We start from the raw sequence: 85,290 nt of genomic DNA, 5'->3' as shown, positions 1-85,290 counted from the left end.
CGGGACGCCGGCGCCGCGGGCCGGGCTGGCCCCAGGGATTGCGCGGGCCGCCGCCACCGCCGCCGCCCGATCCGTCGCCGCCGGCCCCGTCGTCGCCGCCTTCGCCAGACCCACGGCCGCCCCAGGGGCCACGATTTTCACCCATGGCAAGTCCGCGCCAGCCCCAGCTCAACAATCGTCTCATGAAGGTCCTTATAGGTAGCGATCCGCGGAAAAACAGTGGCAAGGGACGGCTTATCGCCTATCCGTCCGCGCGACATGACCGACCCGACCCAAGCCGTTCGCGACGCCCTTGCCCCCCTCGTCGATGCCGAAAGGATCCAGCTCGCGCGGGTGAAGGAGGGGCAAGCGACGATCGTCATCGACGCGACCGGAATCGCCGCCGAGGAGCGCGCGGCGCTCGAGCGGCGCATCCGCGCGGCCCTGGTCGGCGTCCCCGGGGTGACCGACAGCCGAGTCGCGATGAGCGTCGACAAGGTTGAGCGGCTGATCATCGCCGTCGGCAGCGGCAAGGGCGGCGTCGGCAAGTCGACCCTGTCCGCCAATCTCGCCGTATCGCTGGCGCGGCTGGGCAAGAAAGTGGGCCTGGTCGACGCCGACATCTACGGCCCATCCCAGCCGCGCATCATGGGCAACCACAGCCGGCCTGAGCTTCACGACCAGCAGATCGTGCCGGTCGACACCCATGGCGTGAAGATGCTGTCGATCGGCCAGCTGATCGAGCCGGGCAGCGCCGTCGCCTGGCGCGGGCCGATGACCGCGAGCGCGCTCGGCAATCTGATGGACGGCGACTGGGGCGACACCGAGATCATGATCGTCGATCTGCCGCCCGGCACGGGCGACGTTCAGATGACGCTGGTCCAGAAATGGAAGCCGGCGGGGGCGGTGATCGTGTCGACCCCGCAGGACCTCGCGCTGATCGACGCGACCCGCGCCATCGACCTGTTCCGCAAGATGGACGTGCCGATCATCGGCTTGGTCGAGAACATGGCCGGCTACCAGTGCCCGCACTGCGCCCAGGTCAGCGACCCGTTCGGATCGGGCGGCGCCGAGGCTGCGGCGCGGGTGATGGGCATCCCCTTCCTCGGCCGGGTCCCCCTCACCCTGTCGATCCGCGAGGCGAGCGACGCCGGGGAACCGCCGGCCGCCGGCGACGATTACGAGGCCGGGATCTTCCGCGACATTGCGGGGCGGCTGCTGGAGCAGGTCGGCCGCTGACAAGGAGGTGAATGATGCCCCTGGAGCGTGACGAGGACATTGCCGAGCTGCTGAGCGGAACCCGGACCATCGCGATGATCGGCGCGTCCGACCGGCCCGACCGGCCGAGCTATGGCGTGATGCGCTACCTGCAAAGCCAGGGCTATCGCGTGATTCCGGTCAATCCGCAGATCACCGGCGAGCATGTCCACGGCGAATATGTCTGGCGTGAGCTTTCCCAGATCGGCGAGCCGATCGACATGGTCGACATCTTCCGCCGCCCCGCCGCCGCCGGCGAGGCGGTCGACGAGGCTATCGCCGCGGGCGCCAAGTCGGTGTGGCTGCAAATCGGCGTGATCAACGAGGAAGCCGCGGCGCGGGCGGAAGCCGCCGGCCTCAAGGTCGTGATGAACCGCTGCCCGAAGATCGAGATCCCGCGGCTGGGGCTGCCGCCGGTCGCCTAGACCACCGCCATCGCGCGTTCGCGGAGGCGCTCGACGGCCTGCCCGTGGATGCCGGGCGACGAGGCGAGAACGCCGAAGGCGGCGGCGTCGGGACTGTTGAAGGTGAGCGGCTGGCCGAGCGCGCCGGTGACCGACGCGCCCGCCTCGGCGGCGATCAGAATGGCTGCGGCGATGTCCCATTCGCGGCCCCAGCGCAGGGTGGCCACCAGGTCTGCCTCGCCGGCGCCGACCATGGCGATGCGAAGCGCGATGGAGTTGGGCTTGGCGACCATGACGAGGTCGCGGTCGACCTTGGGAAGGCTGTCCGCCGGCACCCGGGCGCCGACCAGCTCACCGCGCTCGCTGCAGCGGATCGGCTGGCCGTTGCGCCAGGCGCCGCGCCCCGCTTCCGCGCTCCACAATTCCTCGCGCTGCGGTGCGGAAAGCACGCCATATTTGACCGCCCGGTTCTCGACCAGCGCCACCGACACCGCCCAGCCGGTCCTTCCGCGCAGATAGTCGCGGGTGCCGTCGATCGGGTCGACGACCCAGACTCGCTTGCGCTCGATCCGGTCGGATTCGTCGGCGGTCTCCTCGGACAGCCAGCCCGCCTCGGGGTCGAGGGCGATCAGCTGCTCGCGGAGGAAATTGTCGACCTCGAGGTCGATGTCGCAGACCGGGTGGCCCGGCTCCTTCTCCCATCTTTTGTAATCGGTGCCGCAGCGCCCGAGCGCGATTCGCCCGGCCTCGGCGGTGATCTCTGCGATGTCCTCAAGCACCGGCGACCGTCATTCCTTCGACACGCAGTGTGGGAACATTGACCGCGCGGCGATGTTCCAAATCGTCCGCCGCGCTGAGCGTGCGGTACATGTCGAGCAAATTCCCGGCGACGGTGATCTCCGCGACAGGCTCGGCGAGCTCTCCATTGCGGATGATGAAGCCGCTCGCGCCGCGACTATAGTCGCCGGTGACCGGGTTGATGCCCTGACCGATCATTTCCGTGACGTAGAGGCCCAAGCCGATATCGGCGATCAGCTCGGAAGGGCTCTGCGTGCCGGCGGTGAGGTGGACGTTGGTCGCGCCGACGCCCGGAGCGCCGCCGACGCCGCGGGTGGCATGGCCGTTGGGCGCGAGGCCGAGTTGGCGGGCCGAGGCGCTGTTGAGAAGCCAGTCGGCGAGCCGCCCGTTGTCGACCAGCGCGCGGCGCGCAGTCGCGACGCCCTCGCCATCGAAGGGGCGCGAGCGAAGGCCGCGGATGCGGTGCGGGTCGTCGATGACCGACAGGCCTTCGGGCAAGATCTGCTCGCCTTCGCGGCCGAGCAGGAAGCTCGTGCGGCGGGCGATGGCCGGGCCCGACATGGCCGAGACGAGATGGCCGACGAGGCCGCCGCCGATGCGCGGATCGAAGACGATCGGCATCACGCCGCTGGCCAGCTTGCCCGGGTTGAGGCGCTTCACGGTGCGCTCGCCGGCGAGTCGGCCGAGCGTCTCGGGGCCGTCGAGATCGGCGAAATGGCGGGCATTGTGGCTGGCATGGTCGCGCTGCATCGCGCCGCCCTCGCCGCCGACGACGCTCACGCCGGCCGAATAGTGGCTGGAATGGTAGCCACGGCAGAAACCGTGGCTGGTCGCCAGCGCGAACACGCTGCGGCCGGCGCTGACTCCTGCCCCCTCGCTGTTGGTGACCCCCGCGACGCCGCGCGCGGCCGCCTCCATGGCGAGCGCGCGCTGCTTCAATTCGGCGGGCGACGGGTCGGCGCCGTCGTCGCTCTCAAGCGGCAGCAGGTCGCCGCGGAACAGCAATTCTTCCGGCGCGAGCCCGGCATGGGGGTCCTCAGGCGCCTCCCTCGCCATCGCGACCGCGCGCTCGACCAGCGCGGCGAGCGCGTCGGCCGACAGGTCGGACGAGGACACGCTGGCGGAGCGGGTGCCGATGAACAGGCGGAGGCCGATCTCCTCGCCTTCCGAGCGGCCGACATCCTCGAGTTCGCCCAGGCGCACCTGGATGCCGAGCGAGGCTTCGCCGACATAGAGGACGTCGGCGGCGTCGGCGCCTGCCTTGCGGGCAGCATCGATGAGGGCGCCGGCGCGCGCCTCGGCTTGATCAACGTTCAGCATGAGGCGGCGGACTTAGGGCCGGTGGCGGCGCCGGGCAAGGGCGCCGCTCAGGCCGTGGTGCCGATCACCAGGCAGGCAAGGAACATCAGCAGGCCGGCGAAGCGGTTGGAACGGAAGGTGGCGAGCGCCTGAGTGCCGTCATCCGGGTTCAGGCGGATCACTTGAAGCGCGAGATGCGCCGCCATCGGCACGAGGGCGACGAGCCCGAGCCATTGCGGCCGCAGGGTCCAGAAGGCGGCGGCCCACAGAGCCAGCGCGAGCAGGTAGCAGATCGCGATGCCGAAGCGGGCGTGGCGACCGAGGGCGCGCGCGGACGATTTGACGCCGACCAGGGCGTCGTCCTCCTTGTCCTGCAGCGCATAGACGGTGTCGTAGCCGATCACCCAGAAGATCGACCCGGCATAAAGGAGCAGCGCCGGCGCATCGATCATGCCGCGCACCGCCGGCCAGCCGACCAGCGCCGCCCAGGAGAAGACGAGGCCGAGCCACGCCTGCGGCCACCAGGTGATCCTCTTCATGAACGGATAAGCGGCGACGAGCGCGAGGCTACCGAGGGCGATCAGCTGGGCGAGGGGGCGGAGCTGGAGCAGGACGACGAGGCCGATCAGGCTCATGCCGATGAGCAGGGCCCAGGCGCCTTTCAGCGACACTCGCTTGCTGGCGAGCGGGCGCAGCCGCGTGCGCTCGACCTGCGCGTCGAGGTCGCGGTCGATGATGTCGTTATAGACGCAGCCGGCGCTGCGCATCGCGAAGGCGCCGAGCGCAAACCAGGCGATCAGGGTCCAGCCCACGGGCTCGAGCGGCCCGCCGCCCATGCCGGCGAGCGCGATGGCCCAGGCTCCGGGCCAGAACAGCAGCCACGCGCCGATCGGCCGGTCGAGCCGGATCAGCGAAGCATAGGGGCGAGCGGCGGCGGGAAGCGCGCCGATCAGCCCGCGCTGCTCGGAATCCGGGACGATGTCGGTTGGGGCGGATGCCATGCGCCTACTAATCGCTCGTCCCGAGCGCAGTCGAGGGGCGTCCGCGCCGACCTTTATGCCAGCGCCCCTCGACTTCGCTCGGGACGAGCGGATAGGTCAGGCAATGCCTGCTACGCCCGCCTGGCCGCCCTCGAGCCTTCCGCGCCTGTTCGTTGAGCAGGCGCTGTCCGACGGCCTCAGCCTCACTCTCGACGGCGCGCCCGCCAATTATCTCGGCAACGTGTTGCGCCTCGGGCCGGGCGCAGAAGTGAAACTGTTCGACGACCGGACCGGTGAATGGCTGGCGCGGATCGAGGAGGCCGGGCGCAAGCGGGTCACGCTGGCGGTCACGCGCCACCTGCGCCCGCGCGAGGAGGTGCCAGACCTGTGGCTCCTGTTCGCGCCGGTGAAGCGGGCGCCGCTCGACTGGATGATCGAGAAGGCAACCGAGCTGGGCGTTGCGCGGCTCGTGCCGGTGGTGACTCAGCGCACCGTGGTCGACAGGGTCAATCTCGATCGCCTGCGCGCGATCAGCATCGAGGCGGCCGAGCAATGCGACCGCGCCGCCCTGCCCGAGCTGGCCGAGCCGGTGAAGCTGGACAAGCTGCTGAAGGAGTGGCCGGCGGAACGGGCTCTGCTGTTCGCCGACGAGGAAGGCGGCGAGCCGCTGCAGGAGGCGGCCAAGCCCGGCCCCGCGGCGATCCTGATCGGGCCGGAAGGCGGCTTCACCGCAGAAGAGCGCGAGGCGATCCGTGCCGTCCCCTCCGCGCGCGCCGTCGCGCTGGGCCCGCGCATCCTGCGCGCCGAGACCGCGGCGCTTGCGGCGCTCAGCCTGTGGATGGCGGCGGCGGGCGACTGGAGCCGCCCGCCGCGTGCGTAGGCTCTTCCTTCCAGCTCTTGCTGGAGGAGCCGGCGTGGTACTTCTTGCTGTATTGCTACGACAATACACCTGTGCTAAACCCGCCCGCACGACAGGGTGGGAGGATATCACATGTACAGCGAGAGCGATCTCGAGGCCGCGGTCGCCGCCGGGGCGCTGAGCCCCGAGGCAGCGCGGCAATTGCGCGATTTCGTGGCCCGAGAGAAGTCACTGCCGGCCGCGGACGAGGAGCATTTCCGGCTGCTCACCGGCTTCAACGATATCTTCGTCGGCCTGGCGGCGGTGATCATGCTGGTCGCGGTCGGCTGGCTGGCCAACACGATTCCGCCGCACATCGATTTCGACGGCCCCTCGCCCTTCGCCGGCCTGTTCGTCGCGGGCGTGGCGTGGAGCCTCGCCGAATTCTTCACCCGCAAGCGCCGGATGGCGCTGCCCAGCATCATCCTTCTCCTCGCCTTTGTCGGCGGCGTGTTCGAGACCGTCTTGGTCGGCGCCGGCATTGCCATCGGGGCGGACCGGTTCGACGACAACCAGACCGCCTTCGCAATGCTGCTCGCCGGCGCCGCCGCCGTCGCCGCCGGCGCGGCCTGGCTGCACTGGCAGCGCTTCCGAGTCCCGATCACCGTCGCCGCCGGGACGGCCGCGCTCGCGGCCTTGATCCTGTCGCTGGTCGTCTCGGCGCTTCCGCAGGACGGCGATCCGGGTGAGAACAGCCTGTTCCTGGTGGCGGTGCTGCTGCTCGGAATCGGCGTGTTCGCGCTGGCGATGCGCTGGGACTCCTCGGACCCGCGGCGCGAGACCCGCCGCTCCGACGTCGCCTTCTGGCTCCACCTGCTGGCGGCGCCGATGATCGTCCACCCCGTCTTCGCCCTGCTCGGCCTCACCGAAGGGGTGGTTCAGCCGGCGGAATCGGCGCTGGTCATCGCGCTCTACATCCTGCTCGGAGTTGCCGCGGTGGCGGTCGACCGGCGCGCCCTGCTCGTGTCGGCGCTCGCCTATGTGCTCTACGCGCTCAACAGCCTGTTCCAGACCTACGGCGCGGTCGAGTTGAGCTTCGCGCTGACCGCCCTCGTGATCGGCTCCGCGCTGCTGATGCTCTCCGCCTTCTGGGCGCAGACCCGCCGCACGGTGATCGGCCCGCTGCCCGAGCATCTGAAGGTGCGGCTGGCCCCTGTCGACCGACAGGCGCTGAGCGCCTGACACCGCTGCCCCTCGGCTTGAGTCTGGGGTCAGCAATATGGGAAGCAACTGAGCCCCGGCCCCGGTCGGGGCTCTTATTTCGTGGCTACTCGTTCACGACCTTGAGCAGCCTTCGCTCGACCGGCGCCAGGATCGGGCCGAGTTCATGGCCGCGGCGCAGCACTCGGCCGTCCTCGCCGACCAACGACCACATGCCCTGGCGGTGGCGCAAGGCGGGGCGCTTCTCGATGCGGTATTCAGGATGCTCGGCGGCGCGACGGAAGGCGCAGAAGCTCGCCGCCTCGCGGCTGAACTGGATCGCGTAATCCTTCCACATGCCGGCGGCGACCATGCGGCCGTAAAGGTCGACGATGCGCGCGAGCTCCCCGCGCTCGAAACCGACTTGCGATGTCGCCACCGGAAAAGGGTGGACGGTCCCCATCAGGCGCGGTCGCCTGCCTTGGCACCGCGGCGCTCCGGATCGCGGCGCCCCTGATCGCGCTCCTCGGCCAGTTCCGCGAGCTTCTTGCGCAGCCGCTCGACCTCGCCCTGGAGCTGCTCGAGCTTCTGCCCCATCGGGTCGCACGCCTCCGAGCAGGGCGTGCCGTAGGGCACGAAGTCCTTCTGATAATGCTCGGCCTCGACCAAAGTCGGCTTCGCCGGGATGCCGGTCATCGTTGCGCCCTCGGGCACGTCCTTGGTCACCACCGCATTGGCGCCGATCCGGGCGCGGGCGCCGACGATGATCGGCCCAAGCACCTGCGCGCCCGAGCCGATGATGGCGCCGTCGCCGATCGTCGGGTGGCGCTTGCCGGCGATTCCGTCGGTCGGGTTGGTCCCGCCCAGGGTGACGTTCTGGTAGATGGTCACGTCGTCACCGATCTCAGCCGTCTCGCCGATCACGGTGAAGCCGTGGTCGATGAAGAAGTTGCGACCGATCTTCGCGCCGGGATGGATGTCGATCGCGGTGAAGAAGCGCGCCATGTGGTTGACTAGGCGCGCGAGGAAATAGAGCTCGCCGCCGAACAGCCAGTGAGCGACGCGATGGAAACCGAGCGCCCACACGCCCGGGTAAAGCAGGATCTCCCACCGGCTCCGAGGCGCGGGATCGCGCGCCTTGACCGAGTCGAGATAGGCGGCGAAGCCCGACAACATTCCGACACTCCTAGCCCCCACCGGTGAAAAGATAGTTTGCGGCGCGGCGTATTTCCAGCCGGAGCGTTCGCCGCCCGATCCAGCCTTTTGGTCGTTTGATCTTCGTGGGGGCACCAAGGCGCGCTAATCATGCTGCGGAACGGCTCCAGAGGGGGAGATTCTCGCATGTCCGAATTCCGCAAGCTGATCGACAGCAAGGCCGGCCGCGGCTGCACGATCGAGGTCTATCAGGTGACCCGCAACGTGGTCACCTATGTCGGCCGCCAGACCCAGATCGGGCGCCAGGTGCGCCTGAAGCTCGACGGTGGCTCGGCGCTGCTCGAGCCCGGCGCCTTTCAATATTCCAACGGGCGCATCACCGCCGAGGTCCAGAAGAACGATCCCAATGCCGGCTTCTTCAAGCGCGCCATTCAGTCGGCCGGAACCGGCGAGAGCGCCTTCTCGACGCGCTTCTCCGGCAATGGCGAGGTGTGGACCGAGCTCACCCACAAGGAGTTCATCATCGCCGAGATGGACGGGCCGGGCGACGCGCTTCTGCTCGACGACAAGGCCTTCTACGCCTGCGAGGGCACGATCCAGCTCAAGACCCACATGCACACGAGCATCTCGGGCGCTCTGTCGGGCGCGGGCCTGATGCAGCCCAAACTCGAGGGCGCCGGCGTGTTCGTGGTCGAATCCCCGGTACCGGTCGACGAGATCGAGGCGATCGAGCTCGACGGCAATGGCGAGCTCACCGTCGATGGCGACCTCATGCTGATGTATTCGGCGAGCCTCCAGGTCGAGCTCCGCCCGCTCGTCTCGGGCCTGCGCAACGCGATGCGGTCCGGCGAGGGCCTGGTCTATGTGCTTCGCGGGCGCGGCACCGTGTGGCTGATGCCGACGCACCAGAAAGACACCGGAGTCGGCTGAGCTTTTGCGCGGCGCAGCAGTCCTTCCTGTTGCGCCGCGTCATTTGCCAGATCGATCAGCAAAGCCGGTTTAAGTCGTTTCTCCGATGAGCCCGACAGGTCTAGCGTCGCCCCATTCTCCGCCGCCCCGCGGTGGAGCGACTCGGCGCAGCACAGCATCGGAGAGACAAGATGGACGCAAAGACTGGTTCGATCGCGGGCGGCTGCCCGGCTGGCGGCGACGGCGGCGTGCGCGCCCTGCTGGGGCGCACCAACAAGGACTGGTGGCCGGAGATGCTGGCCACCGAGATCCTCAATCCCAACGGCCCGACCAACCCGATGGGCGAGGATTTCGACTATGCCGCCGCTTTCAAGAAGCTCGACTACGCCGCGCTCAAGGCCGACCTCAATGCGCTGATGACCGACAGCCAGCCCTGGTGGCCGGCCGATTACGGCCATTACGGGCCCTTCTTCATCCGCATGGCTTGGCACGCGGCGGGGACCTATCGCACCGCCGACGGCCGCGGCGGCGCCAATAGCGGGCAGCAGCGCTTCGCCCCGCTCGACAGCTGGCCCGACAACGGCAACCTCGACAAGGCGCGCCGCCTGCTGTGGCCGATCAAGCAGAAATATGGCGAGAACATCAGCTGGGCCGACCTGTTCATCCTGGCCGGCAACGTCGCGATCGAGAGCATGGGCGGCCCGGTGTTCGGCTTTGGCGGCGGCCGCGCCGACGTGTTCGAGCCCGAGCGCGACATCTACTGGGGCTCGGAGGACAAATGGGTCAACCAGGGCGTGCAGACGCGCATCGCCCCCGAGCACGGCATGCACGAGCTCGAGGGTCCGCTCGCCGCGATCCAGATGGGCCTCATCTACGTCAACCCCGAGGGCCCGGGCGGCAACCCCGATCCGCTGCAGTCGGCGCGCGACATCAAGGAAACCTTCCACCGCATGGCGATGAACCACGAGGAGACCGTCGCGCTCACCGCCGGCGGCCACACCTTCGGCAAGGCGCACGGCAACGGCGATCCCTCGACTCTCGGCCACGCCCCCGCAGGCGGCGACCTCGCCGCGCAGGGCTTCGGCTGGGTCAGCGGCGAGGAGCATGGCGGGATCGGCGAGCACACCGTGACCAGCGGCATCGAAGGCTCGTGGGTCAACACGCCGACGCAGTGGAGCGAGAACTACTTCCGCCTGCTACTCGACTACGAATACGAGCTGGTCCGTTCGCCCGCCGGCGCGCAGCAGTGGCAGCCGATCAACCAGCGCGAAGAAGACATGGCTCCGGCGGCCTGGGACCCCAACAAGAAGGTCCCGACGATGATGACGACCGCCGACATGGCGCTCAAGGTCGATCCCGAGTTCCGCGTCATCAGCGAGAAGTTCAGGAACGACCACGAGGCGTTCAAGGACGCGTTCGCCCGCGCCTGGTTCAAGCTGACCCACCGCGACATGGGGCCCAAGGTCCGCTACCTCGGGCCGGAGGTCCCGGCCGAGGACCTGATCTGGCAGGATCCAGTCCCCGCCGGCGTTAAGCCATCGGATGCCGATGTCGCGGCGGTGAAGACGCAGATCGCGGATAGCGGCCTCACCGTCAGCCAGCTGATCAAGACCGCCTGGGCCTCGGGCTCGACCTATCGCAAGTCGGACCATCGCGGCGGCGCCAACGGCGCGCGCGTTCGCCTCGCGCCGCAGAAGGATTGGGAGGTCAACGAGCCCGAGATGCTCGCAAAGGTGCTCGCCACGCTCGACGGCCTGCGCGGCAATCTCAGCATGGCGGACGCGATCGTGCTCGGCGGCGTGGTCGGCCTCGAGAAAGCGGGCGCGACCAACGTCCCGTTCACCGGCGGCCGCGGTGATGCCACACAGGAGCAGACCGACGCCGAGAGCTTCGCGGTAATGGAGCCTGAGGCCGACGCCTTCCGCAACTATGTCGGCAAGAAGAAGCTGGCGGTGAAGACCGAGGAGATGATGCTCGATCGGGCGTCGCTGCTCGGCCTCTCGGTTCCCGAGATGGTCGTTCTGGTCGGCGGCCTGCGCGTGCTCGGCGCCAATCATGGCGAGCGCGGCCACGGCCACCTCACCAAGCGGTCGGGCCAGCTCACCAACGACTTCTTCGTGAACCTGCTCGACATGACCAATGTCTGGAAGGCGGTCGATGGTTCCGGCGATGAGGAATATGTCGCGACCGACCGTGCCGGGGGCCACGAGACATGGCGGGCTACAAGGGCCGACCTGATCTTCGGGTCGAACGCGGAGCTGCGCGCCGTGTGCGAGGTCTATGCGCAGAAAGGCGGCCAGGAGAAGTTCGTTCGCGACTTCGTGGCGGCCTGGACCAAGGTGATGAACGCCGACCGCTTCGACCTGGCTGCCTGAGGTGGGAAGTTCCTCGCCGGCACGGCCCGGGGAGGATGTCCGCGGGAGAGGATGAGGCGATGGATCGCGCGGGCGCCGAGGCTCTCGATTCGACTCACACCTGGTGGGCGCCTGCGGTGCGCGCCCCGCATCGCGACTGGCCTGGAATGCCCGGCTGCCGCTCGGGCGCACGCTTCCTGATCGACGAGCACAGTCGCCGTCCCGCCCGCGACAATTATCCGGTGTTCGAGACGCGGACCCAGTGCCTAGAATGGATCATGGCGCACCGCGCCGAGCTGGTCCGAACCGCGCCGGGGGCCGCGGTGATGCCCGTCTCGCTCCAGCGCTGGCTGCTGGGGCTGGAATAAAAGAACCACCCCCAACCCCTCCGCGAAGGCGCGGAGGGGAGTCGCTCGCTCGGAGTGACTCCCCTCCAGCCCTTGCTGGAGGGGACGGGGGTGCTCCTTCTTAAATTACAGGGTGGCGTGAACCGTGGCGACGGCTTTCAGAACCGCGCCGATGCGGGCGGCGGTCTGGATATGCTCGGCCTTGACGCCGTGCTGCTGGAGCACCCGCTCGTGGCTGTCGATGCACATGCCGCAGCCGTTCATCGCGCTCACCGCGAGGCTGAACAGCTCGAAGTCGGCCTTATCGATGCCGGGGTTGCCGATCACGTTCATCCGCAGCTTCGCCGGCAGGGTCCCATAGACCGGGTTCGAGGACAGGTGGACGAAGCGGTAATAGACGTTGTTCATCGCCATCACCGCCGCCGCGGCGCGCGCCGCATTGGCGGCTTCCGGGGTCAGCTTGGCTTCCGCCTCGGCCTCGGCCGCGGCGATCAGCGGGCGGTGGCCCGAGCCGTGCGCGCAGGCGAGCAGAAGCCCGTATTTGCGCTGGTCGCCCAGCGCCTGGTCGTTGAGCAGCGAGCCGACATTGAGGCGCAGGTCCTTGGCATAGTCAGGCAGCGTCTCGGCGAATTCCTTGAGGGACATCGAAAACTCCTATGATCCTCCTCGATCCTGTCCGGAGAGGAGTTAAAAAAAGAGGGGCGCGGGAATGCTCCCACGCCCCTCCGGTTGGACGTCGCGGCTCAGGGGGAAGCCGCCCAGGGGGCTTAAGCGGCGGGCCGCAGGACGTCCTGACCCTTTTCCCAGTTGCACGGGCACAGCTCATCGGTCTGCAGCGCGTCGAGGACGCGAAGCGTCTCGGCCGGGTTGCGGCCGACGTTGAGGCCGTTGACCGTGACATGCTGGATCACATTGTCCGGGTCGATGATGAAGGTCGCGCGGAACGCGACATGCTCGTTCTTGTCGAGGATGCCGAGCGCTTCGGCGAGCTTGCCGCCATTGTCGGCAATCCAGGGGAAGTCCGCCGTGGCCAGCTCAGCGTCCGACCGGCGCCACGCGAAGTGGACGTGGGCGGTATCGGTCGACGCGCCGATCAGGACCGCGTCGCGGTCGGCGAAATCCTGGCGGAGGTCGCCATAGCCGACGATCTCGGTCGGGCAGACGAAGGTGAAGTCCTTCGGCCAGTAGAAGAGGATCTTCCACTTGCCGTCGGTCTCGGCGAGGTTGATCGTCTCGCCCGCGGGCAGAGCGTCGGTGCCCTGCTGAACCGGCAGGGTGAGTTCGGGAAGTTTGTCGCCGACGGTCAGCATCGGTGGTGGTGCTCCTGATATTTTTGGTTTGGATTGGAAACTGCGTGGCCCCGATATGGGTGCAGTGCAGCAATGGACAAATTGATAAGTTCGCGCGTATTGATCGACTGAGTCTATGAGCACCTACCTTCCCACTCTCAAGCAGCTCCAATATCTCGTGGCGCTGCGCACGCACGGCCATTTTGGCCGTGCCGCCGACGCCTGCTTCGTCACCCAGTCGACCTTGTCCGCGGGGATCAAGGAGCTGGAATCGCTGATCGGGGTCACCCTGGTCGAACGGACCAAGCGGGTGGTTCGGTTCACGCCGCTGGGTGTGCGCGTCGCGGAAAAGGCACAGCGCATCCTGCGCGAAGCGGAGGAGCTGTCCGACATGGTCCGCGCCGCCGGCAAGCCGCTGTCGGGCGAGCTGCGCATGGGCGTCATCCCAACGATTGCGCCGTTCCTTCTGCCCACCCTGCTGCCGCGGCTTCGCCAGCAATGGCCCGACCTTCGCCTCTATCTGCGCGAGGAGACCAGCCAGGCCGCCTGCGACTCCCTCCATCGCGGAGCGCTCGACTGCGTCCTGCTCGCCCTCCCCTATCGCTGCGGCGAGGTCGACAGCGTGACCCTGTTCGAGGACCGCCTGCTCATCGCCTTTCCGCCCGGCGCTGCCGACGACCTGCCGGATGCGGTGGCTCCGGCGGTGATCGACGAGGACAAATTGCTGCTCCTGGAGGACGGCCACTGCCTCAAGGACCATGCGCTGGCCGCCTGCAACCGGCCGGAGCTTCGCGCCGAAGCGTCGATCATGGGCACGTCGCTCCACACTTTGGTGCAGATGGTCGACAACGGCCTCGGCATGACCCTCGTCCCCGAAATGGCGGTCCGGGCGGGCATCCTCGAGAATACCGGCGTCGAGGCACGCGCCCTCAAGGCCGACCACGCCTTCCGCCGCATCGCCCTGGTGTGGCGCAAGGGCTCGCCGCGCGAAAAGGAATTCCGCCTCCTCGCGGATGCATTGAAGGCCGCGGCATGACCCGTCTCACGGAGCGCTTCGACCGGGCGCTTGCATATGCCAGCGCCATTCATCGCGAGCAGAAGCGAAAGGGGACGGAAATCCCTTATGTCTCGCATCTGCTTGCCGTCGCCTCGCTCGCTTTGGAGCATGGCGCGGACGAGGACCAGGCGATCGCCGCCCTTCTGCACGATGCGGCCGAAGACCAGGGCGGCGCTGATCGGCTCGCCGACATCCAACGCCGCTTCGGTCCGCGGGTAGCAGGGATCGTCGCCGATTGCACCGATGCCTGGGACGACCCCAAGCCGGACTGGCGGCCTCGCAAGGAAGCCTATGTCGCCGCGGTCGCGGGCAAGGACCGCACCTCCCTGCTCGTCTCCCTTGCCGACAAGACCCACAATGCCCGCGCCATCGTCGCCGATCTTCGAGTCCATGGCGACGGTCTATGGGACCGGTTCACCGGCGGCCGCGAAGGCTCGTTATGGTATTATCGGGCGCTGTCGGACGCTTTTGCCGCCGCCTTGCCGGGTCATCTCGCCGACGAATTCCGGCGCACCGTCGAGGCGATGCACGCGCCCTGAAGTCAGGCCATGTGCCTGAGGCCGATGCGCAGATAGGCCCAGCCGGTCACCAAGGTGAGCAGCGCCGCCGCCCACAGGCAGGCGAGGCCGACCCATAGCACCCAGCCGCCTTCGACCGCGCCGGCGAGGATCAGCGCCCCGAGGGCGAGCATCTGGAACGTCGTCTTCCATTTGGCGAGTTGGCTTACCGGCACCGACACCTGCAGTCCGCCGAGGAATTCGCGCAGGCCCGACACCAGGATCTCGCGCAGCAGGATGATCAGCGCCGCGACGATGTGCGGTCCGGCGATGATCGGCTCGACGCCCTCCTGCCGGGTCGACACCAGCATCAGCAGCACCGCCGCCACCATGATCTTGTCCGCGATCGGATCGAGGAAGGCCCCAAGCCGCGACACCGTCTTCATCCGCCGCGCCAGCCAGCCGTCGAAATAGTCGGTGACGCAGACCAAAGCGTAGAGGCCGAAGGCGAGCGCGAATTCCACCCTGCCGGGCGCCCACAACAGGGCGACCAGCAGCGGCACCGCGACGATCCGCGACAGCGTCAGCAGGTTGGGCAGCGTGAGCATCACGGGCCCTCTAACGCGCTCAATCTCCATTTGGGAGCCAAAGCCTTGTCTCGCGGGTTCGGGAACGGCTATGCCGCACCGGCTGCCGGCCCGACAGGAAGGTTTGAAGTGCTCGCATTGATCGCGTCCGGCCGGACGCAAGCCTCTCTCGGCGCAATCCTCTCATGAGCTCCGACCTCGGCCTCCATCTGCTCGGCAAGCGGCGATTCCTGCCCTTGTTCGTCACCCAGTTCCTGAACGCGTTCAACGACAACCTGTTCAAGAACGCGATGGTTCTGTTCGTCGTCTACCAGGTGTTGAGCGACGAGGCCTCCGAGACCTGGTTCAGCGCGCTCGCCACCGCGCTCTTCATCCTGCCCTTCCTGACCCTGTCGGCTTTGTCCGGCCAGCTCGCCGACGCCAACGACAAGGCGAAGATCATCCGAATCGTGAAGGGCTGCGAGATCGCCATCATGGCGGTCGGCGCCGGCGGCCTGATCATGGGCTGGCTCGACATCCTGGTCATGGAGGCGGCGATCCCGCTCATGCTCCTCGCGCTCCTCGCGATGGGCATCCATTCGACCTTCTTCGGCCCCATCAAATATGCGGTCCTGCCGCAGCATCTCGAACGCCGGGAGGTGCTCGCCGGGACCGGACTGGTCGAGGCCGGCACCTATCTCGCCATCCTCACCGGAACGATCATCGCGGGGGTCATCGCCGTCCAGACCGCGGCTGTGATGTGCTTCGTCGTCGCCCTGATCGGCTATGTCGCTGGCCGCCAGGTGCCGCCGGCGCCGCCGGAGGAGCCCGGGCACAGGATCGACTGGAACGTGTTCCGATCGTCGGTCACGCTGGTCCGGGCGACGATGCACATCCCGCGCCTGTTCATGGCGATCATCGCCATCAGCTTCTTCTGGACGGTCGGCGCGGTGCTGTTCATCCTGTTCCCGCCGCTGGTGAAGAACGTGCTCACCTCCGATAAGGAGGTCGCGAGCCTGTTCCTCGCCATCTTCTCGATCGGCGTGTCGATCGGCTCGATCGTGATCAACCGCCTGCTCAAGGGCGAGGTCTCGGCGCGCTACTCAGCGCCGTCGGTGATCGTGATGGGCGTGTTCATCGTCCTGTTCCACATTGTGTGCCAGGGCTGGGAGCGCACGCCCGACGGCACCTTGCTGCAATTCTGGGACTTCTTCTCCCATCCCGACGCGCTGCCGCTGATCGGCTGCCTGCTCGGTATCGCGATTTCGGGCGGCATGTTCGTGGTGCCGCTCTACGCCTTCCTCACCACGACGGTGCACAAGAGCGAGGCGGCGCGCACCGTCGCGGCCAACAACATCGTCAACAGCTTCGCGATGGTGATCGGCTCGATCATCTCGACCGGCCTGTCGCTGCTCGAGATGCAGACCGTCGACCAGCTGCTGCTGGCCGCCGCGATGTGCCTCGTCTCCGCCTGGCTCGGCTGGAAGCTCCACAAGGTCTGCGACGACGGCAAGATCTTCGAAGGCCACTCGCTGCCCGAAGACGTCTAGGCAGCAAGGATTGGTCTAAACCATCGCCCTCGGGTTCCTGAACACCCGGGTGACTTCGGGCTCGAAGCTCGCCAGCGGATCGACGTCGAAATCGGGATCGAAGGCGGGCGCGTCCCATTCGTCGACCAGCTTCACCGCGAAATCGTACCAGCTCTCGTCCCGGAACCGCTCGCGCGCCTCGGGATCGAGGCCGAGATGCTCGAAATAATAGCGGCCCTGGAAGGACTGGTGCCAGTAGATGGCGTGGTAGATGTCCTCGCTCACATAGGGCTTCAGCATCTCCGCAGCGATCGGTCCGTGGTTCGGGATCGAGAACAATTTGCCGAGGTCATGGCACAGGGCCGCCACCACTTCCTGGTCGCTCGCCCCGGCCCGGCGCGCCAGGGTCCCCGCCATCAGGCTGTGGGTCAGCTGGTTGGCGGCGAAGCCGACCTCGATCGCCTCGAGCCGCTGGAGGCTCTCCATGATCTGTTTCGCCGCAATGCTCTGCTGGTGCGCGCGATGCGCCTGGGCGATGTGCGCCCAGTCCGCGGCGGTCCCGTCGTGCATGTCGGTGAACATGGCATGCCTTCTACCACTTGCCGGGCGCGCGCAAAAGCGAGTCAGCGGCCGGTGCGCCGGCGTCAGCCCTTGGCCAGCGCGTCGGACGCGGCCTGGTCCCGCGCCGCCTTCCAGAACAAGGCGGCCGAGATCAGCCAGATGCCGCCGAAGCCGGCGCTGAAAATGCCGCCGCGCAGGTCGGTCGGCATGCCGACGACGGAGACGACGACCTGCGCCAGCGCCGCGGTGGCCATGGTGATCGCCATCCCCTGCGCCCGGAAGCGCGCGACGATGGCGCCGGCCAGCGCCAGTCCGATCACGGCGAGGAAGAGCAGATTATAGGGATTGTCCTCGTCGCCGATCATGCCCACCGCGCCGGTCGCCCACACCGTCAGGAACGACGCCGCGAGCGCGAAGCCGACGCCGGCGCGATAGGCCTGGTTGCGCGACATCCGAACGGTCAGCTCGAACAGGGCGCCGGTGCCGCCGATCATGATGCCGGCGAAGATGAAGTCGCTTTCAGTCCAGTTAACTTCGTCGCCGAACCGCATCGCGACGAGCGGCAGAAGCAGGATCAGCACCGCCGTGCCCCACCCAGCGATCCGCCACGGGCTGCCGAGCCGCCTTCCGCTGCTCTCCGAAACTTCCGTCATGTCTCCTGCCCTTCCTGCATCGAGTGATGCGGTCACCCTGCTCCGGACGGCAGGTGAGCGGCATGAGCCACTTGTGAGCTTTCGCTGAAAAGCGCGGCTTGAGGCATAATCGCGGTGAGGCTCATCGATTGACGGGGCGGCGCGGCCCGGCTTGATGCGATCCATGAGCCCGCCGCGCGACCGCATCTCCCTCGCCGCCGCGCGGCGCATCGCCCTGGCCGCGCAGGGCTTCGGCGGGCCCAAGCCGCCCACCGCCAACTGGGGCCGCCTCGCGCGCAATCTCGATCGGCTCGGCCTTCACCAGATCGACAGCGTCAACGTCCTTGCCCGCGCCCATTACCTGCCGGCCTTCTCACGCATCGGCCCGTACGACCGCGAGCTGCTCGACGCCGCCGCCTGGGGCGCCAAGCCGAAGCGCCGGCTGTTCGAATATTGGGCGCACGAGGCCTCGCTCTTGCCGCTCCCCCTCCACCCATTGCTGCGCTGGCGCATGGCCGAGGCCGATCGCGGCGAGGCTGGCTGGGGAAGGGTTCGCCTCTTCGCCAAAGAACAGCGCGCCGAGGCCGAGGCGATCCTGGCGCGAATCCGCGACGAAGGGCCGATGGCGGCATCGGACTTCGAGCATGGCAGCAGCCGCAGCGGCTGGTGGGAATGGGGCGCGACCAAGCATGCGCTGGAATGGCTGTTCTGGGCCGGCCACCTCACCACCGCGACCCGGCGGGGCAGCTTCGAACGGGTCTACGACCTCACCGAGCGGGTCATCCCCTCAGCGATTCTGTCTCTCCCCACGCCAGATCCCGCCGACGCCCAGCGCAGGCTGGTTGCGCTATCGGCCCGCACCCTAGGACTCGCCACCGCTGGCGATCTCAGGGACTATTTCCGCCTGAAACCCGAGCCCGCCCGCGCCGCCATCGAGGCGCTGGTCGAGGAAGGAACGCTCCTCCCCCTCACCGTCGAGGGTTGGCGCAATCCCGCCTACCTCCACGCCGACGCGCGCCGCCCGCGCCAAATCGAGACCCAGGCGCTCCTCGCCCCGTTCGACCCGCTTATCTGGGAGCGCGCCCGCACCGAGCGCCTGTTCGGCTTCCGCTACCGCATCGAGATCTACACGCCCGCCGACAAGCGCGTTCACGGCTATTACGTGCTGCCTTTCCTGATGGATGAGGCGCTGGTCGCTCGCGTCGACCTCAAGGCCGACCGCCAGTCCGGGCGCCTGCGCGTTCGAGCCACGCATCTCGAGCCAGGTGCTCCGGCGAACACGCGCGAGCGGCTCGCCGCCGAACTCGCCAGCATGGCGGAATGGCTAGAGCTCGAAGTCGACAGCTGATCAGGCGAGGAAGGTGCCGAACACGATCAGGCCGGCGACCCAGCCCATCGCGAACAGCCTGGCGTCCTCGAGCCAGGCGGGCGCGATTTCCAGGTCCACCGGCTGCGCAATGGCGATTGCGCGCGGAAAACTGCCGGGGTTGCGGGTGCGCCGCTTCACGATGGGGACGAGCCGGGTCATTCCCGGGGTTTAACGATTTGTTTACCAGCGGCGCAATCGCGTTAACTTCGATTTCTGTGGGTCGTGCCGAGGCGGAACAGCCCGGCACCGCAAGGTATCAATGCGCCGGCGCGTGACCCTCGCCATGGGCTCCGCCCGACCGCCACGCGCGCTGGCTCAGCGTGGAGCCGGTGCAACGATATTCGTGGGTGATGCCGTGATCGCTGTGATGGCCGACCGTCTCGAGCGGCGAGATCGCCACCGGCCCGTGATGCGCCCCGCCCGGCACGGAGAGCAGCCGCCGCATCGCCGCGTTGCACGCGTCGTGGGAGGCGTAGCGGCGGCTCTCCTCGCCAAGGAAGGCGGCGTGGCGCTCGCCGCTGGCGACATGTTCGGCGTGATGCGGCCGGTAAAGGTCGGCGCCGTAGGGCGGCCCATAGGAGCCGGGCCACAGCCGCTCGCCGATCGGAAAGCGCTCGCCGCAGCCGGCGAGCAGCACGAGACATGAAAGAATCAGGACCGCACCGCCGCGCATCGCCGCCCTCCCCCAAAGAGAGACGAGCATAGCGCGCGATCCGTCATCGGAACAGCGACTGGGATTGTTGGCGATGGCAAGAAGGCTCGCCAGCCGTAGCTTTAGAGAAGGCTGGTGGAGCCGAGGGGGATCGAACCCCTGACCTCTACAATGCCATTGTAGCGCTCTCCCAGCTGAGCTACGGCCCCACACCTTCGTCACCGGCCGCTGGGTTCCGGCCGGAAGCGCGCATTTAGGCAAGGCGGGCGCGGCGCGCAAGCCGTTCGCCCGCCCTTTTTTTGAGGAAGCTTACGCCTCCTCGTCCTCGTCCTTGGCGCCCGCCACGCCGATATCGTCGTCGCCGCCGAGATCGACCTCGTCGTCCGGATTCTCCTCGGCTTCTTCGTCGACGTCGATCTCGAGATCGTCGCCCGCGAGATCGGAATCCGCGGTTTCCTTTTCCTTCTCGGGCTTGGCGGTCTCGTACGGAAGCGGCTGCTTCGACTTCAGCACGGGCTCGGGATACCAGTTCACGCCGCACTCGATGCAGGTGACCGGATCCTCCTTGCCGAGGTCATAGAAACGGGCCGAGCATTTGGGACAGGTCCGCTTGGTGCCCCATTCAGGCTTCACCATGGGTGAATATCTCCAGTAACAGAAACTTGGGCCGCTCTCAGGTTGAGGCGTCGGCGCCGGATCGGCGGGCGCCTTGCCACAGGCAGGTGCCGCTGTCAAAAGCCCCGCGCATGTCTGCCGCCGCGCCCCCGCCCCGCCCATGATCATCGCCGTCGACGGACCCGCGGCAAGCGGCAAGGGCACAATCGCCCGTGCGCTCGCCAGGCATTACGGCCTGCCTCACCTCGATACCGGGCTGCTCTACCGCGCGGTCGCCCTCAACCTGCTTCAGGCCGGCGGCGACCCGGAAAGCGAATTTTCCGCGGTCCGCGCCTGCGACATCTCGCAGATCGATTTCGCTGACCCCGAGCTCAAGGGCGAGACGGTCGGCGGAATCGCCTCGCGGATCAGCGCCTACAAGATGGTTCGCGAGGCCCTGCTGGAGCGCCAGCGCACGTTTGCGGCGTCGCCCGGCGGCGCCGTCCTCGACGGGCGCGACATCGGCACCGTCATCGCGCCCCGGGCCGAGGCCAAATTGTTCGTCACCGCGGCTCCGGAGGTGCGCGCCAAGCGACGCTTCGCCGAGCTCGTCGGCTTCGGCCTCAACGTCCATTATGAGGACGTCCTGGCCGACATCCGCGCCCGCGACGAGCGCGATTCGGGCCGCGCGGAAGCGCCGCTCAAGCCCGCGCATGACGCCCACATTCTCGACACCAGCGCGATGAGCGCCGAACAGGCAGTTGCGGCCGCCATCGAAGTGGTGGAGCAACGTCGCGCCTGAAGCCCCGCCGACCTTGGCGGCGCTTCCCGGATCGGCCATGGTTCGGCGTCACATCGCGGGGTTGAGGGGATGAGCGACGCGGTCAGGGAGGCGCGGGAGGCGCGCAAGCGCGGCGACCTGTTCGGCGCCTATGACATCGCCGCTCGGGCGATCGCCGACGGCGATCCTTCCGAAGACCTCAAGCACGAGCAGGCGCTGGCGCTGGCGCGGATGGGCGACACCGAGCGGGCGCTGTCGCTCTATCACGCCCACGGCCTCGACTGCAGCGACGATCCCGACAAGCGCGCGCTGGGCGCGCGGCTGCTCAAGGACCGCGGCATCGAGGCCGGTTCGCAGGAGGAGCTGGCCGGCGCCTATTATGCCTATCGCCGGATCTTCGAGGAGACCGGCGATTCCTATCCGGGCATCAACGCCGCCTCGCTCGCGCTGCTGACCGGCCAGGCCGACGAGGCGCGCCAGCTCGCCGGGAAGATCCTGACCCTGCCCAACGTGACTGAGCCGAAGGATTATTATTGCGGCGCTACCCGCGGCGAGGCGCTGCTGATCCTCGGCGACACTCCGGCCGCGACCGAGGCGCTGCGCGAGGCGGTGGCCCTGCCGGGCGCCAATTTCGGCGACCAGGCCGGGACCCTGCGCCAGCTCAAGCTCGTCGCCGATGCCGCCGGAGTCGCGGACGCCGAGCGTGAGACGCTGCTCGACGCGATCCGCCCGCCCTCGGCCTTCCATTATGTCGGCCACATCTTCATGGCCGACTCGGAGACCGAACGGCGGCTCAAGCAGCGGATCGCCGCCATCCTCGACGAGCGCAAGGCCGCCCATGCCTTCGGATCGGCGGCGGCGGGCGCCGACATCCTGGTCGCCGAGACGGTCCTCGAGCGCGGCGGCGAGCTCCACATCGTCCTGCCTTGCGCCAGGGCCGACTTCATCGCCCAGTCCGTGCGGCCCGCGGGCGAGGCTTGGGTCGAGCGCTTCGAAAAGGTCCTCGCCGGCGCGCGGCGAGTCAGCTTCGCGACCGAGATGGAGTTCGTCAACGACCCGTCCCTGTTCGCCTATGGCGCGGCGGTTGCCATGGGCATGGCGCGCCTGCGCGGCCAGCATCTCGCAACCCGCTGCTTCCAGCTCGCCTTGTGGGACGGCAGCCCCGGCGGCCCGGTCGGCACCGCCGCCGACGTCCGGCTGTGGCGCGACCATGGCGGGGAGACGGTGGTGATTGCGCCCGAGGGCGTCGATCGCGGCTATCCGAGGCCGCCGGCGGGCGATCCCCCGCCCTTTCCGCGCCGCCTCGCCTCGATCCTGTTCACCGATTATGCGGGCTACTCGCAGCTGACCGAGTCCGCTCTGCCCGCCTTCGACACCGAGGTGATGGGCCGGATCTCCGAGGTGCTTGCCGCCCACGATCCCGCCGTGATTGCCGCCAACACCTGGGGCGACGCCCTGCATGCGGTCGTCGATGGCGCCGGCCCCGGCGCCGATGTCGCCCTCGAGCTGCAGCGGACGCTGATGGAGGTCGACCCGGCGCTGCTCGGCCTCCCTCCGGACCAGGGTGGCATGCGCATCGCCGTCCATTTCGGCTCGGTCTACGAGACCACCGACCGGGTCACCGGCCGGCCCAATTTCCAGGGCACCGAAGTGTCGCGGGCGGCGCGGATCGAGCCGGTGACCCCGCCGAACACGGTTTACGTGACCGAATCCTTCGCCGCGATGCTCGCCCTGTACGCGCCCGAGCGCTTCCGCTGCCGCTATGTCGGGCGGATCGACCTTGCAAAAAAGTGCGGGACGTTCCCAATGTACCGACTGACCGCGCGTGAGGGGAGACGGTAATGGCGACGACAGGCGGTGGAAGCAGCTCCTTCGGGGAGGGGATGGTGAGCCGCGACAAGTCGCCGATGCTCTTCGTCAGCCACCACTCGTCCAAGCTCGAAGTGGCCGAGCATGTCGAGCGGGCGCTGAACATCAAGGGCGTGCGCTGCTGGATCGCGCCGCGCGACGTCGAGCCCGGTGCGTCCTTCGCCCGCGCCATTCCCCAGGCGATCGGCGAATCGAGCGCGGTGCTGCTGCTGTTCTGCTCCAATTCGGCCAAGAGCCGCCACGTCGAGCGCGAGTTGATCCTCGCCGACCAGCTCGGCAAGGCGATCATCCCGCTGCGGCTGGAGCGGATCGACCCGGGCGAACTCAGCTATCACCTCGCCGCGTCGCAATGGATCGACTGGCTCGAGCAACGCGACGAGGCGATCGACCGAATCGCATTGAAGGCGCGCGACCTTCAGGTCCAGGCGCAGAACGGCACGCCCAAGACGGGCACGGTGTCGATCGACGAGCCGGAAGCCAAGCCGGCGGTCGACATCACCAAGGCCAAGAGCACGCCTCCGCCGCCGGCCCCACCCCCGCCGCTGCCGCCGGTCTCGCTCGACCGCTCCGTCCCCGCCCGCCCTCCCCGGAGCGAGGCGCCCGGCAGTGGGGCTGCAGACACCGGCGCTCAGCCGCACGAGCCAATGCCCGCCGAGCCCGGCAAGCCGAGCAAGCTGCCCCTGTTCCTCGCCCTTGGCGGCGTCGGCGCGGTGCTGCTGATCGCGCTGATCTATTTCGCGGTGTCAATGCGGTCGCCCGCCACGGTGACCGAGACCTGGTTCGCGGGCGCGTGGAGCTACGATGAGGATTGCGGCGAGCCGATCCGCTTCGACTCCAACGGCGATCTCGTCACCGCCTCCGGCGAACGGGGCACCTGGTCGATCGAGGACGGCCGCACGTTGGTCGCGGAGATGGACGAGGAAGTGACCCGCTCGACCCTCGCCCGCGTCGGCCGCGACGAGGTCCGCACCGGCGACGGCTCCCTGTTCCGCTGCGATTGACGGGGCGGCCCTGCGGCCCTCAGTGCAGGGTCGAGTCCGCCGGGTCTTCGCCGAGCACCTCGATCAGCCGCTGGATCTGCCGCCACCGGCAATAATGGATGACGTTGCCGAGATCGCGGCTGCGGCTGGCGCGCGCCGCCGCCTCGTCGGCCGCGAATCCGCCGAACTGATCGATGAGCTCGGCCGCCTCGGCGGCGGCGGCGGCGTCGGGCAGGTGGACGTGAAGGTGCAAGACGCAACTACCTGTGAACGATGGGATGGACCGACCTTTAGGCGGCGCGGGCTTACGAAGTGCCGCACAGCCATGTTCAACAAGTTGTTGAGCATATTCCGGCGCTGGAACGCGGGCCCAGCGGCTGCCATAGCTTGGTCATGACCGATCCCGAACCACGCCGGGGCAGCGCCGCCGGCGGCTCCATGCTCGCTCTCGCCATCGTCGCCGGGGCCGCAATCGGAATCGCCCGGGGCGAACCGACGATCGGCGCACTCGCCGGCCTTGGCGTCGGCCTCCTGCTCGTCCTGATCGTCTGGCTGGCGGGCCGGCGCTGAGGATTCCGCTCCCCTGGGCGCTGAAACGCGTTGTCCGCCGCGCTCTGCTCGGCATTCGTCGCGATGCGGCGACCGGCCATCTTTATTACATGGTCGACGGCTGGCTAGTCTTCCTTCGCTTCGTCGGCGAGGCGCCGCGCGCGGCCGACCGCCGGCTCTGGTTCGAGACGGTCTATTTCAACCGCTATTTGCCGACCGGAAGCGACTGCGTGGTCGATATCGGGGCTGGCCTCGGCATCGAGGCGGCGATGCTGGCGGCGCGCTCGCCGGGCGTCCGCTACGTCGCCAACGACATCCAGCCCTGGGTCTATGAATGCCTGTCGCTGACCTTCGCCGGCCTTCCCGAAGGCTATCAAGCCTTCGGTCTCGCCATCGGCGACGCTCCGGTGCGGATCACCCCGACCCGCGAGGGGCTGGACGCCGCGATCAGCGACAGCGGCCCGGTGCATGTCGCCAATGTGCAATGGCCGGACTTCAAGCGGCGCTTCGCGATCGAGCGGGTCGACCTGCTCAAGATCAACGCCGAGGGCGCCGAAGTCGCCCTGCTCGACCATATCGACCTGGCGGACGTCGCGCGGGTCGCGGTCGCAGTCCATGACTTCCGGGCCGATCGCGGCGACGGCGAGCAGTTCAGGACCCGCGCCAAGGTGACGGCGATCCTCGAAAGCGCCGGTTTCGCGATCAGTCCGCCACTTCCTTATGACTGGCTGTTCGCCGAGCGGCCGGCTGGGGCCGCCACTCGATGATCGCGGCGGCGCCAAGCCGGCGTCGCGCGCGGCGATTGCGCAGCGCGAGCAGGTTGCGCATCGCTAAGCGCAGGGCGCGCGGGCTGATCTCGGCGGCCGTGGCCCAGGCGAGCAAGGCGGCGTCGCGCGGGCGGACGCGCAGACGGCCGGTCCTCAGCATCGGCCCAAGCACGCCGGGGCGTCGCCCGGCCCACAGTGAGGACGATCCGCCCGACAGGAAGACGCGCGGATCCAGCCTGCCGCCCCGCCTGTCCCGCGTGAGCAGCGGCGCATAATCCTCACCGCGCCGGTAGGCGGCGAGGCAGTCGTACATCTTGCCGATCGCCTCGTGGAGATCGCGCTGCCCGTCCGCGAAGCGCGTGCTCTTGCCGGTCTGCCGGACCGCCATGAGCGGCTCCGGCACGACCAGCACCGCGCCCGCCTCCGCCATGCGCAGGAACAGGTCGACATCCTCCCATTTCGCCGCGCCGGCGCGGTAGCCGCCGATCCGTTCGAACGCAGCCTTGCCAAACATGATCGAAGTGTGCGGGAAGGGCGCCATCTCGGTGGGGTGCAGCAGCGGCGCATAGCTGGCTGGCCGCACGCGCCGCCCGCTATCGTCGATCGTCTCGGCCAGCACCCCGACCAACACCGCATCGGGGCGTTCGGCAAGCGCGGCCATTTGCCTGGCGAGGCGTTCGGGCGCGGCGACGTCGTCGGCGTCCATGCGGGCGACGATCGGCGCCCGCGCCTGCTCGACGACGAAATTGGAGCTGCCGACCGGCCCGAGCCGCGCGTCCTTCTCGAACAGCCGAATCCGCGCATCTTCAGCCGCCAGGCGCCGCAGCAGCGCGCGTGTCCCGTCTTCGGACGCGTCGTCGAGGATGATCAGCTCGAAATCGGAGAAGGTCTGGCGAAGGATGCTGCGCACCGCCTGCTGCGCCCATTGCTCGACATTGCGCGCGGGCATGACGACGCTGAGCGGCGGCGGGCCGGCCAAGGCTAGCGCGCGGCCGCGGCGGGGTATTGCGCGGATGCGGTCACGGCATCGGGATCGCGCGGCGCCATCTCCCACTCGACGAACTCAAGTCCGGTCAGCCTGTGGCGCACCCGCGCATTGCGCGCCTTGCCGATCAGCTGGAGGAGCAGGCGCAGTGAGCGCGGGCTCACGGTAGCCCAAGTCACGAACGCGAGCGCCTGAGCCGACACGAGGTTCGGCCGGAGCGCCGCGCGCCGCAGCATCCGTCCGAAGACATGACTGCGCCGCCCGCTCCACAGCCGCACCCAGGAACGGGCGACGAAGATGCGCGGGTGGATCCGCCCGGCACTTGGCCTGCCGAGCAGCGGCGACCAGTCGCGCCCTTGGCCGTGAAGCGCCGCCGACCGGTACATCACGTCGAGCGCCTGCTCGATCCGGTCGCCATGACGCTCGCGAATGCTCGACGCCGAGTGGCGATAACGCGCCAGCACCTCGGGAATGACCAGGATCCGTCCCTCCTCCGCCATGCGCCAATAGAGGTCGAGATCCTCCCACGCATCGGCCTGGGAGCGGTAGCCGCCGGCGCGCGAAAAGGCCTCGGCCCGGAACATGACGGTGGAATGGGCGAACGGAGCGAAGGACGAGGGCTTGAGCAGACGCGACAGATTGGCCGGCTGCACGCATCGCCCGCGCGGGTCGATGCCGTCGGCGAGCGCGCCGACCAGGACCGCGTCCGGCCGCCGGGCGAGCAGCGCGACCTGGCGGCGCAGGCGCGACGGGTCGCAAATATCGTCGGCATGGGCGATCGCGACCAGCGGCGCGCGCGCCTCGGAAACGACCCAATTGGCGCTGCCCGCGAGCCCGGACTTGGTCGGCCGGCGCAGAACGCGGATGCGGTCGTCCTCGGCGGCCAGCCTCGCCAGCACCTCGCTCGTGCCGTCATCCGAGCCGTCGTCACCGACGACCAGCTCGAAATCGGCGAAATCCTGGGCAAGGATGGAGCGGATGCTGCTCTCGACGAAGGCGCGGCCGTTATGGACCGGCAGCACCACGCTGACCGCCGGAGCCCGAGTCACGCGCGGCCCTCCTGGTGTAGGCGCGCGAGGACGCTGCCCGGAGGCGCGGGCCGGTGCTTGAAACTCTTGATCCGCTCGTTCCAGAAATGGACCGAGACCGTCCGCGGGGTGATGACGTCCTCGATCCCACGGCCCGGTTGAAGGATCCAGTCCGCTTGCTGCCAGGGCACCGGGTAGAGGACGTCCTGCGGCACCGCGACGTTCGCCAGCCCGTGGGAATGGGCCAGGTAGGTCAACGCCACCGGGCCGGCGCTCCCCCAGGGCAGCTTGGCCAGGTCGACTCGGCCGGTGGTCATCAGGCGCCATCGCGCTGCCAGGCGCGAGCGCCGCGGCAGCCACGGCATGACCTTCTTTTCCTCGAAAATCTCCAGCAGGGGCTGGATGAGCGGCGATTCCTGCGGCAGGCGCAGCACGCCCGTCGAGACTCGGCCCGGCTCATATTCGCCGATCAGATAGTCGCTGGCGCCGTCGAGCGGCCGGACGAGATAGGCGTCGCAATCGAGCCAGGTGCCGAGGCCGCGGCGCTGCAGCTCGTAGCGGAAGCGGTTGGAGAATAGCGAGACGCTGCCGCTGTGATGGCGAATGATGCTGCTGCGCGGCAGGATCTGCCCCGCGTCGCGCAGGGTGACGCCCGCCGGCACTCCTGCCGGCTTCTCATAGCAATAGAGGCTGAGACGGTGCCCCTGGCGAAGCACCGAGCGCAGGCAGGCGCGCTCGATCGGGCCGAGCGACGCGCCGATCCACAAGGACGCACATTCGACCGTCACCGCGGCACCCCCGCGGCACTCCGCAAGCCATTCGAATTCACGATAACGCAAAACCTCAGCACCACGCCGCTGCCCTAGCAGGGCGCGGATCGAACTGCCACTCGCGGATGCTGGGCCTAGGCGCGCAGGGCCGCCGCCGGTTCCTGGACGGGCTCGAGACTGATCACCCGGTCGCACCGCGCCAGCACGGACGGCCGGTGAGCGACCATGATCACGGTGACCTGGCCGTAGAGCGCGCGGATCGCCGCCAGCACGGCCGTCTCGGTGGCCTCGTCGAGAGCATTGGTCGCCTCGTCGAGCACCAGCACGCCCGCCTGCTTGTAGAGCGCGCGAGCGAGGCCGATGCGCTGGCGCTGGCCGCCCGAGAGCTGGACCCCGCGCTCGCCGACCCGGCTGTCGAGCCCGTCCGGAAGCGACTCGACGAAGCTGTCGAGCTGGGCGGCGCGCACCGCCTGGTCGAGCCGCGCCCGGTCGACCGCGTCCGCATCCTGGCCGAGCGTCACGTTAGCGGCGATGCTGTCGTCGGCGAGATAGATGAATTGCGGGACGTGGGCGATATTCGCCTGCCACGCCCGCCGTAGCTCGCGCGTCAACGGCTGGCCGTCGATCAGGATTCGGCCGCCGTCGGGCTCGATCAGGCCCATCAGCAGGTCGACGAACGTGCTCTTGCCGCTGCCGGTCGGCCCGGCAAGGCCGACCCACTCGCCCGCTTCGATGGTGCAGTCGAGATCGCGGACGACCGGCCGGTCCGGCCGATAGGCGAAGCTGAGGCGGTCGAAGCGGATCTCCTGGCGGAGCGGCAGCGGCGCCGGCCGCGGCCCGTCCTCCCGCTCGATCGGCAATTCCATCAGCATGGCGACATCGTGCAGCGACTGGTGCTGGGCGGAGACCTGGCTGTAGCCGGCCCACACCTGCTGGAGCAGAGGAAGCAGCCGCTGGGCGCCGAGCGCAAGCGCGCCGAGCACCGGAATCGCCTCGGCGATGCCGCCCGCGCCGCGGCTCACCAGCAGCGCCACGCCGGCCATGACGATGACGGCGACGGCTTCGACCGCGTAGCGCGGCGCTTGCCCCAGGAACACATTCTCCGCCTGGGCGCGGCGGTTGCGGACTTCGAACGCGTCATATTTGGCCTGGTGCAGCGCCTGCGAGCCGTCGAGCAGGATGTCGCGGATTCCTCCGAGCGCCTCCCGGACGGTGCGCGCGCGCGCGGTGATCGACGCCGAGACTACGCGGCTGTTCGCTTCGAGCCGGCGGCGCACGAGCAGGCTGACCGCCGCATAGGCCGCGGCGGTGGCGACCGCAGCGATGCTCGCCGCGACCGCATCGACGAGCAGCAGAGCGGTCATCACGAACAGCGCGAGCACCGCGGCGACGAAGCCCTGGATCGCTGGGTAGATGAGCGTCCCGACCAGCCGCTCGACCTTCTCCATGCCGGCGAGCATCTCGCTGCTGTTGCGGCTCAAATAAGCGAGATAGGGCTGGCGCAGCATCCGGCCGAAGACCAGCCCGGCGAGCTCCCGACCATAACCCATGGCGAACTTCTGCTGCCGCCACAACAGGGTCAGGCGGAGCACCACAAGCAGCAGCGTCGCCCCCGCGAGCAGCAATGCGGCGCTGGCGATCGGAGGCCCCACGGACGCCAGCCGCTCGCGCACCTCCACCGGCAGCGCCGCCCCGGCGGGATCGGCGAGGAGGGCGAGAAAAGGCAAGGCGGCGCCGATCGCGAACGCCTCCGCCGCCGCGCACACTGTCGTGGCGACGAGCAGCAGGATGAACTGCCGCCGCCGCGCCGGGCTCATTGCCGCATAGAGTCTCGCAAAAAGGGCCCGCCGGGTCATTGCGGCAAACCCTAGGGACGCGCTGCGTCGCCGCCAAGCCGCCGCGCACGTTGCGCGCAGGCGCAGAAGGGCTAAGCTCCGGCCATGACGTCGTCGGCACCGCCCCTGCGCTCTTCCCGGGCCCGCGGCATCGCCAACCGGCTGCTGGTGCTCGAGGCGATCGTCAATCTCCTTCCGGCCGCGCTCGCCGTACGCTTCCTGTCCTTCGCGCGTGTCGTCGAAGGGCGCCGCAGGGTGCGCCGGCGGCGCGGCGGCGCCGAGCCCCGCCGCCTCGCACGGATGGTCGAGATCGCCCGCGCCAAGGTGCCATGGCGCGCCAAATGCTTCGAATCCGCTCTGTGCCTGCGCGCGATGCTGCGCCGGCGCGGCATCCCGTCGACGCTTCACTACGGCATCGGTGCGGCGAACGATGGCGCGCTCAACGCCCATGTCTGGCTCAGCGTTGGCGGCGAGGTGCTGATCGGCGGCGAGAATGCCGCGCAATTCGCCTGCGTCGCCACCTTCTCGAACGAGGCCGCGGATTGACCCGGGCGCCGCCGCGCGCCCTGTTCGGGCTCGCCGTCCATTCGGAGCTGCCGCTGCCCGGCCTGCCGGGCGCGGCAGACGATGCGCCGCGAGTCGAGGTCCGCTACGGCCCGGTGCCGGCGCAGGACGGCCATCTCCGCATCACCGACGAAGGGGCGCTGGCGCTCCAGGTTCCCAAGGTCGGCCGCTTCCTGGTCAGCGGCGGCGACAGCATCGTCATCGACCCCGCCCCCGACGCCGGCGAGCGGGAGCTTCGCGTCTATCTGCTCGGCTCGGCCTTCGGAGCGCTGCTCCACCAGCGCGGCCTGCTGCCGCTCCACGCCAATTGCGTCGAGATCGCCGGCCGCGCCGTGGCCTTCGTGGGACGCTCCGGCGCCGGCAAGTCGACGCTCGCCCATTGGTTCCAGCGCCACGGCCATGCCATCCTCGCCGACGACGTCGCGGCGATCGCGCCGACTGATCCGCCACTCGCCCTCCCCGGCGTACCGCGACTGCGCATGTGGCAGGATGCGCTCGAGGCGGCCGGACTCGACGGCGGCGCCTATCCGCGCTCGTTCGCCGGCCAGGACAAGTTCGACGTTCCCGCCGCCGCCCAAGGGCAGGCCTTGCCGCTCGGCGCCTGCTACCTGCTCGCCGAGGCCGCCGAAGGCGAGACGCACGGAATCTCCCGCCTCACCGGCATCGACGCGTCCGAGGCGCTGATCGCCAATACCTATCGCGGCGGCTTCGTGCCCTTGCTCGGGCGCAGCGAGCAGCACCTTCGGTCCTGTATCACCCTCGCCCGCCAGGTGCCGCTGTTCCGCGCCGTGCGCCGCTGGGGCCGCGACCATTATGACGAAGACGCCGCACGCCTTCGCGATCATGCCGAGGCCTTGCTCGGCGCGTCACCCAACGCCTTGGCTCGGACGGCCATAACCGGTTGAAACCGCTGCCCGAGCGCGTGCACAGTGCGCCGAATGTGAGCGTTCAGTGGGGGAACGGAATGTCGGATTGGATCGTGGCCCGCCGTGCCGCCCTCAGCGAGGCGGAGCTCGACGGCGAGCTGCTCGGCCTCCATGTCGAGCAAGGCACCTGCTACGGGTTCAACGGCACCGCCACGCGGGTGTGGAAGATGATCGCGCAGCCCACCCGCCTCAGCGCGCTGCGCGATGCGCTCCTGCTCCAATATGACGTCGATGCCGAGACTTGCGAGCGGGACCTGCGCGGGCTTCTCCGCACGCTCGAGCAGGACGGGCTGGTCAGCATCGACGACTCGCCCCCGTGACCGCGCTCGCCGGCTATTGGAGCTTGTCCGGCCGGCCTGACGCCGGCCGCACCTGCGAGCGAATGCTCCAGGCGCAGCAGGTCTATGCGCCCGACCCCAAGTCCGCCGCGACATGGGGCGACCGCGAGATCGCGCTCGGCCGTCGGCTGTTCCGCCAGCTTCCCGAGGAGCGCTTCGACCGCGCGCCGATGGTCAGCGCGGAGGGACGCCGAGTCCTTGTCGCCGACGTCCGTCTCGACAATCGCGACGAGCTCGCCGACGCGCTCGGCATCGCCGAGCCGAGCGGGCTGGCCGACTCCGCGATCCTGATGGCAGCGCTCGACCGCTGGGACGAGGAGGCGGTGGACCGGCTCGATGGCGACTTCGCCTTCGCCCTGTGGGATTCGGGGCGGCAACGGCTGGTGCTGGCCCGCGACTTCATGGGCCAGCGGCCGCTCCATTTTCACCGCGGCTCGGACTTCGTCGCCTTCGCCTCGATGCCCAAGGGCCTCCACGCGCTCCCCGAGGTGCCGCCCGCGCCGGACCGCGACATGCTCGCCCGCTTCCTCGCGCTGATGCCCGAAGGCGGCACCCGCACCTTCTTCGCCGGCGTCGAGCGCGTGCCGGCCGGGGCGATCTGCATCGTCACCCGCGACGGCCTCTCGACCCGCCATTACTGGCAGCCGGGCACCACCACGCTCCGCCTCGGCCGCGACGAGGAGTATGAGGAGGCCGTCCGCGCGGCTCTCGACCGCGCCGTCGCGGTCCGGCTGCGCGGCGCCGAACAGGGTGTCGGCGCGACTCTCAGCGGCGGGCTCGACAGCAGTGCGGTTGCAGCCACGGCGGCACGCCTGCTCGGGCCGTCGGGCAAAGTCGCCGGTTTCACTGCGGTGCCGCGCGAAGGCTATGACGGGGCGATCCCACACGGCCGCTTCGGCGACGAGGGGCCGCTCGCGGCAGCGGTCGCCGCCCGCTACCCGAATATCGAGCACGTCCTCGTCCGGACCAACGGCCGTTCGCCCTTGGCCACGCTCGACCGCAATTTCTTCCTGTTCGAGCGGCCGGTGCTCAACCTGTGCAACGGCGTGTGGATGGACGGCATCATGGACGCCGCCAAGGCGCGCCGGCTCCCGGTCATGCTGACCGGCCAGATGGGCAATATGAGCTTCAGCTATGCCGGGCTCGAGCTGCTGCCGGAGCTGCTCGCCGGCGGCCGCTGGCTGCGCCTCGCGCGCGAGATCGCCCGCCTGCCCGGCAACGGCATCCGCCGGCGCAGCGCCCTCGCCCACACGATCGGCCCGTTCATGCCGGGCTGGCTGTGGCAGTCGATCAACCGGCGGATGGGCAAACATTTCCGCCTCGGCGACTATAGCGCGGTCAATCTCGCCACCGCCCAGGCGCTTCAGGCCGACGCTGCGGCGGCCGGGCTCGACTTCAGCTACCGCCCCCGCCGCGATCCCGTCGGAACCCGCCGCTGGGTGATCGGCCGAGTCGACATGGGCAATTACAACAAGGGCTATCTCGGCGGCTGGGGCATCGATGTTCGCGATCCGAGCGCCGATCGGCGCCTCCTCGAACTCTGCCTTTCGATCCCGGCCGAGCAGTTTCTCAAGGACGGCCTGCCCCGCTCGCTCGCCCGGCGCGTGCTCGCCGACCGGCTGCCGGCCGCGGTGGTTCAGGAACGGCGCAAGGGCCTGCAGGCGGTCGACTGGCACGAGGGCGTCGCCGCCGCCCGCGACGAGGCGCGGCTGGAGGCGGAGCGCATCGCCGCGGTCGACGGCGCGGCCGAGATCCTCGAGACCGGCAAGCTCGGCGCGCTGCTCGACGACTGGCCTGAGGGCGGCTGGAACAGCAACAAGGTCACCAGCCGCTACCGCCTCGCCTTGCTGCGCGGCCTGTCCGGCGGCCATTTCCTCCGCAAGGCCGCCGGCTCGAATGCCTGAGCCGCTGCTGCCGGAATTCCGTTATGCAATCGCCTGCTGCCGCTGGAGCCGCACGCCGGAGCAGGATCGCTGGCTGCGCGAGCAGGCGATCGACTGGCCGCTGTTCCTGCGCATCGCCCGCCGCCACCGCATCGAGGGCCTGGCGTGGCGCGCGCTTCGCCAGGCCGGGGTGACGGTCCCGGCGGACGTCGCGGGCGCGCTTCAGGCCGCGGCCGACCGCATCGGCCGCGACAATCTCGCCGCCGCCGCCGAATGCGCGCGCCTCGCCGCCCGCTTCGACGCCGCGGCGATCCCCCTGCTGTTCGTCAAGGGACTGACCCTGAGCGCGCTCGCTTATGGCAGCATCGTGCCCAAGGCGGGCTGGGACATCGACATCCTCGTCGGCGCGGACGACCTCGCCGGCGCCGCGTCGCTGCTCCAGGCGGACGGCTACGAGATGGTCGTTCCGCTAGGGCCCGCGACGCCGGAACGGATCGCGGCATGGCACCAGCACGCCAAGGAATCGGTGTGGCGCCACCCGGGACGCGGCATTCATGTCGAGCTCCACACCGCCCTCGCCGACCATCCGATGCTGCTCGCCGGAGTCGGCATCGGCTCGCCGCGCCAGAAAGTACGGGTCGCCGAGGGAATCGTCCTGCCCACCCTGCGGCTGGAAGAATTGTTCGCCTATCTCGCCGTCCACGGCGCCTCGAGCGCCTGGTTCAGGCTCAAGTGGATCGCCGATCTCGCCGCCTTGCTCGAGGGCTGCACGCCGGAGGAGATCGCGGCGCTCTATCGCCGCTCGCAGGAGCTCGGCGGGGGCCGTGCGGCGGCGTTGGCCGTGTTGCTGCTCGACACCCTGTTCGCGACGCCGCTGCCGCCGGCCTTGGTCGCGGAGCTGCGCGGGGAGCGCGCCAATCGCCGGCTCGTCGCCGCCGCCATGCGCAGCATGTCCGGCCGCGCCGCCGCGACCGAGCTCGACCGGCTGTGGCTCGGCACGGCCTGGATCCACCTCACCCAGTTCGGCCTGCTTCCCGGCCCGCGCTACAAGCTCAGCGAGCTGCGCCGGCAAGTCCGGTCGTTTCTGGTCCGCAACTGACGTTTGACAGTCGGTTAACGAGTCGCCAAGGTGCCGGCACTGTACCGTTCGGAGGAAGTCATGGGCGCGCGCAACGAGAATGAACTTCCCGCGATTGAATCCGAAACCTTGGACAGCGCCGAGCGCCTGACCTGGGTGCGCCCCGAAGTGCGGCGCATGGTCGCCGGCAGCGCCGAAGACGCGTCGGGCCCCAACGTGGACGCGATCACCAACCCGTCCTGACGTCTCGGGAGGCGGCAGGCGCCGCCCCGATTCCCGCTCCGGCTGATTTTCCCACTTCCGGCTGATTTCCGGCTTCAGGGAGGCTGCCTATGGCAGCCCCCCCCTGTCTGCGGGTCGTTACAGGATGAAGTCGCCGGCCGTGATCGGATCGGGCGGGCTGATCACCAGCACCACCTCGAAGTCGGAGACCCCGTCGCCGTTGGTATCGCCCTGGATCAGCCAGATCGGTCCGCCCAGCGAGATATTCTCGAAGCGAAGCTCTCCCGCGGTGTTGCTGAAGGCGGCGTTGCCGACGAAATTGAAGGCCTGATTGCCTCCGACCAGAGCGTTGGCGTCGATCCTCGACAGGTCGATCAGGTCGCCGCTGTTGAAGTCCTGAATGCCGTCGCGTTCCGTCGAGTTCGAGTCGGCCACCGAATCGTAGCGGAAGATGTCGTTGCCGGCCCCGCCGGTCAGGGTGTCGCCCCTGAGCCCGCCCAGGATGAGGTCGTTGCCGGCGCCGCCGGTCAGCACGTCGTTGCCCGCGCCGCCGAACAGCCGGAAATGTCCATTCGTCTCGTCCGACCCGTTGAACGCCAGGCTTTCCTCGGACCCCAGCGTGGCGCCGTTGATCGTCATCGTCGCTCCGGCGGCGAGCAGGTCGCCGTCCCAGGTGATCGAGTAATCGAACTCGGTGCCGCCGCCGCGGGCGTAGCGCTCGTCGGCCGCCCCGGAGACAGTCAGATTCTCGAGGTTGGCAAGAGCCCCGGCAAAGCCGGCCTGGGTGAAGTCGATCGTGTAATTGCCGCGCAGGAACATGCCGTCATAGCCGTCGCCGCCGTTCACCACGTCGCCCGCGGCGAAGCGGCCGCCCTCGGCGAAGAAGAAGATGTCGTTGCCGTCGCCGCCGGTGAGGTCGTCCAACCCCCTGCCCCCGTAGACGACGAACTTCGCGTCGGTTTCGGCGGAGCCGTCGAACGTGAAATCCTCGCCGGCGAGCAAGGCCGCGGCGTTGATCCGGACCTGAAGGCCCGCGGCGAAATTGGCGTCGTCGATGGTGAGGTCGTAATCGTAGAGGTTGGTCCCCGGATCGCCGAACGCGGTGTTGGAGCCGGCGAGCATCGAGATCCGCTCGATGCCCGTGATCGAGCCGTCGAGGACCAGGCCGCCGCTATAGTCGCCCTGGAGGACGATCGTATCGACATCCGGGCCGCCGGTGACGTTGTCGTCGGCGGTGAGGGCGCCGCCGAAATAGAGGATGTCGTTGCCGGCCAGCGCGCTGATCGTGTCGTTGCCGCCCTGACCGACCACGAACGTGTCGGCCTGAGGAGTGCCGGTGAGAACGTTGTCGCCGCTGTCGCCGTTGATCCTGCCGTCGTCGGCCAGTGTAATGGCGACGCTGTCGGTGTCGTTCAGGACCCCGTCGTCCGCCTCGATGCTGAGCGTGTCGGCGCCCTGGTAGTTGAGGCCGCCACGATAGACGAGGCCGTCGAGCGCGGCGTTGATCGCCGCGGCCGTTCCGATCAGTTGCACGGTCGCGGTGCCGTTGCCGGTGAAGCCGCTCAGGCCGCTGGTGTCGGCCAGGGTCAGCCGGCCGTTCGTCACCGTCAGGTCGACCGTCAGCGTGTCGCCGTCGGCGTCGGCGACGCTGATCAAATTGCCGTTGGCGGTGTTGAAGACGAGGTCGGTGTCCTCGGTGCCGCTCACCGTGCTGTCGGCGAGTGTGATCTCCGGAGCGAAGTTCGGGTCCACGAAGCCGATGTCGAGCGTGTTGTTGGTGTCGTTGCCCGGGCCCGCCGTCGGCTCGCTGTCGAGGTCGAGGCGGATGGCGCGGCTCGCGGCATAGCCGGCGAACGCCTGGCCATTATTGTCGTTGTCGACATTGTCGTCGGGATCGGTCGCTGCGGCGACGACGGTGAGGCCCTCGAGCGCTCCGCCCGAGAGGAAGTTCGACGCGTCGACCCGCACGATATAGTCGCCCGGCGCGAGATAATCGAACGCGTAGAGGCCGCTCGCGTCGGTGGTGACGGTGAGCGTGATCGCGCCCGGAGTCCCCGCCGCGGCCGGGGTGTCGATGCCCGGCTCGTAGACTCCGTCGCCGTCGTCGAGGAAGCTGATCGCCTCGTCGACGCCGTCGTCATAGACGCCGTTGTTGTTGGTGTCGGCGAACAGGGTCAGGCTGACATTGGCGATGCCGGTGTCGCCCGCGTCGAAGATGCCGTTGCCGTTGTCGTCGAGGAAGATCTGGTCGCCGAGGCTCAGCGAATCCACCGCCAGCAAGTTGGCATTGGTGCTCTGCGTGGTGATCGCCCCGGCCGGCACGTCGCGCCAGCTGATGTCGGCGTCGTTGCTGTGATAGGTGACGAGCCGGTCCTCGGTCGGCGCGTTGACCGTCGCATCATATTGGACGGTGAAGGCGTTGTCGCCCGGCACCGTGCCGACCACGATCGGCCCCAATTGGAACACCGGGTGCGGGATCGATCCCGGCACCGCGCCCGCCGCCTGGCCGTCGGCCGGCAGCCGCCGCTCGCCCTCATAGGCATAGCCGTACATGATGTCGTCGCGCGCGGCGATGTCGTAATGGTCGGCGAGGCCGGCCTGGTGGCCGAGCTCGTGCATCAGCACGGTCAACAGGTCGACGCCCTGCGACGCCGCCCCGACGGTGGCGACGAGACGGGTGCCGGTGCCGCCATATTCCTCGTCGGCGCCCGGCGTCGTGTCGAGGAACCAGCCGGCGCGGCCGCCGTCATTGTCGATATGGATGATCGAGCCGTCGCTCATGCCGAGCTGGACCCCGGTCATGTCGGCGACCGCGAAGGTCGCCGCGCGCATCGCCGCGACCTGCTCGGCGCTGGCGCCCGCATCGATCCAGCGCTGGATCGCCGCGTCGACGAGATAGTCGAGCTCGGCCTGGCTGAGCACGCCGTCGTCGACGATGACCGGGTGGGCATTGTCGTCCGGCAGCTCGCCGGCATGGTCGTCCTTGCCGCCGTCGCCGGTGCCGCCGGTGTCGCCGTCGTCGACGGGCGGCGGGATGTCGCCGGTATGCTCGTCCTTGCCGTCGCCCGCGTCGGGGATCGGCGGCGCCGGCGGCTCGGGCGCCAGCATCATCGGCGGCGGCGGCAGATTGGGCGTGCTGGGTAGCGTCGGATTGGCGCCGCCCGGCGTGTTTGCGAAGCCGTTGGTGACACCCGCTCCGACCGCGGCATTGGCGGTGCCCGTGCCCGGGCTGTTGAGAGACACCATGTGAGCCGGGAAAGCGGCTATGTCGGCTCCTCCACCGACATAGCCCGGAGCCTGGATCTGCGCGTTCGAGAAGACCGTGAAGCGCATGTCGTTGGTCAGAGCGCCCGGATAAGTGTTGTCGAAGGCGTTGTTGTCGAGTGTGACCCGGATGATGTTGTTGTGGGTGCCCGCCGACGCGCCCGCCCCGACCAAAAGAGCGCGGAGCGCATTGCTGGTCGGCCCGGTCACCAGATTGTTGGTGATCGTCGCATTCATGATGCTGGCGCTGCCGTTGGTCGCGCCGGCGGCCGACGAGATGTCGATCGCGCTGCCGTTGCCCCAGTCGAAAATGTCGTTGTTGTCGATCAGCAGGTTCATCGTGCCAGAGCCGGTCATGCGGCCCTGGATCGCGCCCGACTGCTCCGGACCGGACCCGACGACCCCGCTGGTGCCGATCGTGTTGTTCTGGATGGTAATGTCGAGCTGCGCCGACCCGCTCGTGTCGATCGCGTTGACGTTGAACGAATAGCCGGAGATCGTGTCGTTGATGGTGTTGCCGGAGGCGAGGAAGCGCAGGTCGGCGCCGCCCGACGGGCTGATCGTCACGCCGCTGCCCAGCACCACCGCCGAGCTCTGGTTGTTGGTCAGCGTGTTGTTGGTGAAGGTGACGTGGCTTGAGCCGCTCGCGCCGAGATTGGTGGCGAACTGGAAATGGTCGCCCTCGGCGTTCTGGAAGGTGTTTCCGCTGATCAAGGCGGTGATGTTGGCGGTGTTGTTCGCCTGGAGGATCAGATTGTCGTCGCCGAACGCGCCCTGGTAGCTGTTGCTGAACGTCGATCCGGTCGCGGTGAAGTTGAGCGAGCCGGTGTCGTTGCGGATCGCGAAATTGTCGTCGGCATTGGCGTTGAACGTCGAGTTGGTGACGAAGACATTGCCGCTGGCGTTGAGGATGAAGACGCCGCCCTCGTCGACCGCGTTGCCGTTGGTGCTGGACGTCACGTTGGTCAGCGACAGGCCGTTGACGTTGCTGCCGTTGATGCCGCTGCCGCCCGAGCCGGTGACGGTCACGCCGGTGAGGCTGACATTGGTGGTGCCCGTGAGGTCGATGCCGTGCCCGGTCGAGTTGAGGATCGAACCGCCCGAGCCGTTGACGCCCGCCGTTCCGACCACGGTGAAGCCGCCGGCGCCGGTGTTGGCGAGGATGATGCCGCTGGACGCGCCGCTGGTGTTGACGGTGTTGAACGTCACTCCGCCCGCGCCGATGTCGGTGCCCTGGATGTTGACCGCGATCCCGGCGCCGGTGCTGACCGTGTTGCTGCTGCCGGTGACGGTGACCGAGCCGCCGGTCGCGTTGGCCGAGAAGCCCGCCGCGTTCGTGGTGGTGATGTCGAGGCTTCCGCCGGTGAAATTGATCGCGGCACTGTTGTTGGTGATGTTGACCGCGGTGTTGCCGCCGGTGGTCAGGGTGATCTGCGATCCGGTGAAGTTGATCGTGCCGGCGTTGCTGGCGAGATCGATGCCGCCCGCGCCGCCGGTGCTCGAGATCGTGCCGCCGAACGCGACCGTGCCGCCGGTGCGGTTGCTGACGTCGACGATGTCGACGTTGGCGGTGCTGTTGGTGAGGTTGGCGTTGATCGTGACGTTGGCGCTGCCGCCGTTGATCCTGACGGCGTCGAGGTTCGGATCGTTGGCGCTGCCGATCGAGCCGCCGCTCACGGTCACTGCGCCGGTGGCGCTGCCGATGACGATACCGTGGCCGCCGGTGCCGTCGATGTCCACCGACGTGAAGGTCAGCGTGCCGCTGGTGCTCGAAATGTCGATGCCGCCGGCCTGGGTGTTGTCGATGGTGACGGTGCCGAACTGCATATTCGACGAGCCGCCGGAGATGAAAATGCCCTGATTGAGTGAGGTGCCGGCGATCGTGACGTTGCCGCCGTTGAAGGTGCCGCCGGTGAGGTTAACCAGGCCAATGGCGTTGGTCGTGACCACGCCACTCGACCCGAGCGCCGTGAAGGTCGCACCAGACCCGCCCAGCGCCGTCCCGCTGAGGCTCAGAATCTGGCCGGTCGTGGTGGTGATCGAGTTGCCCGCTCCGGTGACGGTGAGCGTGCCGGCATTGTTGGCGACGAAGCCGTTGGCGGTCTGGGTCGCGATGGCGAGGCCGGCGAAATTGGTGCTGCCGCTGTTGCTGCCGAGGTCGACGCCCGCCGCGAGCGCGTTGGGGCCCATGTTGAGCGAGGTGCCGCCGGCGAAGCTGGCGGTGAGGTTGGTGTTGTTGCCGCCGATCGAGATGCCGACCTGGTTGTGGGTGCCCGACGCATTGTCCATCGTCGTGAAGCCGGTGACGGTGAAGGTGCCGGTCAGCGCGGTGCCGGCGGTGACGCCGTCGAGATCGATGACTCCGCCGGCGCCGCTCGAGGCGTGCGAGGTCAGCGACTGGAAGGTGACGTCGAGGTCGCCGCCATTGTCGATGTCGACCATCTGGCCGAGGCCGTCGATCTCGACGTCGGAGATGACGAGGTTGCCGACGCTTCCGCCATTGTCGCGGATGCCGACCGCGACCGCCGCCTCGCCGACTAGGTCGATGCCCATGATCGTGTTGTTCTGGGCGAGCTGGACGCCGAAGGTCGAATATTCGATCTGGGTGTCGGTCTGGACCGAGCTGACGTTGATTCCGTTGACGATGAAGTCGGCCGCCACGCCCTCGCCGCGCAGGATCTGGCCGGTCTCGAGCTCGATGCCGCTGTTATAGGCGTTGGCGCCGCGCGCGTAGACGAAGATGGTGTCGCTCGCGCCGTCGACGTCGCCGGCGCCGCCGGCCCCGTTCAGCGGGGCGAGGCTGGTGAACGGCTTGAGATAGGAGCCGTCCGGAGCGCCGTTGGCGCCGGCATAATTGGCGTCGACATACCAGACGAGGCCGTCGACATCGATGCTCACCGTGCCCTCGTAGCCGGCGACGTTGGTCAGGCCCTGGGCGTCGGCGACCGAATATTGGAAGCTCGCCGCGCCGGTGAAGCCGGTGTTCGGCGTGAAGGTGACGGTCTCGTTGATCGTGTCGATGGTGACGGTGCCGTTGACCGCGCCGGACACGCCGGTGATCGTCATCGTCGCGTTGCTGCCGTCGGGATCGATGTCGTTGCCGAGCAGTTCGGCGAAGGTGAAGGTCTGCGGCGTGTTGCCGCTGATCGTCGCGGCGTCGTCGACCGCCATCGGGCCGATCTTGACCGATCCGGGGACCAGCGTGAGGCCGTTCAGCAGGTCCTCGATGGAGACGTCGAGCGCCTCGTCGCCGGTATTCTCGAATGTCAGCGTGGTGCGGATGACGTCGCCGGCATCGCCGAAATTGTCGCCGTCCTGGTCGTCGAAGAATTGCTGGAAACGCGTACGAACGCTGAAATTGGCCGGCATCTGAAATCCCCCACCGAGGCGCTCACGCCCAGAGCGCGCGACTCAAGCGGCTCTCCCTGCCGCAGCGGGAGAGTTATGCATGATTCAGGGCAAGCGGCTAGGATGATTCACTATTTATTAGGTTATTCCTCCTCGCCCCGCCGAACCGTCCAAGATCGGCGCGAGTCGCGGCGCTAAGTTAAGCTTGGCTCGACTTGGCCAAAAAGATGGGCGCCGACGGCTGCCACGCCGGCGCCCTAGGCCCCTCCCCCTGGTGGGGAGGGGTTGGCCTTTTTCAGCCCCTCCCCTTCAGGGGAGGGGACCGAGGGGTGGGGAGCGGCGAAGGCCCTCGATGGGCCTGAGCCGCTGCAGGACCTCGCTCGGGGGCATCGAGCCCCCTCGCTCGCCTCCACCCCCAACCCCTCCTCTGAAGAGGAGGGGCCGATCCATTCCTCCCTAGAAGCCGATGCCCAGCGAGATCCGGCCGCCGACCGCGGCGTGGCCGTCCTGCTCCTCGGCGAGCAGCTCGGCGCCGATCACCGTGCCGCCCTGGCCGCCGACGAGGCGCAGGGCGCCGGTCCAGCCCGAACTGCGCTCCTCCGGCTGAAGGGTGAAGTCGTCGCCGTCGCCGAACCGCGCCACCGTCTCGCCGAGCGCCCCGGCGAGAATCTGGCGGCGGCCGCCCTCCGCCTCGGCGCGGAGCCAGAACTGGTCGGCCTCGCGGCTGCCCCATTCCATGCCGAGCGCGAGCGCCGCGGTGCCGGCGAGCTCGTCGCTGTCGCGGCCGTCGACGATGAGGTCGATGGCGTCGCCGCCGCCGGTCTCGGCATAGCCGTCCTCGCTGAGGCGGTAATAGTCCAGGCCCAGCGACGGGCGCAGACGAAGCCCGCCCAGCGCGATGTCGTAGGACAGGCCGGCGCCGGCCGAGAGCAGGGTGCCGTTCCACTCGCCATTGGTGGTGCGGGTGACGTCCTCGCCGTCCTGGGTGGTGCCGGTGAAGATCCGCGCCGAGTCGAACGACACGCGCGCCGCCGAGCCGCGGACGAAGCCGTGGAACGGGCCGAAGGTGCCGCGCCAGTAGGCGGCGAGCTCGAACTGCTCCGAGCGCACCGAATTGTCGTTCTCGCCGTCGGAATCGGAGCCGGTGACGTAGGCGAGGCTGGCGCCGAGGCTGCCGGCGCCGAGCGCGCGCTCGAGCCCGCCCGAGGCGGCCCAGCCGCTGACGTCGTAGGACGCGGTGTCGCCGAGGTCCTTGGACGTGCCGAAGCCCGCCTGCTGGATCCACAAGCGCCAGCCGCCGCCCATCTCGGTGCCCGCCGGGCGCGGGTCGTTGAGGAAGCGAGCGGTGGTGCGCGAGCCCAGCGTCACGGTCTCGAAGGTGCCGCCGGCATGGTCGGGAAGAAGCTGGGTGAGCTGCGCGCGAAGCGCGTCGCCGCTGGCGAGGCCGAGGAACACGCCGGCGACGTCGACATCCGAATCGAGCGCGGCGAACACCGCGTCATAGGCGCGAGTCGCCGAACCGTTGAGGCCGAGCTCGCTTGCGGTCTTGCGGGCGATGTTGACCGCGACCTCGCCCGCCGCGGCGTTGGTCTCGACCGTGCCGCGGAACAGGAAGGGCAAGGTGTCGCTGTCGAAGCCGATCGCCCCGGCGGCGGTCAGCGAGCCGGCGTCGACGACGACGTAGCGGCCCGCCGCCTCGCTGACGTTGCGAAGGCGGACGCGGATCTCCGTGCCGGTGCCGAAGCTCGCCGCGCCGGCGACGTCGTAGCGGGTGTTGGTCCCCGCCGCGCCGTCGATGTCGACCCCGAGGGTGGAGCCGTTGCCGACCGCCAGCGAGTTGATCGCGACCGCGCCGGCATTGGTGAGCTGGAGCGTGCCGCCGGCCAGCGCGACGTCGAGGCCGCCGGAATTGGCGAGGCTGCCGACGAAGCGCGCGGTGCCGCCGATGTCGAGCCGGTCGGCGCCGCCGCCGAAGTCGGCGACCCCGCTGAACAGAGCGGCTCCGGACAGCGCGAGGCGGTCGGCGCCGGCGCCGAACGCGGCCCGGCCGGAGATCGTGCCGTCGGTGACCTCGAGGAGGTCGTTGCCGCTGCCGAAGCGGATCTCGCCGATGATCGCGGGGACCGGCGTGCCGGTGCCGGCGAGGCGGGCCTGGCGCACCGTCGCTCCGGACGTGTTGGCGCTGAGGTCGATGGCGATCGCCGGGGTCGCGGCCGCGCCGCCCGCCGCGGCGATGAGGTTGCTGTTCTCGATGAGGGTGACTCCGCCGCTGAGGTCGGCGATCGCGACCGCCGCGCCGTTGGTGCCGGCGGTCGCCTCGATGCGGCCGGTGTTGCGGATCGTCGCGACGGCCGCGCCGGAGTCGATCTGGACCGCGCGGCTGAGGTCGCCGGAATCGCCGCCGCCCTGAGCGCGCACCGCGCCGGTGACCCGGACCGCCGGGACGCTGGCGCCGCTGCCGATGCGGATGGCGGTCGCGTTGGCGCCGTTGGAGGTGGCCGTGACTGTGCCGCTCACCGTCATTCCGCCGGCGATGGCGACGTTGCCGCCGAGCCCGCCGATCTGGAGGCCGGTGCCGTTGACTCCGGCATAGACTCCGACTCCGGTGATTCCGCCCTCGATGACGAGGCCGTGGCCGTTGGCGTTGCCGGTCACCGCGCCGATGGCGATGGTGTCGGTCGGCGAGCCGATCAGAACCGCCGGAGCGGCGCCGGCCGAGGTGATGTTGGCGGTGCCTTCCTGGGCGTCCTTGACGCCGTCGTCGTCCTCGTCGTCGTCGGTGGTGCTGTTGTTGGGCGGCGGCGCCGCGAAGACGATGCCGCCGGCGACGTCGCCGCCGATGCGCACCGCCGGGCCGCCCTGGAGGAGGTCGTCGGAGTCGAGCTTGGTCACGTCGGCCGGCGGCGTCGTCGAGCGGTAGCCGGTCGCCGACACGCTGCCCTGGAAGACCAGCGCGCCGCCGATGTCGCCGTCCAGCGCCACCCCGACGCTGTTGTGCCCGCGCACGCCGACCGCGCCGTTCACCGTGACGTTGCCGGTGACCTCGCCGGCGCGGATTCCGAAGCTGTTGTCGCCGAGCACGTCGATCGTGCCGCCACTGGTCAGCGCGCCGGCGAGACGGCTGTCGAGCGCGATTCCGGCGGACTGGTTGCCCTCGATCTCGATTCGCCCGGAATTGACGATTGAGCCGGTGAAGGTGCCGCCCGGCGCGATTCGGATGCCGTAGCGGCGCAGGCCCTGAGCGAACGGGCCGTCGGTGTCGCCGTCCTTGTCGGCGTCGGCCGGCGTGTAATCCTCGGCGAGGCGGATGATGCCGCTGTTGGTGATGGTGCCGCTGCGTCCCGGCTGCGCGAGAATCCCGGTCGAGTCGTTGCCGTTGAGGATCTCGATCGTACCGGCGTTGCTGACACTGTTGTTGCTGTCGATGTTGACCCCGGTACCGCCGCCCAGCTTGATCGAGCCGGCGCTGGTCACGACGACATTGTCCGGCGCGCCCGAGGTCGCGGTGGAGGTCTGGATCGGCGCGGTGACCGCGGTGGCCACGCTGCGCTCGGCGAGGGCGTGGGTGCCGGTCGCGGCGAGGAGGACCGGGGTCAGGCAGGTGCAGGCCAGCAGGTGACGCATTCTCGATGTCTTCCCTTGTGAGATTGCCGCTGCGCCGGGGGTGGCGCGGGCCTTCTGCACGGGATGACGCCGCGGGCCGCACCGACCCGCACCGGCCGAAACGAAAAAGCTAGAAAGCGGTCTGCCAGCCGAGGCGGACGGTGAGCGGGCGCATCGGCGTCACCTGGGGATTGTCGACCAGGGTGAAGGGCGACCCGAAGGCGAAGCGGTTGCCGGCCTGGTCGAGCAGGTTGGTGACGGTGAGCGTGAACGCCTGGTCGCCGCGCTCGACGCGGGCGCCGAGGCCGATGTCGAGCCAGCCGCCCTGCTCGACTCCGAGGATCGGGCCGATGCCGAGGCGCGAATGACCGACATAGCGGGCGTGGGAGGTCAGCACGAGCTCGGTGCCCACGCCGATTGCGGTGCGGTAGTCGGCGGCAATGCGCGCGCTCAGGTCGGCGACGTTGGGCAGCGCCGCGTCGGCGGTGATGTCGATGTTGGGGTTGGGGTTGGTCACCTCGCTGTCGTTGGCGACCGCGGCGACCTCCAGGTTGAGACCGGGCAGCGGCCGCCAGCCGACGCGGAAGTCGAGCGTGACGATGTGGCCGTTGCCGATATTGGCCGTGGTCGGGAAGCCGTCTAGGCCGATCGTGTCGGCCTGGATGTCGTTCCAATTGGTGTAGGCGAGCGACAGCGCCGCGCTCACCGGAGCGCTGCGCGCGCCGTAGCGGAGGCCGCCTTCGAAGGCGGACACCGTGTCGTTGCGGAAGCGACGGATGAAGTCGCCGGCGACCGAAAGGCCGCCCGGCCGGAAGCTTTCCTCATAGCGCGCGAACAGGAGGAGATCGCGCCGCGGCGTCCAGGCAACCGACAGCGACGGCAGGAAGGCGGTCTCGTTGCGGCTCGCCTGCGGCCCGAACAGGGGCTGCAGCACGCTCAAGGCGAGGCCGAGCGATTCCCCCGACAAACTGGAATGGGTGAGGCGTCCGCCGGCGGTCAGGGTGACATCGGACAGCGGCGTGACGCTGACCTGGCCGAAGCCCGCTGCCTCGAGGATCCGGTTGGCGACCCCGGGCATCGCCTCCGGCGCGTCGACCGGGCCGGCGAAGCGGTGCTGCTCGGCGTCGTTGCTGATCAGGCTGGCGCCGACCAGCCAGGCGAGGCCCGGCGCCGCGCCGCCCGACAGGCGGCTCTCGGCGCTGAGCAGGGTGACCCGCGTGTCCTGCTCGAACAGTTGCGGGTCCATGCCGAGGCGGGTCGCGTCGTAGCGTTCGAACAGGCGCTGGTTCACATAGCCGAGCGCGGTGACGAAGCGGGTGTCGCCCCAGTCCTTCGCGACGACCAGGTCGGCGAGGAGATAGTCGCTCCGGAACGGCTGCTCGATCGCGCTTCGGCGGGTGAGCGGCGGCGCGTCGCGATCGGCGAACTGGCCGTCGTCGCCGCTGATCTGCTGGCCGGTCGCGCTGACGTCGACCGTCCAGGCGTCGGGGCTGACGAGGCGGAGGCCGAGCCGGCCGCCCACCGCGGTGACCCGGTTGACGTCGTCGCGGAGGCGCAGCGTGTCGTCGATATAGCCGCCTTCGGTGACCGCGTAGCCGGTGACCCGAAGCGCCAGCCGGTCGGCGGCGATCGGCAGGTTGAGAGTCCCCGCCGCGTCGGCGCCAGGCTCGCCGCGGAGGGTCGCCGACGCGCCGACCGAGGCCGAGCCCTCGAACCCTTCGACTCGCGGGCTGTTGGGCAACACGCGGATGATGCCGCCGAGCGAGCCGGCGCCGTAGAGCGTGCCCTGCGGGCCCTGAAGCACCTCGATCCGGTCGATGTCGTAGAGCCTGAGGTCGGGGTCGGGCGCGTTGTAATTGACCCGAGTCTCGCCGAGATACTGGCCGACCGTCGCCTGGGTCGGGCCATTGAAGCTGGAATCGGCGAGGCCGCGGATGAACAGCTTGTTGCGGCCCGGGCCGAGATGGGTCGAGCCGACCTCAGGCAGGCGCGCAACGAGGGCGTCACTGCCGTGAAGCCCCGACTGCAGCGCCAGGTCGTCGCCTCGGACGATCTCGGCCGAGCCCGGATAGGAAGCGAGCCGAACCGGCAGGCGCGCGCCGGTGACGATGAGGTCCTCCCCTTCCCCGACCAGCGGCTCGGCGAAGTCCTGCTGAACCGGGTGGCTGCCAACGGCCGGCATCGGCGCCCGCTGCGCCCAGCGCGGCTGCGGCATGGGCCGGCGCACGATCCGGAACGTCGTCCGGTCATATTGGAGATAGCGGCCGTCGCTGTCCCGGAGCAGCAAGGCGAGCGCCTGGCCGACCGAGTAGCGGCCGCGCACCGGCGCGACCCGCCGCGCCGCAAGCGCGGGATCGGTGATTCCGATGCTGACTCCCGCCTGGCGGCCGAGCGCGACCACGGCATCGCCGAGGCGGCCGCCCGGCAGATCGAGCTGCTGCGGCCCCTGCGCCATGGCGGCGGGGGCGGCGAACAACAAGCAGGCGAAGAAAAGCAGGGGTCTAAGGCGTCTCACTGGCTCCCGCCATCAATGTCCACCCCCCGTTGGACGGACGGGCGTTGACCCCCATCAACTGCGCGGCCCGTTGGATCGTTTCGGGGCCATCGTCAACCCTGATCACGCCGGTAAAGGGCCGCTGAGCGACGTCCGGCTCGGCGCGGACCGGCACTCCGAGATTGCGCGCGAGGTCGCCCGCGACGGTGCCGATCGTGGTCGCCGCGTAGATCAGTCGGCCGTCACGCCAGCCGGTGATCGCCTCGGGTGAACGCTGCGCGACCTCGGGCGCCGCGTCGGAATGGCGGCTCAGCGCCATGCCCGCGCGGAGCGTCACCGCGGCTCGGCCCGGATTGTATTCGACCACCCCTTCGGCGACCGCCACGTCGAGCATCTCGCCGTCGCGAAGCACGTTGAACACGGTGCCCATGTCGCGCAGCAGAACGTCGCCGGTGCGCACCTCGAACGGGTCGGCGTCATTGTGGACGACGGTGAACAAAGCCTCGCCGCGCTCGAGCGTCGCGACCCGCGGGTCGCCGCGGTCGAGCAGGATCCGGCTGTTGCCGTTGAGATCGACCCGGCTGCCGTCGGCGAGCTCGACGCTCCGCCGCTCGCCCGCCGCGGTCTCGACGGCATAGGTGCCCTGGGTCTGCAGAGTGCCCAGAGCGATGATCCCCGCCAGCGCGGCGGCGATCCCGGTGCCGAGGAAGAAGCGGCGGTTGAACGGGCGAGCGCCCGGCCGCGGCTTCGGCACGGCGCGTTCGGGACGCGCCAGCCCCCCCCATTCCAGCTCCGCGAGCGCCGCTTCGTCATAGGCGGCGGCATGGGCGGGGTCCGCCTCGAGCCAGTCCGTGAAGGCTGCCCAGTCGTCGGCGCCGGCGTCGCGCAGGCGGATCACCCAGCCGATCGCTTCCGCTTCGATATCGTCCCGCCTGTCCGTCATACGCGCCACCTCAAGGACAAGACGCCGCCGCCGCGATCAATCCGCATCGAACCGCCTCCTCAATTTGACGAGGGCGCGATAGGCCTTCTGGAGATGCTTCTGGACGGCGCTCAGGCTGATCCCGAGCTCGTCGGCGATCTCGCGCTGGCTCGCGCCCTCGACCCGGTAGCGGCGGAAGACATGATCGGTGCGCTCGCCGAGCGCCTTGAGCGCCGCTTCGACCGCCATGAGCTGCTCGCGCGCGATCAGCACCCGCTCGCCCGACGGCGAGTCCGACACGCCGATCTCGGGCCCGCCGGTCGCCTCGGTCCAGTCCTGGTCGCGGCGCTCGCGGCGAAGCGCGCCGCGGCGGCGGTCGAGCATCAGATTGTTGGCGACCCGGTAGAGATAGGCGAGCGGATCGGCGATCGGGCCCGCCGCGCCGACCGACGCCTTCAGCCACAATTCCTGAAGCACGTCCTCGGCAGCATCGCCGGCGCCGCGCGCCCGCAGGAAGCGCAGCAGCGTCGCCCGATTCTGCATGAAAACGGCCTCAAGGCCGCCGCCCGCCATCTGCGCCTCTTGTGTCCTGCGAGGAGCGCCCGCCTGCCCCCGCAAGGCCGGCCACTCGGAAGGCCGTTCACTAGGCAATGGCGCCTGCCTTTGTCCATCCGCTCCGGCCAAATGCGGATCGGCGCAGCCGGCGGCGTCCCAGCATCGGGCCCTTGCACCCCCCGATCAGCAAGGGCCCACCCCTCCTTCAGAGGGGCGGGGAGACTGGGATCCACCAATCTAACCGGCCACTCCAGACCCTTTGTCGTCGACGGTTGGGGGCGGCTTAAAGACGCCGTTGGAGATGTACCTTGAGAGAGTCATCGTATGGTCTTCGATGGGTTGATAGCTGCGGAACCTCAACGCAGTCGCTTGGCGCAGCGCCTCCAAACTGTGCGGGGTCACGTCGAATGACGCCGTTTCACCATTTACCGTCGAGGACACCGAGCGATCCGCCATCATTTGATTGATGTAGATGTTCGTACCGGGCCACCGGTGCCGCGCCCACTTATCTGGATGATCGAAAAGCTTGCCGGCGTGAGCAACGGCATGGCGCGCAGCATCATGCCCTGGGAACGCGGTGCGGAAAAGCCTCGTCGCCTCCTTCAAAGGCGTGCGATCCTGCAAAGGCGCCAGTGTTGGGCACTTACTGAGTTGCGCGCAGATTACCTGCCAGGTTTCGGCGTAGTTGCCGATTGTGAGTGCGGCGACGCGAGCGGTAAGCATCTTCCACTCGACGAACTTTCGGTTCTGTTCCGCGGAGCTAACCCATTCTAGCGAATCGGAAGCCATAGCGGCGCGGTGCGGCGCCCGCTGCTCATCGAGGTAGGTTATCAGCGACACTGCCTGCTCGAAATGCCCCACCAGCGTTCCCAGCGTAAACAGGTTGTGACCGAGCAGCGCCGCGTGGGACCTCTCTGGCTCTTCGAGAACGAGATGGATGACCCGTGGAGGGAACAACGGATCGAAATTCCGCCGAACGTCACCGAAGGACACGCCCGTGCTCCTTAAATGCCTGTGTCGTCGAAATTATGCCAACTGCGACATTAGTCACAATTGGGCTCAGCAAGAACTGCAGAAATATTGGAAAATGGCGGAGAGGGAGGGATTCGAACCCTCGGAACGCTTGCGCGCTCAACGGTTTTCGAGACCGCCCCGTTCGACCACTCCGGCACCTCTCCGCGAGGGCTCATTGCGGCTCCCTTGAGGTGGAAGCCGGGCCGAATGAGCGGCGCGCTCTAAAGCAAGGAAATCGGCTTGCCAAGCCTGTCCTAAACGAAGTCGAAGGGCATCTCTCGATCGCTTGGGCGCAGCTTCCTTGTTCGCGCCGCCGCACGGGCCTAGATTAAGCGCATGACCGAACATGACGACACCAACCCCAAGCCGCCGAGCGTCGCCCATGCGCGCTTCGCGATCGGCGACGTGGTGAAGCATCGCCTGTTCGACTTCCGCGGCGTCGTGTTCGACGTCGACCCGGTCTTCGCCAACAGCGAGGAATGGTATCAGTCGATCCCGGAGGACGCGCGTCCGCCCAAGGACCAGCCTTACTACCACCTCCTCGCCGAGAATGCCGATTCCAGCTACATCGCTTATGTCAGCCAGCAGAATCTGGAGGCCGACGGCGACTCGGCGCCGGTCGAGCATCCGGCGATCGCGGGCATGTTCGACGGCCGCGACGGCGCCCGCTACCGCCTCAAGCGGCAATTGCGCCACTAAGGGCCCCGAAACCGGCCACTAGCCGGTTGACACAAAAGGGTCCCCCATCTACCTGCGCTGCTTTCCCGCGCTGGGCCCGTCCTGCGCGGGCAAGCTATTTTGACCTCAAGTGGAAAGAGCCCATGTTCGCAGTCGTGCGCACGGGCGGCAAGCAATATCGCGTCGCCGCCGGAGACAAGATCGCCGTTGAGAAAATCGCCGGCGAAGCTGGCGACACCGTGACGCTGGACGACGTGCTGCTCGCCGGCGAAGGCGCCGACGTGAAGGCCGGCAACGTCACCGTGTCGGCCGAGATCATCGCCCAGGCCAAGGGCGAGAAGGTCATCGTCTTCAAGAAGCGCCGCCGCCACAACTACCGGCGCAAGAAGGGCCACCGCCAGCAGTACACGATCCTTCGCATCACTGCGATCGGCGACCAGAAGGCCGAGAAGAAGGCCGCTCCGAAGAAGGCCGCCAAGGCCGACGCTCCGGTCGCTCAGGACGCGCCGCTGAAGGTCGAGGGCGCCGAGGGTCAGATCGACACGCCGGCCAAGGCCAAGGCGAAGAAGGAAACCGCCAAGACGGAGGCCAAGCCGGCCGAGCCCGCGAAGAAGGCCGCGACCGCCGCCAAGGCGGATGCGCCGAAGAAGGCATCGACGAAGAAGGCCGCGCCTGCTAAGGGCGCCGCCAAAGGCGAATAACCAAGCCTCAAGATCTAACGAGTAGAGCTCAGAGTCATGGCACATAAGAAAGCAGGCGGTTCCTCACGCAACGGTCGCGACAGCGCCGGCCGCCGTCTCGGCGTGAAGAAGTTCGGCGGCGAGAACGTCATCGCCGGCAACATCCTCGTGCGCCAGCGCGGGACCAAATTCTATGCTGGTGAGAATGTCGGCATGGGCAAGGACCATACCCTGTTCGCGCTTACCGACGGCACCGTTGCGTTCCGCGCGGGCCGTCTTGGGCGCAAGTTTATCTGCGTGCAGTCGATGGCCGTGGCCGCAGAATAGGAACAGTCGAGAAAGGGCTGTTCCCGGAAGGGGCAGCCCCGAAGGGTCCGGAAAACCGGACCAGATGAGGGAGAGGGGCAGCCCCCTCTCCCTTTCTTTTTTCTCCCTCATCGAAATGTCGCCGGACCGTCACCCAGTTCGGGCACGGGCGGCGGCGGAAGGGAGGAAGAACCATGTTCGCCAGGACCGAAAGACTGTTGCTCCGGCCCGCCTGGGCCGAGGACGCCCCCGCTTTGTTCGGCGCGATCGCCGACGAAGGGATCGTCCGCAACCTCGCAAGCGCCCCGTGGCCCTACCTTCCCGAGCATGCCGAGGCGTTCGTCATGCGCGACCGCGATCCGACGCGGCCGGCCTCGCTCATCTTCCTGCGCACCGAAGGCGCCCCGCTTCTGGCCGGAGCGATCGGAATCCACGACACGCCGGAGGGCGAGGTCGAGCTCGGCTACTGGATCGCCCGCCCTTATTGGAACCGGGGCTTCGCGACCGAGGCCGGCCGCGCGGTGATCGGCTTCGCCTGCAACAGCCTGCGGCTGCGGCGGCTGGTCGCCGGCCATTTCATCGACAACCCGGCGTCGCGCCGGGTGCTTCGCAAGCTCGGCTTCAGGCCGGCGGGCGCGGTCCGCTCCCGCTTCAGCGCCGGCCGCGGCGCCGAGGCCGAATGCGCCCAGCTTGAGCTGGAACTTGCGGCCAAGGTACCCGACATGCCGCTCCCGGCCTGCATGATGGCGGCCTGATTCCCCCTCTCCCCGGCGGGGAGAGGATACGAAGCCTTGGCGAGCGAAGCGAGCCTAGACGGAGTTGGTGAGGGGGTTCGGGGTTCGAGGATAGTCGCGGAATCTGAGCCCCCTCACCCAACCCTCTCCCCACAGGGGAGAGGGCTTGAGAGCCCACCGAATGCGCGAAACTCAGGCCAGCGCCGGCTGGGCGGAAAGCTGCTGCTCGGCGCGCGCGATCAGCGTGCGGTCGTCGTGATTCCACGGGTGGAAGCCGGGCCTGAAGAAGCCAGCCCACGCACCGAGTATCTTGCGCATCATGCCGGGCCGAACGAAGGCGAACCACAGCATGCGCCGCCATGCCTGGAAGCCGGTGATGCCGTCCTGGCGAAGCAGTTCGCGAACGCCCATCGAACGGTCGACGAGGAAGTTGCGGGTCACGAGAAGCATCACCTTGGCCTTGACCTTCCAGCGCTTGAAGCGCGGCCAGTCCTTGGTCGCGTGACGCCAGGTGTCGTAGGCGACGCCCTTATGCTCGATCTCCTCGATCGCGTGCCAGCGCCACAGGGCCGCCGCTTCGGGATCGGCGTCCTTGAGGTGGCGCGGATCGCGAAGCAGCTCATGGGCGAGGATCGCGGTGAAATGCTCGAGGCACATGGTCGCAGCGAGGCTGACGATCGGGTGCTTCGACTTCACGATGTCGAGGCGCCAGATCACCCGCTGCTCGAGCCTCGTAAGGTCGTAGCCCGCGTCGACCGCCTTCTTGTTGAAGGCGACATGCTCGCGGCTGTGCATCACCTCCTGGGTGGTGAAGGCGCGGATCTCCTGGGCGAGCTTGTCGGGGGCGCCGTCGCGGAACGCGCGAACGCTCTCGACGAAGAAGGCCTCGCCCTTGGGGAAGGTCGCCGACAGCGCGTTGTAGAAGGCGGTGGCGACGGGATCGTTCGCCACCCACCAGCGATTGGCGGCAAGCCCGCGGCCGAAGCGGCGGTCGCGCGGGGTGATGGTGAGGTCGGCGGGTGTCGCGAAGCGATTCATCAGGCTATCTCCGTGACGATAGGCAATGAAAGATACTTACATTCATGTCAATAGCGCGTGAGAGACTGTCGCCCGCCGAGAGCCGGGCTGCCGCGCTGGAGGCGGCGCGGCGCCTGCTCATCGAGCAGGGCCCGCAAGCGGTGACCCTGAAGGCGGTCGCGGCCGAGATCGGCAAGACCCACGCCAATCTCCTCCATCATTTCGGCTCGGCCGCGGGCCTTCAGGCCGAGCTCGTCCGAACCATGGCCGAGCAGGTCACCCGCGCCATCGCCGACACGGTCGAGCGCGCCCGCCACGGCGAGGCCGACCCCCGCGAGATCGTCGACCGCACCTTCGACGCCTTCGGCAAGCAGGGCGCCGGGGCGCTGGCCGCCTGGATGATCCTGTCCGGCAACCGCGACGCGCTGAACCCGATCCTCGAATCGATCCGCGCGCTCGTGAACCAGCTCACCGTCTCCCACGAGGAGCATCACGTTCCCGAGAGCACCTTGTGGCTCGTCCTCGCAGCGCTCGGCGATTCGCTGCTCGGCGGCTCGATCGCGGAGGCCCTCGGCCTGCCGCGCGACGCCGCCCGCGACCTTGCCTCCAGGACTCTCAGAGCGCAGATCGCCGCCCACCATCCCGAAGCGCAGCGCGGCAAGGGAGCCAGGCCATGAGCCGGGCGCGGGTCTGACCGCCCTTCCCTCTCCGGTCGCGACTCCCTAAGTCGCGGCGATGCACTTTCTCGACCAGGCGAAGATCTTCATCCGCTCCGGCGCCGGCGGCCCCGGCGCGGTCAGCTTCCGCCGCGAAAAATTCATCGAATTCGGCGGCCCCGACGGCGGCGACGGCGGCAAGGGCGGCGATGTCGTCTTCGAGGCCGTCGAGGGCCTGAACACCCTCATCGACTTCCGCTACACCCAGCATTTCCGCGCCCCGCGCGGCAAGGGCGGCGCCGGCTCGAACCGCACCGGCGCCGGCGGCGACGACCTCGTCATCAAGGTCCCCGTCGGCACCCAGGTCCTGTCCGAGGACAAGGAACATGTCCTCGCCGACTTCACCGAGGTCGGCCAGCGCATCGTCCTTCTCAAGGGAGGCGACGGCGGCCGCGGCAACGCCAGCTACAAGACCTCGACCAACCGCGCCCCGCGCCAGCACGGCACCGGCTGGCCGAGCGAGGAGATGTGGGTGTGGCTTCGCCTCAAGCTGCTCGCCGACGCCGGCCTCGTCGGCCTTCCCAATGCCGGCAAGTCGACCTTCCTCAACGCGGTCAGCAACGCCAAGGCCAAGGTCGGCGACTATCCGTTCACCACGCTCCAGCCCAAGCTCGGCATGGTCCGCCACAAGGGCGTCGACTTCGTCCTCGCCGATATTCCGGGCCTGATCGAGGGCGCGGCTGAAGGCGCTGGCATCGGCGACCGCTTCCTCGGCCATGTCGAGCGGACGCGGGTTCTGCTCCACCTCGTCGACGCCAATGTCGATGACGTCGCCACCGCCTACCGAACCGTCACCGACGAGCTGGCGGCCTATGGCGCCGGAGTCGAGGACAAGCCCCAGGTCGTGGTGCTCAACAAGATCGACACGATCGACGACGAGCTCGCCGACGCCCTCGCCGCCGAGCTCGAGGCGGAAGCCGGCCAGAAGGTGCTGCGCGTGTCCGGCGCGACCGGCGCGGGAGTCGACGCGGTGCTCGATGCTCTCATCCAGCATATCGGCACCCTCGACCGCGCCGCGATCGAGGACGACGAGGAGGAGCCGGCTTCGGACTGGTCCCCGCTCTGACGTGAAACGGCGTTCCCTTCCGACCCTCGCGGTCACCGGCGGCACCGGCTTCGTCGGCGGCCACCTGATCCGCCTCGCCCGCGAGCGCGGCCATCCGGTGCGCGCGCTGACCCGAGCCTGGCGGCCGCCCGAGGATGGCGTCGAATGGGTCGAGGGCACGCTCGACCGCCCCGACACGCTCCACCGCCTGTGCGAAGAGGCCGACGCCGTCGTCCACATCGCCGGGATGATCAACGGCCCGAGCCGCGACGCGTTCGAGCAGGTCAATGCCGGCGGCACCGCGGCGATGGTCGATGCGGCGCGGGCCGCCGGCGTGCGCCGCTTCATCCACGTCTCGTCGCTGTCGGCGCGCGAGCCGGCGCTGTCCGATTATGGCTGGTCCAAGGCCAAGTCGGAGCGGATCGTCGCCGCCTCCGGCCTCGACTGGACCGTGATCCGCCCGCCCGCCGTCTATGGCCCGGGCGACCGCGAGACGTTCGAGCTGTTCAAGATGGCGCGCCGCGGAATCGTCGCGCTGCCGCCGCGCGGGCGCTTCTCGGTCATCCATGTCGAGGACCTGTGCCGGCTGATCCTCGACGTCATCCCCGCCGAGGACAGCTGGTCCGAGACCTACGAGCCCGACGACGGCACCGCCGAGGGCTGGGCCCACCGCCATTTCGCCCGCACCCTGGGGCGGGTGTTCGGCAGGCGCGCCGCAACCCTGTCGATGCCGCGCGCCCTGCTCCACGGCGCCGCCGGCATCGACCGGCTCGTCCGCCGCTCGCGGGCCAAGCTGACTCGCGACCGGGTGCGCTATTTCTGCCATCCCGACTGGGTCGCCGCCGCCGAGCGCCGTCCGCCCGCGTCTTTATGGGCCCCGCAAGTGCGCACGCCCACCGGCCTGCGCGAGACCGCCGACTGGTACCGCGCCGAGGGCTGGCTCAAATAAGCGTCGGCAGCTCGACGAAGAAACCGACGATGAAGGCGAGGAAGCTGAGGCACAGCCCGACCAGGAAGGTGCGATAGGCATGTCCCAGCAGCCGGTACTTCTTGCGCGCAAGCACGACCCCGTTCTGGTAGAGATCGCGAAGCATGATCGTGAGGAAGCCCTCCTCCGACCTCAGTTCCGTCATCACCCGCTCGAGGAACTCTTCCTCGCTCAACTGCTCGAACGAGCCGAAGAACAGGACGTTGAGCCGGCCGCCGGTCCTGAACCGGGTCGCCGGCATCACCGCCAGGATCGACAGCACCGCCGAGAAGAAGGCGCCGACCCCGAGGATCAGCAGCGGCAGCGGCTCGGCCGAGTCGCTCGCCTGGCCCAGCGCGATGGTGAACACCAGGAAGGTCGCGGCGAGCAGCATGTTGGCCTTCTGGTCGGCCATCTGCGACAGGGTGACGTGGATCTGCTGCGCGGTGCGAACCGCATGCACGGAATTGGGCGGAAACACCTTGGGCTCCGCCGCTCCAGCATCGTCGGCCATATCGCTCTCCCCCTCCGTTCGCGGCCCCCGGCTTCGCCGCCGCACTGCCGCGCTTCAGCCCTAATCGCTTGGCAGGGCGCCCCCAACGCACCTAAAGGGCAGCCATGACAGACCGGGACCAGACCTTCGACAAGGTCGCAGAGCTGATTGCGCCGTTCAACAAGAAGAATGCCGCGCTCACCGACACCACCACCTTCGCGGGCGATCTCGAGTGGGACAGCCTCGTCGTGATGGATTTCGTCGCCTCGGTCGAGGACGAGTTCGACATCCTCATCACCATGAACATGCAGGCGGAGATCGAGACGGTCGGCCAGCTGGTCGACGCGATCGAGGCGCTGCGGAACTCCGAGCAATGACCGAAGCGGGCATCGACAGCCTGGACCCCGCCGCGGCGCCCGCGCCCGAAGGCCATGGCCGCGACCTCTTCTCTAAGTTCGACCCGCTGATCGCCCAGCGCGAGGGACTGCTCGCGACCGGGCTCAAGGACCCGTTCGGGCTGGTCATGGAAAAGGTGCTGTCGCCGACCCGGGCGATCTGCAACGGCAAGGAGACGATTCTCCTCGGCACCTACAATTACATGGGCATGACGTTCGACGCGGACGTCATCGCCGCCGGCAAGAAGGCGCTCGACGAGTTCGGCTCGGGCACCACTGGAAGCCGGGTACTCAACGGCACCTATCAGGGCCACAAGGAGTGCGAGGACGCGCTCAAGGACTTCTATGGCATGGACCATGCCATGGTGTTCTCGACCGGCTACCAGGCCAATCTCGGAATCATCTCCACCATTGCCGGCAAGGGCGACTATGTCGTCCTCGACATCGACAGCCACGCGTCGATCTATGACGGCTGCAAGATGGGCGATGCGGAGATCGTCGCCTTCCGCCACAATGACGTGTCCGCGCTCGAGAAGCGCCTCGCCCGAATTCCCGCCGACGCCGGCAAGCTGGTCGTGCTCGAAGGCGTCTATTCGATGCTCGGCGACGTCGCGCCGCTGAAGGAAATGGTCGCCGTCTCCAAGGCCGCCGGCGCCATGGTGCTGGTCGACGAGGCCCATTCGATGGGCTTCATCGGCGAGAATGGCCGCGGAGTCGTCGAGGCGCAGGGCGTGCTCGACGATGTCGACTTCGTCATCGGCACCTTCTCCAAGAGCGTCGGAACGGTAGGCGGCTTCTGCGTCTCCAACCATCCCAAATTCGAGATCCTTCGGCTCGTCTGCCGCCCCTATGTCTTCACCGCCTCGCTTCCGCCGAGCGTCGTGGCCACCGCCGCGACGTCGATCCGCAAGCTCATGCACGGCTCGGACAAGCGCGCCCATCTGTGGGAGAATTCCAAGCGCCTCCACGGCGGCCTCAAGGCGCTCGGCTTCCAGCTCGGCACCGACGAGCCGCAATCGGCGATCATCGCGGTGATCATGCCCGATCTCGAGAAGGGCGCCGCGATGTGGGAGGCGCTGCTGACCGAGGGTCTCTACGTCAATCTCGCCCGCCCGCCGGCGACTCCCGCCAACATGACCCTTCTGCGCTGCTCGCTCTGCGCCGAGCATAGCGCGGCGGAAGTCGGCGAGATCCTGGCGATGTTCGAGCGCGCGGGCAAAGCCACCGGCGTGATCGGCTGAGGCCGATAGCGGTCGCGAGGCCGGTGACATCACCTGGCGGCCCGGCAACCGCGGCCACAAGCTCCGCCAATGGGACGTAACGACACCGTAGCAACCGCCGATATGCTTTAAATGCCGGCAACCTTCCTCTAATAGGTGGGCCGGATGGCGGAGGAGACCAGCACCGGCGCGTTGGACGTCTCGGAGCCGGCCGCGTGGCAGGGCCGGTGGGCCAGCGCCGTTGCGCTGGTCGGCGCGATCATCCTCATCGGCCTGCTCGGCCTCGTCACCCTCACCAACCGCAACCGCGAGGCGGCGCTCGAGCTCGAGCGCAACGTCTATGAGACGATGCATCTCGTCCGTGCGGTCGACGGCTCGATCGCGCGCGCCGAGGCGGCGCTCGGCCGCTTCGCGCTCGACGAGGATTTGGAGACCTCCGGCACCTCTTATTACCAGGAATGGCGCCGCGCCGCCTTCCACATCGGCCGTTTGCGCAGTCTCGTCCGCAACGATGAAGAACAGCTCGAACGGGTGACCCTGCTCCGCCAGCTGTTCAACCGCCGCGGCGAGGAGCTCGGCAGGGCCGCCACCGCCGCAAGCCGCCAGCAAGGCACCGCGGCGCTCGGCCTGTTCTATTCCGCGGCGGGCTCCGACACGCTCACCCAGCTCCAGGCCCAACTGGACGCGATCGAGGATGCGGCGCGCCAGACCCTGAACGAGCGGGTGCGTGCGAGCCAGGCGGCCTCGGACAGCGCCGACCGCTTCATGATGTGGCTGGGCTGGGTCGCGGTCGCGATCAGCCTGCTCGCCATCGCCCTGTCCTATTGGGCCTACAAGGCCTTCGCCGAGGGGCGCATCGCGCGGTCCCAGGCGGACCTGGAGGCGGAGCGCTCGGCGGAGCTCGAACGCGCCGTCCAGGCCCGGACCCGCGAGCTGAGCACGGCCAACGAGCGGCTCCAGGACGAGATGAGCGAGCGCGCCGCCGCCGAGGAGAAATTGCGCCAGGTCCAGAAGATGGAGGCGGTCGGCCAGCTCACCGGCGGCATCGCTCATGACTTCAACAACATGCTCGCGGTGGTCGTCGGCGGCCTCGACCTCGCCAAGCGCCGGATGAGGACCTCGCCGCGCGAGGCCGAGGACCATATCGACAGCGCCCTGGAAGGCGCGACCCGCGCCTCCGCGCTGACCCGCCGCCTGCTCACCTTCGCCCGCGCCGAGCCGCTGCTGCCCGAGGCGATCGCGCCGTCCACCCTGGTCCAGAACATGCTCGAGCTGATCGACCGCACGATCGGCGAGCGAATCCGGGTCCACACCAGCTTCCCCGACGAGCCCTGGCACGTCTGGGCCGACCAGAACGGGCTCGAGAACGCCATCCTCAACCTGTGCGTCAACGCGCGCGACGCGATGGCGGAGACCGGCGACCTCACCATCGCCGTCGCCAACGCGACTCTGGGCGACGGCGAGGTCGGCGCGCTCGACGCCGGCGAATATGTCCGGGTGACGGTCGCCGACACCGGTCGAGGCATCGCGCCCGAGCATATGGAGCGCGTGTTCGAGCCGTTCTTCACCACCAAGCCGGTCGGCAAGGGCACCGGCCTCGGCCTCAGCCAGATCTTTGGCTTCGCCCGCCAGTCCGGCGGCGACATCGTCCTTGAGTCCGAGGTCGGCCGCGGCACCAGCGTGTCGATCTACCTGCCCCACGCGGTGGGCGTCACGGCGGCCGCCGAGACCCCGCGCCACGGGTTCGGCCAGGCCGAGGAGATCCGGCCGGCGCTGCACAGCGGCCGAATCCTCGTCGTCGAGGACGACCCGCGGGTGAGCCGTTCGACGGTGAGCGCGCTTCAGGAGCTGGGCCATCGCCCCCATGCCGTGCCGGGCGGCGCCGAAGCGCTCCGTATCCTCGAGGAGGAAGGCGGCTTCGATCTCGTCATCACCGACGTCGTTATGCCCAACATGACCGGCGTCGAGCTCGCCCGCGAGGTCGGCCGGACCTATCCCGGCCTCGGCATCCTGTTCGTCACCGGCTATGTCGGCGAAGCGGGAACCCTGGACGAGCTCGGCGGGCGGCCGGTGCTGCGCAAGCCCTTCACCGTCGCCCAGCTCGCCGCCGCAGTCGAATCCGCGATGACCCGCCGCGAAGGCTACGACGCCGCCGCGGAATAGGGGGTCAAGCCGCCGCGAGGCTGAGGAAGGGGAGCGCCGGGGTGGTGCGAAGCACGATCGGCTCGCCGGCGCGGGCGCGGAACAGCGCTCCGTCCAGGATCACGCCCGAGCCCTCGCCCTCGATGCTGAGCTCGGCGCCGCGGCCGAGATGGACGCCGCCGCCGCCGCGCGCGCCGAGCCGGCCGCGCATCGCGTCGACGGCGGTGCGAAGCATCGGCCGCCACCGCCGCTCGACCGCCATCACCTTGAGCGCGCCGTCCGCTGGATTGCGCGAGGCGAGCATGCGCTCCAGCGTGGTCACCATCAGCAGCTGGAAGCTGCCCTCCAGGCGCCGGTCGTTCTGCATGGTGAGGCGCACCGGCGCCGGCCGCACCGGCTGCAGCCGGCCGGGCAGCGGCACCAGCGACAGCAGGGCCGCGCAGCCGGTCAGGAAATGGCAAAGGCGGCTCGGCAGGCCCAGCGGATAGAGCCGCTCGCGGCAGTAGAGCATCGCCTCGGCGAGCCCGCCTGCGCCGGCGAACATGCCGAACACCGGCTGGTTCGAGCGGCCGGCGCTCAAAGCGATCAGCTCGCGGCGGACGACATGGGGCGCAAGGTCTCCGCTCGCAATCTCGACGATGCGCGTCAGAACCGCGATCGGGTCGCCCTCGGCGCCGAGGTCGCGGGCGATGAGGTTGGTGCGCCCGATCGGCAGCACCGCGATCGGCGGCATCCCGCCCTCGAAGGCCTCGCCGCTGACCAGGCCGGCGAGCACCGCCTGGACCGCCCGCTCGCCGCCATTGACCACCAGCACCTTGGGCCGAACCCGCGCGATCACGCGAAGCGCGGCCTCGATCTGGCCGAGATCGTCGACCTCATAATGGAAGATCCCGCCGCTCGCTGCGCAATAAGCGCGCACTCCGGCGAGCAGCGCCTGGCTTCCGGCCGACCGGCCATTCGAGAGCAGCGCGACGTCAGCCATTCCCGGCCTCCGATCGCGACGATTTCGACATGACCACATGACTCCAGGCAGTTATAGCCGGGCGGAATTGCCGGCGGGGCGCGCATAGTGCGCCATCTCACTTCCGGCTCATGCGGGCGGCTTGGGGCCGAAATGGGGCCGAGGAGCGACGGATTTAGGGTGTGCTGAAGAAGATCGACTTCTACATCGCCCGCAAGGTGTTCGTGCCGCTCGTCGCCACTTTGGTGCTGGCGGCGATGCTTCTGCTGCTCGAAAAGATGCTGCGCCTGTTCGACTTCGTGGTCAGCGAGGGCGGCCCGGTCAGCATCGTGTGGCAGATGCTCGCCAACCTCATCCCCGAATATATGGGCCTCGGCATCCCGCTCGGGCTGATGATGGGCATATTGCTCGCCTTCCGGAACATGGCGCTGTCGTCGGAGCTCGACGCGCTTCGCTCGGTCGGCCTCGGCTACGGCCGCCTTCTGCGCGTGCCCTACCTGTTCTGCGCCGCCTTGATGGCGACCAACTTCGCCATCGTCGGCTACGTCCAGCCTTTGTCCGAATTCGCCTATCAGAGGCTCGAGTTCGATCTTCGCTCCGGTGCTCTCGGCGCCTCGATCCGGGTCGGCGAGTTCACCCCGCTCGGCGACAACATGACCCTTCGAGTCGAGGACAGCGAGGACAATGGCCGGGTCCTGCACGGCGTGTTCGTCCGGGTCGACGACAGCGAGGGGCGGCGCATCGCCGTCACCGCCGACCGCGGCACCTTCCTCAAGAGCGACGAGGAGAACACGATCCTGCTGCGCGTCAGCAACGGCCGGCTCGTCCAGGACGAGCCCGGCTTCCAGGTGCCGCGCGTGCTGAGCTTCGCCAGCTACGACTTCCCGGTGAACCTGCCGGCGATCGAGGCCTTCCGTCAGCGCGGCATCGGCGAGGAGGAGCTCAATCTGGGCGAGCTTCTCAAGGTCATCGACAATGACCGGACGAGCGAGGTCTACCGCGACCGCGTGTCCGCCAACTTCCATTTCCGGCTGGCCGAGGTGCTGATCATGGTACTTCTGCCGCTGATGGCGGTGGCGCTGGCGGTGCCGCCCAAGCGCAGCACCTCCGGCCTCGGCATTTTCGTGGCGATCGTGTTCGTCGTCGCGGTCCACAAGCTGTTCCAATATGGCGAGCGCACAAGCGCGATCGGCCTGGTCAGCCCGTGGATCTCGATCTGGCTGCCCTTTACCCTGGTCGCCGCGCTGATCCTGTGGATGTACTGGACTCTGGCCCACAAGCCGGGCGGCCAGCCGATCGGCGCGCTCGAGCGCGCCTTCTCCAGGCTCGGCAAGCTCATCGCGCGGATGCTCGGCCACGAGCGCCGCAAGCGCAAGCGGCTGCAGGCGATCCCGGCCGCATGATCAACATTCACTTCTTCCCGTCCCGGCCGATCGCCTGGTACCTCGCGAAGACCTTCCTGGTGCGCGCCATCGCGGTGCTGGCATCGCTGGTCTTCCTGCTGATGATCCTCGACCTGCTCGGCGAATCCGGCCGGATCCTCGCCCAGCCGGGCAATGGCGAGGAGCAATTGTGGCGCTACGTGTCGCTGCGCATCCCGCAGCTGATCCAGCAATTCGCGCCGTTCGCGATCCTGCTCGGAACGCTCATCACCTTCGCGTCGATGAACCAGCATAGCGAGATCATCGCGATGAAGGCGGCGGGGATATCGGCGCACCAGATCATCGCGCCGCTGATGTTGACCAGCCTGGTCTTTGCCGGCTTCCTGTTCGTGTTCAACGAGCGCTTCGCGACCCGCGCCACCGCCGCACTCAACGCCTGGGAGGATGTCGGCTACGGCGCCGTGCCGCCCGAGAGCGGCACCAAGACCAATGTGTGGATTCGCGCCGGCGACGATCTCATCTTCGCCCGCCAGGTGATGGGCGGCGGCCGCGACACGCGCTTGTCGGGCGTGCGCATCTACGATCGCGAGGGCACCACCCTGGTCGCCACCACCGAGGCCGAGAGCGGCCGCTACGCCCGTCCCGGCTGGGAACTCAGCAATGTCCGCCGCTTCGACGTCAACAGCGGCGTCGTCAGCCGCGTGCCGAGCCTGAAGATCGGCGACGACATCCTGCCCATCCAGTTCACCCTCGCCTCGGTCGACCCCGACGAGCAGGATTTCTGGATGCTCAGGCGCTCGATCGACGAACTGGAGCGCGCCGGCCGCTCGATCCGCTCCGCCGAGGCCAATTGGTGGCACAAGATCTCCGGCCCGCTGTCGGGCGTGCTGATGCCGCTCCTCGCCGCCATCGCCGCGTTCGGCCTCGCCCGCTCGGGCCAGCTGTTCATGCGCGCGGTGGTCGGGATGGGGCTCGGCTTCTCCTATTTCGTCGCCGATAATTTCGCGCTCGCGCTCGGCAATTTCGGCGCCTATCCGCCGTTCCTCGCCGCCTGGGGGCCGTTCTTCCTGTTCCTGCTGATCGGCGAGACGGTTCTGGTCCGCACCGAGGAATAGCGGCGCGCGGCCGTTCAGCCGCCCGAAAACCGCCTTATTGCAAATCTATCTGCCCGCCTCATATTCCGAGGTCCGCGCGCCACGGGGCTCGTCCCCGGCGCTCGAGGACCCAAGAGGATCTAAAGACGTGAAAACCGCACAGACCCTTCGCCCGTCCTTCTGGAGGCGTGAGCATCATCTCGACAAGATGACGTTCCGCGAGCTGGTCGTCGCCTATTTCCAGTATCCGGCGATCATCGCCTATCTTCTGCTCGCCGCGGTCTCGATCGGCGTGTTCGCGGCCTATCCGGCGCCGGTCGCGCCGACCGTGGTCGCCGTCGCGGTCGCCAGCCTCATTTACCCGCTCGCCTGGTACGTGCTTCACCGCTGGGTGTTGCACAGCCGCTGGATGTGGAAGCACAAGCTGCTCGCGCCGACCTGGAAGCGCATCCATTACGATCACCACCAGGACCCGAACCATCTCGAGGTGCTGTTCGGAGCGCTCTACACGACTCTGCCGACCATCGCCCTGTTCGTGATCCCGATCGGCTATGCGATCGGCCTGCCGTGGGGCCAGGAAGCGGCGATCGGCGCCGCCGCCGCCGCTTTCGCGACCGGCCTGCTCACAACCGCCTTCTACGAGTTCGTCCACTGCATCCAGCACCTCGCCTACAAGCCGCGCAACAAGCTGCTGGCGGAAATGAAGAAGCGGCACATGGCGCACCATTTCCACGACGAGGACGGCAATTTCGGGATCACCAGCTTCTTCTGGGACAAGCTGTTCGGCACCTTCTACGACCGCGCCCGCGGCGACCGGCCGAACAAGAGCCCGACCGTGTTCAACCTCGGCTACACCGACGAGGTCGCGAAGCAATATCCCTATGTGGCGCAGCTCTCCGGCGGCGTCGCCACGGGGCACCCGCGGCAGCGCGGGCGCGACTGAGCTCCCGACGCACCAGCCTGAACTTGTCGAGGCCCCGCCCTTCCCCTAGCCGAGCGCCAGGGAAGGCGGGGCCTTCTTTTTGAGCCCTTGAGCGGGAGGATTGGAGCTTAATGGTCACCGTCACCCCCGTGCGCACCAAGGCGGAGAAGAACGCCTTCGTCGAACTTCAGTATCGGCTGAACCGCGACGACCCGAACTGGGTGCCGCCGCTCCGCGACGAGGTGAACGGGCTGATCACTCCGGGCAAGAATCCTTGGTTCGAGCATGCCGAGGCCGAGCTGTTCCTGGCCCGCCGCGACGGCCGCGTGGTCGGGCGGATCTCGGCGCAGGTCGACGCACTGGTGCTCGAGCATATGGGCGCCGGCACCGGCCAGTGGGGCATGTTCGAGGCCGAGGATGCGGAGACCGCGCAGGCGCTGATCGCCGCCGCCGAGGGCTGGCTCAAGGCCAAGGGCATGACCCGCTCGCTCGGCCCCTTCTCGCTCGGCATCTGGGACGAGCCCGGGCTTCTCGTGAAGGGCCAGGACCACCCGCCGATGGTGATGATGGGCCATAATCTCGCCGCCTATGAGGACTGGGTCGAGGCCGCCGGCTATAAGGGGGTCAAGGACCTCTACACCTACGACCTCGACGTCACGAATGACTTCCCGCCGCTCATCCAGCGCATCGTCGCGAGCGGCCAGAAGAACCCGCGCATCCGCGTGCGCAACGTCGACAAGAGCCGGTTCGACGAGGAAGCGGCCCTGATCCTGTCGATCCTCAACGACGCGTGGGGCGACAATTGGGGCTTCATCCCGCTGACCGACAGCGAGATCGCCTTCGCCGGCGAGAAGCTGAAGCCATTGGTGTTCGAGGACATGATCCGGATCGCCGAATATGACGGCGAGCCGGTCGCGTTCATGATGTCGCTGCCCAACATCAACCGCGTCCTGAAGGGGCTGGACGGCAAGCTGTTCCCGTTCGGCTGGGCGAAGATCCTGTGGTGGCTGAAACGCGGCAAGTTCGGCGAGGCGCGGGTGCCGCTGATGGGCGTGGTGAAGAGGCTTCAGGCGAGCCGAATCGCCTCGCAGCTCGCCTTCATGCTGATCGGCACGATCCGGGCGGAGGCTGGGCCCAAATACGCCATCAGCCGCGGCGAGGTCGGCTGGATCCTCGACGACAATCAGGGAATGGTCGCGATCGCCGATGCGATCGAGGCAAAGATCAACCGCGTCTATCGGGTTTACGAAAAGGCGCTCTAGGCCTCGGGCTCGTCCAGCTCGACCCAGGTCGGCGCGTGGTCGCTGGCCTTCTCGCGGCCGCGATAATCCTTGTCGACGCCGGCATCGAGGAAGCGGTCGGCGGCGGTCGGCGACAGCAGCAGATGGTCGATGCGGAAGCCCGCGTCGCGGCGCCAGGCACCGGCCTGATAGTCCCAGAAGGTGTAGACCGGCCCCTCCGGAAAGCGGGTGCGGATCGCGTCGGTCCAGCCCTGGTTGAGGATCGTCCGGAACGCGGCCTGGCTCTCCGGCTGCATCAGGGCGTCATTGGCCATGGCGCGGCGCGAGAAGACGTCGTCATGGGTGCTGGTGGGGATGACGTTATAGTCGCCGGCGAGGACGACCGGCTTCTCCTCGGCGAGCAATTCGGCGGCATGGGCGCGCAGCCGCTCGAGCCAGCGCAACTTGTAGTCGAACTTCTCGGTGCCGATCGGATTGCCGTTGGGCAGGTAGATGGACGCGACGATGACTCCGTCGACTTCGGCCTCGGCATAGCGGCTCTGCACGTCCTCCGGGTCGCCGGGGAGGCCGATGCGGCGCTCGACGATATTGTCGCGGCGGGTGAGCACGGCGACTCCGTTGAACCCCTTCTGGCCGTGCCACACCGCCTTGTAGCCGGCCGCCTGGATCTCCGCGTCGGGCAGGGTCTCCTGAGCGCACTTCAGTTCCTGCAGGCAGACCACGTCTGGCTTCTGCTCGGAGAGATATTCGAGCAGTCGCTCCATGCGCGCCCGGATGCCGTTGAGGTTGTAGCTGACGATCCGCATGGGGACCCGACTAGCGGCTTCCATTCGCGGCTTCACGCCCTATTTCGCTGTCTCACAGCAGCGAAGGAGACGGCATGGCACAGGAACAGGCGACACTGGCGGGCGGCTGCTTCTGGTGCACCGAGGCCGTGTTCAACGACGTGATCGGAGTCACCAAGGTCGAGAGCGGCTATACCGGCGGCCATATCGCCAGCCCGACCTACAAGCAGGTGTGCGAGGGCGACACCGGCCATGCCGAGGCGATCCGGGTCACCTTCGACACCGACCAGATCAGCTACGACGACATTCTCGACATCTTCTTCGCGACCCACGACCCGACCCAGCTCAACGGCCAGGGCAACGACATCGGCACGCAGTACCGCTCGGCCCTCTTCCCCAACGACGCCGGGCAGGAAGTAGCGGCGCGGCGCGGCATCGAGCGGGCACAGGCGGACCGCGCCGAACCGATCGTCACCACCATCGAGCCACAGGGCGAATGGTATCCGGCCGAGGATTATCACCAGGATTATTGGTCGGGCGAAGGCCAGCGGAACCCCTATTGCCTGGCGGTGATCCCGCCGAAGATCCAGAAGCTCAGGAAGAGCTTCCAGAACCGGGTGAAGAAGGCCGAAGCTTAGGCCTCAGTTCCTCCCTGTCGCCGAAGGCGATGGGGAGGGGGACCGCCGAAGGCGGTGGAGGGGCGAGGCGCCGGGCGCGAACAGCCCCTCCACCACTCGCTTCGCGAGCGGTCCCCCGCCCCATGAAGCTTCGCTCCACAGGGAGGGTTTAGTCGCGTGCGGCGACCGCCTGTTCGGGAAAGTCACTGAACACCGCGTCGACGCCGAGATCGTAGAATTGACGATACTCCGCGCCAGAATCGCCGTGGGCGCGGAGGTCCTCGCCCCGGCGCAGATCTGCGGGCAGGAAGAAATTCTCGCTTCGGAAGGTCCAGGGAAAGACGAGCAGGCCGGCGGCGTGGGCATCGGCGACAAGGCTCGTCGGCGGTAGGCTGGCGCCGTCGGCCCCGCGCGGAACGATCAGCGCCTTGGCCGGGCCGACCGCGTCGGCATAAAGCGCGATGTCGGCCAGGCCTGACGGCGTGACCATCTCGGCATAGCCGATCGGAGCGCAGTCGGGCGGGCCGCCGGTCTCGGCGAGGAGCTGGACGAGGCGCACGTCGGTCTGGCCGCGCAGCCGGCGAAGGATGCCCGGCTCGAAACATTCGATGAAGAAGGGATCGTCGCGGCCGAGCCCGGCGATCAGCGGCAGCAGCGCCCGGTCGATCGGCAATCCGATGCCGTCGAAATAAGCGGCGTGCTTGAGCTCCGCGACGATGCCGATCGGGCGACCGCGCACCCTGCTTTCCTCGCGAACGAGGGCGATGATCTCCTCGAGCGTAACCAAGCCGAAGCGGCCGCCATAGGCGGCGCTGGCAGGGCGAAGCTCGGGAAGGCGTTCGCGGGCCCGCAGACTGCGCAACTGGGCGAGCGTGAAGTCCTCGGTGAACCAGCCGGTGAGCTGGCGGCCGTCGACCATCTTCGTGGCGCGGCGGTCGGCGAATTCAGGGTGATCGGCGACGTCGGTGGTGCCGGAAATCTCATTCTCGTGGCGGGCGACGAGGATTCCGTCGCGTGTCATGATCAGGTCGGGTTCGATATAATCGGCGCCCTGCTCGATGCCGAGACGATAGGCTTCCAGCGTATGCTCCGGCCGCAAACCGCTGGCGCCGCGATGGGCGATGACGGCGGGCCGGCGGGTCATGCCGCCCTAAGCCCTCTCCCCGGCGGGGAGAGGGAGCGTTACAGCGCCGCATGGTCGATCGGCCCCGCTTTGGCGAGCCGCCGGGAACGGTCGGGCATCGGATATTTGAGGCCGGTGGCGCAATTGAACAGGACGACGTGGTCGTCGCGCGAGATCAGGCCCCGCTCCAAGGCCTGCGCCGCGGCCGCCAGCGTGGCGCCGCCTTCGGGGCACAGCAGCAGGCCGTCCTGACGCGCCGCCTCGTCGATGGCAGCGAGGATCGCCTCGTCCGGCACCGCGATGGCGAAGCCGCCGCTCTCGCGCACGGCGCGCAGGATGAGGAAGTCGCCGACCGCCTTGGGCACGCGGATCCCGGCGGCGACGGTGTGGGCGTCCTGCCAGCGCCCGGCATGCTCCTCACCCTCCTGCCACGCCTTCACCATCGGTGCGCAGCCCTCAGCCTGAACGGCGACCATGCGCGGCCGCTCCGGCCCGATCAGCCCCAGCGCCTCCAGCTCGGCGAACCCCTTCCACATGCCGATCAGGCCGGTGCCGCCGCCGGTCGGGTAGAAGATCACGTCGGGCACCCGCCAGCCGAGCTGCTCGGCCAGCTCCAGGCCCATCGTCTTCTTGCCCTCGATCCGATAGGGCTCCTTCAGCGTCGACAGGTCGAACCAGTGGCCCGCCTTGGCGCCCTCCCCGACGATCGCGCCGCATTCGTCGATCAGCCCATCGACACGATAGACCCGGGCGCCCTGCGCGGCGATCTCGCGCACGTTGATCTCGGGCGTGTCGTCGGGACACAGCACGATCGTCTCGATGCCGGCGCGGCTGCCATAGGCGGCGAGCGCGGCGCCGGCGTTGCCGTTGGTCGGCATGGCGATCTTCGCGACGCCCAGCTCCTTGGCCATCGACACCGCCATGGCGAGGCCGCGCGCCTTGAACGAGCCGGTCGGCAACCGTCCCTCGTCCTTGACCAGAAGCTCCTTGAGGCCGAGCCGCGCGCCGACCTTCGCCAAGCTGACGATCGGAGTCGCAGCCTCGCCGAGGCTGACCACGTCCGCCGCCCGCCGCACCGGCAGCAGCTCGCGCCACCGCCACATGTCGTTCGGGCGGTTCGCGAGCGCCTCGCGCGTCAGCGCCCCACGCACGCCGTCGAGATCGTAGCGCACGAGCAAGGGGCGCCCGGCGCTCGAAAGCCCGTGCAGGCGGTCCGCCGCGTAGCGCTCGCCGGTCATCGAGCATTCGAGATGGGTGACGAAGGTCACCCGCTCGGCGGTGAGATTGTCGTTCCAGTTCATGATTTCTCCGGTCGCGGCGCGGCGGCGCGGCGCAGGCGGTCGTTGATGGCGGCGCCGAGACCGTCCTCCGGGATCGGCGCGACGGCGATGCGCGCTGCGGGCTGGCGGTCGGCGTCGTGGAGCAGGTCGAACAAGGCGGCCGCGGCCTCGACCAGGTCCGCGCTCCGGCTCAGCGACACGTCGCCGGCAATGTCGCCGAAGCCGATCAGCCATTCGTCGGGCGCCGCCTCGGTGACGTTGAGGCGGAGCGGCTTGGCCGGGGCATAGTGGCTGGCGAGCTGTCCGGGGGCGACGATGCGCTCCGGAGTCGGGGCCGCGACCGCACCAAGCTCCTCCGCCGAAATCGGGCCGGGACGGAGCAGGCGGACCTCGCCGTCCGCGACCGCAACGATGGTCGATTCGAGGCCATGCGCGGTCTGGCCGCCGTCGAGAATGAGCGGAACGCGACCTTTGAGGCTGTCCAGCACATGCGCGGCGCGCGTCGGGCTGATCCGGCCGCTGGCATTGGCCGAGGGCGCCGCGAGCGGGCGCCCGGCGGCCGCGATCAGCGCCTGCATCGCCGGATGGGCGGAGGCGCGCAGCGCGACGGTCGTCAGGCCGGCGGTGACGATGGACGCGATCCCAGCCTCCTCGCGCAGCGGCAGCACCAGCGTCAGCGGCCCTGGCCAATATCTTTGCGCGAGCGCCCGTGCGGCGGGATCGAAGCGGGCGATGCGCTCGGCCTGATCGATCCCCGTCACGTGGACGATCAGCGGATTGAAGCTGGGTCGTCCCTTCGCCTCGTAGATCCGCGCCACCGCCTCGCCCGAGGTCGCGTCGGCGGCGAGGCCGTAGACCGTCTCGGTCGGCACCGCGACCGGCTGCCCCGCGCGGATCAGGCGGGCAGCTTCGGCAATGCCGGCGTCGTCGGCAGGGCGGACTTGAGTGGGCAGGTCTGGCGCGGGCACCCCGCCGCGCTATAGCTGCCGTCGTACCAGCGCAACCACAGCCGGAGACGCTCGCGCCGATGACCTACACCGCCCCGATCGAGGAACAGAAGTTCGTGCTTCGCCATGTCGCGGGCATCGACCGGCTCGCCGAAGCGGGGTTCGACGTGTCCGCCGACATGGCCGACGCGATCGTCGAGGGCGTCGGCGCGTTCGCGGCGGGCGAATTCGCGCCGCTGAACCGGGTCGGCGACACCGTCGGCGCGCGCTGGTCGCCCGACGGCGTCTCAATGCCCGACGGCTTCCGCGACGCCTACCGGGCCTATGTCGAGGGCGGCTGGGGGACGATCTCGGCGCCGGGCGATTTCGGCGGGCAGGACCAGCCGCAGGTGATGGCTGCGGTGGTGCTGGAAAATCTCGGCGCCGCCAACATGGCCTTCTCGCTGTGCCCGATGCTGAGCGCCGGAGCGATCGAGGCGCTGAAGCATCACGGCACGCCCGAGCAGCAGGAAACCTGGCTGCCCAGACTGGTCACCGGCGAATGGACCGGCACGATGAACCTCACCGAGCCGCAAGCGGGGTCCGACGTCGGCGCTCTCAAGACCCGCGCCGATCCCGTCGGCGACGGCACCTACCGCATCAAGGGCCAGAAGATCTTCATCACCTTCGGCGACCACGACCTCGCCGACAACATCGTCCACCTGGTCCTCGCGCGGCTTCCGGACGCGCCCGCCGGCACCCGCGGCATCTCCCTGTTCATCGTGCCTAAGGTCCGGGCCGAGGGCACCGCCAACGACGTCCGCTGCGTGTCGATCGAGCACAAGCTCGGAATCCACGCCTCGCCGACCTGCGTGATGGCGTTCGGCGACAATGACGACTGCATCGGCGAGCTGATCGGCGGCGAGAATGGCGGCATGCGCGCCATGTTCACGATGATGAACAATGCGCGCCTCAACGTCGGCCTTCAGGGCGTGTCGATCGCCGAGCGCGCGACCCAGGCGGCTGTCGCCTATGCGATGGAGCGCGTCCAGTCGGCCCGCGCCGGGGCGCCCGGCCGCGAGGCCGTGGCGATCATCCAGCACCCCGACGTGCGCCGCATGCTGCTGCGCATGAAGGCGCTGACCCAAGGCGCGCGGGCGCTGGCTTATTACGCCAACGCCCAGGCCGATCTCGCCAGCCGCGGCGATGCGGCCGCCAAGGCCCGCGCCGACCTGCTGACGCCTTTGGTCAAGGCATGGGGGACCGACGTCGGCTGCGAGGTCGCGAGCCTCGGCGTCCAGGTCCATGGCGGCATGGGCTTCATTGAGGAGACCGGCGCCGCCCAGCATTTCCGCGACATCCGCATCGCGCCGATCTACGAGGGCACCAACGGCATCCAGGCCGCCGATCTGGTCGGGCGCAAGCTCGGGCTGGAAGGCGGCGAGACCCTGGCGCGGCTCATCGCGGACATGCGTGCGGAGGCGGAGAGCGACCATCTCCTGCAGCTGATCGAGACGCTCGACGGCGTCACGAAGGTGATGACGAACCCGCAGACGCCGGTCGATTCCAGGCTGGCCGGCTCCTATCCGCTGCTCACCATGATGGCGGTCGCGGTCGCCGGCTGGCTGATGGAGCGGCAGATGAAGGCCGCCGACCGGCTCGGCGCGGCCGGCGAAGGCGATCCCGGCTTCCTCGCGATGAAAAGCACCGTCGCCCAGTTCTTCATGGCGACGATCGTGCCGGAAGCGATGGGACTCAAGGCGTCGGCGCTGGCGGGATCGACCTTGCTCTACGCCAATCCGGACGAGGCGTTCGCCGCCGCCTAGCCCTCATAGGCTTCGTCGTCGTCCTCGACCCGGTCTGGAATCGCGGGCGGGCGGCGGTAGAGCCAGCCGAACAGGAAGCCGGTGATGGCCAGCAGGCCGTGCAGAAGCAGATTGTTGCCGTAGAGCGGCGCGAGGCCGAACAAAGTATCCAGCCCCGGGATCACCCCGAAGATCGTCAGCAGCGCCCCGGCGAAGGTCACCTGGCGGGCATAAGTGAGCGCCCCGTTGAGGCTCCGGCCCGAGATCAGGCCCCAAACACCCAGTGCGAGATGGAGGATGTTGAGCACCGGGCTGACGCCAAGCAGGCCGAACAGCTGCGGGTGGTCGACCCCCGCGGCCTGGCGCAGCGGATCGGTTTCGATCGCAACGATCGGTTCCGGGGCGAAGCCGGCAAGGCCGATCGTGACGAGGATGGCGCCTGCGGTCCAGGCGAACGGGCGTGGTTGCATCGTCGGCCTTCATGCCCGCCGCTGGCACCGGTGCCAAGCGTCTCGGGTCAGGCGGCGTCGCTGATCCGCGCCTTGCGCATGTCGGCGAGCCATGATTCGAGCTGGTCGGTGGGCATCGCGCGGGCATAGAGATGACCCTGGAGCCCGTCGCAGCCGGCCTCGAGCGCGATCTGCTCCTCGGCCTCGCACGACACGCCTTCCGCAATCACTTCCATGTTCATGGCATGGCCGAGCGTCACCGCCGCTCGGATCAGCGCCACGCTCTGGTCGCGGGCGGCGATGTCGACGAAGCTGTGGTCGAGCTTGACCGTGTCGACCGGGAATCGGCGCAGGCACGACAGCGACGAATAGCCCGTGCCGAAATCGTCGAGGCAGATGCGGAAGCCGGCCTCGCGCAAGGCGTGGAGCGCGGGCTCGCACAGGCCGCCATGATCGATGAACAGCTGCTCGGTGACTTCGAGCTCGAGCTGATTGCACGGCACGCCCTCGCCCGCGACCAGCCGGCGCAGCGCCTCCGGAAAATCGCCCGAGCGGAACTGCGCCGGTGACAGGTTGATCGACACCGACAGCTCGGGGAATCGGCGCGCCAGCGCGCAGGCCCGGCGGACCATGTTGAACCCGAGCTGCTCGATCAGGCCGCATTCCTCGGCGACCGGCACGATTTCCGCCGGGGCGATCGGGCCGAGCACCGCCTGGTCCCAGCGCATCAGCCCCTCGACGCTGGCGACCTTGCCGTCGCCGCCGATCACCGGCTGGAAGTGAAGCTCCGGCCCGCCGCCCGCGGCAAGCTCGGCGCGCAGGATGGTCTCGATCCTGTCGCGGCGCTGGACGTCCGCGTCCATCGCATCGGTGAAGATTCGGAAGCAGTGGCGGCCCGCGGCTTTGGCCCGATACATGGTGATGTCGGCCTTGCGCAGCAGGTCCGTCGCGGTGACCATGTCCGGCCCCGCGAACACCGCGCCGATGCTGACTCCGACCCGCGCCTCGCGCTCGCCCAGCCGATAGGGCTCGCCGACCGTCTCTATGATCCGTTCGCACAGGCGCCGCACGTCCACCTCGCCGCGCGGCCGCGCCTGGATGATCGCGAACTCGTCGCCGCCGATGCGGGCGACCGTGTCGCTGTCGCGCAGCAGGCCGCGCAGGCGCTCGGCGACCTGGCGGACCATGTCGTCGCCGGCATTGTGGCCGAGCGTGTCGTTGACCTGCTTGAAGCGGTCGAGATCGAGCATCAGCAGGGCGACCGACTCGCCGCTTCGGCGGTAGCGGCACAGCGCCTGGCCGAGCCGGTCCTCCAGCAGGGCGCGGTTGGCGAGCCCGGTGAGCTGGTCGTGGAGCGCCTGGTGCTGCGCCTCGGCCTCGCGCCGCTCCAGCTCCGCGCCCATCTCGACGATCGACTTGAACAGGAAGGACATGACCATAACCACCGCGACGGTGGAGGTCAGCGCGATCGGCCAGATCGCGCCGAACAGGTGACCGTCATGGCTGGCGCGCTCGGCGAGCAGCACCATCGCGAAGTTCGTGAGCACGAGGGTCGCGACCGCCGCCGAGACGATCGGCGGCCCGACCCGGCGAGAAAAGCCCACCCCGGTCTCCAGCTATAGAATCCGCCGGTCATTACGGCGGCGAGCGTTAAGAAAGTGCTCGCGCCGCCGTTCTCTAGCGCCCGAGCCGCTCGATCAGCGCCTGGGCGGCGGCCGGATTGCGCACCTTCGCGGCGGCGATGAAGAACACGAACACGTCGCGCTTGCCGCCGTCGCTCCAGGTCCGGGCAAGGTCCGCGATGCGGTCGAGCTCGGCCGCGGGATAGCCGAGCGGCTCCTCCTCCGTCGCGCTCATCAGCCGCGCATAGGTGAAGTCGGCGGTCTGCTCGGGGAAGGTCGGCTTGCCCTCGCCTTCGGCGTAGCAGATCGCCACCCCCGCCTCCCGCGCCAGCGCTGCGAAGCGCGGATCGCCGAAACTCTCGTGCCGCGCCTCGATGACGTGGCGAAGCCTGACGCCGTCCTGCTCGCGCGGCAGCAGCTTGAGGAAGCCGGCAATGTCGTCGGCATCGAACGGCTTGGTGGCGGCGAGCTGCCACAGGATCGGCCCCAATTTGTCGCCGAGTTCGGTGAGGCCCTGCGCGCAGAAGCGCTCGACCGACTCCCCGGCCTCGGCCAGCACCTTGCGGTTGGTGCAGAAGCGCGAGCCCTTGATCGCGAACTTGAACCCGTCCGGCACCGTGTCGCGCCAGCCGGCGAACAGCTCGGGCCGCTGAAGCTTGTAGAAGGTCGCGTTGATCTCGATCGCACTGAGCTGCCGCGACGCAAAGTGAAGCTGCTTCGTCCTGGCGAGCCCCTGCGGATAGAAGGTCCCCCGCCACGGATCATAGTCCCAGCCGCCGATGCCGATGTGGATGGCCATGTACGTTCCCCTTGGGCAGGCGCCTCGAGGATAATCCGTGATCGGCGCCAGGGCCGCGGCCCTTCTGTCAGGCGGGTACCGCCTCGACCACTTTCCTACAATCCTTTGTTCTGCTAATGTTCCGAAACTGGCGCGATTCGGTTCGTGCCGGCTGGCTCTTTCGACCGTGAGGAACGCCTTTCACGGAAGGCGTGGGGTGACCGCTGCCTTTTTGGGGGAGAAGACCCCGCGATTCCATGTGCCATTCGTGACATTCGTGACATTCGTGACTCTCCGCGGCGGCGGGCGTGCCTGCCGGCGGCCGCCCGCGGAAGGTTGCTCGACGAAACCGGCTGGCGGCTGGTGCGGCCCGTCGCTAGACGCGCGGCCATGACCACGCGTACCGAGACCGCCCGGGTCGATCCGCCGATCGAGAGCCGTGACGACCTGATCGCCATCTTCGCCAGCGGCGAGAAGCCGGTGGACGCCTGGCGGATCGGCACCGAGCACGAGAAGTTCGTCTATCGCACCGCCGACCATCACGCGCCGTCCTACGACGAGCCGGGCGGGATCCGCGACCTTCTCAATGCGATGACCGAATATGGCTGGCAGCCGGTCGAGGAGAACGGCAACGTCATCGCCCTCACAGGGCCCGACGGCGCGATCAGCCTCGAGCCCGCGGGCCAGCTCGAGCTGTCCGGAGCTCCTCGCGAGAATCTGCACCAGACCTGCATCGAGGCGGGCCGCCACCTCAAGCAGGCCAAGCAGTTGGGCGAGCGGCTCGGCCTCGGCTTCCTCGGCCTCGGCATGTGGCCCGACAAGGCGCGCGCCGACCTGCCGGTGATGCCCAAGGGCCGCTACAAGATCATGCTCAACTACATGCCCAAGGTCGGCAGCCTGGGCCTCGACATGATGCTTCGGACCTGCACCATCCAGGTCAATCTCGACTACGAATCCGAAGCCGACATGGCGCAGAAGTTCCGCGTCGGCCTCGCGCTCCAGCCGCTCGCCACCGCTTTGTTCGCCAACTCGCCGTTCACCGAAGGCAAGCCCAACGGCTTCCGTTCGTTCCGAAGCCATATCTGGTCGGACACCGACCCCGACCGCACCGGCATGCTGCCCTTCGTGTTCGAGGACGGCTTCGGCTACGAGCGCTATCTCGACTATGCGCTCGATGTGCCGATGTACTTCGTCTACCGCGACGGGAAGTATATCGACGTCGCCGGCCGCTCGTTCCGCGATTTCCTCGACGGCCGCCTCCCCGAGCTTCCCGGCGAGAAGCCGGTGAAGTCGGACTTCACCGACCACCTCTCGACCATCTTCCCCGAGGTCCGGCTCAAAAATTATCTCGAGATGCGCGGCGCCGACGGCGGCAAGTGGGGCCGCATCTGCGCGCTGCCGGCGCTCTGGGTCGGCCTGCTCTACGACGCCTCGGCGCGCGACGCGGCGTGGGACGAGGTCAAGCATTGGTCGCTGGACGAGCGCCAGCGTCTGCGCGACGCGGTGCCGCGCGAGGGCCTGACCGCGATGACCCCCGCCGGCGAGAGCCTGCGCGACTTCGGCCGCCGGATCCTCGCCATTGCCGAGGCGGGTCTCGCCGCCCGCGCCCGGCTCAACGGCGCGGGCGACAGCGAGACCGGCTTCCTCGATCCGCTGCGCGAAACCCTCGCCAGCGGCGAGACGCCCGCCGATCGCCTCCTGCGCCGCTACCAGGGGGAATGGGGCGGCGACATCCGCCACATCTACGACGAGGAAAGCTTCTAGGCGCGGGCTTCAAGATCGCGCTGGACGCGCAGCTGAAAACGGCTCATCGTCGCTCATACACGGTTCATCGCAGCCGTGCATTTTGCAAGGTCGTTGCATCGGTTCCGTCGCGCATCATGCGGACGCTGCCGCCGATGCACCAGGGGAGGACCAGATGCGCTTCAAATCCTTGTTCGTGAGTTCGTGCCTCATTGCGCCCGCTCTGCTCGCGGCGACGCCCGCCGCCGGGCAGGAGCCGACCACCATCCAGGGCAACATCCAGGTGTGCGAGGCTGCCCGCGGCGAGCACCGAGTCACCCTTCAGGCCGGCCGGCGCTATACGATCAGCGCCAGCTCCGACGCGTTCGACACCTATCTGCGCCTGCTGCCGCCGGGCAGCGAGGAGCCGGTCGCGGAGAATGACGATTCCGGCGACAGTCTCAACTCGCGAATCAACTTCACGCCGCAGACGAGCGGCGAATATGTCGTGCGCGTGTCGAGCTTCTCGCCCGGAGGCACCGGCGCCTACGATCTGCGCGTCGAGCCCGCCGCGCCGCTGCCGGCTTTGGTCACCCGCCCGACGCGCACCGAGCGCGGCCAGTGGCGGGTCTATCAGGGTTCGCTGTCCGCCACCGATCCGGCCGACAATGATCGTCACTATGACGATTACGAGCTTCGCCTCGGCGCCGGCGAGACCGCGATGATCCATGTCACCGGCGAGGGCGACCTCGACAGCCAGATCATGGTCTATTCGGCCGATGGCCGCGGCGGCGATCCGATCACCGCGGACGACGACGGCGGCGGCGGGGTTAATCCCTTCGTCTTCTTCGCGCCCGAGGAAGCCGGCACCTATGTGGTGCGCGTGACCAGCTTCGGCGCCAACGAGACCGGCAACTACCGCCTGCGCATCAGCCAGTAAGGGGATGATCGAAACGCTGCTGAGCGAGGCGACCCACTGGATCACCCGCGGTTTCGAGGTGATCGGAGTCGCGATCATCGTGATCGGCGCCCTGTTGGCGATGGTTCGGTTCGCAAGCGGACGAAGCGGAGCGGAGGATCGTTATGCGTGCCTCCGCTCCGACCTCGGCCGATCCGTCCTGCTCGGGCTGGAATTCCTCGTGGCCGCGGACATCATCGGCACGGTCGCGATCGAGCCGACGCTGGACAGCGTCATCGTGCTCGGGATCATCGTGCTGATCCGCACCTTCCTGAGCTTCAGCCTGGAGGCCGAGATCGAGGGGCGCTGGCCGTGGCAGCGCGCCGCGGCAGCTACTCCGCGGGGGCGGTCGCCGGGGGCGGAGGACGAAGGCCGATAAGGCCCCGCACGAAGCGCGGCACGGGTCCGTTGCGCTCCATCCAGCCCGCATAGTCGCGATAGGCGGGGTCGGTCGAGAGATGCTTCTCCTCGGTGACGGCGCGCCAATAATAAACGCCGCTGACCGCCGCCAGCAAAGCGGTGTTGCGGACCATGTCGACGAAGCTGCCCGACGTGGCGAGGAACGGCAGGGTCGCGAACCACCAGAACAGGTTCTTCGACAGATAGGCCGGATGCTTGCTCCACGCATAAGGGCCGTGGGTGAGGATCCCGCGGTGCGTGAGGTTGGAGAAGCGCAGCCCGAACGCCACAGTCGCCCAGGCATAGATGCCGGTGAGGAGGACGAGGATCGCCCCGTTCAGCATCAGCAGGACCGGCTGGCCATCCAGCCAATAGAGCCATTCGGCGGTGTTCTGGTGGTAATCGAGCGGCCCGCCCGGCGCCATCATGATGAAAGGCGGATAGCAGACCAGCGCCGCGGCCCAGCCCGAGGCGTAGGGGTTCGCCGAGCGGATATGGGCGTCAAGCAGCTTGAAGGTGAAGATGTAGCCGACGCTGGCCATGGTGACGTCGATCATGAACATCGCGGTGATCAGCCAGCGCGCGAGGTTGACCGGATTGTCTAGGATCCAGCCGCTCCCCTCCCCCACCGTCGACGCCCAGCCGGCCGGCACGATCGCCAGCATGAAGGCGAGGAAGAAGCCCTTCACCGCCCAGCTCCGGAGGAAGTCGTAGAGGATGTCGCGGTCGACCGCCTCGACTCGGCCGATCAGGAGCTGGCCGAAATGCCAGGCGCCGTCGCGGGGCTCCTTGAGGCGCCGATCGAGCCACAGGACGTAGGGCACCGACAGCACCACCATCGGCACGACCGCATAGCCGAACAGCGTCATCGAGAAGAGATAGGGATCGCGCCAGTACCAGCGGCCGATGCAGTAGAGGCAACCGATCACGCCCCAGATCGCCCACAGGCCGACGATCTTGGCGATCGAGATATCGAGGGACTCGGCGCGCGGCCGCGGCGGGCTGTCCCAGTCGATGCCGGTCGAGGGATTGCGGTGGACCTTGTCGACGATCAGCGACCAGGCGACCATCGGAAGCGCGCAGGCGACGATCGCCAATGCCGCGGCGGCGGGGCCGACCATGCCGAAGGCGCGCGCGGCCGCGGTCCACAGCAGCAGGCCGGCGAGTCCGGCGAGGCCAACGCCATGGCTCACCGCCGAGCGCGGGCGGGGGTCCGAAGCGGCGGAAACGTCCTGCATGACGACCGCTTATCGCGATTTGGTAAGCAGAGGGTGAAGCGCGCGAATACCGGTACAAAACGGGGCAGGAAGTAACGCCTTCTTAAACGAGTTTAAGGCCAGATAAGGATCAGAGCGGGCGGAAACAGCCTGCCCAGCGCCAAGTGGACCGTATGTTGCCGCAAGACTGCGTCGAAGAGACGAGCATCTCACTGTCCTCGCGGACGCCGTCGCCGCCGGAGCGGCGCCGGGAGCAGCGGCACCTCACCATCCTGCGCGTCGGCGCGCTGATCATCGACGGCGAGCGCGAGCTCTGCCTGGTGCGCAACATCTCGGCCGGCGGCGTGATGGCGCATGTCTATCGCGAGATCCCGCTCGGCACCCGAGTCGAGATCGAGATCAGGAATGACGAACCGCTTGCCGGCACCGTCGTGTGGGAGAGCGACTCGAACATCGGCATCACCTTCGACGAGCCGATCGACGTCCCTGCATTCCTCGCCACCTCGAAGATCCTCGGCGATGGCCGCCGCGCTCGGCGCCCGCGCGTCGAGATCGACCGGCCGGCGAAGCTGCGCTGCGCCGAGCAGGTCGTGTGGGGCCGAATCCGCAACATCAGTCAGGGCGGCATCCGCTTCGACTGCGACGAGGACCTGCCGCTCGACGGCGACGTAATCGTCACCATGCAGGGCTTCCGCCCGCTCCCCGGAGTGATCCGCTGGCGCCGCGACGAATGGTACGGGATCAGCTTCATCCAGGTGCTGCCGATCCAGGAGCTGTGCGACTGGCTGCGAGACGGCGAATGAGTGCGACGAACCGCTGCCGTAAGGCGTTGCTTAACCGAAAATAGGCGATACCTTTCCCCCTTGGGCATGGGGAGGGGTTTTCATGCACTTGCTGGTTGCGGCTGTTGCGGCCGCGACGCTGGGCGGGACTGCGCCCGCGCCGCTGCCGATCGATCTTTCCGAGCCGACTCGGATCCGCGCGAGCGAGGACGGCTCCGCGCTGATCGTCGAGGGGCCGATCACCGACGGTGCCTATGCCAATTTCCAGCGCGCGCTACGGGCCTATCCGATCGCCCGGCAAGTAATCCTCCAGTCCCCCGGCGGCCTGATGTTCGAGGCGGACCGCATCGCGCACGCGGTGCGCGAGCGGCGGATGGCCACCTCTGCGCGAACCTTGTGCGCGTCGGCCTGCACCGTGATCCTGATCGCCGGGCGCGACCGCACCGCGGCGCCCGGCACGCGCGTCGGCTTTCACCGCCCGAACGTCTCGCTGTCGCGCACCCCGGACAGGACGATGCGGCTCACCCGCCGGCTCTACGAGCGCGCTGGCCTGGCGCCCGCCTTCACCGCCCGCATCTACGCGACTCCGTTTGAGAGTGTCTGGTATCCCGGCGTCGACGAGATGATCAGCGCCGGCGTGCTGACCCGGCGCCTCCCCGTCACGGTCACCTTCGCAGGGAGAACGGGCTTCCGCAGCGGAGGCTAGTCGCCCGCCGATTGCTTGATTAAGGCTCGGGGCGGGAGGATTTCCGCCGTTCTTCGACTGACCATCATTCCGACCGAGAGAACCCAGTGATGCGGATCGCCTGCCTCGGCGGCGGCCCGGCCGGGCTGTATTTCGCGATCAGCATGAAGCTGCGCGATCCCGCGCACGACGTGCACCTGTTCGAGCGCAACCGCCCGGACGACACGTTCGGCTGGGGCGTCGTCTTCTCCGATCAGACCGTCGACAACCTGATGGCGAACGATCCCGTGTCGGGCGCGGTGATCCGCGACGAATTCGCCCATTGGGACGATATCGACGTCCACATCCATGGCGAGGTGATCCGCTCCTCTGGCCACGGCTTCATCGGCATCGGCCGCAGGCGGCTCCTCAACATCCTGCAGGAGCGGGCACGCGAGCTCGGAGTCACCCTCCACTTCGAGCATGAGGCGAGCCCCGACCTCGACGACTGGGCGGACTGGGACCTGGTGATCGCCGCGGACGGCGCGAACAGCCGGATCCGCACTCGGTACGAGGAGCATTTCGGCGTCGACATCCAGGTGCGGCGCAACAAGTTCTTCTGGTTCGGCACGCACAAGACCTTCGACGCCTTCACCTTCGCCTTCGAGCAGCTGCACGAAGGCTGGGTGTGGGCGCACGCCTACCGGTTCGACGACGACCTCTCGACCTTCATCGTCGAGATGGAGCCGGAGACCTGGGCCGCGCTCGGCTTCGACCGCATGGAGCAGGCCGATGCGATCGCCTTGTGCGAACGCATCTTCGCCAAATATCTGGGCGGCAATGCGCTGATGTCCAACGCGGCCCACCTCCGCGGGCCGGAGGCGTGGCTCAACTTCCGCCGCATCATCTGCGACCGCTGGCACTATCGCAACCTGATCCTGCTCGGCGATGCCGCGCACACCGCGCATTTCTCGATCGGCTCGGGCACCAAGCTGGCGCTCGAGGACGCGATCAAGCTGGCCGAGGTGCTCAACCGCCCAGGCCTCAGCCGCACGGCGGCGCTCGAGGAGTATCGCGAGGAGCGCAACCTCGAGGTGCTCAAGCTCCAGAACAGCGCCCGCAATTCGACCGAATGGTTCGAGACGCTGGACCGCTACCTCCATTTCGAGCCGATCCAGTTCGCTTACTCGCTGCTCACCCGCTCACAGCGCGTCAGCCACGAGAATCTGCGCCTGCGCGACCGGTCATGGCTGGAGGGCGTCGAGCGCTGGTTCCAGAGTCGCGCCCGCGGCCACGCGGTCAACGACCCCGCGCCGCCGATGTTCGCGCCGTTCCGCCTCCGCGAAATGGAGCTCGCCAACCGAGTCGTCGTCTCGCCGATGGCGACCTATTCGGCGGTCGACGGCTGCCCGCAGGACTTCCACCTCGTCCACTACGGCACCCGCGCCCAGGGCGGCGCCGGCCTCCTCTACACCGAGATGACCTGCGTCTCGGCCGAAGGGCGGATCACGCCGGGCTGCACGGGCATGTACGCGCCCGAGCACGCCGAGCGGTGGAAGCGCATCGTCGACTTCGTCCATGCCAGCACCCCGGCAAAGTTCTGCCTTCAGCTCGGCCACAGCGGCCCCAAGGGCAGCACCAAGGTCGGCTGGGAAGGCTATGACGTCCCGCTCGACGGCGGCAACTGGCCGGTCATGGCCGCCTCGGACGTGCCGTGGAGCCCCGACAACCAGGTGCCGCGGCCGATGACCCGCGCCGACATGGACCGCGTCCGCGACGAGTTCGTCGCCGCCGTCCGAATGGGCCTGGAGTGCGGCTTCGACATGATCGAGCTTCACGCGGCGCATGGCTATCTGCTGTCGAGCTTCATCACGCCGCTCCACAACAAGCGCACCGACGAATATGGCGGCAGCCTCGAGAACCGGCTGCGCTATCCGCTCGAAGTGTTCCGAGCGATGCGCGAGGCCTGGCCCGTCGACAGGCCGATGTCGGTACGCATCTCCGCCAATGACTGGATGGGCGACCTCGGCGTGACTCCGGACGAGGCGGTCGAGATCGGCCGCGCGTTCAGCGAAGCCAGAGCCGATCTGATCGACGTGTCGGCCGGCCAGACCTGGGCCGACTGCAAGCCGATCTACGGCCGCATGTTCCAGACCCCCTTCGCCGACCAGATCCGCAACGAGGGCCGGCTGACGACCATGGCGGTCGGCAACATCTACGAGCCCGACCACGTCAACTCGATCCTCGCCGCCGGCCGCGCCGACCTCGTCGCCCTCGCCCGCCCGCATCTGATCGACCCGAGCTGGACGCTTCGCGCCGCGGCGGCGCAGGATTATCGCGAGCAATGGGTGCCGCCGCCCTATCTCGGCGGCATGGCGCAGCTCGCGCGCAACCTAAAACGCGAACAGGAGATGCTGAAGGCGTGAAGCTTCTGGGGCAGCATGCATTGGTGACCGGCGGCGGCACCGGGATCGGCGCGGCGATCGCGCGCGCGCTGGCCGCGGAAGGCGCCCGGCTGACCCTGGTCGGGAGACGGCGCGAGCCTCTAGAGCAGGTCGGCGGCGGCGGTTTCGACGCGCTGGTCGCTCCGGCCGACGTCACCAACCGCGAGCAGGTCGAGGGCGCCTTCGCCATCGCCCGGGCGACTCAGGGTCCGATCACGATCCTGGTCAACAATGCCGGCGCGGTGCAGGGCGCGCCCTTCGCCAAGGTCACCGAAACGCTGTGGCGCGACATGCTTGCGGTCAACCTCGACGGCATGTTCCATTGCTGTCAGGCGGCGCTCCCCGATCTGCTCGCCGCCGACGCCGGGCGGATCGTCACGATCGCCTCGATGGCCGGGCTTCACGGCTTCGCCTATGCCGCGCCCTATATCGCCGCCAAGCATGGCGCGGTTGGCCTCACCCGCGCGCTCGCCGCGGAATATGCCAGGACCAACCTCACCGCGAACGCCGTCTGCCCGGGCTTCGTCGACACCGACATGACCGTCGAGTCCGTCGCCAACATCCAGGAGAAAACCGGGCGGAGCGAAGCGGAAGCGCGCGCCGAGCTTGCCGCGCTCAATCCGTCGGGCCGCCTGATCGCGCCGGAGGAAGTCGCGGCGGCCGTGCTTGACCTCATTCTCTCGCAACGCAACGGCGAGGCGGTGGAGATCGCATGAACCCCGAAACCTTTTCGCCCGAGCATTTCGGCTGGTCGTTCGACGAGGGAGTCGCGACCGTCACCCTGAACCGGCCGGAGCGGAAGAATCCCCTCACCTTCGAGAGCTATGCCGAGCTACGCGATACGTTTCGGGCGCTCGTCTACACGCCCGCGGTGAAGGCGGTGGTGGTGACGGGCGCCGGTGGCAATTTCAGCTCGGGCGGCGACGTCCACGAGATCATCGGCCCGCTGACCGAGATGGACATGCCGGGCCTGCTCGCCTTCACCCGGATGACCGGCGACCTCGTCAAGGCGATGCGCGGCTGCCCGCAGCCGATCGTCGCGGCGGTCGACGGCGTCTGCGTCGGCGCCGGGGCGATCGTCGCGATGGCGTCGGACCTGCGCCTCGCGACGCCGGAGGCCAAGACCGCCTTCCTGTTCACCCGAGTCGGCCTCGCCGGCTGCGACATGGGCGCCTGCGCCATCCTGCCGCGCATCATCGGCCAGGGCCGCGCCAGCGAGCTCCTTTTCACCGGCCGGAGCATGAGCGCCGAGGAGGGCCTCGCCTGGGGCTTCCACAACCGCCTCGTGCCGGCGAACGAGGTTCTGGCCGAAGCGCAGGCGCTCGCGCGGTCGCTGGCGAACGGCCCGACCTTCGCCCACGGGATCACCAAGACCCAGCTCAACACCGAATGGAACGTGAGCCTGGAGACCGCGATCGAGATGGAAGCCCAAGCCCAGGCGATCTGCATGGCCACCAACGATTTTCGACGTGCCTTCGAGGCCTTCGCGGCCAAGCAGAAGCCCGAGTTCAAAGGTGACTAACGGGCGCCGCGCCACCCCTCCCCTTCAGGGGAGGGGATCAAGGGGTGGGGGCGAGCCGAAGGCTCGCGCGGCGCGGAGCGCCGCCACCACCCCAACCCCTCCTCTGAAGAGGAGGGGCTAAGAAATGAGCGAGCGCTCGTTCCTCGAATGGCCCTTCTTCGAC

At 68.7% G+C, this 85,290-nt stretch carries 82 protein-coding genes and 2 tRNA genes; 46 read left to right on the top strand and 38 right to left on the bottom strand.

Annotated features, from left to right (window positions below):
* On the bottom strand, nt 1–184 hold a 184-nt coding region (locus tag G7B71_RS15550; protein WP_207774713.1), incomplete at its 3' end, for a hypothetical protein.
* A 278-nt stretch (nt 185–462) separates the two neighbouring features.
* Between G7B71_RS15550 and G7B71_RS04405 the strand changes: the two genes are divergently transcribed.
* Nucleotides 463–1,218 (top strand): Mrp/NBP35 family ATP-binding protein, encoded by a 756-nt coding sequence (locus G7B71_RS04405; RefSeq protein ID WP_243406094.1) that lies wholly within the window; start codon nt 463–465, stop codon nt 1,216–1,218.
* 14 nt (nt 1,219–1,232) lie between these two features.
* Nucleotides 1,233–1,661 (top strand): CoA-binding protein, encoded by a 429-nt coding sequence (locus G7B71_RS04400; RefSeq protein ID WP_166038264.1) that lies wholly within the window; start codon nt 1,233–1,235, stop codon nt 1,659–1,661.
* Here the strand turns inward: G7B71_RS04400 and G7B71_RS04395 are convergent.
* From G7B71_RS04395 to ubiA, 3 genes are read right to left on the bottom strand one after another with little or no spacing between them, the layout of a single operon-like run.
* Nucleotides 1,658–2,419 (bottom strand): 3'(2'),5'-bisphosphate nucleotidase CysQ, encoded by a 762-nt coding sequence (locus tag G7B71_RS04395; RefSeq protein ID WP_166038262.1) that lies wholly within the window; start codon nt 2,417–2,419, stop codon nt 1,658–1,660. The genes G7B71_RS04400 and G7B71_RS04395 overlap by 4 nt on opposite strands.
* On the bottom strand, nt 2,412–3,758 hold the full coding sequence (locus G7B71_RS04390; RefSeq protein WP_166038260.1) for a metallopeptidase TldD-related protein: 1,347 nt from the start codon (nt 3,756–3,758) through the stop codon (nt 2,412–2,414). Before G7B71_RS04390 ends, G7B71_RS04395 begins: the two co-directional genes overlap by 8 nt.
* A gap of 47 nt (nt 3,759–3,805) precedes the next feature.
* Nucleotides 3,806–4,738, bottom strand: a complete 933-nt coding sequence (gene ubiA, locus G7B71_RS04385) for a 4-hydroxybenzoate octaprenyltransferase (protein ID WP_166038258.1) — start codon at nt 4,736–4,738, stop codon at nt 3,806–3,808.
* Nucleotides 4,739–4,841: 103 nt separating this feature from the next.
* Here ubiA and G7B71_RS04380 point away from each other — a divergent pair, with 103 nt between their 5' ends.
* The gene (locus tag G7B71_RS04380) at nt 4,842–5,597 is read left to right on the top strand and encodes a 16S rRNA (uracil(1498)-N(3))-methyltransferase (RefSeq protein ID WP_166038256.1); all 756 of its coding nucleotides are present in this window, start codon (nt 4,842–4,844) and stop codon (nt 5,595–5,597) included.
* A 111-nt stretch (nt 5,598–5,708) separates the two neighbouring features.
* The gene (locus tag G7B71_RS04375) at nt 5,709–6,797 is read left to right on the top strand and encodes a hypothetical protein (protein ID WP_166038254.1); all 1,089 of its coding nucleotides are present in this window, start codon (nt 5,709–5,711) and stop codon (nt 6,795–6,797) included.
* Between the two features lie 85 nt (nt 6,798–6,882).
* Here the strand turns inward: G7B71_RS04375 and G7B71_RS04370 are convergent, their stop codons facing one another.
* Nucleotides 6,883–7,218, bottom strand: coding sequence for a DUF2794 domain-containing protein (locus G7B71_RS04370; protein ID WP_166038253.1), 336 nt, complete (start codon nt 7,216–7,218; stop codon nt 6,883–6,885).
* Nucleotides 7,218–7,931, bottom strand: coding sequence for a serine O-acetyltransferase EpsC (gene epsC / locus G7B71_RS04365; RefSeq protein ID WP_166038251.1), 714 nt, complete (start codon nt 7,929–7,931; stop codon nt 7,218–7,220). Before epsC ends, G7B71_RS04370 begins: the two co-directional genes overlap by 1 nt.
* A 165-nt stretch (nt 7,932–8,096) precedes the next feature.
* Between epsC and G7B71_RS04360 the strand changes: the two genes are divergently transcribed.
* From G7B71_RS04360 to G7B71_RS04350, 3 genes are all read left to right on the top strand, one after another.
* A complete protein-coding gene (locus tag G7B71_RS04360) occupies nt 8,097–8,840 on the top strand; it encodes an AIM24 family protein (RefSeq protein ID WP_166038249.1) in 744 nt (247 codons plus the stop codon).
* A 170-nt stretch (nt 8,841–9,010) separates the two neighbouring features.
* Nucleotides 9,011–11,194, top strand: a complete 2,184-nt coding sequence (gene katG, locus G7B71_RS04355; RefSeq protein WP_166038247.1) for a catalase/peroxidase HPI — start codon at nt 9,011–9,013, stop codon at nt 11,192–11,194.
* Between the two features lie 59 nt (nt 11,195–11,253).
* Nucleotides 11,254–11,541 (top strand): hypothetical protein, encoded by a 288-nt coding sequence (locus G7B71_RS04350; RefSeq protein WP_166038245.1) that lies wholly within the window; start codon nt 11,254–11,256, stop codon nt 11,539–11,541.
* Nucleotides 11,542–11,646: 105 nt separating this feature from the next.
* On the opposite strand, the gene G7B71_RS04345 is transcribed toward G7B71_RS04350, so the two are convergent.
* Nucleotides 11,647–12,165, bottom strand: a complete 519-nt coding sequence (locus tag G7B71_RS04345) for a carboxymuconolactone decarboxylase family protein (RefSeq protein WP_166038243.1) — start codon at nt 12,163–12,165, stop codon at nt 11,647–11,649.
* Nucleotides 12,166–12,287: 122 nt separating this feature from the next.
* On the bottom strand, nt 12,288–12,830 hold the full coding sequence (locus G7B71_RS04340; protein WP_166038241.1) for a peroxiredoxin: 543 nt from the start codon (nt 12,828–12,830) through the stop codon (nt 12,288–12,290).
* A 115-nt stretch (nt 12,831–12,945) separates the two neighbouring features.
* On the opposite strand from G7B71_RS04340, the gene G7B71_RS04335 reads away from it, so the two are divergent.
* On the top strand, nt 12,946–13,845 hold the full coding sequence (locus G7B71_RS04335) for a hydrogen peroxide-inducible genes activator (RefSeq protein WP_166038240.1): 900 nt from the start codon (nt 12,946–12,948) through the stop codon (nt 13,843–13,845).
* Entirely contained in the window at nt 13,842–14,405 is a 564-nt protein-coding gene (locus G7B71_RS04330; protein WP_166038238.1) for an HD domain-containing protein, read from the top strand. Before G7B71_RS04335 ends, G7B71_RS04330 begins: the two co-directional genes overlap by 4 nt.
* A gap of 2 nt (nt 14,406–14,407) precedes the next feature.
* Here G7B71_RS04330 and pgsA read toward each other — a convergent pair whose 3' ends face one another.
* Nucleotides 14,408–14,971, bottom strand: a complete 564-nt coding sequence (gene pgsA / locus G7B71_RS04325; RefSeq protein WP_166038236.1) for a CDP-diacylglycerol--glycerol-3-phosphate 3-phosphatidyltransferase — start codon at nt 14,969–14,971, stop codon at nt 14,408–14,410.
* A gap of 164 nt (nt 14,972–15,135) precedes the next feature.
* On the opposite strand from pgsA, the gene G7B71_RS04320 reads away from it, so the two are divergent.
* Entirely contained in the window at nt 15,136–16,479 is a 1,344-nt protein-coding gene (locus G7B71_RS04320; RefSeq protein ID WP_166038235.1) for an MFS transporter, read from the top strand.
* 15 nt (nt 16,480–16,494) lie between these two features.
* On the opposite strand, the gene G7B71_RS04315 is transcribed toward G7B71_RS04320, so the two are convergent.
* Both G7B71_RS04315 and G7B71_RS04310 read right to left on the bottom strand, forming a co-directional pair.
* Entirely contained in the window at nt 16,495–17,040 is a 546-nt protein-coding gene (locus tag G7B71_RS04315; protein WP_166038233.1) for an HD domain-containing protein, read from the bottom strand.
* A 62-nt stretch (nt 17,041–17,102) separates the two neighbouring features.
* Nucleotides 17,103–17,672, bottom strand: coding sequence for a hypothetical protein (locus tag G7B71_RS04310; RefSeq protein ID WP_207774712.1), 570 nt, complete (start codon nt 17,670–17,672; stop codon nt 17,103–17,105).
* A 163-nt stretch (nt 17,673–17,835) separates the two neighbouring features.
* Here G7B71_RS04310 and G7B71_RS04305 point away from each other — a divergent pair, with 163 nt between their 5' ends.
* On the top strand, nt 17,836–18,999 hold the full coding sequence (locus tag G7B71_RS04305; protein WP_166038231.1) for a crosslink repair DNA glycosylase YcaQ family protein: 1,164 nt from the start codon (nt 17,836–17,838) through the stop codon (nt 18,997–18,999).
* Here the strand turns inward: G7B71_RS04305 and G7B71_RS04300 are convergent, their stop codons facing one another.
* From G7B71_RS04300 to G7B71_RS04285, 4 genes are all read right to left on the bottom strand, one after another.
* Nucleotides 19,000–19,179 carry a hypothetical protein gene (locus tag G7B71_RS04300; RefSeq protein WP_166038229.1) on the bottom strand — a complete coding sequence of 60 codons (180 nt, stop codon included), beginning with the start codon at nt 19,177–19,179 and terminating at the stop codon, nt 19,000–19,002. It abuts the gene before it with no gap.
* 97 nt (nt 19,180–19,276) lie between these two features.
* On the bottom strand, nt 19,277–19,693 hold the full coding sequence (locus G7B71_RS04295; RefSeq protein WP_166038227.1) for a hypothetical protein: 417 nt from the start codon (nt 19,691–19,693) through the stop codon (nt 19,277–19,279).
* A 112-nt stretch (nt 19,694–19,805) separates the two neighbouring features.
* Nucleotides 19,806–19,881, bottom strand: a tRNA-Ala gene (locus tag G7B71_RS04290).
* Nucleotides 19,882–19,981: 100 nt separating this feature from the next.
* Nucleotides 19,982–20,308 (bottom strand): TIGR02300 family protein, encoded by a 327-nt coding sequence (locus G7B71_RS04285; protein ID WP_166038225.1) that lies wholly within the window; start codon nt 20,306–20,308, stop codon nt 19,982–19,984.
* A 139-nt stretch (nt 20,309–20,447) separates the two neighbouring features.
* On the opposite strand from G7B71_RS04285, the gene cmk reads away from it, so the two are divergent.
* The 3 genes from cmk to G7B71_RS04270 all read left to right on the top strand — a co-directional run bounded on the left by cmk (nt 20,448) and on the right by G7B71_RS04270 (nt 23,917).
* Nucleotides 20,448–21,068 carry a (d)CMP kinase gene (cmk, locus tag G7B71_RS04280; RefSeq protein WP_166038223.1) on the top strand — a complete coding sequence of 207 codons (621 nt, stop codon included), beginning with the start codon at nt 20,448–20,450 and terminating at the stop codon, nt 21,066–21,068.
* A gap of 69 nt (nt 21,069–21,137) precedes the next feature.
* Nucleotides 21,138–22,889, top strand: a complete 1,752-nt coding sequence (locus tag G7B71_RS04275; RefSeq protein ID WP_166038221.1) for an adenylate/guanylate cyclase domain-containing protein — start codon at nt 21,138–21,140, stop codon at nt 22,887–22,889.
* The gene (locus G7B71_RS04270; protein ID WP_166038219.1) at nt 22,889–23,917 is read left to right on the top strand and encodes a toll/interleukin-1 receptor domain-containing protein; all 1,029 of its coding nucleotides are present in this window, start codon (nt 22,889–22,891) and stop codon (nt 23,915–23,917) included. Before G7B71_RS04275 ends, G7B71_RS04270 begins: the two co-directional genes overlap by 1 nt.
* A 19-nt stretch (nt 23,918–23,936) precedes the next feature.
* On the opposite strand, the gene G7B71_RS04265 is transcribed toward G7B71_RS04270, so the two are convergent.
* Entirely contained in the window at nt 23,937–24,149 is a 213-nt protein-coding gene (locus G7B71_RS04265) for a hypothetical protein (protein WP_166038217.1), read from the bottom strand.
* 140 nt (nt 24,150–24,289) lie between these two features.
* Between G7B71_RS04265 and G7B71_RS04260 the strand changes: the two genes are divergently transcribed.
* Both G7B71_RS04260 and G7B71_RS04255 read left to right on the top strand, forming a co-directional pair.
* A complete protein-coding gene (locus G7B71_RS04260; RefSeq protein ID WP_166038215.1) occupies nt 24,290–24,466 on the top strand; it encodes a hypothetical protein in 177 nt (58 codons plus the stop codon).
* An 89-nt stretch (nt 24,467–24,555) separates the two neighbouring features.
* The gene (locus G7B71_RS04255; protein WP_166038213.1) at nt 24,556–25,212 is read left to right on the top strand and encodes an FkbM family methyltransferase; all 657 of its coding nucleotides are present in this window, start codon (nt 24,556–24,558) and stop codon (nt 25,210–25,212) included.
* Here the strand turns inward: G7B71_RS04255 and G7B71_RS04250 are convergent.
* The 4 genes from G7B71_RS04250 to G7B71_RS04235 form a co-directional block, all read right to left on the bottom strand.
* Nucleotides 25,148–26,191: a glycosyltransferase family A protein gene (locus G7B71_RS04250; RefSeq protein ID WP_166038210.1), complete on the bottom strand. Its 1,044-nt coding sequence runs from the start codon at nt 26,189–26,191 to the stop codon at nt 25,148–25,150. The two genes, G7B71_RS04255 and G7B71_RS04250, sit on opposite strands and share 65 nt — an antisense overlap.
* Nucleotides 26,192–26,193: 2 nt before the next feature.
* Nucleotides 26,194–27,246, bottom strand: a complete 1,053-nt coding sequence (locus G7B71_RS04245; protein ID WP_166038207.1) for a glycosyltransferase family A protein — start codon at nt 27,244–27,246, stop codon at nt 26,194–26,196.
* Nucleotides 27,243–28,013, bottom strand: coding sequence for a hypothetical protein (locus G7B71_RS04240; RefSeq protein WP_166038205.1), 771 nt, complete (start codon nt 28,011–28,013; stop codon nt 27,243–27,245). Before G7B71_RS04240 ends, G7B71_RS04245 begins: the two co-directional genes overlap by 4 nt.
* A 116-nt stretch (nt 28,014–28,129) precedes the next feature.
* Nucleotides 28,130–29,851 (bottom strand): ABC transporter ATP-binding protein, encoded by a 1,722-nt coding sequence (locus tag G7B71_RS04235; RefSeq protein WP_166038204.1) that lies wholly within the window; start codon nt 29,849–29,851, stop codon nt 28,130–28,132.
* Nucleotides 29,852–29,935: 84 nt separating this feature from the next.
* On the opposite strand from G7B71_RS04235, the gene G7B71_RS04230 reads away from it, so the two are divergent.
* From G7B71_RS04230 to G7B71_RS04205, 6 genes are read left to right on the top strand one after another with little or no spacing between them, the layout of a single operon-like run.
* Nucleotides 29,936–30,376 carry a lasso peptide biosynthesis B2 protein gene (locus G7B71_RS04230; protein ID WP_166038202.1) on the top strand — a complete coding sequence of 147 codons (441 nt, stop codon included), beginning with the start codon at nt 29,936–29,938 and terminating at the stop codon, nt 30,374–30,376.
* A complete protein-coding gene (locus G7B71_RS04225) occupies nt 30,373–31,299 on the top strand; it encodes a hypothetical protein (RefSeq protein WP_166038200.1) in 927 nt (308 codons plus the stop codon). Before G7B71_RS04230 ends, G7B71_RS04225 begins: the two co-directional genes overlap by 4 nt.
* 59 nt (nt 31,300–31,358) lie before the next feature.
* Nucleotides 31,359–31,640: a PqqD family protein gene (locus G7B71_RS04220; protein ID WP_166038198.1), complete on the top strand. Its 282-nt coding sequence runs from the start codon at nt 31,359–31,361 to the stop codon at nt 31,638–31,640.
* On the top strand, nt 31,637–33,562 hold the full coding sequence (locus G7B71_RS04215) for an asparagine synthetase B (protein WP_166038196.1): 1,926 nt from the start codon (nt 31,637–31,639) through the stop codon (nt 33,560–33,562). The genes G7B71_RS04220 and G7B71_RS04215 overlap by 4 nt, the downstream gene beginning before the upstream one ends.
* The gene (locus G7B71_RS04210) at nt 33,555–34,640 is read left to right on the top strand and encodes a nucleotidyltransferase family protein (protein ID WP_166038193.1); all 1,086 of its coding nucleotides are present in this window, start codon (nt 33,555–33,557) and stop codon (nt 34,638–34,640) included. The genes G7B71_RS04215 and G7B71_RS04210 overlap by 8 nt, the downstream gene beginning before the upstream one ends.
* Before the next feature lie 30 nt (nt 34,641–34,670).
* Nucleotides 34,671–34,862: a hypothetical protein gene (locus G7B71_RS04205; protein ID WP_166038191.1), complete on the top strand. Its 192-nt coding sequence runs from the start codon at nt 34,671–34,673 to the stop codon at nt 34,860–34,862.
* A 117-nt stretch (nt 34,863–34,979) separates the two neighbouring features.
* Here G7B71_RS04205 and G7B71_RS04200 read toward each other — a convergent pair whose 3' ends face one another.
* The 7 genes from G7B71_RS04200 to G7B71_RS04170 all read right to left on the bottom strand — a co-directional run bounded on the left by G7B71_RS04200 (nt 34,980) and on the right by G7B71_RS04170 (nt 50,205).
* Nucleotides 34,980–41,474: an Ig-like domain-containing protein gene (locus tag G7B71_RS04200; protein WP_166038189.1), complete on the bottom strand. Its 6,495-nt coding sequence runs from the start codon at nt 41,472–41,474 to the stop codon at nt 34,980–34,982.
* A gap of 435 nt (nt 41,475–41,909) precedes the next feature.
* Nucleotides 41,910–45,077, bottom strand: coding sequence for an autotransporter outer membrane beta-barrel domain-containing protein (locus G7B71_RS04195; RefSeq protein WP_166038187.1), 3,168 nt, complete (start codon nt 45,075–45,077; stop codon nt 41,910–41,912).
* A 109-nt stretch (nt 45,078–45,186) separates the two neighbouring features.
* Nucleotides 45,187–47,571, bottom strand: a complete 2,385-nt coding sequence (locus tag G7B71_RS04190; RefSeq protein ID WP_243406093.1) for a TonB-dependent receptor — start codon at nt 47,569–47,571, stop codon at nt 45,187–45,189.
* A complete protein-coding gene (locus G7B71_RS04185; RefSeq protein WP_166038185.1) occupies nt 47,558–48,493 on the bottom strand; it encodes a FecR domain-containing protein in 936 nt (311 codons plus the stop codon). The genes G7B71_RS04190 and G7B71_RS04185 overlap by 14 nt, the downstream gene beginning before the upstream one ends.
* Before the next feature lie 36 nt (nt 48,494–48,529).
* Nucleotides 48,530–49,015 carry a sigma-70 family RNA polymerase sigma factor gene (locus G7B71_RS04180; protein ID WP_243406092.1) on the bottom strand — a complete coding sequence of 162 codons (486 nt, stop codon included), beginning with the start codon at nt 49,013–49,015 and terminating at the stop codon, nt 48,530–48,532.
* A 249-nt stretch (nt 49,016–49,264) separates the two neighbouring features.
* Nucleotides 49,265–50,020 carry a hypothetical protein gene (locus G7B71_RS04175; RefSeq protein WP_166038180.1) on the bottom strand — a complete coding sequence of 252 codons (756 nt, stop codon included), beginning with the start codon at nt 50,018–50,020 and terminating at the stop codon, nt 49,265–49,267.
* Between the two features lie 95 nt (nt 50,021–50,115).
* Nucleotides 50,116–50,205: transfer RNA gene (locus G7B71_RS04170), tRNA-Ser, on the bottom strand.
* A 172-nt stretch (nt 50,206–50,377) separates the two neighbouring features.
* On the opposite strand from G7B71_RS04170, the gene hspQ reads away from it, so the two are divergent.
* The 4 genes from hspQ to G7B71_RS04150 all read left to right on the top strand — a co-directional run bounded on the left by hspQ (nt 50,378) and on the right by G7B71_RS04150 (nt 52,460).
* Nucleotides 50,378–50,740: a heat shock protein HspQ gene (gene hspQ, locus G7B71_RS04165; protein WP_166038177.1), complete on the top strand. Its 363-nt coding sequence runs from the start codon at nt 50,378–50,380 to the stop codon at nt 50,738–50,740.
* 122 nt (nt 50,741–50,862) lie between these two features.
* Entirely contained in the window at nt 50,863–51,420 is a 558-nt protein-coding gene (rplU, locus tag G7B71_RS04160) for a 50S ribosomal protein L21 (RefSeq protein ID WP_166038175.1), read from the top strand.
* A gap of 36 nt (nt 51,421–51,456) precedes the next feature.
* Nucleotides 51,457–51,726 (top strand): 50S ribosomal protein L27, encoded by a 270-nt coding sequence (rpmA, locus tag G7B71_RS04155; protein ID WP_166038173.1) that lies wholly within the window; start codon nt 51,457–51,459, stop codon nt 51,724–51,726.
* Nucleotides 51,727–51,899: 173 nt separating this feature from the next.
* Entirely contained in the window at nt 51,900–52,460 is a 561-nt protein-coding gene (locus tag G7B71_RS04150; RefSeq protein ID WP_166038171.1) for a GNAT family N-acetyltransferase, read from the top strand.
* 171 nt (nt 52,461–52,631) lie between these two features.
* Here G7B71_RS04150 and G7B71_RS04145 read toward each other — a convergent pair whose 3' ends face one another.
* Nucleotides 52,632–53,477: a metal-dependent hydrolase gene (locus G7B71_RS04145; protein WP_166038169.1), complete on the bottom strand. Its 846-nt coding sequence runs from the start codon at nt 53,475–53,477 to the stop codon at nt 52,632–52,634.
* A gap of 44 nt (nt 53,478–53,521) precedes the next feature.
* Here G7B71_RS04145 and G7B71_RS04140 point away from each other — a divergent pair, with 44 nt between their 5' ends.
* From G7B71_RS04140 to G7B71_RS04130, 3 genes are read left to right on the top strand one after another with little or no spacing between them, the layout of a single operon-like run.
* The gene (locus G7B71_RS04140; RefSeq protein WP_166038167.1) at nt 53,522–54,133 is read left to right on the top strand and encodes a TetR family transcriptional regulator; all 612 of its coding nucleotides are present in this window, start codon (nt 53,522–53,524) and stop codon (nt 54,131–54,133) included.
* 58 nt (nt 54,134–54,191) lie between these two features.
* Nucleotides 54,192–55,238 (top strand): GTPase ObgE, encoded by a 1,047-nt coding sequence (obgE, locus tag G7B71_RS04135; protein WP_166038165.1) that lies wholly within the window; start codon nt 54,192–54,194, stop codon nt 55,236–55,238.
* A gap of 1 nt (nt 55,239) precedes the next feature.
* Nucleotides 55,240–56,166, top strand: coding sequence for an NAD-dependent epimerase/dehydratase family protein (locus tag G7B71_RS04130; RefSeq protein WP_243406091.1), 927 nt, complete (start codon nt 55,240–55,242; stop codon nt 56,164–56,166).
* On the opposite strand, the gene G7B71_RS04125 is transcribed toward G7B71_RS04130, so the two are convergent.
* Nucleotides 56,159–56,698 carry a Pycsar system effector family protein gene (locus G7B71_RS04125; protein ID WP_166038161.1) on the bottom strand — a complete coding sequence of 180 codons (540 nt, stop codon included), beginning with the start codon at nt 56,696–56,698 and terminating at the stop codon, nt 56,159–56,161. The genes G7B71_RS04130 and G7B71_RS04125 overlap by 8 nt on opposite strands.
* 104 nt (nt 56,699–56,802) lie before the next feature.
* Between G7B71_RS04125 and G7B71_RS04120 the strand changes: the two genes are divergently transcribed.
* The 3 genes from G7B71_RS04120 to G7B71_RS04110 all read left to right on the top strand — a co-directional run bounded on the left by G7B71_RS04120 (nt 56,803) and on the right by G7B71_RS04110 (nt 60,455).
* The gene (locus tag G7B71_RS04120) at nt 56,803–57,054 is read left to right on the top strand and encodes an acyl carrier protein (protein WP_166038159.1); all 252 of its coding nucleotides are present in this window, start codon (nt 56,803–56,805) and stop codon (nt 57,052–57,054) included.
* Nucleotides 57,051–58,313 (top strand): aminotransferase class I/II-fold pyridoxal phosphate-dependent enzyme, encoded by a 1,263-nt coding sequence (locus tag G7B71_RS04115; protein WP_166038157.1) that lies wholly within the window; start codon nt 57,051–57,053, stop codon nt 58,311–58,313. The genes G7B71_RS04120 and G7B71_RS04115 overlap by 4 nt, the downstream gene beginning before the upstream one ends.
* A 144-nt stretch (nt 58,314–58,457) precedes the next feature.
* Nucleotides 58,458–60,455 (top strand): ATP-binding protein, encoded by a 1,998-nt coding sequence (locus G7B71_RS04110; protein ID WP_166038156.1) that lies wholly within the window; start codon nt 58,458–58,460, stop codon nt 60,453–60,455.
* 4 nt (nt 60,456–60,459) lie between these two features.
* Here the strand turns inward: G7B71_RS04110 and G7B71_RS04105 are convergent, their stop codons facing one another.
* Entirely contained in the window at nt 60,460–61,416 is a 957-nt protein-coding gene (locus G7B71_RS04105; protein WP_166038155.1) for a diacylglycerol kinase family protein, read from the bottom strand.
* A gap of 161 nt (nt 61,417–61,577) precedes the next feature.
* Here G7B71_RS04105 and lptF point away from each other — a divergent pair, with 161 nt between their 5' ends.
* The 4 genes from lptF to G7B71_RS04085 all read left to right on the top strand — a co-directional run bounded on the left by lptF (nt 61,578) and on the right by G7B71_RS04085 (nt 66,055).
* A complete protein-coding gene (lptF, locus tag G7B71_RS04100; protein ID WP_166038153.1) occupies nt 61,578–62,798 on the top strand; it encodes an LPS export ABC transporter permease LptF in 1,221 nt (406 codons plus the stop codon).
* A complete protein-coding gene (gene lptG / locus G7B71_RS04095) occupies nt 62,798–63,892 on the top strand; it encodes an LPS export ABC transporter permease LptG (protein ID WP_166038272.1) in 1,095 nt (364 codons plus the stop codon). Before lptF ends, lptG begins: the two co-directional genes overlap by 1 nt.
* 187 nt (nt 63,893–64,079) lie before the next feature.
* The gene (locus tag G7B71_RS04090) at nt 64,080–64,814 is read left to right on the top strand and encodes a sterol desaturase family protein (RefSeq protein WP_166038270.1); all 735 of its coding nucleotides are present in this window, start codon (nt 64,080–64,082) and stop codon (nt 64,812–64,814) included.
* 110 nt (nt 64,815–64,924) lie between these two features.
* A complete protein-coding gene (locus G7B71_RS04085; protein ID WP_166038151.1) occupies nt 64,925–66,055 on the top strand; it encodes an N-acetyltransferase in 1,131 nt (376 codons plus the stop codon).
* Here the strand turns inward: G7B71_RS04085 and xth are convergent.
* Nucleotides 66,052–66,840 (bottom strand): exodeoxyribonuclease III, encoded by a 789-nt coding sequence (gene xth, locus G7B71_RS04080; RefSeq protein ID WP_166038149.1) that lies wholly within the window; start codon nt 66,838–66,840, stop codon nt 66,052–66,054. The genes G7B71_RS04085 and xth overlap by 4 nt on opposite strands.
* A 74-nt stretch (nt 66,841–66,914) precedes the next feature.
* On the opposite strand from xth, the gene msrA reads away from it, so the two are divergent.
* Nucleotides 66,915–67,457: a peptide-methionine (S)-S-oxide reductase MsrA gene (msrA, locus tag G7B71_RS04075; RefSeq protein ID WP_166038147.1), complete on the top strand. Its 543-nt coding sequence runs from the start codon at nt 66,915–66,917 to the stop codon at nt 67,455–67,457.
* A 148-nt stretch (nt 67,458–67,605) separates the two neighbouring features.
* Here the strand turns inward: msrA and G7B71_RS04070 are convergent, their stop codons facing one another.
* Genes G7B71_RS04070 through G7B71_RS04060 form a run of 3 tightly spaced genes read right to left on the bottom strand, consistent with a single transcriptional unit; the run spans nt 67,606 to nt 70,807 of the window.
* Nucleotides 67,606–68,580 carry a glycerophosphodiester phosphodiesterase gene (locus tag G7B71_RS04070; RefSeq protein ID WP_166038144.1) on the bottom strand — a complete coding sequence of 325 codons (975 nt, stop codon included), beginning with the start codon at nt 68,578–68,580 and terminating at the stop codon, nt 67,606–67,608.
* Between the two features lie 38 nt (nt 68,581–68,618).
* Nucleotides 68,619–69,860 (bottom strand): threonine synthase, encoded by a 1,242-nt coding sequence (locus G7B71_RS04065; RefSeq protein WP_166038142.1) that lies wholly within the window; start codon nt 69,858–69,860, stop codon nt 68,619–68,621.
* Nucleotides 69,857–70,807, bottom strand: a complete 951-nt coding sequence (locus G7B71_RS04060) for an L-threonylcarbamoyladenylate synthase (protein ID WP_243406090.1) — start codon at nt 70,805–70,807, stop codon at nt 69,857–69,859. Before G7B71_RS04060 ends, G7B71_RS04065 begins: the two co-directional genes overlap by 4 nt.
* A 59-nt stretch (nt 70,808–70,866) precedes the next feature.
* Between G7B71_RS04060 and G7B71_RS04055 the strand changes: the two genes are divergently transcribed.
* A complete protein-coding gene (locus G7B71_RS04055) occupies nt 70,867–72,591 on the top strand; it encodes an acyl-CoA dehydrogenase (RefSeq protein ID WP_166038139.1) in 1,725 nt (574 codons plus the stop codon).
* Here G7B71_RS04055 and G7B71_RS04050 read toward each other — a convergent pair.
* The 3 genes from G7B71_RS04050 to G7B71_RS04040 all read right to left on the bottom strand — a co-directional run bounded on the left by G7B71_RS04050 (nt 72,588) and on the right by G7B71_RS04040 (nt 75,440).
* Nucleotides 72,588–73,040 carry a DUF4383 domain-containing protein gene (locus G7B71_RS04050; RefSeq protein WP_166038137.1) on the bottom strand — a complete coding sequence of 151 codons (453 nt, stop codon included), beginning with the start codon at nt 73,038–73,040 and terminating at the stop codon, nt 72,588–72,590. The genes G7B71_RS04055 and G7B71_RS04050 overlap by 4 nt on opposite strands.
* Nucleotides 73,041–73,087: 47 nt before the next feature.
* A complete protein-coding gene (locus G7B71_RS04045; protein WP_166038136.1) occupies nt 73,088–74,623 on the bottom strand; it encodes an EAL domain-containing protein in 1,536 nt (511 codons plus the stop codon).
* Between the two features lie 73 nt (nt 74,624–74,696).
* A complete protein-coding gene (locus G7B71_RS04040) occupies nt 74,697–75,440 on the bottom strand; it encodes a DUF72 domain-containing protein (RefSeq protein WP_166038134.1) in 744 nt (247 codons plus the stop codon).
* A gap of 369 nt (nt 75,441–75,809) precedes the next feature.
* Between G7B71_RS04040 and G7B71_RS04035 the strand changes: the two genes are divergently transcribed.
* The 3 genes from G7B71_RS04035 (at nt 75,810) to G7B71_RS04025 (ending at nt 78,478) form a co-directional block, all read left to right on the top strand.
* A complete protein-coding gene (locus G7B71_RS04035; RefSeq protein WP_166038132.1) occupies nt 75,810–77,183 on the top strand; it encodes a glutamate--cysteine ligase in 1,374 nt (457 codons plus the stop codon).
* A 154-nt stretch (nt 77,184–77,337) separates the two neighbouring features.
* Nucleotides 77,338–78,081 carry a pre-peptidase C-terminal domain-containing protein gene (locus G7B71_RS04030; protein ID WP_166038130.1) on the top strand — a complete coding sequence of 248 codons (744 nt, stop codon included), beginning with the start codon at nt 77,338–77,340 and terminating at the stop codon, nt 78,079–78,081.
* Between the two features lie 4 nt (nt 78,082–78,085).
* Complete coding sequence (locus G7B71_RS04025) at nt 78,086–78,478, top strand: DUF1622 domain-containing protein (protein WP_166038128.1); 393 nt, start codon at nt 78,086–78,088, stop codon at nt 78,476–78,478.
* On the opposite strand, the gene G7B71_RS04020 is transcribed toward G7B71_RS04025, so the two are convergent.
* The gene (locus G7B71_RS04020; RefSeq protein WP_166038126.1) at nt 78,432–79,736 is read right to left on the bottom strand and encodes a DUF1295 domain-containing protein; all 1,305 of its coding nucleotides are present in this window, start codon (nt 79,734–79,736) and stop codon (nt 78,432–78,434) included. The genes G7B71_RS04025 and G7B71_RS04020 overlap by 47 nt on opposite strands.
* A gap of 152 nt (nt 79,737–79,888) precedes the next feature.
* On the opposite strand from G7B71_RS04020, the gene G7B71_RS04015 reads away from it, so the two are divergent.
* From G7B71_RS04015 to G7B71_RS03995, 5 genes are all read left to right on the top strand, one after another.
* On the top strand, nt 79,889–80,518 hold the full coding sequence (locus G7B71_RS04015; protein WP_166038125.1) for a PilZ domain-containing protein: 630 nt from the start codon (nt 79,889–79,891) through the stop codon (nt 80,516–80,518).
* Nucleotides 80,519–80,600: 82 nt separating this feature from the next.
* Nucleotides 80,601–81,203 carry a hypothetical protein gene (locus G7B71_RS04010; protein ID WP_166038123.1) on the top strand — a complete coding sequence of 201 codons (603 nt, stop codon included), beginning with the start codon at nt 80,601–80,603 and terminating at the stop codon, nt 81,201–81,203.
* Between the two features lie 89 nt (nt 81,204–81,292).
* Entirely contained in the window at nt 81,293–83,587 is a 2,295-nt protein-coding gene (locus tag G7B71_RS04005; RefSeq protein WP_166038122.1) for a bifunctional salicylyl-CoA 5-hydroxylase/oxidoreductase, read from the top strand.
* Complete coding sequence (locus G7B71_RS04000) at nt 83,584–84,321, top strand: SDR family oxidoreductase (protein WP_166038119.1); 738 nt, start codon at nt 83,584–83,586, stop codon at nt 84,319–84,321. The genes G7B71_RS04005 and G7B71_RS04000 overlap by 4 nt, the downstream gene beginning before the upstream one ends.
* Nucleotides 84,318–85,127 carry an enoyl-CoA hydratase family protein gene (locus G7B71_RS03995; protein WP_166038117.1) on the top strand — a complete coding sequence of 270 codons (810 nt, stop codon included), beginning with the start codon at nt 84,318–84,320 and terminating at the stop codon, nt 85,125–85,127. The genes G7B71_RS04000 and G7B71_RS03995 overlap by 4 nt, the downstream gene beginning before the upstream one ends.
* The last annotated feature ends 163 nt before the right edge of the window (nt 85,128–85,290 follow it).

Origin of the sequence: Sphingosinicella sp. YJ22, assembly GCF_011320075.1 — a bacterium.
Classification (GTDB): domain Bacteria; phylum Pseudomonadota; class Alphaproteobacteria; order Sphingomonadales; family Sphingomonadaceae; genus Allosphingosinicella.
Note: the sequence above shows the minus strand (reverse complement) of the source record. Positions and strands in the feature narration are given on the sequence as shown.

Coding starts and splice junctions, on each gene's coding strand:
- G7B71_RS04285 (WP_166038225.1), bottom strand. CDS start 20,308: ATGGTGAAGCCTGAATGGGGCACCAAGCGGACCTGTCCCAAATGCTCG.
- G7B71_RS04090 (WP_166038270.1), top strand. CDS start 64,080: ATGACGTTCCGCGAGCTGGTCGTCGCCTATTTCCAGTATCCGGCGATC.
- G7B71_RS04350 (WP_166038245.1), top strand. CDS start 11,254: ATGGATCGCGCGGGCGCCGAGGCTCTCGATTCGACTCACACCTGGTGG.
- G7B71_RS04330 (WP_166038238.1), top strand. CDS start 13,842: ATGACCCGTCTCACGGAGCGCTTCGACCGGGCGCTTGCATATGCCAGC.
- G7B71_RS04235 (WP_166038204.1), bottom strand. CDS start 29,851: ATGACCCGGCGGGCCCTTTTTGCGAGACTCTATGCGGCAATGAGCCCG.
- G7B71_RS04025 (WP_166038128.1), top strand. CDS start 78,086: ATGATCGAAACGCTGCTGAGCGAGGCGACCCACTGGATCACCCGCGGT.
- G7B71_RS04180 (WP_243406092.1), bottom strand. CDS start 49,015: ATGCAGAATCGGGCGACGCTGCTGCGCTTCCTGCGGGCGCGCGGCGCC.
- G7B71_RS04065 (WP_166038142.1), bottom strand. CDS start 69,860: ATGAACTGGAACGACAATCTCACCGCCGAGCGGGTGACCTTCGTCACC.
- G7B71_RS04300 (WP_166038229.1), bottom strand. CDS start 19,179: ATGACCCGGCTCGTCCCCATCGTGAAGCGGCGCACCCGCAACCCCGGC.
- G7B71_RS04345 (WP_166038243.1), bottom strand. CDS start 12,165: ATGTCCCTCAAGGAATTCGCCGAGACGCTGCCTGACTATGCCAAGGAC.
- pgsA (WP_166038236.1), bottom strand. CDS start 14,971: ATGCTCACGCTGCCCAACCTGCTGACGCTGTCGCGGATCGTCGCGGTG.
- obgE (WP_166038165.1), top strand. CDS start 54,192: ATGCACTTTCTCGACCAGGCGAAGATCTTCATCCGCTCCGGCGCCGGC.
- G7B71_RS04310 (WP_207774712.1), bottom strand. CDS start 17,672: ATGACGGAAGTTTCGGAGAGCAGCGGAAGGCGGCTCGGCAGCCCGTGG.
- G7B71_RS04390 (WP_166038260.1), bottom strand. CDS start 3,758: ATGCTGAACGTTGATCAAGCCGAGGCGCGCGCCGGCGCCCTCATCGAT.
- G7B71_RS04320 (WP_166038235.1), top strand. CDS start 15,136: ATGAGCTCCGACCTCGGCCTCCATCTGCTCGGCAAGCGGCGATTCCTG.
- G7B71_RS04070 (WP_166038144.1), bottom strand. CDS start 68,580: ATGACCCGCCGGCCCGCCGTCATCGCCCATCGCGGCGCCAGCGGTTTG.
- ubiA (WP_166038258.1), bottom strand. CDS start 4,738: ATGGCATCCGCCCCAACCGACATCGTCCCGGATTCCGAGCAGCGCGGG.
- G7B71_RS04020 (WP_166038126.1), bottom strand. CDS start 79,736: ATGCAGGACGTTTCCGCCGCTTCGGACCCCCGCCCGCGCTCGGCGGTG.
- G7B71_RS04010 (WP_166038123.1), top strand. CDS start 80,601: ATGCACTTGCTGGTTGCGGCTGTTGCGGCCGCGACGCTGGGCGGGACT.
- G7B71_RS04400 (WP_166038264.1), top strand. CDS start 1,233: ATGCCCCTGGAGCGTGACGAGGACATTGCCGAGCTGCTGAGCGGAACC.
- G7B71_RS04405 (WP_243406094.1), top strand. CDS start 463: ATGAGCGTCGACAAGGTTGAGCGGCTGATCATCGCCGTCGGCAGCGGC.
- xth (WP_166038149.1), bottom strand. CDS start 66,840: ATGCGGATCGTCAGCTACAACCTCAACGGCATCCGGGCGCGCATGGAG.
- G7B71_RS04295 (WP_166038227.1), bottom strand. CDS start 19,693: ATGCGCGGCGGTGCGGTCCTGATTCTTTCATGTCTCGTGCTGCTCGCC.
- G7B71_RS04085 (WP_166038151.1), top strand. CDS start 64,925: ATGGTCACCGTCACCCCCGTGCGCACCAAGGCGGAGAAGAACGCCTTC.
- hspQ (WP_166038177.1), top strand. CDS start 50,378: ATGACCGAACATGACGACACCAACCCCAAGCCGCCGAGCGTCGCCCAT.
- G7B71_RS04005 (WP_166038122.1), top strand. CDS start 81,293: ATGCGGATCGCCTGCCTCGGCGGCGGCCCGGCCGGGCTGTATTTCGCG.
- G7B71_RS04255 (WP_166038213.1), top strand. CDS start 24,556: ATGGTCGACGGCTGGCTAGTCTTCCTTCGCTTCGTCGGCGAGGCGCCG.
- G7B71_RS04185 (WP_166038185.1), bottom strand. CDS start 48,493: ATGACGGACAGGCGGGACGATATCGAAGCGGAAGCGATCGGCTGGGTG.
- G7B71_RS04105 (WP_166038155.1), bottom strand. CDS start 61,416: ATGGCTGACGTCGCGCTGCTCTCGAATGGCCGGTCGGCCGGAAGCCAG.
- G7B71_RS04305 (WP_166038231.1), top strand. CDS start 17,836: ATGAGCCCGCCGCGCGACCGCATCTCCCTCGCCGCCGCGCGGCGCATC.
- katG (WP_166038247.1), top strand. CDS start 9,011: ATGGACGCAAAGACTGGTTCGATCGCGGGCGGCTGCCCGGCTGGCGGC.
- G7B71_RS04145 (WP_166038169.1), bottom strand. CDS start 53,477: ATGAATCGCTTCGCGACACCCGCCGACCTCACCATCACCCCGCGCGAC.
- G7B71_RS04375 (WP_166038254.1), top strand. CDS start 5,709: ATGTACAGCGAGAGCGATCTCGAGGCCGCGGTCGCCGCCGGGGCGCTG.
- rpmA (WP_166038173.1), top strand. CDS start 51,457: ATGGCACATAAGAAAGCAGGCGGTTCCTCACGCAACGGTCGCGACAGC.
- G7B71_RS04210 (WP_166038193.1), top strand. CDS start 33,555: ATGCCTGAGCCGCTGCTGCCGGAATTCCGTTATGCAATCGCCTGCTGC.
- G7B71_RS04055 (WP_166038139.1), top strand. CDS start 70,867: ATGACCTACACCGCCCCGATCGAGGAACAGAAGTTCGTGCTTCGCCAT.
- G7B71_RS04150 (WP_166038171.1), top strand. CDS start 51,900: ATGTTCGCCAGGACCGAAAGACTGTTGCTCCGGCCCGCCTGGGCCGAG.
- G7B71_RS04030 (WP_166038130.1), top strand. CDS start 77,338: ATGCGCTTCAAATCCTTGTTCGTGAGTTCGTGCCTCATTGCGCCCGCT.
- G7B71_RS04050 (WP_166038137.1), bottom strand. CDS start 73,040: ATGCAACCACGCCCGTTCGCCTGGACCGCAGGCGCCATCCTCGTCACG.
- G7B71_RS04230 (WP_166038202.1), top strand. CDS start 29,936: ATGACGTCGTCGGCACCGCCCCTGCGCTCTTCCCGGGCCCGCGGCATC.
- G7B71_RS04195 (WP_166038187.1), bottom strand. CDS start 45,077: ATGCGTCACCTGCTGGCCTGCACCTGCCTGACCCCGGTCCTCCTCGCC.
- epsC (WP_166038251.1), bottom strand. CDS start 7,931: ATGTTGTCGGGCTTCGCCGCCTATCTCGACTCGGTCAAGGCGCGCGAT.
- cmk (WP_166038223.1), top strand. CDS start 20,448: ATGATCATCGCCGTCGACGGACCCGCGGCAAGCGGCAAGGGCACAATC.
- G7B71_RS04340 (WP_166038241.1), bottom strand. CDS start 12,830: ATGCTGACCGTCGGCGACAAACTTCCCGAACTCACCCTGCCGGTTCAG.
- G7B71_RS04015 (WP_166038125.1), top strand. CDS start 79,889: ATGTTGCCGCAAGACTGCGTCGAAGAGACGAGCATCTCACTGTCCTCG.
- G7B71_RS04380 (WP_166038256.1), top strand. CDS start 4,842: ATGCCTGCTACGCCCGCCTGGCCGCCCTCGAGCCTTCCGCGCCTGTTC.
- G7B71_RS04035 (WP_166038132.1), top strand. CDS start 75,810: ATGACCACGCGTACCGAGACCGCCCGGGTCGATCCGCCGATCGAGAGC.
- G7B71_RS04260 (WP_166038215.1), top strand. CDS start 24,290: ATGACCGATCCCGAACCACGCCGGGGCAGCGCCGCCGGCGGCTCCATG.
- G7B71_RS04360 (WP_166038249.1), top strand. CDS start 8,097: ATGTCCGAATTCCGCAAGCTGATCGACAGCAAGGCCGGCCGCGGCTGC.
- G7B71_RS04335 (WP_166038240.1), top strand. CDS start 12,946: ATGAGCACCTACCTTCCCACTCTCAAGCAGCTCCAATATCTCGTGGCG.
- G7B71_RS04270 (WP_166038219.1), top strand. CDS start 22,889: ATGGCGACGACAGGCGGTGGAAGCAGCTCCTTCGGGGAGGGGATGGTG.
- G7B71_RS04120 (WP_166038159.1), top strand. CDS start 56,803: ATGACAGACCGGGACCAGACCTTCGACAAGGTCGCAGAGCTGATTGCG.
- msrA (WP_166038147.1), top strand. CDS start 66,915: ATGGCACAGGAACAGGCGACACTGGCGGGCGGCTGCTTCTGGTGCACC.
- G7B71_RS04125 (WP_166038161.1), bottom strand. CDS start 56,698: ATGGCCGACGATGCTGGAGCGGCGGAGCCCAAGGTGTTTCCGCCCAAT.
- G7B71_RS04315 (WP_166038233.1), bottom strand. CDS start 17,040: ATGTTCACCGACATGCACGACGGGACCGCCGCGGACTGGGCGCACATC.
- G7B71_RS03995 (WP_166038117.1), top strand. CDS start 84,318: ATGAACCCCGAAACCTTTTCGCCCGAGCATTTCGGCTGGTCGTTCGAC.
- G7B71_RS04200 (WP_166038189.1), bottom strand. CDS start 41,474: ATGCCGGCCAATTTCAGCGTTCGTACGCGTTTCCAGCAATTCTTCGAC.
- G7B71_RS04040 (WP_166038134.1), bottom strand. CDS start 75,440: ATGGCCATCCACATCGGCATCGGCGGCTGGGACTATGATCCGTGGCGG.
- G7B71_RS04110 (WP_166038156.1), top strand. CDS start 58,458: ATGGCGGAGGAGACCAGCACCGGCGCGTTGGACGTCTCGGAGCCGGCC.
- G7B71_RS04140 (WP_166038167.1), top strand. CDS start 53,522: ATGTCAATAGCGCGTGAGAGACTGTCGCCCGCCGAGAGCCGGGCTGCC.
- G7B71_RS04220 (WP_166038198.1), top strand. CDS start 31,359: ATGTCGGATTGGATCGTGGCCCGCCGTGCCGCCCTCAGCGAGGCGGAG.
- G7B71_RS04115 (WP_166038157.1), top strand. CDS start 57,051: ATGACCGAAGCGGGCATCGACAGCCTGGACCCCGCCGCGGCGCCCGCG.
- rplU (WP_166038175.1), top strand. CDS start 50,863: ATGTTCGCAGTCGTGCGCACGGGCGGCAAGCAATATCGCGTCGCCGCC.
- G7B71_RS04370 (WP_166038253.1), bottom strand. CDS start 7,218: ATGGGGACCGTCCACCCTTTTCCGGTGGCGACATCGCAAGTCGGTTTC.
- G7B71_RS04275 (WP_166038221.1), top strand. CDS start 21,138: ATGAGCGACGCGGTCAGGGAGGCGCGGGAGGCGCGCAAGCGCGGCGAC.